A 103884-nucleotide genomic window follows, 5' to 3' on the forward strand; every position below is an offset into this window, starting at 1 on the left:
TTTGTATGGACCACTTATGCAGCGCTGCAGTCGCTGTCTGCTGGTCTGAACCAGAGCGACGATCCGGCGAAAATTGCAGAATGGCTGAAAGCCAACAAAGTCGACACCGTCATGGGTCCACTGACCTGGGATAAAAAAGGCGACCTGAAAGGCTTCGAGTTCGGCGTGTTTACGTGGCATGCCAACGGCACGGCGACCGACGCCAAGTAAATTTCCCCGCGTCTTTCGCACTGCAAATACGTTGGCTGCGTTATTCAACCCCGGTCACTTACTTGAGTAAGCTCCCGGGGATTTCATAACTTGCCGCCTTTTTGCAGCACGAAATTCTTGGGAAATAAGCAACAAAATGTGGGCCGGGTAAGGCGAAGCCGCCACTCGGCTTTTTTATCTCTTCTGCCAGCCACTTCTCTGCACGGTAAATCCAACTGCCAGCATAAACGCACCCATCGCGGTTTTGTCTTCCACGCCAATCTCCGTCATCGACCAACTGTCGATCGCCGGATTCATACGTAACACTTCTTCAATCAAATATTGCCCCACGCCGCGACGGCGGGTGATTTCGCGAATGCGCAGAGAATCCAGCGCGCCCTGACTGCATTTTAGCGTCACACGCACGGCACCTAACAGCCTTTCATTAAAACGTGCGGCATAGATCCGATGCTCATCATCCATCTGTAAAGACGATGAACTGTACTCCGGCCAGATCTTGCCAAGATCGATATGGTCCTGCTCGCTGAGCGTGGTCAGCCTGACGATAGTCAGTTTCATGTGAAGCCACCTGTAAAAAAGAATGCCCTCAGTTTATCCAATTTCTCGATTCGCCGATTTCTATTTTTATGCTGAATGACAGGGGATTCGTTTTCTCCTGATTCCAGCAGCAGAGCAATGCGTCATGGATCGAAAAATAGGCAGAATTTTAACCTGAAAGGTAGTGTTTTATTCGGCTCTTTGTACCCTTATTTTATGCTGAAAACTGCGCTTTTTTTTGTTTATCTCCAGCAAAATACAGAATATTATCTTTGCTTAATCGACTGAAAAATAGAGATTTTAGTCTGGTTCTTTGCAAAAAGCATCGCTAAACCATTAAAGAGACTGGTAAAAATAGCGAAGTACAGTAAAAGTACAGAATGCTTTTTAACCTTATAAATACAAAATTTATACAAATTACATCACGAGGGGATTGAAAGAATGAAACGGAATGCAAAAACATTGATTGCGGGAATGATTGCACTGGCAATGTCGCAGTCCGCTTTAGCAAAAGACATCAAGGTGGCGGTCATTGGCGCCATGTCCGGCCCGGTGGCTCAATGGGGTGACATGGAATTCAACGGTGCGCGCCAGGCGATCAAAGACATCAACGCCGCTGGCGGTATCAAAGGCGACAAACTGGTTGCCGTGGAATACGACGATGCCTGCGATCCGAAACAAGCCGTAGCGGTTGCCAACAAAGTGGTCAACGACGGCATCAAATACGTGATTGGCCACCTGTGCTCCTCTTCTACTCAGCCCGCGTCCGATATCTATGAAGACGAAGGCATCATGATGATCACCCCTGGCGCGACCAACCCGGAGCTGACGCAGCGCGGCTACCAGTTCATCATGCGTACCGCTGGCCTGGATTCTTCGCAGGGTCCAACCGCAGCGAAATACATTCTCGATAAAGTGAAGCCGCAACGCATCGCGATCATTCATGACAAACAGCAGTATGGCGAAGGCCTGGCGCGCTCCGTACAGGACAGCCTGAAAAAAGGCGGCGCTAACGTGGTGTTCTTCGACGGTATCACCGCCGGGGAAAAAGACTTCTCTGCGCTGGTCGCTCGTCTGCAAAAAGAAAATATCGATTTCGTTTACTACGGCGGTTACTACCCGGAAATGGGGCAGATCCTGCGCCAGGCGCGGTCTGTTGGTTTGAAAACACAGTTCATGGGCCCGGAAGGTGTGGGTAACGCATCGCTGTCCAACATCGCGGGTGCAGCGGGCGAGGGCATGCTGGTGACGATGCCAAAACGTTATGACCAGGATCCAGCCAACAAAGCGATTGTGGATGCGCTGAAAGCTGAGAAGAAAGATCCGAGCGGTCCGTATGTGTGGATCACTTACGCCGCTGTGCAGTCTCTGGCGACCGCCATGGACCGTACCAGCAGCGAAGATCCGCAGGCGCTGGTAAAAGATTTAAAAGAGCACGGCGCGAAAACCGTGATTGGGCCGCTGAACTGGGATGAGAAAGGCGATCTGAAGGGATTTGAATTTGGTGTCTTCCAGTGGCATGCGGACGGTTCGTCCAGCGTCGCCAAATAAGAAGAAGACGAGTAATTCCTCCGCCCGTTTACCTGCCGGGCGGATATAAAAAGGTTACCTTTATGTCAGAGCAGTTCCTTTATTTCCTGCAGCAGATGTTTAACGGCGTCACGCTGGGCAGCACCTACGCGCTGATCGCCATCGGTTACACCATGGTGTACGGCATTATCGGCATGATCAACTTCGCCCACGGCGAGGTGTACATGATTGGCAGCTATGTGTCGTTCATGATCATCGCCGCGCTGATGATGATGGGCATCGACACCGGCTGGCTGCTGGTCGGCGCTGGATTTGTTGGTGCAATTATTATTGCCAGCGCCTATGGCTGGAGCATTGAGCGCGTGGCTTATCGCCCGGTGCGTAGCTCCAAACGTTTGATTGCATTGATTTCCGCCATCGGGATGTCCATCTTCCTGCAAAACTACGTCAGCCTGACAGAAGGTTCGCGCGACATCGCACTGCCGAGCCTGTTTAACGGTCAGTGGATTGTCGGTGCCAGCGAGAACTTCTCTGCCTCCATCACCACCATGCAGCTCGTTATCTGGGTCGTGACCTTTGTGGCGATGTTGGCTCTGACCGTATTCATTCGTTACTCCCGTATGGGTCGCGCATGTCGCGCTTGCGCGGAAGACCTGAAAATGGCGAGTCTGCTTGGCATCAACACCGACCGCGTGATTGCCCTGACGTTTGTCATCGGTGCCGCAATGGCAGCCGTTGCTGGCGTGCTGCTCGGTCAGTTCTATGGCGTGATTAACCCGTACATTGGCTTTATGGCCGGGATGAAAGCCTTCACCGCCGCTGTGCTTGGCGGTATCGGCAGCATTCCTGGAGCAATGATTGGCGGCCTGATTCTGGGTGTGGCCGAAGCGCTTTCCTCCGCATATCTCAGTACCGAATACAAAGACGTGGTGTCGTTCGCGCTGCTGATTGTGGTGCTGTTGGTGATGCCGACCGGGATCCTGGGTCGTCCGGAGGTAGAAAAAGTATGAAACCGATGCATTTTGCGATGGCGCTGTTGTCAGCCGCCATGTTCTTCGTGCTGGCGGGCGTCTTCATGGGCGTTCAGCTGGAACTGAGCGGAACTAAGCTGGTGGTTGATACCGCCGCTGATATCCGCTGGCAGTGGATTTTCATCGGCACTGCGGTGGTGTTTTTCTTCCAGATGCTGCGCCCGCTGGTGCAGAAGGGCATGAAAAACGTCTCCGGGCCGAAGTTTGTTCTGCCTGCCATTGACGGCTCCACTGTTAAACAAAAGCTGTTCCTGATTGCCCTGCTGGTGATTGCGGTGGCGTGGCCGTTTATGGTGTCTCGCGGCACTATCGACATCGCGACGCTGACCATGATCTACATTATTTTGGGCCTTGGCCTGAACGTGGTGGTTGGGCTGTCTGGTCTGCTGGTGCTGGGATACGGCGGTTTCTACGCTATCGGCGCGTACACTTTTGCGCTGCTGAATCACTATTACGGTCTCGGTTTCTGGACCTGCTTGCCGCTGGCGGGCCTGGTTTCGGCGGCAGCGGGCTTCCTGCTCGGCTTCCCGGTGTTGCGCTTGCGTGGTGACTATCTGGCGATTGTGACCCTCGGCTTCGGCGAGATTGTACGTATTTTGCTGCTCAACAATACCGAAATTACCGGCGGCCCGAACGGCATCAGCCAGATCCCGAAACCAACGCTGTTTGGTCTGGAATTCAGCCGTACCGCGCGCGAAGGTGGCTGGGATACATTCAGCAATTTCTTCCACGTGAAATATGACCCGAATGACCGCGTGATTTTCCTCTATCTGGTGGCGCTGTTGCTGGTGGTGCTGTCACTGTTTGTGATTAACCGCCTGCTGCGTATGCCGCTGGGGCGCGCGTGGGAAGCGCTGCGTGAAGATGAAATCGCTTGTCGCTCGCTGGGCCTGAACCCGACGCGCATCAAGCTGACGGCGTTCACCATCAGCGCCGCGTTTGCCGGTTTTGCCGGTACGCTGTTCGCCGCGCGTCAGGGCTTCGTCAGCCCGGAATCCTTCACCTTCGCGGAATCGGCGTTTGTGTTAGCGATTGTGGTGCTCGGCGGGATGGGTTCACAGTTCGCAGTGATCCTGGCGGCAGTGCTGCTGGTGGTGTCGCGTGAACTGATGCGTGATTTCAACGAATACAGCATGTTAATGCTGGGTGGTTTGATGGTTCTGATGATGATCTGGCGTCCACAAGGCTTGCTGCCGATGACCCGTCCACAGCTGAAACTGAAAAACGGGAAGACCAAAGGAGAGCAGGCATGAGTCAGCCATTATTATCCGTTAACGGTTTGATGATGCGTTTTGGCGGCCTGCTGGCGGTCAACAACGTTAATCTCGAACTGCATCCACAGGAAATCGTTTCACTGATTGGCCCGAACGGTGCGGGCAAAACCACCGTGTTTAACTGCCTGACCGGTTTCTACAAACCTACGGGCGGCAGCATTATGCTGCGTGATAAACACCTTGAAGGCCTGCCGGGCCAGCAAATCGCGCAAATGGGCGTGGTGCGTACTTTCCAGCACGTGCGCCTGTTCCGTGAAATGACGGTGATCGAAAACCTGCTGGTGGCACAACATAAGCAGTTAAAAAGCGGCCTGTTCTCCGGGCTGCTGAAAACGCCTGCCTTCCGTAACGCGCAGAGCGAAGCGCTGGACAGGGCCGCAACCTGGCTTGAGCGTATCGGCCTGTTGCAGCACGCCAACCGTCAGGCGAGCAACCTTGCTTACGGTGACCAGCGTCGTCTGGAAATCGCGCGCTGCATGGTGACGCAGCCGGAAATCCTGATGCTGGATGAACCGGCGGCAGGGTTGAACCCGAAAGAAACCAAAGAGCTGGATGAGCTGATCGCTGAACTGCGAAGCCATCACAACACCACTATCTTGTTGATTGAACACGACATGAAGCTGGTGATGGGTATTTCCGACCGCATTTACGTTGTGAATCAGGGCACGCCATTGGCGAACGGCACGCCAGAGGAAATCCGTAATAACCCTGACGTTATACGTGCATATTTGGGCGAGGCATAAGATGGAAAAAGTCATGTTGTCCTTTGACAAAGTCAGCGCCCACTACGGCAAAATTCAGGCTCTGCACGACGTGAGTCTGCACATCAATCAGGGCGAAATCGTCACCCTGATTGGCGCAAACGGTGCGGGAAAAACTACGCTGCTCGGCACGTTGTGTGGCGATCCGCGAGCGACCAGCGGGCGTGTGACCTTTGATGGCAAAGATATTACCGACTGGCAGACCGCAAAAATCATGCGCGAAGCCGTGGCGATTGTGCCGGAAGGGCGTCGCGTATTCTCGCGGATGACCGTGGAAGAGAACCTGGCGATGGGCGGTTTCTTTGCCGATCGCAGTCAGTATCATGAGCGCATTAAATGGGTGTACGAGCTGTTCCCACGCCTGTGGGAGCGTCGTATTCAGCGTGCGGGAACGATGTCCGGTGGTGAACAGCAGATGTTGGCGATCGGTCGTGCGCTGATGAGTCAGCCGCGCTTGTTGCTTCTCGACGAGCCGTCGCTGGGCCTCGCGCCGATCATCATCCAGCAGATTTTCGACACCATTGAGCAACTGCGCAAAGAGGGAATGACCATCTTCCTCGTTGAGCAGAACGCCAACCAGGCGCTGAAACTCGCGGATCGTGGCTACGTGCTGGAAAACGGTCACGTGGTGCTGGAAGATACGGGCGATGCGTTACTCGCTAACGAAGCGGTACGCAGTGCTTATTTAGGCGGTTAAACGACGAAATGAAAATAAAAGGAGCCTGATGGCTCCTTTTTTGTACGTGTTACTTGTACAATTATTATGTACAAAAGAGGAGGGCCTATGCGTACAGTTAACTACAGTGATGCCCGTCAGAATCTGGCCGAGGTGCTCGACAGTGCCGTCACAGGAACACCCGTAACCATCACCCGTCGTGGTCATAAATCCGCGGTTATCATCAGCGCGGAAGAGTTTGAGCGCTATCAGGCGGCGCGTCTCGATGATGAATTTGCGGCTATCATGGCCGTTCACGGAAATGAACTCAGGGAACTTGCGGATAAATGACACTTCAGATTATCTCAGCGGAGGAGATAATACAGTTCCATGACAGGCTACTCCGTGTCACGCCTGGTGCTGAGGGAATGCCCGACCCTGGTCGTGCCGAAGCGCTGATGTACCGTGTACTGAACAGGATCGAATACGAAGGGATAACCGATGTCTGGCAACTTGCCGCGATGCATTTGCTGGCGATTGCCCGAGGCCATATTTTCAATGATGGCAACAAGCGTACTGCGTTGTTTATCACGCTCTTATTTTTGAGGCGTAACGGTATCATATTGCCTGCTAACCCGGACTTTGTTGAGATGACCGTGGAAGCAGCTGCCGGTCAACTGACGCTGGAACAAATCGCCGAACGTCTGCGCGGGTGATCATTCACCCGCCATTTTTCCGTCACCCATCCATCATCCATCCATCATCGCACTGACGCCTGGCCGTCACCGTTTCGTCATCTTTCGGTTATTTTTCTGTCATTCGAGCATGTCATGTTACCTCGCGAGCATAAAACGCGTGATTTCGCGCATCTGGGACAACAAGAGAGATAACCGAATGACATCGTTACGACACACCGCTTTAGCTTTGACGCTGGGTATGGCATTTGCCTCTCAGGCCATGGCTGTGACTACCGTTCCTTTCTGGCATTCCATGGAAGGCGAGTTGGGGAAAGAAGTCGATTCTCTGGCTCAGCGTTTCAACGAAACTCACCCTGATTACAAAATTGTGCCGGTGTACAAAGGCAACTACGAGCAAAGCCTGGCGGCAGGGATCGCTGCTTTCCGCACCGGCAATGCGCCAGCCATTTTGCAGGTGTATGAAGTCGGCACCGCGACCATGATGGCGTCGAAAGCCATCAAACCGGTGTACGAAGTGTTCAAAGATGCCGACATCAAGTTCGACGAGTCGCAGTTCGTGCCGACCGTTTCTGGCTACTACACCGATTCCAAAACCGGTCATCTGCTGAGTCAGCCGTTTAACAGCTCTACCCCGGTGCTGTACTACAACAAAGACGCCTTCAAGAAAGCCGGTTTAAACCCGGAGCAGCCGCCGAAAACCTGGCAGGATCTGGCTGATTACACCGCGAAGTTGAAAGCGGCGGGCATGAAGTGCGGCTACGCCAGCGGCTGGCAGGGCTGGATCCAACTGGAAAACTTCAGCGCATGGAACGGCCTGCCGTTTGCCACTCAAAACAATGGCTTTGACGGCGCCGACGCAGTGCTGGAATTCAACAAGCCGGAGCAGGTGAAGCACATTGCCATGCTGGAAGAACTGAACAAGAAAGGCGATTTCAGTTACTTCGGGCGTAAAGATGAGTCCACCGAGAAGTTCTACAACGGTGATTGCGCGATTACCACCGCCTCTTCTGGCTCGCTGGCCGACATTCGTCAGTACGCCAAATTCAACTACGGCGTCGGCATGATGCCTTACGACGCTGACGCCAAAGGCGCGCCGCAAAACGCCATTATCGGCGGAGCGAGCCTGTGGGTGATGCAGGGCAAAGACAAAGAAACCTACAAAGGCGTGGCTGAGTTCCTCGACTTCCTGACCAAACCGGAAATCGCGGCTGAATGGCACCAGAAAACCGGTTATCTGCCGATCACCAAAGCGGCGTATGACCTGACCCGTCAGCAGGGCTTTTATGACAAGAACCCGGGCGCAGACATTGCCACTCGTCAGATGCTGAACAAACCGCCGTTGCCGTTCACCAAAGGGCTGCGTCTGGGCAATATGCCGCAGATCCGTACCATTGTTGACGAAGAACTGGAATCGGTCTGGACCGGCAAGAAAACCCCGCAGCAGGCGCTCGATAGTGCCGTCGAGCGTGGTAATCAATTGCTGCGTCGTTTTGAGAAATCCACGAAATCGTAATGTCTGAAATGCCTGATGGCGCTTCGCTTATCGGGCCTACGAAATACCTTATGTAGGCCGGGGAAGGCGAAGCCGCCACCCGGCATTTTCTGGAAAAGAGTTCATCTATGTCATCATCCCGTCCGGTATTTCGCTCGCGCTGGCTGCCTTATGTGCTGGTTGCGCCGCAGTTGGCTATTACCGTTATCTTCTTTATCTGGCCTGCGGGCGAAGCGCTGTGGTACTCGGTGCAGAATATGGATCCGTTTGGGCTGTCGAGCGAGTTTGTCGGCCTCGATAATTTCGTCGCGCTGTTCCACGACAGCTACTACCTCGACTCATTCTGGACCACGATTAAATTCAGTGGTTTAGTGACCGTCAGCGGCCTGCTGGTGTCGTTGTTCTTCGCCGCACTGGTCGATTACGTGGTGCGCGGCAGCCGTCTGTATCAAACGTTAATGCTGCTGCCTTACGCGGTTGCCCCGGCGATTGCAGCCGTGCTGTGGATTTTCCTTTTCAACCCAGGGCGCGGGTTGATAACGCACTGGCTTGAGCTGATGGGCTACAACTGGAACCACGCGCAAAACAGCGGTCAGGCGATGTTTCTCGTGGTGTTCGCTTCGGTGTGGAAGCAAATCAGCTACAACTTCCTGTTCTTCTTCGCCGCGCTGCAATCCATTCCCCGCTCGCTGGTGGAAGCCGCCGCGATCGACGGGGCTGGGCCGGTGCGTCGCTTCTTCTCGATAGCGTTGCCACTGATCGCCCCGGTGAGCTTCTTCCTGCTGGTGGTCAATCTGGTGTATGCGTTTTTCGACACTTTCCCGGTGATCGACGCGGCGACAGCCGGTGGCCCGGTGCAAGCAACGACCACGCTTATCTACAAAATCTACCGCGAAGGTTTTGCCGGACTGGATTTATCGGCGTCGGCGGCACAGTCGGTGGTGTTGATGGGGCTGGTGATTTTGCTGACGGTGGTTCAGTTCCGCTATGTGGAAAGTAAGGTGCGCTATCAATGATTGAACATCGTCGCGGGCTGACCTGGTTCAGCCACATTATGTTGATTCTCGGGATCGCGGTGATCCTCTTCCCGCTGTATGTCGCGTTTGTCGCAGCGACGCTGGATAACAAAGCGGTGTTTGCCACGCCGATGACGCTGATCCCCGGCTCGCATTTGCTGGAGAACCTGAAAACTATCTGGTTACAGGGCGTGGGCGCCAACAGCGCGCCGTTCTGGCTGATGCTGCTCAACAGTTTCATCATGGCGTTCACCATTACGGCCGGCAAAATCGCGGTGTCGATGCTGTCGGCGTTCGCCATTGTCTGGTTCCGTTTTCCGCTGCGTAACCTGTTCTTCTGGATGATTTTTATCACGCTGATGCTGCCGGTCGAAGTGCGTATTTTCCCGACGGTGGAAGTGATTGCCAGCCTGAAATTGCTCGACAGCTACACCGGACTGACGCTGCCGCTGATGGCGTCGGCCACCGCCACGTTCCTGTTCCGTCAGTTCTTTATGACGCTGCCGGACGAGCTGATGGAAGCGGCCCGCATTGACGGTGCGTCGCCGATGCGCTTTTTCCGCGACATCGTGTTGCCGCTGTCAAAAACCAACCTCGCGGCGCTGTTCGTCATCACCTTCATTTACGGCTGGAACCAGTATCTGTGGCCGCTGCTGATTGTGACGGATGTGAACCTTGGCACCGCCGTGGCGGGCATTAAAGGGATGATCGCCACTGGCGAAGGCACCACGGCGTGGAATCAGGTGATGGCGGCAATGCTGCTGACGCTGATCCCGCCCGTTATTATCGTTTTAGCCATGCAGCGTGCATTTGTGCGTGGCCTGGTAGACAGTGAGAAATAAGATGGCTGGATTAAAATTACAGGCAGTAACCAAGAGCTGGGACAGCGGCAAAACGCAGGTGATCCAGCCGTTGACGCTGGACGTGTCCGATGGCGAATTTATCGTGATGGTCGGGCCGTCTGGCTGCGGCAAATCAACGTTATTAAGAATGGTTGCCGGGCTGGAACGTGTTTCCAGTGGCGATATCTGGATTGATCGCCAGCGCGTCACTGAACTCGAGCCGAAAGAGCGCGGCATCGCGATGGTGTTTCAGAACTACGCACTTTATCCGCACATGAGTGTGGAAGAGAACATGGCGTGGGGCCTGAAAATTCGCGGCATGGGCAAAGGGCATATCGCCGAAAAGGTGAACGAAGCGGCGCGTATTCTGGAACTGGAACCGTTGCTAAAACGCCGTCCACGCGAGCTTTCCGGCGGTCAGCGTCAGCGTGTGGCAATGGGCCGCGCGATTGTGCGTGACCCGGCGGTATTCCTGTTCGACGAACCTTTGTCCAATCTCGACGCCAAACTGCGCGTGCAGATGCGGCTTGAACTCCAGCAATTGCACCGTCGCCTCAATACCACGTCGCTGTACGTCACCCACGATCAGGTCGAAGCGATGACGCTCGCCCAGCGTGTGATGGTGATGAACAAAGGCATCGCCGAGCAGATTGGTACGCCGGTTGAAGTGTATGAGAAACCAGCCACGCGCTTTGTGGCGAGTTTTATCGGCAGTCCGGCGATGAACCTGCTCGACGGGCGGGTAAGCACTTCCGGCACCCATTTCGAACTCGACAGCGGCATGGCGCTGCCGCTGAACTGGCTGTATCGCGGCTATGCCGGGCGCAGCATGACGTTAGGTATCCGTCCGGAACATATTGCGCTAAGCTCGCAGGCCGAAGGCGGCATCCCATTGGTGATGGATACGCTGGAAATTTTGGGTGCAGATAACCTCGCGCACGGTCGCTGGGGTAAGCAAAAAATGGTGGTGCGTTTACCGCATCAGCAACGCCCTCAGGCAGGGACCACGCTGTGGCTGCACCTGCCGGAAAATCATCTGCACCTGTTTGATGGCGAGACAGGACAACGCGTATGAGCAACTGGCCTTACCCCCGCATCGTCGCCCACCGTGGCGGCGGTAAACGGGCCCCGGAAAATACCCTTGCGGCGATTGACGTTGGCGCGCGCTACGGTCACACGATGATCGAATTTGACGTCAAGCTGTCGCAGGACGGGCAAATTTTCCTGCTGCATGATGACAATCTCGAACGCACCAGCAACGGCTGGGGTGTTGCGGGGAAACTGACGTGGAGCGAGCTGCTGAACGTGGATGCAGGAAGCTGGTTTAGCCGTGAATTTAAAGGCGAACCGCTGCCGCTGTTATCGCAGGTGGCTGAGCGCTGTCGCCAGCACGGCATGATGGCGAACATCGAAATCAAACCGACCACCGGCACCGGGCCGTTAACGGGCAAAACCGTTGCGCTGGCGGCGCGTGAGCTGTGGGCGGGCATGACGCCGCCGCTGTTGTCATCGTTCGAAATCGACGCGTTAGAAGCCGCACAGGAGGCAGCGCCGGAACTGCCGCGCGGATTGTTGCTCGACGAATGGCGTGATGACTGGCAGGCGCTGACCACGCGCTTAGGCTGCATGTCGATTCACCTGAATTACAGGCTGCTCGATGAAGTGCGGGTGAATCAGTTTAAAGAGGCGGGGCTGCATATTCTGGTTTATACCGTCAACAAACCCCAGCGCGCAGCAGAGCTGCTGAGCTGGGGCGTGGACTGCATCTGTACTGATGCAATTGACGTTATCGGGCCAGACTTCAAGTAACCCGTTTAGCGTGAAAGCGGCTGCGGATTAGACGGCGTACTCAGCAGGTCGCCGTTCTGCGTCTGCGGCAGCATGTGCTGCTGCGACGAACTGTTCAGCATTTTATCGCTGTTACCGCTTAACATCCCGCCGTTGGTATTCGGTAGCGGCTGCTCCCCCGGTTGCGAATTTAAAACCCGTTGCTGATTGGTGTTCATCTGCGTTTGCAGGTGCTGCTGTTGCATCTGCGTCTGGGTTTGTAACTGCTGATTCAGCATCCCTTTCTGTTGCAGCTGTTGGGTGTGCATTTCAGTCTGCATCCGTTGCTGGCTGGGGATCACATAACCCGGCTGGTTCGGGTTATTGGTGACGTTCAGTGGCTGTGCTAAAACGGTAAACGGCATCAGCGCCGCAAAAAATAATAACGTTTTCATCATTTCCTCCTCCCCGTTTGGGGCTTCCTTAAGTTTACCTCCAATTCGCCATAACGATGATTTTTTAGGAATTCTGAACCAGGCTTAAGCGGGAGCATAAAACCCATCACCTGGAGAATAACAATGATTGAAACCCGTTTTTGGCGCGGGGCGGCGATGGCTGCTCTGCTGGCAGGAGGCAGTTTCAGCGTGGCGGCCACAGCGCCGTCGCCCACGGCACCACCGGTGTCCTATGGCGTTGAAGAGGATGTGTTCCACCCGGTGCGCGCGCAACAGGGCATGGTCGCGTCTGTGGATGCGATGGCGACGAACGTCGGCGTGGAGATTTTAAAGCAGGGCGGTAATGCGGTGGATGCCGCGGTGGCAGTCGGTTACGCGCTAGCGGTGACGCATCCGCAGGCGGGTAATCTCGGCGGCGGCGGCTTTATGATGCTGCGCACCAAAGACGGAAAAACCACGGCGATTGATTTCCGTGAGATGGCTCCGGCGCAGGCGACGCGCGACATGTTCCTCGACGATCAGGGCAATCCTGACAGCAAAAAATCGCTGACGTCACACCTCGCTTCCGGTACGCCGGGCACTGTCGCCGGTTTCTCATTGGCACTGAAAGAGTACGGCACGATGCCGCTCAATAAAGTGGTGCGCCCGGCGATCAAACTCGCCAAAGAGGGCTTTACCGTTAACGATGCGCTGGCCGATGACCTGAAAACCTACGGCAGCGAAGTCATTCCTAATCATGAGAACAGTAAAGCCATCTTCTGGAAAAACGGTGAGCCGCTGAAAAAGGGCGACAAGCTGGTGCAGGTCAATCTGGCAAAAAGCCTGGAACTGATTGCCGAAAACGGGCCAGATGCATTTTATAAGGGCGCGATTGCCGATCAGATTGCCGGGGAAATGAAAAAGAACGGCGGCCTGATGACCAAAGAAGATCTTGCCAATTACAAAGCGGTCGAGCGCGAGCCGATCAGCGGCGACTACCGGGGTTATCAGGTGTACTCCATGCCGCCGCCGTCGTCGGGTGGCATTCATATCGTGGAAATCCTGAATATCATGGAAAACTTCGATATGCATAAATACGGCTTCGGCAGCGCCGATGCGATGCAAATCATGGCTGAGGCCGAGAAACACGCCTATGCCGATCGCTCGGAATACCTTGGCGATCCTGATTTCGTCAAAGTGCCGTGGCAGGCGCTGACCAGCAAGGCGTATGCAAAATCTATCGCCAGTGAAATTGACATCAACAAAGCCAAGCCGTCGAGCCAGATCCGTCCGGGTAAACTCGCGCCGTATGAAAGCAATCAGACCACGCATTTCTCGGTGGTGGATAAAGACGGTAACGCGGTGGCGGTGACGTATACGCTGAACACCACTTTCGGCACCGGGATTGTGGCGGGGAATACCGGCATTCTGATGAACAACGAAATGGACGATTTCTCAGCCAAACCGGGCGTGCCAAACGTGTACGGGCTGGTGGGTGGCGATGCTAACGCTGTCGGACCGAAAAAACGTCCGCTGTCGTCGATGTCGCCGACCATCGTCGTGAAAGACGGGAAAACCTGGCTGGTGACCGGTAGCCCTGGCGGCAGCCGGATTATCACTACTGTGCTGCAAATGGTGGTCAATACCATTGATTTTGGCATGAACGTCGCCGAAGCGACCAACGCACCGCGCTTCCATCATCAATGGCTACCAGATGAGTTGCGTGTAGAAAAAGGCTTTAGTCCGGACACGTTGAAGTTACTGGAAGATAAAGGTCAGAAAGTCGCCGTGAAAGAAGCGATGGGTAGCACCCAGAGCATTATGGTGGGGCCAGATGGCGCGCTGTATGGCGCATCCGACCCGCGTACCGTGGATGATTTGACGGCGGGTTATTGATTTTTTGCGCTGATTTTGCCCGGCAAACGCAGTGCCGCCGGGCAATTTCCTCAAGCCTGCTTCATTCGCGCCATATAATAGGCATCCACATATTCGCCGTTGCGCAGCGCATATTTTTTGCCGGTGCCTTCGATCTCAAAACCGAATTTACGGTAAAGCGCAATCCCTACCGGATTGTCGACAAATACAGTTAATTCAATGCGATCCACGCGCAGCCAGTTATCGCACAGGTTGACCATTTCCCGCATCAACGCACTACCGACGCCACGATTCTGGAATTCAGACGCAATGCTGATGCCAAATGTTGCCACGTGGCTGCGACGAGGGTTTTCCATTACGTCTACCGTCAAATGACCGACTAGACGTTCGTCGATGCAGGCGACCAGTTGTCTTCTGCCAGGTTTGCGCATCACGCGTTCGTGCCACATGTCCATGGAAGGATGAGGAATTTGTAGCGTGGAGTGATAGACATCCTGATGCACATGCATCTGCTGTAAAGCTTCGGCATCCGCAGCTTGTACGTGGCGTATCACTATCTCGCTAATATTCATTCCTCTTCTCCTGTTGTGGGTTATCCCCTTTAACATCTCCGAGTCGCAAAATTTCGTCAACTGCTGTTTTTTGCGAAAAAGAGCTAGACAAGTGCGAATGATAATGATTATTATTGTCACGCGTTCAGGAAGACCCCTCGCGGAGAACCTGAAAGCACGACATTGCTCACATTGCTTCCAGTATTATTTTATAGCCAGCCTAATCGCTGGCTTTTTTTTGCCCGTCTTATTTGACGCCGTAGCGGCGTTGGCTGCACTCACTGACCTCAGTCACTTACTCAAGTAAGCTCCTGAGGATCAGCTCCCTTGCCGCCTTGCTACGACGCCAACTAATTAGGGCAAGGCTTCTGCGGATTGGGTGAAAAGCAAGAGCACGACATCAAACCCAAACTTGCGCTATGGTAGGCAACAGTAACCTTAACAAGGACTGAACCATGACCCTACACTGCGCTTTTATTGGTTTCGGAAAAAGCACCACTCGTTATCACCTCCCGTACGTTCTCAACCGTAAAGACAGCTGGCACGTGGCGCATATTTATCGCCGGAGCCCTAAGCCGGAAGAGCAGCATCCGCAGTATCAGCACATTCATTTCACCAGTGATTTAGATGAAGTCCTGAACGATCCGCAGGTCAAACTGGTGGTGGTGTGTACTCACGCCGACAGCCATTTTGATTATGCGAAACGCGCGCTGGAAGCCGGGAAAAACGTGCTGGTGGAAAAACCGTTTACCCCGACGCTTGCCGAAGCGAAAGAGCTGTTTACGCTGGCGAAAGCAAAAGGTCTGACGGTGACGCCGTATCAGAACCGTCGCTTTGATTCCTGTTTCCTGACGGCGAAAAAAGTGATTGAGAGCGGCAAGCTTGGTGAACTGGTTGAAATTGAAAGCCATTTCGACATGTATCGCCCGGTGGCCGAAACCAAACCGGGACTGCCGCAGGACGGCGCGTTTTACGGTTTAGGCGTGCACACCATGGACCAGATTATTTCGCTGTTTGGTCGCCCTGATCACGTGGCGTATGACATTCGCAGCCTGCGTAACAAAGCCAACCCGGATGACACCTTTGAGGCGCAGCTGTTTTACGGCGACCTGAAAGCCATCGTCAAAACCAGCCATCTGGTGAAAATCGATTACCCGAAATTTATCGTGCATGGCACCAAAGGCTCGTACCTGAAATACGGTATCGACCAGCAGGAAACCAGCCTAAAGGCGAACATCATGCCGGGTGAACCGGGCTTTGGCGCGGATGACAGTATCGGCCAACTGGAGTACATGAACGCCGACGGCGTGACGGTGCGCGAAGAAGTGAAACCGGAAATCGGTGACTACGGTCGGGTATACGATGCGCTGTATGAAACGCTACAAAACGGCGCGCCAAATTTCGTCAAAGAAACTGAGGCTCTCACTAATCTGGAGATCCTCGAACGGGCCTTCGAACAGGCCTCACCTGCCACGATAACCCTCGCGAAGTAAGCGGATATGGCTCCTCTGGACTTGTTCATAAATTTTGAACAGAGGAGTCAATTTTCACCCACTATCATCCTCAAGCGTTCGGGTCCACACTCACTCCATCGAAACGAACACGGAGTTGGACATCATGATTTACTTACGCAAAGCGAACGAACGTGGCCATGCAAATCACGGCTGGCTGGACTCCTGGCATACTTTCTCCTTCGCCAATTATTACGACGCGAATTTCATGGGCTTCTCGGCTCTGCGCGTCATCAATGACGATGTGATTGATGCAGGTCAAGGCTTCGGCACTCATCCGCACAAAGACATGGAAATCCTGACTTATGTGCTGGAAGGGGCGGTTGAACACGAAGATAGCATGGGCAATAAAGAGCAGGTGCCTGCCGGTGAATTCCAGATCATGAGCGCCGGGACCGGGGTTCGTCACTCGGAGTACAACCCGAGCAAAACCGAAAAACTGCACCTGTATCAAATCTGGATCATTCCAGAAGAAAACGGCATCACACCACGTTACGAACAGCGTCGTTTTGACGCCGCCCAGGGCAAACAGCTGGTGTTGTCGCCAGATGCGCGTGACGGTTCGCTGAAAGTGTACCAGGACATGGAGCTGTACCGCTGGGCGCTGGCGAAAGATGAGCAGTCGGTCCATCAGATTGCCGCCGATCGCAAAGTGTGGATCCAGGTAGTGAAAGGTGAAGTGTCCATCAATGGCACCAAAGCAACGACTGCCGATGGCCTGGCGATTTGGGATGAGCAGGCGATTTCTGTTCATGCTGACAGCGAAGCGGAAATCCTGCTGTTCGACTTGCCACCGGTATGATCGTTAGCGCCCTCTAAATAATTCGAGTCGCAGGGCGGCGGCAAGCCAGAGAATCCCCTGGAGCTTACATAAGTAAGTGACAGGGGTGAGCTGGCGCAGCCAACAAACCTGCGGCTTGAAGTATGACGAGGGAAAATAAATCTCAGAACCTTTCCGCTTAATCGGGAAGGTTCTGTTGCGTCCATGATAAACTGATGAAATGTCTCCCCCTTTATCAGCCTCTGGACGATGAAAAAGAAAAGACCCGTACTTCAGGATGTGGCCGACCGCGTCGGCGTGACCAAAATGACGGTCAGCCGTTTTCTGCGTAATCCGGAACAGGTGTCCGAAGCGCTGCGTGGCAAAATTGCCATCGCCCTGGATGAACTGGGTTACATTCCCAACCGCGCCCCGGATATTCTTTCTAATTCCACCAGCCGCGCGATTGGCGTTCTTCTTCCTTCCTTAACCAACCAGGTGTTCGCCGAAGTGCTGAAAGGCATTGAAAGCGTGACCGATGCCTATGGCTACCAGGCCATGCTCGCCCACTACGGCTACAAGCCGGAAATGGAAGAGGAGCGTCTGGAATCCATGCTCTCCTGGAACATCGACGGCCTGATCCTTTCTGAGCGCAACCACACCGCGCGCACCCGCAAGATGATTGAAGTGTCCGGTATTCCGGTGGTGGAATTGATGGACAGCCAGTCGCCGTGCATCGATATCGCCGTGGGATTCGACAACTTTGAAGCCGCACGCCAGATGACGGCCACCATTATCTCTCGCGGTCACCGTCACATTGCTTATCTCGGCGCACGCCTCGACGAACGTACTATCATCAAACAGCAGGGCTATGAGCAGGCAATGCGTGAGGGCGGGTTAACGCCATACAGCGTGATGGTTGAACAGTCGTCGTCATACTCTTCCGGCATTGAACTGATGCGTCAGGCGCGTCGCGAATATCCGCAGCTCGACGGTATTTTTTGTACCAACGATGATCTGGCGGTCGGTGCGGCATTTGAATGTCAGCGTCTGGGTCTGAAAATCCCCGACGATATGGCGATTGCCGGTTTCCACGGCCACGACATTGGTCAGGTGATGGAACCGCGTCTGGCGAGCGTGTTGACCCCGCGTGAACGAATGGGGCGCATTGGCGCAGAACGCCTGCTGGCGCGCATCCGTGGTGAAATTGTTACACCTAAGATGTTAGATTTAGGTTTCACATTGTCACCGGGTGGATCTATTTAAACCGACAAATTTGAAGTAGATCACACAACTCAGTTTATCGGCGGAGTGGTTATTGCTTATCCACGAGTCCGGCAGGACAATGTTACCGATAACAGTTACCCGTAACAAACTGACTTGTGGGAGCAACGCTTTGAGCACGACTAACCATGATCACCATGTCTACGTTCTGATGGGCGTCTCTGGCAGTGGCAAATCTGCCGTCGCCAGCGAAGTGGCGTATCAGCTTCATGCCGCGTTTCTTGACGGCGACTTCCTCCATCCGCGCAGCAATATCGTCAAAATGTCTTCCGGCGAACCGCTGAATGATGATGACCGTAAACCCTGGCTTCAGGCTCTGAACGATGCCGCTTTCGCGATGCAACGCACCAATAAAGTGTCGCTGATCGTCTGTTCTGCACTGAAAAAAAGCTATCGCGACATTCTGCGTGAAGGCAATCCGAACCTCTCCTTTATCTACATGAAAGGCGATTTCGAGGTTATCGAAAGCCGTTTGAAAGCGCGTAAAGGTCACTTCTTTAAAACTCAGATGCTGGTGACTCAGTTCGAAACCCTGCAAGAGCCGGGCGCGGACGAGTCCGACGTGTTAGTGGTCGACATCGACCAGTCGCTGGACGGCGTTGTCGCCAGCACCATTGAGTTAATCAACAAAGGCAGTAAGTAGTGAGTACATTAACGCTTGTTTTAACAGCAGTCGGCTCCGTTTTGCTGCTGCTGTTTTTAGTGATGAAGGCGCGTATGCACGCCTTCGTTGCTTTGATGGTGGTATCTATAGGCGCAGGGCTGTTCTCCGGGATGCCGCTCGATAAAATCGCGGCAACCATGGAAAAAGGGATGGGTGGCACGCTCGGCTTCCTCGCGATTGTGGTCGCGCTCGGCGCGATGTTCGGCAAGATTTTGCATGAGACGGGGGCCGTCGATCAGATTGCGGTGAAAATGCTGAAGTCCTTCGGGCACAGCCGCGCGCATTATGCGATAGGCCTCGCAGGGCTTATCTGTGCGCTGCCGCTGTTCTTTGAAGTGGCGATTGTGCTGCTGATTAGCGTCGCGTTCTCGATGGCGCGTCATACTAAAACGAACCTCGTCAAACTGGTTATTCCGCTGTTTGCGGGGGTTGCCGCCGCCGCCGCGTTCCTGCTGCCGGGGCCTGCGCCGATGCTGCTGGCATCGCAAATGCACGCTGATTTCGGCTGGATGATTTTGATTGGCCTGTGCGCGGCGATTCCGGGGATGATTATCGCCGGGCCGCTGTGGGGCAATTTCATCAGCCGTTACGTTGAGCTGCACATCCCGGACGATATCTCCGAGCCGCATCTCGGCGAAGGCAAAATGCCGAGCTTTGGTTTCAGCTTGGCGCTGATCCTGCTGCCGCTGGTGTTGGTTGGCCTGAAAACTATCGCCGCGCGCTTTGTGGCACCGGGCTCATCGGCCTATGAGTGGTTCGAGTTTATCGGCCATCCGTTTACCGCCATTCTCGTGGCGTGTCTGGTGGCGATTTACGGCCTGGCGATGCGTCAGGGCATGCCGAAAGACCGCGTGATGGAAATCTGCGGTGCGGCACTGCAACCGGCGGGCATCATTTTGCTGGTGATCGGTGCGGGTGGCGTCTTCAAACAGGTGCTGGTGGATTCCGGAGTCGGCCCGGCGCTTGGTGAAGCACTGACCGGTATGGGTCTGCCTATCGCGGTTACCTGTTTCGTGCTGGCAGCTGCGGTGCGTATCATTCAGGGTTCCGCGACGGTAGCGTGTTTAACGGCTGTCGGCCTGGTGATGCCAGTGATTGAACCCCTGCATTACAGCGGCGCACAGATGGCAGCACTCTCTATCTGTATCGCGGGCGGTTCGATTGTGGTGAGTCACGTGAATGACGCAGGCTTCTGGCTGTTCGGTAAATTTACCGGCGCGACCGAAGCGCAAACCCTGAAAACCTGGACGCTGATGGAAACCATTCTGGGCACCGTCGGCGCGATTGTCGGGATGATTGCGTTTTCATTGCTGAGCTGATTGTTCGCCCGGCGGCGCGTTGCTTGCCGGGCGACATAATAAAAAAGCCGGGTAGGGCGTTATCGCCACCCGGCTTTTTTTATCCCTTCATCCACACCCGAATACCGTCCAGGAACATCTGGGTAGCGAGCATCACCAGAATCAACCCCATCAGGCGTTCCAGCGCGTTAACCCCTTTCTCGCCGAGCAGGCGCAAAAACAGCCCAGACTGCAACAGGATTGCCACCGTGCCGCCCCAGGCGAGCATCAATGCGATAACCAAATGACTCATTTGATTCGGGTACTGATGCGACAACAGCATCAACGTTGCCAGCAGTGACGGCCCGGCTACCAATGGGATTGCCAATGGCACAATAAACGGCTCTTCTCCCGCGGGTAAACCGTTGCTGCCGCCTTCGCTGCCGGGAAAAATCATCTTTATGGCGATCAGGAACAAAATGATGCCGCCGGAGATAGAAACGGTCTCTGCGCTCAGGTTCAGGAAGGTTAAAATTTTCTCTCCTGCGAAGAGAAAAATGAGCATTATCAGCAGTGCGATTAATAGCTCACGTATCATGATCGCCCTGCGGCGCTTGGGTTCCGTGTGTTTTAGTACCGACATAAAAATCGGCAGATTTCCCAGTGGATCCATAATCAGGATCAATAAAACCGCCGCGGAAAGGATTTCACTCATTGCATAGTTCCCTGATAATTGTGATTCAAATTTTGCATACGCGTTAAAAATGAACGCGTTAAATAAGTTGCTTTACTTAATGTTGACGAATCATTGATTTTTTTCACTTGCGACTTTGGCTGCATTTTGTAATGTGAGGGATGCCCTGCCTTCACTGATGGAAAACGGGGCCAGCACAACAGCACATACCTTTGCAGGAAAACACGCTATGAAAAATGTTGGTTTTATCGGTTGGCGCGGAATGGTCGGCTCTGTCCTCATGCAACGCATGGTAGAAGAGCGCGATTTTGACGCCATCCGCCCGGTCTTCTTCTCCACCTCTCAGTTTGGTCAAGCGGCGCCTGCGTTCGGCACTCAAAGCCCAGGAACGTTGCAAGACGCCTTTGATCTGGAGGCGCTGAAGGCGCTCGACATCATTGTCACCTGCCAGGGCGGCGATTATACCAATGAAATCTATCCAAAGCTGCGTGAAAGCGGCTGGCAAGGCTATTGGATTGACGCAGCCTCGTCGCTGCGTATGCAAGATGACGCTATTATCATTTTGGATCCGGTTAACCAGGATGTCATTACCAACGGCCTCAATAACGGCGTAAAAACCTTTGTCGGCGGTAACTGCACGGTCAGCCTGATGCTGATGTCTCTCGGCGGCCTGTTCGCACAAGACCTGGTCGAGTGGGTCTCTGTGGCGACCTATCAGGCGGCTTCCGGCGGCGGCGCGCGTCATATGCGCGAACTGCTGAGCCAAATGGGCGCGCTGCACAATTACGTGGCGGATGAGCTGGCGAACCCGGCTTCGGCCATTCTCGATATCGAAAGCAAAGTCACCGGACTTGCCCGTAGCGGCGATTTACCGGTTGATAACTTCGGCGTACCGCTTGCCGGAAGTCTTATCCCATGGATCGACAAACAGCTCGACAACGGTCAGACCCGTGAAGAGTGGAAAGGCCAGGCCGAGACCAACAAAATTCTCGCCCGTCCCCGCCAAAGCATTATCCCGATTGACGGTCTGTGTGTGCGTATCGGCGCGTTGCGCTGCCACAGCCAGGCCTTCACTATCAAACTGAAGAAAGACGTTTCTATCCCGACCGTGGAAGAACTGCTGGCGGCGCACAACCCGTGGGCCAAAGTCATCCCTAACGATCGCGAAATTTCGATGCGTGAACTGACGCCTGCGGCGGTCACCGGCACGCTGTCCACGCCGGTAGGGCGTTTGCGTAAACTGAACATGGGGCCGGAGTACCTTTCCGCCTTCACTGTCGGCGACCAACTCCTTTGGGGGGCCGCTGAGCCGCTTCGCCGAATGTTGCGGAGTTTATCTTAAAAATCAAAAAGGGGTGCTGAGTCACCCCTTTTTTACGCCTGTCACTTTATACGTAATACAAGGAGTAAATGCGTATGCCTGAATTTTTACCGGGAGTCATGTAAAGCCTTGGCTATGCTTTAAGGGAGAAGTTTTTCCCTGAAGGTGGGATGGCGCAGAAGAGGAAGCAAACGTGCTGCGTCGTTCAGGTCAAAAAAAGTCGCTACATGTACTGGAAACAGCGACACCTATAACAGGATGAATAGCATGTCCGATCGTATTGAGAAAGACGTGATTAATGCGCTAATCGCCGGCCATTTTGCGGATCCCTTTTCCGTGCTTGGCATGCATTGCACCGACGCAGGACTGGAAGTTCGCGCCTTGTTGCCTGACGCCACCGAAGTGTGGGTCATCGAACCCAAAACCGGGCGTAAAGTCGGCCAGCTTGACTGCCTCGACTCGCGCGGTTTTTTCTGCGGCCTGATGCCGCGCCGTAAAAATCCCTTCCGCTATCAGTTGGCTGTGCTTTGGCATGGACAACAAAATCTGATTGATGACCCTTACCGTTTCGGCCCATTGATACAAGAGATGGATGCCTGGCTGTTGTCAGAAGGCACGCATTTGCGTCCTTATGAAACGCTGGGCGCGCACGCCGATACGATGGACGGCGTCACCGGCACGCGGTTTTCTGTTTGGGCCCCGAATGCGCGACGCGTGTCGGTGGTCGGGCAGTTCAACTACTGGGACGGTCGCCGTCATCCGATGCGCCTGCGTGCAGAATCGGGCATTTGGGAGCTGTTTATTCCCGGCGCGCACAACGGTCAGCTGTATAAATTCGAGATGATCGATGCGCATGGGAAACTGCGTATCAAAGCTGACCCGTATGCCTTTGAAGCGCAGATGCGCCCGGAAACGGCGTCGCTGATTTGCGGCCTGCCGGAAAAAATCGAGCAGCCTGAATCCCGCAAACAGGCCAATAATTTCGATGCACCGATTGCCATCTATGAAGTGCATCTTGGCTCCTGGCGTCGCCATACCGACAACAACTTCTGGCTGAGCTATCGCGAGCTGGCAGACCAGCTTGTGCCGTATGCCAAATGGATGGGCTTCACGCACCTTGAACTGTTGCCGATAAACGAGCATCCGTTTGACGGCAGTTGGGGCTATCAGCCCACCGGCCTTTACGCGCCGACGCGCCGATTTGGCACTCGCGAAGATTTCCGCTATTTCATCAATGCCGCGCATGCCGCCGGGCTGAACGTCATTCTGGATTGGGTGCCAGGCCATTTTCCTTCGGACGATTTTGCGCTGGCGAAATTCGACGGCACCGAGCTGTACGAACACAGCGACCCGCGCGAAGGCTTCCATCAGGACTGGAATACCCTCATTTACAACTATGGTCGCCGCGAAGTGCAGAACTATCTTGTCGGCAACGCGCTGTACTGGATTGAGCGTTTCGGCATTGATGCGTTACGTGTGGATGCCGTCGCGTCGATGATTTACCGCGACTACAGCCGTAAAGCGGGCGAGTGGGTGCCGAACGAACACGGTGGGCGCGAGAACCTCGAAGCGATTGAGTTTTTGCGTAGCACCAACCGCATTCTCGGCGAACAGGTGCCGGGCGCGGTGAGCATGGCGGAAGAGTCCACCGATTTTGCGGGCGTATCGCGGCCTCCAGATATGGGCGGCCTCGGCTTCTGGTACAAGTGGAATCTGGGCTGGATGCACGACACGCTCGATTACATGAAGCTCGACCCGGTTTACCGCAAGCATCATCACGACAAACTGACGTTTGGCATGCTCTACAACGGCACGGAAAACTTCGTGCTGCCGCTGTCGCACGATGAAGTGGTGCACGGCAAGAAATCGATTCTCGACCGTATGCCGGGCGACGCATGGCAGAAGTTTGCCAACCTTCGCGCGTACTACGGCTGGCTGTACGCGTTCCCGGGTAAAAAACTGCTGTTTATGGGCAACGAATTTGCTCAGGGCCGTGAATGGAATCACGACGCCAGCCTCGACTGGCATCTGCTCAATGGCGGCGATAACTGGCACCACGGCGTGCAGCGCCTGGTGCGCGACCTGAACCTGACCTATCGCCACCACAAAGCGATGCACGAACTGGACTACGACAGTTACGGCTTTGAGTGGCTGGTGGTCGATGACCATGAGCGCTCCGTGTTTGTGTTTGTGCGCCGTGACCGGCAGGGCAACGAAATCATTGTCGCCAGTAACTTCACGCCGGTTCCGCGTCATGAGTACCGGTTTGGTATCAATCAGCCGGGCCGCTGGCGAGAAGTGATGAACACCGATTCGATGCACTACCACGGCAGTAATGCCGGGAATGCGGGCACTGTTCACAGCGATGAAATCCCGAGCCATAACCGACAGCACTCGCTTGCTCTGACGCTGCCGCCGCTGTCCACCATCTGGCTGATTCGGGAGGGGGAATGAGTAAACTCACGGCAGGCAAACCCGCGCCGCTCGGCGCAAGCTACGACGGCAAAGGCGTAAACTTTACCCTTTTCTCCGCTCATGCGGAGCGGGTTGAACTCTGTGTGTTTGATAAACAAGGCAACGAGCATCGCGAGGATTTACCGGGCCACAGCGACGACGTGTGGCACGGATATCTGGCTGATGCGCGTCCGGGGTTGCGCTACGGTTTTCGCGTTCATGGTCCGTGGGATCCGCAGCAAGGGCATCGCTTTAATCCTGCGAAGCTGTTGCTCGACCCGTGCGCATATCGTGTTGATGGCGAAGCGCAGGACGATCCGATCCTGCACGGTGGTCATGACCAGCCAGACAACCGCGACAGCGCGGCAGTAGCGCCACGTTCGGTCGTCGTGGATTTGCACTACAACTGGGAAAACGATGCGCCACCGCGCACGCCGTGGGGCAACTCGATTATTTATGAAGCGCACGTCAAAGGGCTGACGTATCTGCATCCTGGCATTCCAAAAGAGCAAGCCGGGACGTACAAAGCGCTCGCGCACCCGCTGATGATTGCGTATTTCAAAAAGCTCGGCATCACTGCGTTAGAACTGCTGCCGGTGGCGCATTTCGCCAGCGAACCGCGTTTGCAGCGGCTCGGGCTAACCAACTATTGGGGCTACAACCCGCTGGCGATGTTTGCCGTCGACCCGCGTTATGCGGTGTCGCCAGGCACTGCGCTGAACGAATTCCGCGATGCGGTGAAGGCGCTGCATGCCGCAGGTATTGAGGTGATCCTCGACATTGTGCTCAACCACAGCGCGGAGATCGATCTCGATGGCCCGACCTTCTCCCTGCGCGGAATCGACAACCGTAGCTATTATTGGATAAGGGACGATGGCGATTACCACAACTGGACCGGCTGCGGTAACACCCTGAATCTCAATACGCCAGGCTCAGTGGAATACGCCCGTCAGTGCCTGCGTTTTTGGGTCGACGAGTGTCACGTTGATGGCTTCCGGTTTGATCTGGCGTCGGTCATGGGCCGAACGCCAACGTTTCGGCAGGACGCACCGCTGTTTGAGGCGATCAAAAACGATCCGCATTTGAGCGCGGTGAAGCTGATTGCGGAACCGTGGGACATCGGTGACGGCGGTTATCAGGTCGGGAACTTCCCGCCGCTGTTCGCCGAATGGAACGACCATTTCCGCGATGCAACGCGTCGTTTCTGGCTCCAGCAAAGTCTGTCGCTCGGCGAATTTGCCAGCCGCTTTGCCGCCTCCAGCGACGTGTTCCAGCGCAATGGGCGTCTGCCTTCTGCGTCGGTCAATTTAGTGACGGCGCATGACGGTTTTACCCTGCGCGACTGCGTTTGTTTCAATCAGAAACACAATGAAGCGAACGGTGAGGAAAACCGCGACGGTACTAACAATAACCATAGCTACAACCATGGTATAGAAGGGTTAGACGGCAGTCTTGATGTGATTGAGCGGCGGCGCGCCAGCGTCCATGCCCTGATGGCTTCGCTGCTGCTGTCACAAGGGACGCCGATGCTACTGGCCGGAGATGAACACGGTCATAGCCAGCACGGCAACAACAATGCGTATTGTCAGGACAACGCCTTAACCTGGCTCGACTGGGAAAAGGCCAACGCGGGCCTGACGACCTTTACCGCCGCACTCATTCATTTACGCCAGCAGATCCCTGCACTGACAGAAGATCGCTGGTGGCAAGAGAATGACGGCAGCGTTTGTTGGCTTAACAAGGACGCGCAACCGCTGAGCGCAGAGGAGTGGCAGCACGGCTATCCGAGGATGCAAATCCTGCTTTCGGAGCGCTGGCTGATTACGCTCAATGCCTCGTCGGAGGTCACCGATATTGCTTTACCTGAAGGGGAGTGGCGCGCCATTCCTCCATTCGCCGGAGAGGATAATCCGGTCATCCTGGCTGTCTGGCATGGGCCCGCGCACGGAGTGTGCGTATTCGAAAAGGTCCGCTCTGAAGTGTAACGAGCGAGAAAAGGAGTTAATCATGGTTAGACTTGAAAAGAACGATCCTCTGATGTTAGCGCGCCAATTGCCGATCAAATCGGTGGCGCTGATCCTCGCTGGTGGGCGCGGAACCCGACTGAAAGACTTAACCACGACCCGTGCCAAACCCGCGGTGCACTTCGGCGGTAAGTTCCGCATCATCGATTTCGCCTTATCTAACTGCATTAACTCAGGTATTCGCCGTATTGGCGTCATTACCCAATATCAATCGCATACGCTGGTGCAGCACATCCAGCGCGGCTGGTCTTTTTTCAGCGAAGAGATGAACGAGTTCGTCGACTTGCTACCTGCTCAGCAGCGCGTCAGCGGTGAAAACTGGTATCGCGGCACGGCGGATGCGGTCACGCAAAACCTGGATGTCATTCGCCGCTACAAAGCCGAATACATCGTGATCCTCGCGGGCGACCATATCTACAAGCAAGACTACTCGCGGATGCTTATTGACCACGTCGAAAAAGGCGCACGTTGCACCGTCGCTTGTATGCCGGTGCCCCTTATTGAAGCAACCGCGTTTGGCGTGATGGCGGTGGATAACGAAGACAAGATTGTCGATTTTGTCGAAAAACCGGCTAAGCCACCGACCATGCCGGGCGATGACAGCAAAGCGCTCGCCAGCATGGGCATTTATATCTTTGATGCTGATTATCTTTATGAGCTGCTGGCCGACGACGACGAAGACGCGAACTCCAGCCATGACTTCGGCAAAGACATCATCCCGAAAATCGTCAAAGCTGGCATGGCGTATGCACATCCTTTCCCACTGTCCTGCGTGCAGTCAGACCCGGAAGCCGAACCCTACTGGCGTGATGTGGGAACACTTGAAGCGTACTGGAAAGCGAACCTTGACCTTGCGTCGGTGACGCCAGAACTGGATATGTACGATCAGGACTGGCCGATTCGCACACACATGGAGTCGCTGCCCCCTGCGAAGTTCGTGCAGGACCGTTCCGGCAGCCATGGTATGACGCTGAACTCGCTGGTGTCCGGCGGCTGCATCATCTCAGGTTCGGTGGTCGTACAGTCGGTGCTGTTCCCGCGTGTGCGGATAAATTCGTTTTGTAACGTTGATTCGTCAGTGCTATTGCCGGATGTCTGGGTTGGACGCTCTTGCCGTCTGCGCCGTTGTGTTATTGACCGCGCCTGCGTCATACCTGAAGGCATGGTCATTGGGGAAAATGCGGAAGAGGACGCGCGTCGTTTCTACCGTTCCGAGGAAGGTATTGTGCTGGTAACGCGTGAAATGCTGCGCAAACTGCAGGGCTGACAGGAGCGATAATGCAGGTTTTACATGTATGTTCAGAGATGTTCCCGCTGCTGAAAACCGGCGGTCTGGCAGATGTGATAGGCGCGTTACCGGCGGCGCAAATTGCCGATGGCGTGGACACCCGCGTTTTGCTGCCAGCGTTCCCGGATATTCGCCGCGGCGTGACGGATGCACAGGTCGTGACCCGTCGCGACACTTTCGCCGGACCGATTACGCTACTGTTCGGCCATTATGATGGCGTGGGTATCTATCTGATTGATGCCCCACACCTTTATCAGCGTCCAGGAAGCCCGTACCACGACACGAACCAGTTCGCGTACACCGACAACGTGCTGCGTTTTGCGCTGCTCGGCTGGGTAGGCGCTGAAATGGCTGTAGGGCTGGATCCGTTCTGGCGTCCGGAAATTGTGCATGCCCATGACTGGCATGCGGGGTTGGCTCCCGCGTATCTCGCGGCGCGGGGCCATCCAGCAAAGTCCGTATTTACAGTACATAACCTGGCTTATCAGGGGATGTTTTACGCCCATCACATGAATGAAATCGACCTGCCATGGTCGTTCTATAACATGCACGGGCTGGAGTTTAACGGGCAGATTTCGTTCCTCAAAGCCGGGCTGTATTACGCCGATCACATCACGGCGGTCAGCCCGACTTATGCGCGGGAAATTACCGAGCCGCAGTTTGCCTACGGTATGGAAGGGCTGCTGCGTCAGCGTCATCAGGAAGGGCGGCTATCGGGTATTCTTAACGGCGTAGACCCGAAAATCTGGAGCCCGGAAAACGACCTGCTGCTGGCCGCGCGCTATAACCGCGAGCAGCTGGAAGAGAAAGCCGAAAACAAGCGCCAGCTGCAAATTGCGATGGGGCTGAAGGTCAACGAAAAAGTGCCGCTGTTCGCGGTGGTCAGTCGCCTGACCAGCCAAAAAGGGCTGGATTTGGTACTGGAAGCGCTGCCGGGCTTGCTTGAGCAGGGCGGTCAACTGGCGCTGCTGGGCGCGGGCGACCCGGTGTTGCAGGAGGGCTTCCTGGCCGCCGCGGCTGAACATCCTGGGCAGGTGGGCGTACAGATTGGTTATCACGAAGCCTTCTCGCACCGCATCATGGGCGGGGCTGATGTAATTTTAGTGCCGAGCCGCTTTGAACCTTGCGGGCTCACACAGCTTTACGGATTGAAATACGGCACGTTACCGCTGGTGCGTCGTACCGGCGGGCTGGCGGATACGGTGTCTGACAGTTCGCTGGAAAACCTGGCCGACGGCATCGCCAGCGGTTTTGTATTCGAAGACAGTAATGCCTGGTCGCTGCTTAGGGCTATCCGGCGTGCTTTCGTGTTGTGGTCACGCCCTTCGCTCTGGCGTTATGTACAGCGTCAGGCGATGAGCATGGATTTTAGCTGGCAAGTCGCGGCGACGTCTTACCGCGAGCTTTATCAACGCTTGATGTAATCACAGGACCCTTGGCTATGAATGCACCCTTTACCTATGCATCACCCACACTCAGCGTTGAGGCACTGAAACACTCGATTGCCTATAAGCTGATGTTTACTATCGGCAAAGATCCGGCCATCGCCAACAAACACGAATGGCTGAACGCCACGCTGTTTGCGGTGCGCGACCGGCTGGTCGAACGCTGGCTACGCTCCAATCGCGCTCAGCTGTCGCAGGAAGTACGCCAGGTTTACTACCTATCGATGGAGTTTTTGATTGGCCGCACCCTTTCCAACGCGCTGTTATCGCTCGGTATTTATGAGGATGTTCAAAACGCATTGGAAGGAATGGGGCTGGATCTCGAAGAGCTGATTGACGAAGAGAACGACCCCGGCCTCGGCAATGGCGGCCTCGGTCGTCTGGCGGCTTGTTTCCTCGATTCGCTGGCAACGCTTGGCCTGCCAGGGCGCGGCTATGGCATTCGTTATGACTACGGCATGTTCAAACAGAACATAGTTGATGGTCGACAGAAAGAATCGCCAGATTATTGGCTGGAATACGGCAACCCGTGGGAATTCAAGCGCCACAACACGCGCTACGCGGTGCGCTTCGGCGGTCGAATTCAGCAGGAAGGCAAGAAATCGCGTTGGGTAGAAACCGAAGAGATTCTGGCGGTGGCCTACGATCAAATTATTCCGGGCTATGACACCGACGCCACCAACACGTTACGCCTGTGGAACGCGCAGGCCAGCAGCGAAATTAACCTCGGTAAATTCAACCAGGGGGATTACTTCGCGGCGGTGGAAGACAAAAATCACTCCGAGAACGTCTCCCGTGTGCTGTACCCGGATGACTCTACCTATTCCGGGCGTGAGCTTCGTCTGCGTCAGGAATATTTCCTGGTGTCGTCGACGGTGCAGGATATTCTCAGCCGCCACTATCAACTGCATAAAACCTACAGCAACCTGGCAGGCAAAATTGCTATTCACCTCAACGACACCCATCCGGTGCTGTCGATCCCTGAGCTGATGCGCTTGCTGATGGACGAGCACAAATTCACGTGGGATGAAGCGTTCGAGGTGACCTGTCAGGTCTTCTCCTACACCAACCACACGCTGATGAGCGAAGCGCTGGAAACCTGGCCGGTCGATATGCTCGGCAAAATTCTGCCGCGCCATCTGCAAATCATCTTCGAAATCAACGACTACTTCCTGAAAACGCTCCAGGAACAGTACCCGAACGACACCGGTCTGCTGAGTCGCACTTCGATCATCGACGAATCCGACGGTCGCCGCGTCCGCATGGCATGGCTGGCGGTGGTGATCAGCCACAAGGTTAACGGCGTGTCTGAATTGCACTCCAACCTGATGGTGCAGTCGTTGTTCGCTGATTTCGCGAAGATTTTCCCGATGCGTTTCACTAACGTCACTAACGGTGTGACGCCGCGTCGCTGGCTGGCGCTGGCGAATCCGCCGCTTTCCGAAGTGTTGGACGAAAATATCGGTCGCACCTGGCGCACCGATCTCAGCCAGCTCAGTGAACTGGAACAGCATCTTGATTACCCGCTGGTGAATCAGGCAGTGCATCACGCCAAGCTCGAGAACAAAAAGCGGCTGGCGGAAGTGATTGCTCAGCAACTCAACGTGGTGGTGAATCCTAAGTCGTTGTTTGATGTGCAGATTAAGCGTATTCACGAATACAAACGTCAGTTGATGAACGTGCTGCACGTGATCACCCGCTACAACCGCATCAAGGCCGACCCGAGCGCGGAATGGGTGCCACGTGTGAATATTTTCGCAGGGAAAGCCGCATCGGCTTACTACATGGCGAAACACATTATTCATCTCATCAACGATGTGGCAAAGGTGATCAACAACGATCCGCAGATTGGCGACAAACTGAAAATCGTGTTCATCCCCAACTACAGCGTGAGTCTGGCGCAGGTGATCATTCCGGCGGCGGATCTTTCCGAACAGATTTCACTGGCAGGTACTGAAGCATCAGGCACCAGTAACATGAAGTTTGCCCTGAACGGCGCGCTGACCATCGGTACGCTTGACGGTGCGAACGTTGAAATGCTGGAGCATGTCGGCGCGGAGAACATCTTTATCTTTGGTAACACCGCCGAAGAGGTCGAAGCGCTGCGCGCCAAAGGCTACAAACCGCGGGATTACTACGATAAAGATGAAGAATTGCATCAGGTGTTGTCGCAAATCGCGACCGGATTGTTTAGCCCGGAAGAGCCAGGGCGTTACCGTGACCTGGTGGATTCGCTGATCAACTTTGGCGACCACTATCAGGTGCTGGCAGATTACCGCAGCTACGTGGATTGTCAGGACAGCGTGGATGAGTTGTACCGCAATCCGGAAGAGTGGACCACTAAAGCGATGCGTAACATCGCCAACATGGGCTATTTCTCATCGGACAGAACGATTCAGGAGTATGCGAAAACCATCTGGCACATCGACCCGGTTCGGTTGTAAGGACGTAAAAAACCCGGTGGCGCTGACGCGTACCGGGCTTTTGTTATGATGGTTTTATAGGCCCGGTAAGGCGAAGCCGCCACCGGGCAAATTCCCGCTACGACGCTAAAGACAATTCACGCTTTCCCGCGTGGTGTACCAGCCATTGTGCGACGCGGGATTGTTCTTCGGCATTGAGCCACATTCCTTGCTTAGTACGACGCCAGATAGCATCGTCCAGACGACGCACCCATTCGTGTTCGACTAAATAACGCAATTCAGCTTCGTAAAACTCATGTCCGAAATGTTCGCCTAAATCGGTAATCTCTTTTGCGTCATTGAGGAACAGTTCGCTGTTGCTGCCGTAAGTGCGCGCGAAATGACGCGCCATGCCTTCGCTGATAAACGGATAGCGGCGGCGCAGTTTTGCGGCGTAATCGTCGCGGTCACTGCCAATTTCTCCGCCGGGCAGCACAGAACCTTTGGTCCACGCCGGGCTGATGCTCTTGTAGTAAGGCGTCAGTTTTTCCAGCGCGTGTTCAGCCAGCTTACGATAAGTGGTGAGCTTGCCGCCAAACACTGAAAGCAGCGGGGCTTGACCGTCGACATCATGAATATCAAGCGTGTAATCGCGCGTAATCGCCTGCGGGGAATCGGACTCATCGTCACAAAGCGGACGCACGCCGGAGTAGGTCCAGACGATATCATCACGACCAAGCTGTTTCTTAAAGTGCGCGTTGTGCACTTTCAACAGATAGCTGATTTCGCTCTCTTCGATCTCAACGTTTTTCGGGTCGCCTTTGTATTCCACATCGGTGGTGCCGATGATAGAGAACTCGTCCATCCACGGGATCACAAACACGATACGTTTATCTTCGTTTTGCAGGATGTACGCCTGTTTTTGCGTATGCACGCGTGGCACCACGATGTGGCTGCCTTTGATCAGGCGAATGCCGTACGGCGACGGCAGATGCATGCCGTCGTCAAAGAACTGTTTCACCCACGGGCCGGTGGCGTTCACCAGACCGCGCGCCTGCCAGCTGAATTTCTCGCCGGTATCGATATCTTCCGCTTCAACAATCCACAGACCATTTTCACGACGCGCAGAGGTGGCGCGGGTGCGGGTCAGCACTTCACCGCCTTTCTTCACCACCATCTGTGCGTTGGCAAGGACCAGACGCGCATCATCCACCCAACAGTCGGAATATTCGAAACCGCGCACGATTTCCGGTTTCAGCACTGACTCTGCGCCAAAACGCAATCCGGCTGAACCCGGCAAACTGGTGCGTTTACCCAGATGGTCGTACATAAACAGGCCGACACGAATCATCCACGCTGGGCGTAAATGCGGGCGATGCGGTAAACGAAAGCGCATCGGGAAGGCGATATGCGGTGCCATTTTCAGCAGCACTTCGCGTTCGGCGAGCGCTTCGCTCACCAGGCGGAATTCGTAGTGCTCCAGGTAGCGCAGCCCGCCGTGGATCAGTTTTGAACTGGCGCTGGAAGTGGCGCAAGCCAAATCCTGAGCTTCCAGCATCAGCACGGATAAACCGCGCCCTGCGGCGTCTGCCGCGATACCGGCACCGTTGATGCCACCGCCTATCACAATCAGATCTTTGGTTTCCATGCTGCGCCCTCGTGCACTTTCGTTAAAGTTCATAAATGTTCGTTATCGCTCAATATAGCAAACAAACGCGCACTTGGTAACATCAAAAAAACATTTCAGAGTGATGCATGTAACAAATTAGCGTTTCCCTGCCGTCACGACGTACACTTGGCGGTAAACTTTGTCCTCCCGGAATGAATGAAAGAGAGCCTCATGGATCAATTTGAATGTATCAACGTAGAAGAAGCACACCAGAAGCTGCATCAGGGACTGGCGGTGATGGTCGATATTCGCGATCCGCAAAGCTATGCGATGGGTCACACGCCGGGTGCGTTCCATCTGACCAACGACACGCTGGTTACGTTTATGCAGGATAACGATTTCGAAACGTCGGTAATGGTGATGTGCTATCACGGCAACAGCAGCAAGGGCGCGGCGCAATATCTGCTGCAACAGGGCTTTGATCAGGTTTACAGCGTCGACGGCGGATTTGACGCCTGGCACCGCCATTTCCCTGCCGAAGTGGCACAGGGTAGCTGAGCAGGTATACTGTCCTCTTTTGTGTGGAATAAGCGACGCTTTGTATGTTGATGATTACCTCTTTTACTAACCCGCGCGTTGCCCAGGCGTTTGTTGACTATATGGCAACGCAGGGCGTTACCCTGACCATTCAGCAACATACCCAAACGGATGTTTGGCTCGCCGACGAAAGCCAGGCGGTGCGCGTTCAGAACGAACTGGCTCGCTTTCTTGAAAACCCGGCTGACCCGCGTTATCTCGCCGCAAGCTGGGAATCGGGGCATACCAACAGCGGGTTGCACTACCAGCGCTATCCTTTTCTCGCCACCCTGAAAAGCAATGCCGGACCATTGACCTGGCTCATTTTGTGCGCCTGCATTTTAGTGTTTATTGTGATGAATGTGATTGGCGAACAGGCGGTGATGATCGCGCTGGCATGGCCGTACGACTCGTCTCAACAGTTTGAACTCTGGCGCTATTTCACTCACGCGTTCATGCACTTCTCGCTGATGCATATCCTCTTCAACCTGTTATGGTGGTGGTATCTTGGCGGAATGATTGAAAAGCGCATCGGCAGCGGCAAACTGCTGGTGATCACGGTTATCAGTGCGCTGCTAAGCGGCTTTATCCAGCACAAATTTAGCGGCCCGTGGTTCGGCGGTTTATCTGGCGTCGTGTACGCATTGATGGGCTATGCGTGGCTGCGCGGCGAGCGTGACCCGGAAAGCGGCATTTCACTCCAGCGCGGGCTGATTATCTTCTCGCTGCTGTGGCTGGTGGTCGGCTGGCTGGATCTTTTCGGCATGTCGATTGCCAACGGCGCTCACGTGACAGGTCTGGCGGTTGGCCTGGCGATGGCGTTTGCGGATACGCAGAATGTGCGAAAACGAACATAATAATTCCTGGGATCTGGCATGAAACAAACACAACGTCATGATGCAATTATTGAGCTGGTAAAAAAACAGGGATATGTCAGCACGGAAGAGTTGGTAGAACAGTTTGCCGTCAGCCCGCAAACCATTCGTCGCGATCTCAACGACCTGGCGGAGCAGAAGATGATCCTGCGCCACCACGGCGGCGCGGCGTTGCCGTCCAGTGCGGTAAATACCTCATGGCAGGATCGCCGGGCGAATCAGGCGGCCGAAAAAGAGCGTATCGCACGTAAAGTAGCGAGCCAAATTCCCAACGGCGCGGCGCTGTTTATTGATATCGGTACTACGCCAGAAGCGGTGGCACATGCGTTGCTGGATCACTCTAATCTGCGAATCGTGACCAATAACCTCAACGTCGCTAACACATTAATGGCGAAAGAGGATTTCCGGGTGATTCTGGCGGGCGGTGAATTACGCAGCCGTGACGGCGGGATCATTGGCGAAGCGACGCTCGATTTCATCTCCCAGTTCCGTCTGGATTACGGCATTCTCGGGATCAGCGGCATCGACAGCGACGGTTCCTTGCTGGAATTCGATTACCACGAAGTACGTACCAAGCGGGCGATTATCGAGAACTCACGCCATGTGATGTTGGTAGTCGATCACTCAAAGTTTGGGCGTAACGCGATGGTGAACATGGGCAGTATCAGCCTTGTCGATGCGGTTTACACCGACGTGATGCCGCCAGCGGGTGTGATGCAGGTGATCGCCGAGAACAATATTCAGTTAGAATTGTGCTGATGAATGTGTCGGGTGGCGCTTCGCTTACCCGACCTCCAAAATCCGTAGGCCCGTGCAAGCGCAAGCGCCGCCGGGCAATGCATTAAACCCCATATCCCATCATTTTCAGCAACTGCTGGGCGTGTTGTACCGCGTCCTGACGATGCGCCACCCCGAGTTTCTGATACAAATTACGAATATGCGTTTTGATGGTGGTCGCCGCCACGTCCAGCTCACCTGCGATCTGATCGTTGCTGTAGCCGGAATAAATCAGCCCCAACACCTGCCATTCGCGTTGCGTCAGCGGACTGGTACGGATCAACTCTGGCACTTCCGGGTGATTAAGCAGACGTTCAACGAAATTCTCGTCAAAATGCGCGAACTTATGCCGATGATGCTGATTTATCTCACGCAAGATACGTTGGGCGCGATGCTGTTCAAGCTCAGGCAACGTATTCAGTTGCAGAAGCTGACGCAACTGCTGCGCCATCGCTTCGCCTTCAATCACGAAATGGCTGATAAACCCGGTGCGATTGGAAAGCGTCAGCGCTTCCATCAACACGCGCTGGGCGTCGTTTTTCTGATTCGCTTGCCAGTAAAGCTGATTAAGCAACAGCAGGTTACGGTTAAGATCGCTCATCAGACGCAGCGTGCGCGCGTTCTCATTAAGTTCTTCCAGCACCATTTCTGCTGAATCAAATTCACCGAGCAGAATTTGCGCGCGGGCAATGTTGCGCCATTGACTTTGCAGGAAGTGGTTATTGGCAAATTCCGGTTTTGGCGTCTGACGTAACCAGGCCGCTGCGGATTTTTTATCGCCAATCATCTGCCAGTAAATCACCCGCACTTTATCGGCGTTCGATACCCAGTCGCTGTGATATTGCCCATTGCCGAGCAGGTTTTCCAGACGGTTCAGGTGATTACGCGCGTTATCTAAATCACCGCGCGCCAAAGAGCTTTGCACCAGCAGCGCCAGGCACTGCAACTGCTGCTGTGGCTGATAAGTAGCAAGCACTTCCATACCATGACGGGCGCTCGTTTCGGCTTCATCCAGGCGCGCCCAGGCCCACATTAGCTGCGCGCGAATGCGCAACAGGAACTCGTGCATCGGCAGTTGTTCCAGATGCTGTTCGCGGATCAACTGGAACGCTTTTTCCTGAGTTTCCCAGGCCGCCTGCAAAAAGCCCTGCGCAAACAGAATTTCGCTCTGCTGGATCAGGCTCCACAATGCGTAGTGCCACACTTCATGACGGCGCGCCATCTGTTCCGTTTGTTGCATCACTGCCAGCGATTTGCTGAGTTTACCCTGGCAGTGCAGCACTTCGCCGTGAACAGAGGTCGCCACAATGCGGCTGTAGAAGCTGGCGAGCGGCAGTTCATCAAGTGCTACCATCGCCAGGCGTTCCGCTTCATCGGGGTCGCCGTCATTAATGGCGACTTGCGCACGCAGCGCGTTGAAATCGCCGTGCAGCGTGGCGTCCATTTCGCCGCTTGCCTCTTGTTCGACACGGGCGAGCAGGGTATTCACTTCACTGTAACGATGCTGGCTCTGCATCAGCCACGCCTGTAAAAGCACTAAGCGCGGGTTCTCCAGCAGGCTGTCCCACGGCAGGGCGGCCAGCGACTCTTCCAGCAACGCCAGCTCACTGTGATGGAATAATCCCCACGCATGGTTGAGCAAAATATCGCGCAGCATATAGGCATCGCCCGCAGACAAAGCATGATGAATCGCTTCGCTTGGGAAGCCCTGTGCCATCCAGCTTTCTGCCGCTGAACGGTGAATATCAGGCAGTTCGGCGGCAAGTTCCCACTGGCAGCGTTGGCGCAGGAAACTGCCGAACAATGGGTGAAAGCTGAACCATTCGCCAGTGTTATCCATGCGTTGCAGGAACAAGCCCTGGCGTTCTATCTCTTCCAGCCGCATCTGGCCATTTTCTTCGCCGGTTACCCGCACGATCAGCGCATCATTCATCGAGCGCAGCAGCGAACTTTTCAGCAGGAAATTGCGGGTCGCGGGATCGACATTATTCAGCACCTCATCCACCAGATAATCGGAGAGATGACTGGCGTTGATCCCGGCCAAACGACGCGCGGAATGATGGGCCGCACTGGTATTTTGCCGCGCCGACAGCGCGATCAATTGAAGCGCAGTAGCCCAACCGGCGACGTCATCACACATGCGGCTGCTTTCGGTGGCTTCAATCGGCGACGTCAGACGGCAGTCGAAAAACTGCTTGGCTTCCTGATGATTAAACGCCAATTGCTGACTGCCAATCTCCAGCAATTGATCGCGCACGCGCAGATTAGCGATGCCGAGCTGTGGCAAATTACGTGACAGCACCACGAGGGTCATATTTTCCGGCTGATGGCGCAGGAAAAAACGCATCGCGTCGTGGATAACCGGGTTGGTTATCAGGTGATAATCATCAATCACCAACAGCAGCGGGCGCTGCCAGGCGTTGAGTTCAATAAACAGCTGGGCGAACAACGAGGTGAGGCTGGCATATTGCCGTTTCTGCACCATGGTTTCGCTGGCCGAGCAATGACCGCCGGTAGCCTGTTGGACCGCGGCGATCAGATAGCTGGCAAAACGTTCCTGCTGGTTATCTCCGTCATCCAGAGAGAACCATCCCAGATCGCTTTTCCCTGCTGCCCACTGTGAAATGAGAGTGGTTTTTCCGTAACCGGCTGGGCTTGTCACCAACGCAAGACGGTAATTGTTCGCGCCGGAAAGTTTCGCCAGCAGTCTGTCGCGAACCACGGTGTGTTCAAGACGGACGGGACGACTTAATTTAGACGGAATCAACATAGGTATATCACTTCACTGTGAGAGTAAGAGTTTGTTTTTTTTCGCGCTTCGTAATTAATGTCTATTAAATTCGGACATATGCTTAATTATTGCAAGTTATGTCGGACTTTAATGCTTATGAATTTGCACTCTGTCACAAATCTCAATGAAGTGTAAACGGCGTGACTGAAACCGGTGCCAGTGCGCGTGAATACTGGTTTTTCTAATTTGTTAAAATGTGCCTTTATGCTCATTTCCATAATGCGGTCATTCTCATGTCGATTAAATTCAGGCGGAAAGTTATCGGGAAATAAGCATTTCGAATGAAGTGACGTGCGGAATTATTATTACACGTAAGTAATCATTTCTTCGATTCCCTGTATTTTACAAAACGTGTTTTCATTTTCGGTAACAGGACGGGTATAAATTGAGCATAACGGCCGGTAACGGCTAACGTTATAGTGTCGACGATCACACTTTTCGCTCATCCCTGCTACTCCTCCCCGGCTAATCCCTGCCGGGATGAGGACGGTAAACAGGTAGCCAGGCACACTAGCGCCAACGTTTTAGTTAACAGGATTGGATCCTTATGTCACAGCCGACCTTCGATAAAGCACAGTTTCAGGCTGCACTGACCCGTCAGTGGCAGCGATATGGCCTACAGGCCGCAAACGAAATGACTCCGCATCAATGGTGGCAAGCGGTGAGTGGCGCACTGGCTGAATTGCTGGCCGCCCAGCCGGCAGCGAAGCCGGAAAAAAACCAGCGTCACGTTAACTACATCTCCATGGAATTCCTGATTGGCCGCCTGACGGGTAATAACCTGCTGAACCTCGGCTGGTATCAGGATGTTAGCGAGGTGCTGAAAGGGCATAACATCACGCTGACGGATCTGCTGGAAGAAGAAACGGACCCGGCGCTTGGCAACGGTGGCCTGGGGCGTCTGGCGGCTTGTTTCCTTGATTCGATGGCGACCGTCGGTCAGTCAGCGACGGGTTACGGTCTGAACTATCAGTACGGTCTGTTCCGTCAATCTTTTGCTGACGGGCAGCAGATGGAAGCGCCAGACGACTGGCATCGCAACAGCTACCCGTGGTTCCGCCACAATACCGCGCTTGATGTGCAAGTGGGCATCGGCGGCAAAGTGGTGAAAGGTGACTGGCAGCCTGCATTTACGATTGTGGGTCAGGCCTGGGATTTGCCAGTGCTCGGCTACCGCAACGGCGTCGCGCAACCACTGCGTTTGTGGCAGGCCACTCATGCGCACCCGTTTAACCTGACCAAATTCAACGACGGTGATTTCCTGCGCGCAGAACAGCAGGGTATCGACGCCGAAAAACTGACCAAAGTGCTGTACCCGAACGACAACCATTTGGCGGGCAAAAAACTGCGCCTGATGCAGCAATATTTCCAGTGCGCCTGTTCGGTCGCAGACATTCTGCGTCGTCATCATCTGGAAGGCCGCAAGCTGGCAGAACTGCCGAAGTTTGAAGTGATTCAGCTCAACGATACTCACCCGACCATCGCCATTCCGGAACTGCTGCGCGTGCTTATCGACGAGCATCAACTGAGCTGGGACGACGCGTGGGCCATCACTAGCAAAACCTTCGCTTACACCAACCACACTCTGATGCCGGAAGCGCTCGAGTGCTGGGATGAAAAACTGGTCAAAGCCCTGCTGCCGCGCCACATGCAAATCATCAACGAAATCAACAAGCGCTTCAAAACGCTGGTCGATAAAACCTGGCCGGGCGACGGAGCCGTGTGGGCCAAACTGGCTGTCGTTCATGATAAGCAAGTGCGCATGGCGAACATGTGCGTGGTGAGCGGCTTTGCGGTCAACGGCGTTGCGGCGCTGCACTCCGATTTGGTGGTGAAAGATCTGTTCCCGGAATATCACCAACTGTGGCCGAACAAATTCCACAACGTCACCAACGGCATCACGCCACGTCGCTGGATCAAACAGTGCAACCCGGCGCTGGCAGCGTTGTTCGACAAAACATTGAAGAAAGAGTGGGCCAACGATCTCGACCAACTGATCAAGCTGGAAAAATACGCTGACGACGCGAAATTCCGCAAAACCTGGCGCGACATTAAACTCGCCAACAAGCAACGTCTGGCCGAATTTGTGAAGCACCGCACCGGGATTGAAATCAATCCGGCGGCGATTTTTGATATTCAAATCAAACGTCTGCATGAGTACAAACGTCAGCACCTGAACCTGTTGAATATCCTGGCGCTGTACAAAGAAATTCGTGAAAACCCGCAGGCCGACCGTGTGCCGCGTGTGTTCCTGTTTGGCGCGAAAGCCGCACCCGGTTATTACCTTGCGAAGAACATCATTTTTGCCATCAACAAAGTGGCGGAAGTGGTCAACAACGACCCGAAAGTCGGCGACAAGCTGAAAGTGGTGTTCCTGCCGGATTACTGTGTTTCTGCGGCGGAGCTGCTGATCCCAGCGGCTGACGTGTCAGAACAAATTTCCACTGCGGGCAAAGAGGCTTCTGGTACTGGCAACATGAAGCTGGCGCTGAACGGCGCGCTGACCGTCGGCACACTTGACGGCGCGAACGTGGAAATCGCCGAGCAGGTGGGCGAAGAGAACATCTTTATCTTCGGTCATACCGTTGAACAAGTGAAAGCGCTGAAAGCCAAAGGCTACGATCCGCTGAAATGGCGCAAGAAAGACAAAGTGCTGGATGCAGTGCTCAAAGAGCTGGAAAGCGGCAAATACAGCGGCGGCGACAAACACGCGTTTGACCAGATGCTTCACAGCATGGGCAAACAGGGCGGTGACCCGTATCTGGTAATGGCAGACTTTACGGCTTACGTTGAAGCGCAGAAGCAGGTGGATGTGTTGTATCGCGACCAGGAAGCCTGGACGCGTGCGGCAATTCTCAACTCCGCACGCTGCGGCATGTTCAGCTCGGATCGTTCTATCCGCGATTATCAGAGCCGTATCTGGCAGGCAAAACGCTAAGGGAGCGCTATGGAGAGCAAACGTCTGGACAATGCCGCGCAGGCGGCGGGCATTAGCCCAAGTTACATCAATGCCCACGGCAAACCGCAGTCAATTGGTGCAGACACCAAAAGACGTTTGCTCGACGCAATGCATCATGGTGCCACCGCCACGAAAGTGGCAGTGACGCCGGTTCCCAACGTGCTGGTCTTCACCCACGGCAAGAAAATGTCGCTGCCGGTAGAAGGCAGCGGCGAGTATCACTGGATGCTGACCACCGAAGAGGGCGTTCAGCACCAGGGCAACGCGAGCGCAGGCAAAGCGCTCAATTTACCGCAGCGTCTGCCGGAGGGATATCACACGCTGACGCTGACCCAAAGCGACCATCGCTGGCACTGCCGGGTGATTGTCGCCCCGGAGCGTTGCTATGAACCGCAGGCGCTGAAACAGGGCAAAAAGCTGTGGGGCAGTTGCGTGCAGCTCTACACGCTGCGTTCCGAAAATAACTGGGGCATCGGTGATTTCGGTGATTTAAAAGTCATGCTGCCGGAAATCGCCCGTCGCGGCGGGTCGTTCATTGGCCTCAACCCGATTCATGCGCTCTACCCGGCGAACCCGGAAAGCGCCAGCCCATACAGCCCGTCGTCACGACGTTGGCTGAATGTGATTTATATCGACGTCACCGCCCTCGACGATTTCCGCGACAACAAAGAAGCGCAGGCGTGGTGGAAACTGCCAACCACGCAACAGACGCTGAAATCCGTGCGTGACGCAGAATGGGTCGATTACGCCACCGTGACCGCGCTGAAAATCAGCGCGCTGCGCATGGCGTGGAAAAAGTTTGCCGTTCGGGATGACGACCAGATGGCCGCGTTCCGCCAGTTCGCGTTGAACGAAGGCGAAAGCTTGTACTGGCAGGCGGCGTTTGACGCGCTGCATGCCTATCAAGTGAAAGAGGATGAAATGCGCTGGGGCTGGCCGGCCTGGCCTGAAGCGTATCAAAATATCGATAGCCCGGAAGTGAAAGCTTTCTGCGAGACACATGCCGATGAAGTGGATTTCTTCCTCTGGCTGCAATGGCTGGCTTACACCCAATTCGCTGCCTGCTGGAACGAGTGTCAGCGCCACGAGATGCCGATTGGTCTGTACCGTGATTTGGCAGTTGGCGTGGCAGAAGGTGGGTCGGAAACCTGGTGCGACCGCGAGCTGTACTGCCTCAAAGCCTCCGTTGGCGCGCCGCCGGATATTCTCGGCCCGTTGGGGCAAAACTGGGGCCTGCCGCCGATGGATCCGCATATCATCGCCGCGCGTGCCTATGAACCGTTTATCGATTTGCTGCGTGCCAACATGCAAAACTGCGGCGCGCTGCGCATCGATCATGTGATGTCTGTGCTGCGCCTTTGGTGGATCCCATACGGTGAAACGGCGGATCACGGCGCATACGTGCATTATCCGGTCGACGACCTGTTATCGATTCTGGCGCTGGAAAGTAAGCGTCACCAGTGCATGGTGATCGGTGAAGATCTCGGTACGGTGCCGGTCGAAATCGTCGGCAAGCTGCGTAAAAGTGGCGTGTATTCCTACAAAGTGCTCTATTTCGAAAGCGACCACGAGAAGACATTCCGCGCGCCAAAAGCGTATCCGGAGCAGTCAATGGCGGTGGCAACCACGCATGACCTGCCAACATTACGCGGTTACTGGGAAAGCGGTGATTTAACGCTCGGGAAAACCCTGGGCCTGTACCCGGACGAAGTGATCCTGCGTGGGCTGTATCAGGACCGTGAGCTGGCGAAACAGGGACTGCTGGAAGCGTTGCATAAATACGGCTGCCTGCCAAAACGGGCCGGGCATAAAGCCTCGCTGATGAGCATGACCCGCACGCTTAACCGTGGAATGCAGCGTTATATCGCCGACAGCAACAGCGCATTATTGGGATTACAACCGGAAGACTGGCTGGAGATGGCTGCACCGGTAAACATTCCGGGCACCAGCTATCAGTACAAAAACTGGCGTCGCAAACTTTCCACGACCATAGAAGCGATGTTTGCCGATGACACGGTAAATAAACTGATTAAAGATTTGGATAAGCGTCGGAAAGCGGCGGGGAAATAAGATTAGTGCGGGCCTACAAAGGTGCTGATATTGGGGTTTTGTAGGCCCGTGCAAGCGTAAGCGCCGCCGGGCTAGAATGCTTGATGGGGCTAATGCTTAGTAGTAAGAGTGCTCACCACGTTGGTGTTCGGTCAGATCACGAACGCCTTTCAGTTCCGGGAATTCGTTCAGCAGTTGCTTCTCAATCCCTTCTTTCAGCGTCACGTCTACCATCGAACAACCGTTACAGCCGCCGCCAAATTGCAGAATGGCGAGGCCGTCGTCGGTGATTTCCATCAGCGACACACGACCGCCGTGACCGGCGAGCTGCGGGTTAACCTGCGCTTGCAGCATATACTCAACGCGCTCCATCAGCGGCGCATCGTCAGACACTTTACGCATTTTGGCGTTCGGTGCTTTCAGCGTCAGCTGGGAACCTAACTGATCGGTCACGAAATCGATATCCGCATCTTCCAGATACGGCGCGCTCAGCTCATCGACATACGCGGTGAGCAGGTCAAATTTCAGGGCGGTGTCACTGGCTTCCACCGCATCCGGCGGGCAGTAAGAAACGCCACATTCAGCATTCGGGGTGCCAGGGTTAATCACAAATACACGGATTTGTGTCCCTTCTTCCTGATTTGCCAGCAGTTTGGCAAAATGCGCTTGTGCGGAATCGGAAATACGGATCATAGCTTTGGCCTAATAGTTGACTACTTTAGTCGGTTATAATACGCCCATCACAGAGGGTCTACAAGGTGCGACACAGGCACCATACCTGAACTGACGCTGCGCCGTTTTGCAAAAACAGGCGGGAAAGTTCGGCTACGGTACTCCCGGTCGTGACGACATCGTCCACAAGGGCGATATGGAGTCCCTGAACTGGGAATTCAAGACGAAACGCATTTTTCAGGTTCTGTTTGCGCAACCTTGCCGAAAGTTGATGTTGCGTGGCGGTTGGCCTGATACGGCGAACCGCTTCGGGCTGATAGCGAATATTTAGCCAGCGGGCGAGGGGTCGACAAAGAGTATCCGCCTGATTATAGCCACGTCGCCAGTGGCGGCGCTGCCACAACGGCACGGCAACCAGCAGGTCTGGTTTTTGCTGTTGCGAACGCGCTTTCAGGCTTAGTAATAACAACCGCGCCAGCGCACGAGCCAGCTCTGGCTTGCCGCTGAATTTCCAGGTGTGTATCAGTGTTGATAACGGCGCAACGTAATTGTTCACTGCCACCAAATACTGCCAGGGTGGCGCTTTTTGCAGACAACGCCCACAGGCGAAGCGCGCGTTTGCGGCAGGTAAAGCACATTGTGGGCACAGTGAAAGTTCAGGCGACACGGCGCGGGCGCAGCAGGAGCAAATCCCCCAATGGGCCAGCGCCAGCGGCATTTGGCATAGCCAGCACAAGCCGTGGGCTGTTAGCATATTTCCCCTCCGAATTCGAAGAATGAGAACGATAACTGATGAACGACATCTGGTGGCAAACCAAAGGCGAAGGAAATTGTCATCTTGTGCTGCTGCACGGATGGGGACTGAACGCGGAAGTGTGGGATTGCATTACGCCGGAATTGAGCTCGCAATTCACCCTGCATCTTATCGACTTGCCGGGCTTCGGACGCAGCGGTGATTTCGGTGCGCTGTCGCTGGAGGAGATGACCCATTTGGTGCTGGCGAAAGCGCCGGACAAAGCGATATGGCTTGGCTGGAGCCTCGGCGGTTTGGTCGCAAGCCTGGCTGCTTTGTGCGCACCGGAACGCGTGCAGGCGCTGGTTACCGTCGCATCATCGCCATGCTTTGCCGCCAAGGCTGACTGGCCGGGCATAAAACCGGACGTGCTTTCGGGTTTTCAACAGCAGCTGAGTGAGGATTTCCAGCGCACGGTAGAACGCTTTTTGGCGTTGCAGACACTGGGAACAGAAAGTGCGCGTCAGGATGCGCGTAAGCTAAAAAGTGCAGTGCTGGCGTTACCCATGCCGGGCGAGGATGTGCTCAATGGCGGTCTGGAAATTCTTAAAACGGCGGATATGCGTGCTGAACTGGCAAATCTGCCGATGCCGTTCCTGCGTCTTTATGGGCATCTCGATGGACTGGTTCCGCGTAAGATCGTGCCGTTGCTGGATGCGCAGTGGCCGAACAGCCAATCCTTTGTTTTCCCCAAAGCGGCACATGCTCCGTTCATTTCTCATCCCGTGGAATTTTGTCAGCGCTTACTGGCTCTCAAGCAGGTGATTATCTGATAACTAAGGCAAACTGGCGAAATTCATATTAGCGACAATACTTAGTAGGTCGCTGCGTCAGTTGATTGCCTTTGTGCACGTAGCGCTCACATAAAATGGTCCTAAGGAGAGTACGGCTATGAAATTAGTTACGGGTATTGTGACAGCACTGGTTATGGGCTCACTGTCTTTTGGCGCGTTTGCGGCAAAAGAGATAACCAAAGAAGATTTGGCGAAAATGAATCTGACCAAGGTCGGATCAATCACAACGTCGCGCACCACCTCACCGATGGATGCGAAGAAGGATTTGTCGAAAAAAGCCGATGAATTGGGCGGTACTTATTTCCTGGTGATCGCTGGTGAGAAGAACGAAAAAACCGTTCACGCTAACGCCGACGTCTACAAATAAGCAAAAAAGCGGGCCATCTTGGCCCGCTTCGTCATTTAATCTCACAGCATCACGCTACTGAAGCACCCACCATTCGCGCAAACAAGCTTTTCCTTCCGGGCAACTTTTGCAGCTTCCGCTCAGGCAGTCGTTCGGCTCTTCGTTAATGCGCTTTGCTTTACCCATCGCTTCCAGGCGCATCAGCATTGCGTCAATCATCGCTTGCGGCGTGTGCAACGCGCGGCTCAGTTGCTGAGCTTCCATTCGCCCCTGCAATGCCAGCATGTCCCGCAGTTCAATCATTGACGCCATCGCTTCGCTCCTTAGTGGCAATCGCCCGCTGGGCTGCTGCAACAGTTCTCGACGGTTTTACGCGTCGCCAGCAGATTCACGTTCACACGACTGCGCGCGCGGCGTAACAGCCCGAGCACCACGATGTTAAACAGTACCACGGAAAGAATGCAGGTAAGGCTGTAGCGAGGATGCTGGTGGAAACTGGAGACTTGATAGAACAACGTCGACAGTGAGTAAGCGATGTTCAGCCCCCACAGTACGGAGAAGCCCATCCAGCCACGGCTTGACTCACGGGCGATAGCGCCCATCACTGAGATGCACGGAATATAGAGCAGAACGAAGATCAGGTAGCTGTAGGCGGCGGCTGCGCTGCCAAATTTGTTGCTCATCACGCCCATCGCTCCGGTCGCCATTTCTCCGTCGCCTTTGCTGGCTTCAATTGGGTTCGCCAGAACGCTCAGGCTAAAGGTGTCTTTCAGGCTCTGCCAGGTTTCCTGTGCCGCGCCACCGAGTTCATCCAGCAGGTTAAATTCCGCCGGGTTGAAATCTTCTTGCTGAATATTTTCAGCGGTATACAGCGTGTTCAGTGTACCGACCACCACTTCTTTCGCCATCGCCCCGGTGAACAGCCCGACGGTGGCCTGCCAGTTATCTTCATGCACGCCAATCGGTTTGAACAGTGGGGTGATCACCTGGCTGACGGAAGCCAGCGCGGAATCGTTAATGTTATCCGCCGCTTTGCCGCTAAGCGTGAAGCTGTTCAGAGCGCTGAGGAAAATACTCACAATCACGATGACTTTACCGGCGCGCAGCACGAAGCCTTTCAGGCGCTGCCAGGTCTGGATAATCAGGCTTTTGAGGTGCGGAACGTGGTACACCGGCAGCTCCATCACGAACGGCGATGCTTCGCCACGCATAATGGTGTGTTTAAGCATCAGGCCGGTGAGGATTGCCATCACGATACCCAGAACGTACAGCGAGAACACCGCCAGCGCGCCTTCCTGGCCGAAAAAGGCCGCTGCGAACACCGCGAAAATCGCCAGGCGTGCGCCGCAGGACATAAACGGCGCCATCATGATGGTCATGAGGCGTTCACGCGGCGCATCCAGCGTACGCGCACCCATCACCGAGGGAACGTTACAGCCGAAACCGACAATCAGTGGCACGAATGATTTACCCGGCAAGCCGAGCGACTGCATCAAGCGGTCCATCACGAACGCCGCACGCGCCATGTAGCCTGAGTCTTCGAGGAACGAGAGGAACAGGTACATCATGCCGATTTGCGGCACCAGCGGCAGGACGGTGTTGATCCCGCCGCCAATCCCTTGCGCGAGGAAAATCGTCAGCCATTCAGGGAAGTGCAGCGTTGCGCCTATCCACTGAATGCCGTGAATGAAGATAGCAACTGAACCGGCGTCGAAAATCGGCTGTAACGCGCCGCCAATATTGATGGCCAGCAGGAACATCAGGTACATGACGAACAGGAATACCGGCAGGCCGAGGAAACGGTTGAGGATGATTTTATCCACGGCGGCGGTGAAACGGCTCGGTTCTGCGGTCAACGTGTTACTCACCACGTCACACACGGCGGCGATGGACTGATAACGCGCATCGGCAATGTGCAGCGCCGGGTCGTCCATTTCTTCATGTAGACGAGTCAGCGCAATATCAAGCTGTTGCTGCGCGGCATCCCCGGCGTAGGCCAGGCTGTAGATATCGCCTTCCAGCATTTGCAGACCCAACCAGCGACGCTGCTTGAGCGGCATCTCTTGTGGCATCGCGTGTGACAGCGTATTCGCTTCATGCAGCAGCGGTTGTGCGTAATGCACCAGTTCTAAATCGTCGTTGGCCTGATGACGGTCAATCGCCATTTTCAGCGCTTCAATACCGCGCCCACGTGTCGAAACCAGCGGGATAACCGGGCAGCCGAGGCGTTTCGCCAGCGCGTCGACTTCAATGCGAATTTGCTGTTTCTCGGCGATATCCAGCATGTTCAGCGCCACGATGCACGGAATGCCGAGTTCCAGCAGTTGCAGCGTCAGATACAAATTACGCTCAAGATTGGAGGCATCGACCACGTTAATCAGCAAATCGGCATCACCGCTCAGGATGTAGTGACAGGCAATCTGCTCATCCAGTGAGGTTTGCGATGAGATCGTGGTCAGGGAATAGGTGCCTGGCAGGTCAACCAGCGTTACGTGATTGTCAGTGGTGTTGAACTGGCCTTCTTTACGCTCAACGGTGACGCCTGCCCAGTTGCCCACGCGCTGACGCGCCCCGGTCAACTGATTGAATAACGTTGTCTTCCCGGAATTAGGATTGCCAATTAAGCCAATGGTTAATTTCTTCATTTTACTGGACTCGCTGTGTCTGGCAGGAATTAACGGGTAAGCGCTTCGATTTCAATTAACGCCAGGTCTTTCTTGCGTAATACCAGGCTCACGCGGCGGGTTTCAATATGTACCGGATCGCCAAGTGGAGCGACGCGAACCACGTGAAAAGAAGAGCCGGGCAACATGCCAAGCGAAAGTAATTTCTGCCGATAAGCCGGGCTAATTTCGCGTGAAAATCCAGTGATTTTCCACGTACTGTCAGGAGTGAATTGCATAAGGCCTGCTTTTGTCGCTAACCGATAATCCCTTCATACGCGCGGGGTGGCGCATGAAACCAACGATGATGCCAACAGGAAAGGATAAAATATCAACAGTAACGATGATAATGAGAATGGTTTCCGTCTTCAATCAATAAAATGTGAACGGATGTTCATTCGATGAATAATTCATGCGAATTTGATGTGGCTCAATATTTGCTGTGAGCGAGAATGTTCCTGGAAGTGCGGAGTTGTTATCAGTGTGAAAACGAAATCACTAATAATTAAAGAAAGGGTAAAAAGGGATGTCGATTTAATTTCAGCAATAAAAAAAGCCCTCTCAAAATAAGAGGGCCTGATAAGCAAAGAATTACTTTTTCTTCATTGCCGCGGCCAGCGCATCCATCATGGCGCTGTTTCCGCCCGATTGCGTTTCACGACCGCGTGGCTTCGCCGCTTTGGCTGCCGGACGATTGGTCTGCTCACGACCGCCGCCGTTGCCGCGACGTGAGTGAGTTTCGCCAGGTTGTTCGTCCAGACGCATGGTCAGGGCGATACGCTTACGCTGCAAGTCGACTTCCATCACTTTGACCTTCACGATGTCGCCGGCTTTCACCACGGTGTGCGGATCTTCAACGAACTTATCGGCAAGCGATGAGATATGAACCAGGCCGTCCTGATGCACGCCGATATCGACAAATGCGCCGAAGTTGGTGACGTTGGTCACCGCACCTTCCAGCACCATGCCTGGCAGCAGGTCGTTCATGGTTTCTACGCCATCAGCGAATTGCGCGGTTTTGAACTCAGGACGCGGGTCACGACCCGGTTTTTCCAGCTCTTTGATGATGTCAGTGACCGTCGGCAGACCAAACTGCTGATCGGTAAAATCAACCGCTTTAACGTCGCGCAGCGCGCTGCTGTCGCCCATTAAATCTTTCAGCGCCTGCTCGGTGGCTGCCAGAATGCGCTCAACCACCGGGTAGGCTTCCGGGTGAACGGTGGAGGCATCAAGCGGGTTATCGCCGTGGTTGATACGCAGGAAGCCCGCGCACTGTTCAAAGGCTTTTGGCCCCAGACGGCTCACTTTCAGCAATTGCTGGCGGTTCTGGAACTGACCGTTCTCATCACGCCAGGCCACGATATTCTGCGCCATCATGCGCGTCAGGCCCGCCACGCGGGTGAGCAGCGGAACTGACGCCGTGTTGAGGTCAACGCCAACGGCGTTCACACAGTCTTCAACCACTGCATCCAGTTTGCGTGCCAGTTGGCTCTGGCTGACGTCGTGCTGATACTGGCCGACACCGATGGATTTCGGGTCGATCTTCACCAGTTCTGCCAGCGGATCCTGCAAGCGACGGGCGATAGAGACCGCGCCACGGATCGACACGTCGAGATCCGGGAACTCCAGCGCCGCCAGTTCAGACGCGGAATACACCGAGGCACCCGCTTCGCTGACGATAACTTTCTGACCGGTGACTTTCGGGAATTGCTTCTGCACGTCGAGATAGAAACGCTCGGTTTCGCGCGATGCGGTGCCGTTACCAATCGCCACCAGTTCAACGTTGTGTTTCTCGCACAGCGCCGCCACGGCGACAGCGGCTTTCGCGGCCTGACCGGTGTGCGGGTAGATGGTATCGGTGGCAACCAGTTTGCCGGTGCCGTCAACGACCGCCACTTTCACGCCGGTACGCAGGCCCGGATCGAGACCCATTGTCGCGCGCAGGCCAGCAGGAGCCGCCATCAGTAAATCATGCAGGTTACGGGCGAAAACGTTAATCGCTTCGTCTTCCGCGCGTTCGCGCACGGTGCCCATTAATTCGGTTTCAAGGTGCATCAGCACTTTGATGCGCCACGTCCAGCTCACCACGCCTTTGCGCCAGCTGTCTGCCGGGGCGTTGTTCAGGCGCAGGCCGAGGTGGTCGATAATGATTTGCTCGCAGTGGCTCTCTTTCGGCGGCTCATCAAACTGTGGATCGGCGTTCAACGACAATTGCAGTATGCCTTCGTTACGACCACGGAACATCGCCAGCGCACGGTGAGAAGGGGCTGTCGCTATAGGTTCGTGATGATCGAAGTAGTCGCGGAATTTCGCGCCTTCTTCCTCTTTTCCGCTGACCACAACGGCCACCAGATGGGCATTTTTCCAGAGGTAGTTACGCACTTTCGCCAGCAGTTGCGCGTCTTCGGCGAAGCGTTCCATCAGGATGTAGCGCGCACCGTCGAGGGCGGCTTTGGTGTCGGCGACGCCATTCTCGGCGTTGATGTATTTAGCCGCTTCTTCTTCCGGGGTGTGCGACGGCTCGTTCCACAGCAGATCGGCCAGCGGCTCAAGGCCGGCTTCAATCGCAATCTGCCCACGGGTGCGGCGCTTCGGTTTGTACGGAAGGTAGAGATCTTCGAGCTCGGTTTTGCTCAGGGTGCCATTGATGGCTTTTGCCAGCTCGTCGCTCAGTTTGCCCTGATCATCGATGGATTTGAGAATCGACTGGCGACGCTCTTCCAGTTCGCGCAGATAACTCAGGCGCGTTTCCAGATTACGCAACTGGGTGTCGTCCAGCCCGCCAGTGACTTCCTTACGATAACGTGCAATAAACGGCACGGTGTTCCCTTCATCAAGCAGGCGAACGGCCGCAGCGACCTGTTCGTTTCTGGCCTGAAGTTCACCCGCAATAATGCGGCAGAGCGAATCATTCATCATGGCTATTTTTCATCTTGTGGATCGAAATTCAGGGAGACAGTTATACGTTTTGAGACGGCAAAATACCAGCAATCCAGCCCCCTAATCAGAGAGTTCCAGGTGGCCTATTTCGCATACTCAATGGTATTGACATACCAGCTGGCGTCGCCGGATGGCGTCTGAACGACGGCCAAATCACCGACTTCTTTCTTCAGCAAAGCGCGGGCCATCGGTGAATCGATAGAGATGTAATCTTTGCGGCCAAAAATCTCGTCATAACCGACGATGCGAAAGCGTTTGGTGTCCCCATCGTCATTCTCGATTTCCACCCATGCGCCGAAGAAGACTTTGCCTTCCTGCTGCGGGGAGTAATCGACAATCTTCAAATGTTCCAGACACTTGGTGAGATAGCGCACCCGACGGTCGATTTCACGCAGACGCTTTTTGTTGTATTGATAATCGGCGTTTTCGCTACGATCTCCGAGACTTGCAGCCCAAGTGACTTTTTTTGTCACCTCAGGGCGGTCTTCGCGCCAGAGATAATCCAGCTCTTTCTTTAATTTCTCATACCCTTCACGGGTGATTAGCGGCGTTTTCATTGTAATGCTACCTTGGTGACTACCTGCGCTTGCGCACATTTTGCCTCACAGAATACGCCAGATGGTTAAAAAATGGTTTTCTGTGATGAAATGTACAGATAAGCTGCTGTTAAATATGCTTTGTAACAATTTCGGCTAGAATTTATACCAGATTTAGCTGGAGCGTAGCGTACGCTTTTTTAAGAATACGCACTCATAATTGTTACGAACCTTCTGGGAGTAAAAACATGCAAGAGAATTATAAGATTCTTGTTGTGGATGACGACATGCGCCTGCGCGCGCTTCTTGAGCGTTATCTGACCGAGCAAGGCTTCCAGGTTCGAAGCGTCGCCAACGCCGAACAGATGGATCGCCTGCTGACCCGTGAATCTTTCCACCTGATGGTGCTGGATTTAATGCTGCCTGGCGAAGACGGTCTTTCCATCTGCCGTCGTCTGCGCAGTCAGAGTAACCCAATGCCGATCATCATGGTGACGGCGAAGGGTGAAGAAGTTGACCGTATCGTGGGCCTGGAAATCGGTGCCGACGACTACATTCCTAAACCGTTCAACCCGCGTGAACTGCTGGCCCGAATCCGTGCGGTGCTGCGTCGTCAGGCGAACGAGCTGCCGGGCGCGCCTTCTCAGGAAGAAGCGGTGATTGCCTTCGGTAAGTTCAAGCTGAATCTCGGTACGCGCGAAATGTTCCGCGAAGACGAGCCAATGCCACTGACCAGCGGGGAATTCGCGGTACTAAAAGCATTGGTTAGTCATCCGCGTGAGCCGCTGTCTCGCGACAAGCTGATGAACCTGGCCCGTGGCCGTGAATATTCTGCGATGGAGCGTTCCATCGACGTGCAGATTTCTCGTCTGCGCCGCATGGTAGAAGAAGATCCTGCGCATCCACGCTACATTCAGACCGTTTGGGGTCTGGGCTACGTCTTCGTGCCGGACGGTTCTAAGGCATGAGGCGAATGCGCTTCTCACCACGAAGTTCATTTGCTCGCACGTTGCTTCTGATTGTCACCTTGCTGTTCGCAAGCCTGGTGACAACGTATCTTGTGGTGCTGAACTTCGCGATTTTGCCGAGTTTGCAGCAGTTCAATAAAGTGTTGGCGTACGAAGTCCGTATGCTGATGACCGACAAACTGCAGCTGGAAGACGGCACCCAACTGGTGGTGCCCCCGGCATTTCGACGTGAGATTTACCGTGAGCTTGGCATTTCGCTCTATTCCGATGAAGCCGCGGAAGATGCCGGGCTACGCTGGGCGCAGCATTACGAATTTTTAAGCCAGCAAATGGCGCAGCAATTGGGTGGCCCAACGGAAGTGCGCGTTGAGGTCAACAAAAGCTCGCCGGTTGTTTGGCTGAAAACCTGGCTGTCACCCAATATTTGGGTGCGCGTCCCGCTGACTGAAATCCACCAAGGCGACTTCTCGCCGCTGTTCCGTTATACGCTGGCGATTATGCTGATGGCGATTGGCGGGGCATGGCTGTTTATTCGTATTCAAAACCGGCCCTTGGTCGATCTTGAGCATGCCGCTTTGCAGGTGGGTAAAGGGATAATCCCGCCGCCGCTGCGCGAATATGGTGCTTCGGAAGTTCGCTCTGTGACCCGCGCCTTTAACCATATGGCCGCTGGCGTGAAGCAGTTAGCAGACGACCGAACGCTGTTGATGGCTGGTGTAAGTCATGATTTACGTACACCACTGACTCGTATCCGCCTGGCAACAGAGATGATGGGCGAACAGGACGGTTACCTCGCCGAATCCATCAACAAGGATATCGAAGAGTGCAATGCCATCATCGAGCAGTTCATCGACTACCTGCGCACAGGTCAGGAGATGCCGATGGAGCTCGGCGACCTGAACTCGGTGCTCGGCGAAGTGGTTGCAGCGGAAAGTGGCTACGAGCGTGAAATTGACACCGATATTCAGCCCGGCGAAATCCCGGTGCGAATGCATCCGCTGTCAATCAAACGCGCGCTGGCGAATATGGTGGTCAACGCCGCTCGTTATGGCAATGGCTGGATCAAAGTCAGCAGCGGCAGTGAACCGAATCGCGTCTGGTTCCAGGTCGAAGATGATGGTCCGGGTATTAAACCTGAGCAGCGCAAGCATCTGTTCCAGCCGTTTGTACGCGGCGACAGTGCGCGCAGTACCAGTGGAACCGGATTGGGGCTTGCTATCGTGCAGCGCATTATCGACAACCATAATGGCTTGCTGGAGATTGATACCAGTGAACGGGGCGGGTTGTTGATTCGGGCGTGGCTGCCGGTTCCTGTTGCTCGTACTTCCGGCAATAAAGACAGCTAAAAAAATGCCCGACAGCGCAATACGCGTGTCGGGCCTACATTCTGTTGTAGGTCGAGTAGGCACAAGCGCCACCCGACATTAAATAATGATGAAACGACAAGTCGGGTCAGCGTCAGCTCACCCGACTTTTTTATGCTTACAGTTTTGGGCCTGCTTCAACCAGCGCCGCACCCGCCGGGGTATCGGTGTACTTCTCGAAGTTCTCAACGAACAATTTCGCCAGTGCTTGCGCCTTTTCCTGCCACTGTTCCGGTGAACCGTAGGTATTACGCGGATCCAGAATATGCGTATCCACACCCGGTAATTCGGTTGGAATTTGCAGGTCAAACATCGGCAGGGTGAAGGTTTCGGTGTTATCCAGTGTACCGTCGAGAATGGCGTCGATAATGGCGCGTGTATCTTTAATCGAGATACGTTTGCCAGTGCCGTTCCAGCCGGTGTTCACCAGATAAGCCTGCGCCCCGGACGCCTGCATGCGTTTCACCAGCACTTCTGCATACTGCGTTGGGTGCAGCGACAGGAATGCCGCGCCAAAGCAGGCAGAGAAGGTTGGCGTCGGTTCGGTCACGCCGCGCTCGGTGCCCGCCAGTTTGGCGGTGAAGCCAGACAGGAAGTGATATTGCGTCTGATTTGCCGTCAGGCGTGAAACCGGCGGCAGCACACCAAAGGCATCAGCGGTGAGGAAAATTACTTTCGTGGCATGGCCCGCTTTCGACACCGGTTTGACGATATTATCGATATGGTAAATCGGGTAAGACACGCGGGTGTTTTCAGTTTTCGATGCGTCGTCGAAATCGATGGTGCCCTCGGCCAGCACGCTCACGTTTTCCAGCAACGCGTCGCGACGAATCGCGTGGTAGATATCCGGTTCAGCTTCTTCGGACAGACGAATGGTCTTCGCGTAGCAGCCACCTTCAAAGTTAAACACGCCGTCGTCGTCCCAGCCGTGTTCATCATCGCCAATCAGGCGGCGTTTCGGATCGGTGGAGAGCGTCGTTTTGCCCGTGCCGGAGAGGCCAAAGAACACCGCCACATCGCCTTTCTCGCCCACGTTCGCCGAACAGTGCATAGAGGCAATGCCTTTCAGCGGCAGCAGGTAGTTCATGATCGAGAACATGCCTTTTTTCATTTCGCCGCCGTACCAGGTGCCGCCAATCAGCTGTACGCGTTCGGTCAGATTGAACGCCACGAAGTTCTCGGAGTTCAGTCCCTGCGCCTTCCAGTCTGGATTTGTGCATTTCGCGCCGTTCATCACCACGAAATCAGGCTTAAACGTTGCCAGCTCTTCGTCGCTCGGACGGATAAACATGTTTTTGACGAAGTGCGCCTGCCAGGCCACTTCGGTGATGAAGCGCACGCACAGTCGGGTGTCGGCGTTAGCGCCGCAGTAAGCATCGATAATAAACAGGCGCTTACCGGAAAGTTGTTGGGTGACGAGGCCTTTGAGTTGCTGCCAGGTTTCGGGGGAGAGCGGTTTATTGTCGTTCTTGCCTTTGCCTTTATCCGCCCACCATACGGTGTCGCGAGTGGTGTCATCACGGACAATGTATTTATCTTTCGGCGAACGGCCAGTAAAGATACCGGTATCGACAGCGATAGCACCGAGGTTCGTCAGAACGCCACGTTCGTACCCTTGCAGGGTCGGATTGAGCTCTTCCTCAAATAACGTGTCGTAATCAGGGTTGTAGACAATGTCCTGGACGTCGTGGATACCATAAGCCTTGAGATCCTGCGGGGTAAGACCATTAACACGCATGTCACTGCTCCTTAGCCAATATGTACTGCCAATGATTGTAGGGTTGTTTGAGGGTTATTGACCGCGACCAGGCTCATAGATTTGCGTATCCGGACTCTCGTCAAACTAACGGAAAACACGGTGACTCCTGTCACGAGGCGAGACAGATTATGGCAGGAAACGTTTTTGTATGGGGGGAAATGTTCTTAAATGGTTAATAACTGGTTTAATACACTGATGAAATGTGAATGTAATCGCATTCCTGAAAGAAAGTGACGAAAGTGTTACAGCAAAAATCGATTCACTTCGCGTTGCGCTTCCCCTCTCCCGGCTGAGAGAGGGGACGCTACGGGCAAAAATCAATGCACTTGCGGATCTGCAGGAGAGGCGTTGTTGCGGATCTCGGCAATATCCATCGCGTTGAACACGTAATGGCTGCCGCAGTAGTCGCAGTTCATGTCGATTTCGCCGTCGTCGGCCAGAATGCTGTCGACTTCTTCGTCAGGTAGCGTTCTTAAGGCATCGGCGCAGCGCTCGCGAGAACAAGTGCACTTGAATTCGACCGCTTGCGGATCGTAAACCGTCACTTCTTCTTCGTGATACAAACGCCACAACACGTCGGTGGCTGGCAAACCAAACAGCTCTTCTGCTTTGATGGTGTCAGTCAGCGTTGCCAGATGCTCAAAATCTGCCGTCTGCGCGTTCTGCGCGGGCATCACCTGCAACAGAATTCCGCCCGCCGCCATTTTGCCTTCATGCTCACCGGTACGGATGATCAGACGGGTCGGCAACTGCTCGGAACGCAGGAAGTAATCTTCCAGACAGGCCGCCAGCGTATCGCCTTCCAGACCGACGACGCCCTGATAACGCTCGCCTTCTTCTGGTGCAATGGTAATCACCAGATAGCCGTTACCGACCAGCGTTTTCAGATCGGCGTTTTCCGGGATATCGCCCTGGACACGCGCCACACCGCGCAGCTGTTGATTGTTATTACCGTTAATCACCGCCAGCGACATGGGGCCATCGCCCTGCAATTGCACGGTGATATCCCCGGCAAACTTCAGAGTCGCGGTCAGCAGGCTGGTGGCAACCAACAGCTCAGCCAGTACGTTTTTCACCGGCTGTGGATAGCTGTGGTTAGCCAGCACTTGCTCCAGCGTTTCGGAGACAGTGACCAGTTCGCCGCGTACGGCCACGTTTTCAAACAGATAGCGGTGCAATTGATCGTGTTGAATCATCATTTTCTCTCTTAAGGGAACGGTTACTCACTGTTCCCATGTTTAAATCTCATCAGGTCGCGGCGCTCTTTTTTATCAGGGCGACGGTCCGGGTGCGGCATGGTCAGCGCATTTAACTTGCGGGCCACGGCCATTTTTTCCCGTTTTTCAATACTTTCAGCGGTCTCTTCATACAGCAACACAGCTTCCGTGGCCGGACGGCGCTGCTCGGTGATGCCTTTGATAATCACCGTGCGCTCATCGTTGCCCTGACGCAGCGTCAGCGTGGCGTTCATCTCCACCACTTTACTGGGCTTGCTGCGTTGCCCGTTGTAATGCACCTTGCCGCCTTCTACCATCTCGCGTGCGACGGCACGGGTTTTGTAAAAGCGGGCCGCCCAGAGCCACTTATCGAGCCGAATGGCCTCGGTGGGTTTCTCTTTCATGGCTTCTCCTTCACCGGATCGCGGGGATCAGGCGACGATAATCATTCAGTGCCGGATGACGCTGATACTGCTTCTCCGCCACGCCAGAATCGGGATTGGTGACGCCGAGGCAGTAGCGAATACCGAATAAGGCCGCGGCATCCAGGATTGGCTCGCTGTCATCGATAAACAGAGTCTTGTGCGGGTCAAGCGTGGTTTCTTCTGCTACCGCCTGCCACAAACGCTGGTCTTCCTTCGGATAACCAAATGTGTGGGTGGAAAGCAATAAATCAAGGTGTGACGCCAGACCGGTATGCTCCAGCTTCACCGCCAGATTGTGCGGATGCGCGTTAGTCAGCAAAATACGGCGTTTGCCGCAGGCTTTCAGCGCATCGAGGAACGGCACGGTGTCTTCACGCAAAATGGCGTGTGGGCCTTGTGCGGTGGTCATGGCGCAGATATCCAGCCCCAGACGCTCGCTCCAGTAATCCAGACAGTACCAGTTTAGCGTATGCTGCACGGCGTGATATTCCTGGCTGATGCGCTCACGCGCTTCCTGCAGGCTCATGCCATTTTGTGCACCAAAGGTTTCCGGCACCAGTTGCTGCCAAAAATGGGTGTCGAAGGCGAGATCGAGAAGGGTGCCGTCCATGTCGAGCAGAACGGTGTCGACCTCGTGCCAGGCGATGTCGAAATGCATAGTGCGTCTCCAGCAGGAAGAATGCGCGACAGGGTATCACACCGGTCGCGCTTGCGGGAGCAGAGCGGCTTAGCGTTCTGTGGGATCCTGATGCAGCAAATCGGATGGCGTTAACAGCACCGGGTTGAGGCTACTTTCGTAATATTTCTGAATAGCCGCCATGCGCATGCGATGACGTTGATAGCGGCGAATCGCCTGAATGCCATTCCAGACAAAGGACGCCAGCATTGCCAACATCAACAGCGTAATGCTGACATAACGCCATAAGCCGGCGCTATCCGGCATGCGATGCAGGTTGATATGTTTGGTGCCGTTGGCATCGGTGTACAGATTGGTGACAATCCCTTCGGCGGTAAATGGCGTGTGCATCAACATCCCCGCGAGGCGTTGAAACTCACTCCACTGCTCGTGCGCCGGGTAATCATACAGACTGACTGGCGGCCAGGGTTGTGACACTAAATCGCTGCCTTCATCGCTGGCAATCAGGAAACCACCGGGAGCAGGGCTGTTGAGTGCCTGAGCCGCGCGCGCCGTTTCACGCATCACAAACGGTGCGGTAGAGGTCGTCACCAGGTTATCGAGTGTTTCCGCACTGACCGGGCGCAACAGCACGTTGACGCCGTCCAGCTTGCCCGCGCTGGCGCGTTTGGTCAGCGCTTCCCAATCGCGTGTATTACCGAGATTCACCAATGCATTTTTCAGGCGTGCACAATCGTCCTCCGCGGAACAGAGGTCCTGCGTTTTCAGTACGATATCGGCGAAATCATCCAACAGCACCATGCCTGATTTTTGAATCGCCGAGCGCAACGCCGGGCTGACGCGCGAGCTGTCGTCCGGGCTTGGATGCAACTGACGGTTTACCGCCTGGATAAGCGCAGTGGCTTTGGTGACAATATCCGATTCTGGCAACGGCAGCGGTGGGGCGTCGTTCCAGATAATTTGCGAGCAATCAAACGGCATAAACGGCGAGCTTTCCTGCGCGGTCCATGTGCCTTGCGAATGGATATTGCACATGCCGGTGCCGGAGACATGTAGCGTATCACCCACGCGCACACCGGCCTGATCGAGCTGATTAACGGCGGTGGCTTCAATGGTTTGCGCGCCTTTCAGCCATGAAAGCGTAAATTTAAACGGCATGCTAAGCGGTACACTCATCCACAGCATCACCACAATCAGCAGTGCGCCTGCGGCAATAATTGCGCTGCGCAGCCAGTGCTGAAGTGGGAAGTGTTTCACTTCATTGTGTAGCGATAAAAAACGGCCCTGACGCACAACCTGGCGGTCGAGATAAATATCGATATCCGTTTGCTGACCAAGATCCTGAGCAATGAATGGCTGCCAGTGGCGGGGATAAATCAGGTCGATAATGCCAAGCGAAATATTATTGATTTGCTCCTGGTCATTTTCACCGAACAGGCCCCAGCGTTTTGGGGTGCCGCGCAGACAGTGAATTTCGCGTAATGCGGTTTTTGACGGCGGAGCAAACAGGCCCCACAGGCCAAATGCCAGCAGTAAAATAGCACCCCCGGCGACCCAAGGAACAAACACTTCCGGCACCATCAGGGCAAAGAAAAACAGCACGAACGAACTGACTATCAGTAGCGCTTCACGCAGGCCATCCGGACGACTCAGCGCATACTCTTCATGCGTTTCCTGTCGAATGTTCAGCAGTTCAATTTGTTCGCTCTCTTCGCCGCGAATCGATGCCTGCGTCGACGGTTGGTGTTCCAGCGCATAGCCTTGCGCTTCTTGTTTATGGTCGCGAAGCGTGTGCCCGTTAAGAGAGATGACCAACGGAAGGGAATCGGTATGGATCAGTTCAACTGCGTTTTCATCGTTGATGTACTGCTCCCAAAAAGGCGGCAGATGAATCTCAACGGAATCGAGAAAATAGCGCCACTTATTGGGATCTTCTGTGGTGATGCCATAGCGGGTGATCGACTGAGTGACAACGTAGACGGTATTACTCTGGGCGTTTAGCGTAAGGGCTGTGGGCGCAACGGTGGAGCCAGACGCCGGGACTTCAAGCGTGCGGCTGAGGCCTTCCAGATAACTCTCGACGGCGGTGCGTTCATCGTTGGTCAGCTTACGCGTGGTTGCGCCGCTGAACGCATGCAGCCGGGGAAGATGCCCGAGTTGCAATCGCTGTCGGTAAAACCACCCTGCAAGCAATGCGCAGGCCAGCATAGCAGCGAGAAGAATCAAAAAGGTGCCCATGCTTTTCCCATCATACTTATTCTTACAGGTTTCGTCGGTTGCCCATTAACACAGAACGTGAGCCCGTAGTTAGCTATCGGCACGTATCACTCAGAACTTTAACGATTTATTAGGTTCTGACGCAACTTTTGAGCATATCAGAGGTCAACGCAAGCGAATATCAGCAAATTCTCAAAACCATTGCAAGCTCTTGACTTTTTATCCAAAGAAGTGATTGATGCTGAAAGTTACATAAATGTAAATACATGAAGTCGGGAATTGCCTAAACCGTGCGGTATGTCGCACAATTACCCGGTTATCACAGCCAACACAGGTCATCATGGATAAACCATTAACAAAACCCACCATCCATAAAGTTGAAACGGTTGCCCGTTCGCGACTGTTTAACGTGGAAAGTGTGGATCTGGAATTCAGCAATGGCGAGCGCCGCGTGTATGAGCGCATGCGTCCGTCCACGCGCGAAGCGGTAATGATAGTCCCTATTGTTGATGACCATCTCATTTTGATCCGCGAGTACGCCGTGGGCACCGAATCCTACGAGCTTGGTTTTTCAAAAGGGCTGATTGATCCAGGCGAAAGCGTGTTTGAGGCGGCGAACCGCGAGCTGAAAGAAGAAGTCGGTTTTGGTGCTAATGACCTGACGTTTCTGAAGAAACTGAGCATGGCGCCGTCCTATTTCTCCAGCAAAATGAATATTGTGGTGGCAGAAGATCTTTACCCGGAATCGTTGCCTGGTGATGAACCGGAGCCGCTTCCGCAGGTGCGCTGGCCGCTGAATCAGTTGCTGATGCTACTCGATGAACCGGACTTCCACGAAGCTCGCAACGTGAGTGCGCTGTTCCTGGTGCGTGAATGGTTGAAAGAACAGGGCCGGCTTTAAAACGTAGCGGTTTCATCGTCACATAAAAAAAGCGCCTCGCGGCGCTTTTTTTGTCAGAACAGTTCGTGCGTCTCGCCGTTATCAATCAGCGTCGTACCCACTTCATGCACCGCCTGTTGGGTCGGCTGTGTGCCTTCAATAAAGTACTCTTCACGGCTGTTACCACCGTTTGCCAGTTGTCCGGTGCCTCGGTCAATATTAACCGTGACAACGCCTGGTGGCGGGGTGAACGGCTGTTCCGGCACGCCTTCCAGCGCAGCTTTCATGAACAGATCCCATGCAGGCTGTGCACTTTTAGCACCGCCTTCATAACCGGAAATTTGATCTTTAATCGCGCCGGAAGCACTGGTGCGACCGAGGTCGCGGCGGTGATCGTCAAAACCAATCCATACAGATGTGACCACGCCCGGACCGTAGCCTGAGAACCATGCATCTTTCGAGCTGTTAGTGGTCCCGGTTTTACCGCCGATATCATGGCGCTTCAAATCACGGCCTGCTCGCCAGCCTGTTCCCTGCCAACCCGGTTCACCGAAAATGTTGGTGTTCAGTGCGCTTTTAATCAGGAACGACAGCGGTGTGCTGATAACGTGTGGGGCATATTCCTGACCGCTGCTGCGGGCCACCAGCGCCTGATTCGCCTGTTCAAGGCTAGGCATCGGCACCGAGGAATTCTGCGGCTCCTGTGAAGTGGCTACGTTTTCCACGTCCTGATTTTCCAGCACGTTGGATTTCGGCGTGTCGCCATAAATCACCGGAATGTCGCAATCAGCACAGGCAATTTTTGGCTTAGCTTCGAAAATTACGCCACCCGCATCGTTCTCAATTTTGCTGATGAAGAACGGGTCGATCAGGAAGCCGCCGTTCGCCATCACCGAATAACCACGCGCTACCTGGAGCGGAGTAAAGGAAGCGGAACCCAGCGCCAGGGATTCGGTACGCACAATGTTGTCCGCCGGGAAGCCAAAGCGCTGCAGATATTCTGCGGCGTAGTCCACACCCATCGCACGCATCGCGCGGACCATGACCACGTTCTTGGACTGACCGAGGCCCTGACGAAGGCGAATCGGACCCGCATATTGCGGCGGTGAGTTTTTCGGACTCCAGTCTGAACCCGCGCCCGGATCCCAACGAGAAATCGGCACGTCGTTGAGAATGCTCGCCAGCGTCAGCCCTTTGTCCATCGCCGCAGTGTAAAGGAATGGCTTGATGTTCGAACCGACCTGACGTAACGCCTGAGTCGCACGGTTGAATTTGCTCTGGTTAAAGTCAAAACCACCCACCAGCGCAATGATCGCCCCGTTTTGCGGGTTGATAGAAACCAGCGCGGAGTTCACGTCCGGAACCTGAGATAACCACCAACTTTCATCCACCTGGCGAACCCAAATTTGCTGACCCGGCTGGACGACATCAGTGACTTTACGCGGTGTTGGGCCCTGTTGTGTATCGGAGCGATACGAACGTGCCCAGCGCATACCGTCCATGTTCAGTGAGATGGATGTGCCATCGGCCATCATCACCGTTGCTTCCTGAGGATTTGCCGCTGTGACCGCTGCTGGTTCCAGTGGCCCATAAGTCGGCAGGCTTTTCAGAGTATCGGTGATTTTTTTGCTATCCCACGGGGTTTCACCCGCTTTCCACAGCACGTTGGCCGGACCGCGATAGCCGTGGCGCATGTCGTAATCCATCACGTTAGTGCGCAAAGCGTTCTGTGCGGCCAACTGATCTTTACGGCTGATGGTGGTGTAAACGCGGTAGCCGTCTTCATAAGCTTTATCGCCGTAACGCGTCACCATTTCCTGGCGCACCATTTCGGTCAGATAGGGCGCAGAGAAAGCGATTTCTGGCGCGTGGTAGCTGGCGTCAATCGGCTCATTCACTGCTTCATCGTATTGATCCTGAGTGATGTAGTTTTCACTCAACATACGTGACAGCACCACGTTGCGACGGGAGGTAGCCCTGTCCATCGAATACAACGGGTTAAAGGTTGAAGGCGCTTTCGGAAGCCCTGCAATCACCGCCATTTCGCTTAGTGTTAGCTGATCGACCGATTTACCGAAATAAACCTGAGCCGCAGCACCGACGCCGTACGCGCGATAACCGAGGTAAATCTTGTTCAGGTACAGCTCAAGAATTTCATCTTTGCTGAGTAACTGCTCAATACGAATCGCCAGAAACGCTTCTTTGATTTTACGCGTTAGCGTTTTTTCAGGACTAAGGAAGAAGTTACGTGCCAGCTGCTGGGTGATGGTACTCGCACCCTGTGAGGCATGACCGGAGAACAGCGCGACGCTTGCCGCACGGAAGATCCCCACCGGGTCAATACCGTGATGCTCATAGAAGCGACTGTCTTCTGTGGCAATAAAGGCCTTCGTCATTTCAGGCGGCATCTGGCTCAAGGTGACCGGAATACGGCGTTTTTCACCGTATTGGGCAATAAGCTCGCCATCCGCGCTGTAGATTTGCATGGGGATCTGCAGGCGCACATCCCTGAGTGTGGCTACATCGGGTAGCTGTGGCTCAATAAATTTGTAGAGGCCATATATCGAGCCTGCTCCCAGCAGAATGCAACAGACTGCAAGGATGAATAAATACTTTACGAACTTCACCGGAGATTTCCCATTTAGTGGTAATTGGGCAGTTTATAAACAAACGCGCGGTAGTATAAAGGCAACCCAGAAGCATTGATATAGCTCGAATGGGTTGAAGGATAAGGAGATCGTAAGAATGGCTTACAGTCAATGGCATGCAGGATTGCACATACAGCAGGATAGCATCGTCTGTGTTGCGCTACAAAAAACACGCTTTGGGCGAGCGTTACGTCGTTGGTGGCAACTGCCGATACCGGGCGATGCCAGCGAAGAAAATTTGATTGCTGCTTTACGTCGTATTCAGCGCGAAATGCCGCGCTTTCACCGGCTTTCGGCCGCATTGCCCGCCTCCGATACAGTGCAAAAACAGTTGCCGCCGCCACGGATGGCGCTGCGCGAAAGCGAACAGGCACAATGGATTGCCAGCACGGTTGCGAAACAACTGGAAATGCCCGCCGATACGCTGACGTTTGATTATCAAAACCCTGACACGAATATTTACAGTGTGACCGCCGCCAGAAAGCGCGATGTCGATTTGCTCCAGCAGCGTCTTCATGCTGCAGGGCTGAACGTCTACGCCATCACTCCAGACGCCAGCGCGCTGCAAAATTTTCTCCCCTGGCTTGCAAAAGAAGACCGCGGGATCTGTTGGCACGACCGAAATCATTGGCTGTGGGCGACGCGTGAGACCTGGGGCAGCAGCGCTGAACCACCCGAGGGATTGCTGGCGTGCACAACGCATCACGGCGGCGGCGAGCGTTTTAACCCCTGGTTTCCACTGAGTCAGCTTCAGCCACCCTTGCCTGAAAAGGGTGATGCTTTTGCCATTGCGCTGGCCCTTGCATTGGGAGTGGACTGAGATGACACGCCCCGTGAATTTACTGTGCTGGCGGGAAATGCGTCGGAGGGACTGTTTACGCTTCTGGGGTTTGCTGTTTGTTGGCTCCTGGCTGATAGCGCTGGCGTTGATTATCGCCGCCCGCGCAGGGCAGGTGCATCAACGTGCATGGCAGGCGTTGCGCCACGAGAGTAACCAGACACTGCTCCAGACACTTATTCAGCGCGAACGCCTGCTCACTGCGCAACAGCAGAGCCGCGAAGCCTTACAGGTACATGAGCGACGCCGGGAATTTACCCGCCGCTGGCAATCAACACTCCTCATGCTGGCAGAGAAGATGCCCGAACAAGCATGGCTGACGGCAATGCAATGGCAGGGGAATGCTTTGAGTTTCACCGGTCTGGCGAATCGCTTTTCCGCACTGTCACAAATAGACAGTATGGTGCGAAACCTGACGGGCTTTCGCTCAATAACGCCGGGTGCAACAAGGCGAGACGAGCAAGGACGTTGGCAATTCAGCTATCAGCTGCAAGTGGAGGTCAACGATGTTGATGTTCGCTGAACGCTGGTGTGATTTGGCTCCGCGTGTTCGTGTGGGCAGTTGGTTATTCACGCTGGTGCTGTTGGTGGCGGTCGGCGGTTTTTCGGGGTGTTCACCGCTAAAGCCTATGCCTCCTGTCCCGTTAAGTGCGCAGTGGCAAAAAATGATGCCCTTGCGAGCGGTTGGTTCTGCGATTTCTGGCTCGTCGGCAAAACCTTTTTCTGCGCTCGATTTTGAGAGTGACGGTCGTCATCTGGTGAGTTGGCAGCCCGTGGGCGCAGGGGGAGAGCTGGCGCTGGAGGCCGATTGGCACACGATTCCGCCGCTGTTTGCGCTTCTGGCTGAAACCGGCCGGGCGGTGCGGGGATTTAATCTTCAGCCCGAAAAGCAAGGTCTGCGCCTGACGCTGCAACTGGAGGCGATCGCGGATGAGTAACAGGCTCGCGCTCGCGGTAATCCTGCTTTCGCTGCCCTGGCTCGTTGGTCTGCGGGATCCGTTTTTGCCGCCGGTAGACCGCTGTGCTGCTTCGCAGATTACGATCTGGCATTACCGTGGCATGGTAAGCAGCGGGCAACTGCGGGTCGGGATGGTTGTGGATGCTGGCGGTAAATGGCAACGCCTGGCTCAAGGGCAACGGCTCGAAAATGGCTGGCAGGTCACTGGCGTTGAGCCAGAACACATGGATATGGCCGCTGGCGTTGACTGCGAACCGTCGCAGTGGCGCTGGCTGAAAGAAGGAACGAAAAATGATTCGAAGAGCGCTTCTGGTGTTACTGCTGATGGTTCCCATGACCTGGGGAAAAGACAAAAAAGTAACGCTAACGGTAGATGACGTGCCTGTCGCTCAGGTGTTGCAGGCTATCGCGGCGCTGAATGAAAGTAACCTCGTTGTCGCCCCCGACGTCAGTGGGCAAATTTCACTCCAGCTTAAAAATGTGCCCTGGAAGCAAGCGCTGCAAACCGTAGTGAGCAGCGCAGGGTTAGTGCTGGAGCCTCAGGGCGGCGTCCTGTTTGTGCACACTCGCGCGTGGCTTGCAGAAAAACAGGCACAAGGCGAGGCTGAGCAGCAGAAGCGTCTGTTGACGCTGCCGCTGCAAGGGCAAAGCGTTCCTCTTCATTATGCTGATGCAACAGAGCTGGCGAAAGCGGGGGAAAAACTGCTGAGCACAAGAGGTGCTTTGACGGTGGATAAAAGAACCAACCGTCTGTTAGTTCGGGACGATGAACAGCATCTTGCTGAGCTGCTCGCCTGGGTCACAGAAATGGATTTGCCAATTGGGCAGGTCGAATTGACGGCGCATATCGTCACCATTAATGAAAAGAGTCTGCGTGAGTTGGGCGTCAAATGGAGTCTGGCGGATTCCGAAGGCAGTGTGGGCGTGGGTCAGATAACCACATTAGGCAGCGACCTTTCGGTTGCCAACGCCACCACGCATGCCGGTTTCAACATTGGCAAAATCAGCGGACGGCTGCTGGAACTGGAGCTTTCTGCGCTGGAACAGAAGCAGCAACTTGAAATTATCGCCAGTCCGCATCTGCTCACCTCACATTTGCAACCAGCGAGTATCAAGCAAGGCACCGAAATCCCGTATCAGGTATCCAGTGGTGAGAGTGGCGCGACATCTGTCGAATTCAAAGAAGCCGTTTTGGGCATGGAAGTCACGCCGACGGTACTGCAAAAGAATCGTGTACGTCTCAAACTGAAGATAACAGAAGACATGCCGGGGCAAGTTTTACAGCAGGCCGATGGCGAAGTCCTGGCGATAGATAAACAGGAAATCGAGACGCAGGTTGAGGTAAAAAGTGGTGAAACGTTGGCATTGGGTGGCATCTTCTCACAAAAAAATAAGTCTGCCCGGGACAGCATTCCGATGCTCGGTGATATCCCCTGGCTGGGCCAACTCTTCCGCCATGATGGAAAAGATAGTGAGCGACGTGAACTGGTTGTGTTCATCACACCGCGTATTATTTCTGTGCAATAAGGGTTTTGCAGAGGGCCTTTTTCTTGCTGAACACGGTTCAGGTGTTTGACGTGAGGACGGATTTAGCATACAAGGAGTACCGATTTGAGAGTCGGTGCCTTACAAAATCCGGTAATGATTAGAGTTGCCAAACCTGCCGGAGTATTGAGATAATTTTCGGTCTGACTCTCGCACTATCGCATATGAGGTTTCAGTTCATGCCTGACGTCGCCGTGTGGTTCGCGTCGCGGGTTTATTATTAACGAAATAGTCTTAGTAGTACCGAAAAAATGGCAGAGAAACGCAATATCTTTCTGGTTGGGCCTATGGGTGCCGGCAAAAGCACTATTGGGCGCCAGTTAGCTCAACAACTCAATATGGAATTCTACGATTCCGATCAAGAGATTGAGAAACGCACCGGCGCCGATGTGGGCTGGGTCTTCGATGTTGAAGGCGAAGACGGTTTCCGTGACCGCGAAGAGAAAATCATCAACGAGTTGACGGAAAAGCAGGGTATTGTGCTGGCTACTGGCGGCGGCTCTGTGAAATCCCGTGAAACGCGTAATCGTCTCTCCGCGCGCGGTGTCGTGGTGTATCTGGAAACGACGATCGAAAAACAGCTGGCTCGTACGCAACGTGATAAAAAACGTCCGCTGCTACAGGTTGAAACGCCTCCGCGTGAAGTCCTGGAAGCGCTGGCTGGCGAACGCAATCCTTTGTACGAAGAAATTGCCGATGTCACTATCCGCACTGACGATCAGAGCGCGAAAGTGGTGGCAAACCAGATTATTAATATGCTGGAAAGTAACTGATTCTGGTCAACGCTATACGGAATCGTTCAAGCTGCATCCAGGCGGCAACGGCGTGAACTCTTGCTGACATTTGTCAGCAACCGGGGCGCAAAAACTGCCGACCAGCAAGCAGCCTGAAGGATTGCGTGTGCATCGCCAGTGCATGCAAGTAACCAAGGTGGACGTCGCGTTATGGAGAGGCTCACAGTAACTCTCGGGGAACGTAGTTACCCGATTACCATCGCGGCTGGTTTGTTTAACGATCCAGCTTCTTTCCTGCCACTGAAGTCGGGCGATCAGGCAATGCTGGTCACCAACGAAACGCTGGCACCTGTCTATCTGGACAAGGTGCGTTCAGTGCTGGAACAGGCGGGCGTGAAAGTGGACAGCGTGATCATTCCAGACGGCGAGCAGTACAAAACGCTCGCAGTAATGGACACGGTCTTCACGGCGTTACTGCAAAAACCTCACGGTCGTGATACCACGCTGGTCGCTCTCGGCGGCGGAGTGGTAGGCGATCTCACCGGATTTGCGGCCGCAAGCTACCAGCGCGGCGTGCGTTTCATTCAGGTGCCAACCACGCTGTTGTCGCAGGTCGATTCTTCTGTCGGCGGCAAAACGGCGGTTAACCATCCTCTCGGTAAAAACATGATCGGTGCCTTCTGGCAACCGGTGAATGTCGTTATCGATCTTGATTGCCTGAGAACTCTCCCTGCGCGTGAACTTTCTTCCGGTCTTGCTGAAGTTATTAAGTACGGCATTATTCTGGATGCAGAATTCTTCTCCTGGCTCGAAAACAATATTGAAGCGCTGATGGCCCTCGATGAAACGGCGATGGCGTATTGCATTCGTCGTTGTTGTGAGCTGAAAGCCGAAGTTGTTGCCGCAGACGAGCGCGAAACAGGCTTACGTGCTTTACTGAATCTGGGGCACACCTTTGGTCATGCTATCGAAGCCGAAATGGGTTACGGTAACTGGCTTCACGGTGAAGCCGTTGCGGCTGGAATGGTGATGGCCGCACATACTTCGGAGCGCCTCGGTCAGTTCGAAGCAAAAGATACACAGCGGATTATTGCTTTGCTTGAACGGGCAAAGCTGCCGGTATCCGGCCCGCGCGAAATGTCTCCTGACGCGTACTTGCCGCACATGATGCGGGATAAAAAGGTACTCGCGGGTGACATGCGTTTAGTTTTGCCGCTTTCGATTGGCAAAAGTGAAGTGCGTGGTGGTGTTGCGCACGATGTAGTTCTTGGCGCTATTGCTGATTGTCAGCAGGCGTAACTAATAAGAAAGTCATGCCGCCGTTGCGGCGTTTAACTTCAGGTGATGTGCAAGAGTCGTAGGCATAAGCCTTTTAGTGGGGTGTTAAATGGATGAATTCAAACCAGAAGACGAGCTGAAACCCGATCCCAGCGATCGTCGTGCTGGTCGTTCCCGTCAATCTTCCGAGCGTGAAAACGATCAGCAGATAAACTTCGATGACATTGATCTCGATGCTGATGAGCGTCGTCCGGCGCGTACCCGCAAAGTGCGGGAAGAGCGCGAAGAAGAACATGACGAGGAAGAATATTACGAGTCTGAAGAAGACGAAGAGGCGCAAGAGCAAGTGGAGCGTCGTCCACGTAAACGTAAAAAAGTCCCTGCGCGCAAGCCCGCTTCTCGCCAGTACATCATGATGGGCCTGGGTATTCTGGTTCTGCTGGTGCTGATTATCGGGATTGGATCTGCGCTGAAAGCGCCGTCTTCTTCCAGCGAACAAACCTCTACCGGCGCGAAGAGCATCGATCTCTCCGCGAACAACGGAACGCCAGCCGATCAGGCTAATGGCGCGCAGCCTGCACCGGGTACTGCGCCTGCGGGACAAACCGCCGCGAATCCGCAGCAGGATGTTTCTCTCCCGCCAATTTCCTCAACCCCAACTCAGGGCCAGAACACCGTCGCACCTGATGGCCAGCAGCGCGTAGAAGTTCAGGGTGATCTGAACACTGCCCTGACTCAGCAGCAAGGCCAAATTGACAGCGCGGTGGCAAATTCCACGCTGCCGACAGAACCTGCAACGGTTGCACCTGTGCGCAACGGTAGCTCGCCACGTCAGGCAACGAGCACGACAGAAACTACACCGGCTGCGACGTCTCGCCCAGAGCGTAAACACGCGGTGATTGAGCCGAAGCCTCAAAGCAAACCACAGGCAACGGCGAAAGTTACCGAGCCTAAGCCGGTTGCTTCTCAGCCTAAGCACACTGAAACTGCAGCAGCAGCGCCAGTGAAATCGACCGCACCAGCGGCGGAACCGGCAAAACCTGCGGCAACCAGCACCGCGAAACCGGCGGCAACGAGCGCAGCGCCAGCCGCTACCGCTACGGCAGCAACGGCAGCGAGTAAACAAGCCGGTGATGTGGGTGCGTTGAAATCAGCCTCTGGCAATAACTACACTCTTCAACTCAGCAGTTCGTCAAACTATGACAATCTGAACAGTTGGGCGAAGAAAGAGAACATCCAAAAATATGTGGTCTATCAGACTACGCGTAACGGTCAGCCATGGTATGTGCTGGTCAGCGGTGTGTATGCGACAAAAGACGAAGCGAAACGCGCCGTCACTGCGCTGCCTGCCGATGTCCAGGCGAAAAACCCGTGGGCTAAACCGTTGCATCAGGTGCAGTCTGACCTGAAACAATAGCAGTACATGACACAGCGCCTTCAGTCTGCTTTTGCGGGCTGAAGGCGAATGTGTTTTAAGCGCAGGATGCTGCAGGAGCTTTTCTCCTCAGCCGGAGAAAGTGAAGTAGCCAGACAGCATGAAAAAAAATCGCGCTTTTTTGAAATGGGCAGGGGGGAAATACCCACTGCTGAACGATATTGAAAAACATTTGCCGGAAGGTGAGTGTCTGATCGAGCCTTTTGTCGGGGCTGGTTCTGTATTTCTCAACACCCGCTATTCCCGATACATCCTTGCGGATATCAACAGCGATCTGATTGATCTCTACAACATCGTCAAAACGCGTACCGATGAATACATCAAAGCGGCGCAGGCGATGTTCGTTCCGGCGAATAACAATGCCGAAATCTACTATCAGCTGCGAACCGAATTCAATCAGTGTGACGACAAACTGCGCCGTGCGGTGCTGTTTCTGTATTTGAATCGGCATGGTTATAACGGGTTGTGCCGCTATAACCTGAAAGGCGAATTCAACGTGCCGTTTGGTCGGTATAAAAAAACCTACTTCCCGGAAGCTGAACTGAACCATTTTGCGCTCAAGGCGCAAAACGCAGAGTTCCATTGTTTGTCCTACGAGGCGTGCATGGCGATGGCGAAAAAAAATACGGTGGTGTATTGCGATCCGCCTTACGCGCCGCTTTCCGCGACCGCGAATTTTACCGCTTATCACACCAACAGCTTCACGCCAGACCAGCAAAAGCACTTGGCTAAAATGGCAGAAAAACTGGTCAGCAAACAAATTCCGGTGTTAATTTCGAACCATGACACGCCCGATACGCGTGAATGGTACAAAGCAGCAGAACATTTTCAGGTTAAGGTTCGCCGCAGCATTAGCAGCAACGGCGGCACGCGTAAAAAGGTGGATGAACTGTTGGCGCTGTATAGCCCGGCCACCCCATAATCGTTTTCAAGGAGATGCGGATGAAACAGTATTTGATTGCCCCTTCGATTCTGTCGGCCGATTTCGCTCGTTTGGGTGAAGATACCGCGAAAGCCCTGGCGGCAGGTGGCGATGTTGTTCACTTCGACGTGATGGACAACCACTACGTGCCCAATCTGACGATGGGGCCGATGGTGCTCAAAGCACTGCGCAATTACGGTATCACCGCCCCGATTGACGTGCACCTGATGGTCAAACCCGTTGACCGCATCATTCCTGATTTTGCCGCCGCTGGTGCCAGTATCATCACTTTCCATCCCGAAGCCTCTGAGCATGTCGATCGTTCTTTGCAATTGATTAAAGAGCATGGCTGTAAAGCGGGTCTGGTGCTGAATCCAGGAACGCCGTTGAGCTATCTGGATCACGTGATGGACAAGCTCGATGTGATCCTGCTGATGTCTGTGAACCCTGGTTTTGGCGGTCAGTCATTCATTCCACACACGCTCGATAAGCTGCGCGAAGTACGTCGTCGCATTGATGTTTCCGGTTTAGATATCCGTCTGGAAGTCGACGGTGGCGTGAAAGCCAATAACATCGGTGAAATCGCAGCGGCAGGTGCTGATATGTTTGTTGCTGGCTCGGCCATTTTTGACCAGCCGGATTACAAGAAAGTGATTGATGAAATGCGCAGTGAACTGGCAAAGGTAAGTCATGAGTAAATTACAGGCGATTCGGGGCGTAGCGTTTGACCTCGACGGCACGCTGGTCGACAGCGCGCCAGGATTAACCGCAGCGGTCGACAACGCGCTGTATGCGCTGGAACTGCCGACCGCAGGCGAAGAACGGGTAATAACCTGGATTGGCAACGGTGCAGACGTTCTGATGGAACGTGCGCTGAAATGGGCGCGCCAGGAGCGTGCGAGTCTGCGCAAAACGCAGGGTAAACCGTCGGTCGATCACAGCGATATTCCGCAGGAAGAGCAGTTGCGCGTGTTGCGTAAACTCTTTGACCGCTATTATGCTGAATTTGCCGAAGAGGGCAGTTATCTGTTCCCGGCGGTGATGGAAACACTGAGCGCACTGCACGCTAAAGGCTTGCCGCTCGCGCTGGTGACCAACAAACCCTCGCCGTTTGTGGCACCGATTCTGGAAGCGTTGGATATCGCCAAATATTTCTCCATCGTGGTTGGCGGGGATGACGTGCAGAATAAGAAGCCGCATCCTGAACCGCTGCTGCTGGTGGCTGAAAAGCTCGGTCTCGCGCCTGAAACGCTGTTGTTTGTCGGCGATTCACGCAACGATATTCAGGCCGCTCAAGCCGCTGGCTGCTGTTCTGTGGGCCTGACCTACGGTTACAACTACGGCGAAGCGATTGCCGACAGCAACCCCGATTTTGTATTTGACCGTTTTAACGACTTGTTGCCCGCGCTCGGGCTCCCGCACAGTGAAATTCAGGAAGTGAAAAATGACTAAGCCCATCGTATTTAGTGGCGCACAGCCCTCAGGTGAATTGACCATTGGTAACTACATGGGTGCGCTGCGTCAGTGGGTAAACATGCAGGACGATTACCACTGCATCTACTGCATCGTTGACCTGCATGCGATCACCGCCCGTCAGGATCCCGAGAAGCTGCGTAAAGCCACGCTGGATACGCTGGCGCTGTATCTGGCCTGCGGCATCGATCCTGAGAAGAGCACCATCTTTGTTCAGTCTCATGTACCAGAGCACGCACAACTTGGCTGGGCGCTGAACTGCTACACCTATTTCGGTGAACTGAGCCGCATGACGCAGTTCAAAGACAAGTCAGCGCGTTATTCAGAGAACATCAATGCCGGCCTGTTTGACTATCCGGTACTGATGGCCGCAGATATTCTTCTGTATCAGACTAATCAGGTGCCGGTGGGCGAAGATCAGAAACAGCATCTGGAACTGAGCCGCGATATCGCCCAGCGCTTCAACGCCATCTACGGCGATGTGTTCAAAGTGCCTGAGCCGTTCATTCCGAAATCCGGTGCGCGCGTGATGTCGCTGCTGGAGCCGACTAAGAAAATGTCCAAGTCTGACGATAACCGTAACAACGTCATCGGCCTGCTGGAAGACCCGAAATCTGTCGTGAAGAAAATCAAACGCGCGATGACTGATTCCGAAGAGCCGCCAGTGATTCGTTACGATGTGCAGAACAAAGCGGGCGTGTCTAACCTTTTGGATATCCTCTCTGGTGTGACCGGGCAGAGTATTCCTGAGCTGGAACAGCATTTTGATGGCAAAATGTATGGTCACCTGAAAGGCGAAGTTGCCGAAGCGGTTTCCGGCATGTTGACCGAATTGCAGGAGCGTTATAACCGCCTCCGTAATGACGATGCGCTGTTGCAGAAAATTATGCGTGACGGTGCGCAGAAGGCGAGCGCGCAGGCGGCTGAAACATTGAAAGCTGTATATGAAGCGATTGGTTTTGTGGCTAAGCCGTAATTAATCGAAGAATAAAAAAAACCGGGAAAATCCCGGTTTTTTATTTGTACGAAGGCAGTAAATATTATTCTGCTGCCGGGCCGCAGCCGCCGATGATTTTAGAAATAGAAATCGCTGGGTGCAGTAAATAGTCGTAGCTACAGGTTTTGTTTTTGTTTTCAACGTGGCCAGTACATGCAGTCAGTGTGCTGAGCGCAGCCAGTAATGCAGCCATTTTGATCATGTTTTTCATCGGTTAATCCCTTAATTAAACTAAGTAAGTTATGACGCAATGATGTTTTCGCGGAAGTAGTAACGCTTTCATCATGGGCGGCGTGTGAATTTAAGGAATTATGCGTGCGGCGACAATGACTATTCATATTCTCGCAGGTCCGGATCCGGATATAGCATTTACGTGAATGATATTGTCGGTAAATATAAATTAGGTGAAGGTATTGGTGAGTGCAAATTTAGAAAGGCTAGTGTAATTGGATTGGCATCCATTCATTGGCCCGATAAACGAAATGTTATCGGGCGCGTTTTAGTTTAGTGATTCGAAAACCAGTTTAATTTCTCTCGCAGTGAAACGACACGGCCTACGATGATTAACGCCGGGCTGGCAACCTGTTGCGCTAATTCGCTCAATTGCGAAAGTTCGCCACTGACTACGCGCTGAGTGACTGCAGTACCGTTTTCCACCAGCGCGACAGGCATATCAAGCGGCATCCCGTGCTCGACCAGTTTTTCCTGAATCGTCGCGGCCTGATTCAGCCCCATATAGAACACCAGAGTTTGCTTCTCTGCGGCCAAATTATGCCAGTCCAGTTCTGCCCCGGTTTTTAGGTGACCCGTCACCAGGCGCACACTTTGAGCATAGTCGCGATGCGTCAAGGGTATGCCCGCGTAGGCGGAGCAACCCGAAGCGGCTGTGATACCCGGCACCACGGAGAAGGGGATCCCGGCATTGCATAAGGTTTCCAGCTCTTCGCCGCCGCGACCAAAGATAAACGGATCGCCGCCTTTCAGCCGCACCACGCGTTTCCCTTTTTGCGCTTCACGCAGCAAGATCTGGTTAATTTCTTCCTGTGGAACACAGTGATAGCCCGCGCGTTTGCCGACAAATACGCGGTCTGCATCGCGGCGCACCAGATTCATAATCTCGTCTGAAACCAGACGGTCGTATACCACGATGTCTGCTTGCTGAATTTGCTGCAGCCCTTTCAGTGTCAACAACCCGGCATCGCCAGGTCCGGCACCGACCAGCACGACTTCACCGCGTTTTTCCAGCGGCTCGCTGAGGAGCTGTTCAGTGGTTTCTGTTACCGCCTGTTGATCCTGATTCGCCAGCGACTGTGCCAGGCGATCATTCACAAACAGTTTTTCCCAGAAACGACGGCGCTCGCCGACATTGGCGAACTGTTTTTTCACTCGCCCACGCAACTGACCGGCAAACTGGGCAACCTGCCCGAGATGTTGCGGCAGTATGGCTTCGAGTTTTTCCCGCAGCAGACGCGCCAATACGGGCGATGTACCGCCAGAAGAAACGGCCACCATCAGTGGTGAGCGGTCGATGATGGACGGCATGATGAAACTCGCCTGTTTCGGCGCATCGACCACGTTACAGAAGATGCGGCGCTGTTCTGCTTCTGCGCTGACGCGAGCGTTTACCGCATCGTCGTCGGTGGCAGCTATCGCCAGCCAGCTTTTATCGAGTAGCCGCGCATCAAACTCACCTCCTACCAGCGTTAGCATTCCGCTGTCGGCCCACACGCGAAACTGTGGCACAAAGTCCAGGGCGTTAACGGTCAGACGTGCGCCCGCGTCGAGCAACAGACGGGCTTTACGCTCAGCCACATCACCACCGCCGACTAATAGACAGTCGCGGGCGCGCAGTTGGCAGAAAATGGGTAAGTGATCCACGACGTTACCTCGCAGCATTCATGGAGGGGGGTAAGAATTGACGTCAGGATAACAGCAGGGATCGTTCAGAACATACGATTTTTCCTGCCGTTACCCATAAGGAGTCATAAGCCTTTCATATTGAAAAGGCTGGGGGTTAAGCCTTGAGCTGCACCTTGCCGTCCTTCACGCGGGCGTCGTAGTGCTTCACTGAGTGGCTTTCGTCTTCCATGCACAGGCCGTCGCTGAGACGGAAACGCTGTTTTTTCAGCGGGCTGGCGACCCACAGTTCGCCGTTATGTTCAGCGATCAGGCCACGGGACAGCACGCTGGAACCGAAGAACGGGTCAATGTTGCTGATAGCAAAAACCTGCTCGTCGTGATGCGGGCGGAAAATCGCGACCTGTTGCTGGCCGAGCAGCGCACAGACGCCAGTAGCAGGCAGGATGGCGTCGATGTTGCAGATATCTATCCACTGGCTCATACGTTTTCCTCCACCAGAGTTACCGGGATACGTTCGTACGGCGTAGCCGGACGATGCTGTTCACGTTCAGGGACAACCTGCACGTTCGGGTCGCGCTGGGCGCTGTTGACGAAGTGCTGGAAACGACCCTGAGCGGCTGGGTTATTCACGGTTTCAGTCCATTCACAGGCAAAGGCTTCGCGCAGACGGTTCAGCTCTTCTTCCAGATGATCGTTCAGGCCGAGTTTATCGTTGATGATCACCGCTTTCAGGTAGTCGATGCCGCCTTCGAGGTTATCGAGCCACGGCGCGGTACGCGTCAGTTTGTCGGCAGTACGGATGTAGAACATCATGAAGCGGTCGAGGTATTTGATCAGCGTCTCTTTGTCGAGATCGGCGGCCAGCAGATCCGCGTGGCGCGGTTTCATGCCGCCGTTGCCACAGACGTACAGGTTCCAGCCTTTTTCGGTGGCGATGATGCCCACGTCTTTGCCCTGTGCTTCCGCACATTCACGGGTACAACCGGAAACGCCGAACTTCATTTTGTGCGGGGTACGAATGCCTTTGTAGCGGTTTTCCAGCTCAACGCCGAAGCCCACGCTGTCACCCACGCCGTAACGACACCAGGTGCTGCCGACACAGGTTTTCGCCATACGCAGCGCTTTTGCATACGCGTGACCGGTTTCGAAACCTGCATCAATCAGCTGACGCCAGATTTCCGGCAGATCGTCTTTTTGCGCGCCGAACAGGCCGATACGCTGAGAACCGGTGATTTTGGTGTAAAGATTAAATTCCTGGGCGATACGACCCACGGCCATCAGCCCGTCTGGCGTGATTTCGCCACCGGCAGAACGTGGGATCACCGAGTAGGTGCCGTCTTTCTGGATGTTGGCGAGGAAGTTATCGTTGGTGTCCTGTAGTGGCGTGTGTTCTGGTTTGAGGATGTACTCATTCCAGCAAGAGGCCAGCAGAGAACCGATAGTTGGTTTACAGACTTCGCAGCCGTAGCCTTTGCCGTATTTTTTCAGCAGTTCGCCGAAGGATTTAATGCCTTCCACGCGGATCAGGTGGTACAGCTCCTGGCGCGAAAACGCGAAGTGTTCGCACAGGTTGTTGTTCACTTCGATGCCCTGTTTCGCCAGTTCGGCGTTCAGCACCTGCGTCACCAGCGGAATACAGCCACCGCAGCCGGTGCCGGCTTTGGTTTCGGCTTTCAGTGCCGCAACAGTATGACAGCCCTTGTTGATGGCGCTGATCAGATTGCCTTTGGTGACGTCGAAGCAGGAGCAGATTTGCGCGCTATCAGGCAGTTTGTCTACGCCGATAGCCGGTTTGCCGCCCGCAGCGTGCGCAGGCAGGATCAACGCATCCGGGTTTTCCGGCAGTTCAATGGCGTTCAGCACCAACTGTTGCAGGTTGCCGAAGTCGCTGGTATCGCCAACCAACACCGCGCCGAGCAGAATTTTATTGTCAGGGCTGACGATCAGGCGTTTGTAGACTTCTTTGCTCTCGTCGAGATAGACGTAGCTGCGTGCGCCCGGAGTGCGACCGTGTGCGTCCCCAATACCGCCGACGTCTACGCCGAGCAGTTTCAGTTTAGCACTGAGATCTGCGCCTTCGAATGCATTGGCTTTACCGAGGATATGATCGACCGCCACCTGCGCCATTTTGTAGCCAGGTGCCACCAGACCGTACACGCGGTTGTTCCAGCTAGCACATTCACCGATAGCGTAGATATCCGGGTCAGAGGTCTGACAGGTATCGTTCACCATGATCCCGCCGCGCTGACCGGTTGCCAGGCCGCATTGGGTCGCCAGTTTGTCGCGTGGACGGATACCGGTGGAGAAGACCACGAAGTCGATTTCCAGCTCGCTGCCATCGGCAAAGCGCATGGTTTTACGGCCTTCGGTGCCTTCCTGAACGATCTCTTTGGTATTTTTATTGGTATGAACGCGCACGCCCATACTTTCGATTTTGCGCTTCAGCTGGTCGCCGCCCATTGGGTCGAGCTGTTCTGCCATCAGCATTGGGGCAAATTCGATAACGTGTGTTTCGACACCGAGGTTTTTCAGCGCGCCCGCCGCTTCCAGGCCGAGCAGACCGCCGCCGACTACTACGCCACGTTTGCTGCGACGTGCGCAGGCTTCAATGGCGTTCAGGTCTTCGATGGTACGGTAAACAAAGCAATCCTGTGTTTCAGAGCCTTTGATCGGCGGGATCCACGGATAAGAACCGGTCGCCATAATCAGTTTGTCGTAAAATACAGAACGACCCGCACTTGAGTGAATCACCTTTTCCTGACGGTTAATGGTGATAGCGCGCTCGCCAATCAGAACTTTTACGCCATGCTTTTCATAAAACCCTTCACGCACCAGCGAAAGTTCTTCCGCCGTGTGATGAGAGAAGTAAGATGAAAGATGGACGCGGTCATAGGCGATGCGGGGTTCTTCACAGAAGACGGTAATTTCAAACTGGTCTGCAGGCGCTTTATCGAGAATATCCTCAATAAAGCGGTGGCCGACCATGCCGTTACCGATAATAGCGAGTCTGACTTTGCTCATTTTTGCCTCGATTTCTTTTCTATTACCGCCTACCTTAACGATTCAGCACCGCTACTTATTGATGTGAATCAAATACGACCTAACCTACCCCTTAATGAGTAGTTGCTTGATTTGTCAGGATTTTTCTAAGTATCGGAAATGCCAGACTTTTCTGGTGTGATTAAATAATGTACAAAAAGTGCGGGTTTTAACCTAAAAATGAATTAGGGCGTCAACACGCCGATTCCGGGAGAGTAAAAGATGGGTGCGACACCGTTATGGTTAATCGAAAACGTGCGCCTGCCAGGGCGTGAAGGATTGTGGCAGTTAGGGATCGAAAATGGACGATTTCAGTCGATAGCGCCTATGGGCGAAGCGCGGCATGAAAGTTTAGAAGTGCTGAACGCTCGTGGCGGTCTTGCTATACCCCCTTTTATTGAACCTCACATTCATTTGGATACCACTCAGACGGCAGGTGAACCGAACTGGAATCAGTCCGGCACACTGTTTGAAGGGATTGAGCGCTGGGCCGAACGCAAAGCGATGCTCACTCATGAGGATGTTAAAGCGCGGGCGTGGAAAACGCTGAAGTGGCAGATTGCCAACGGCATCCAGTTTGTACGCACCCATGTGGATGTTTCCGACCCGACGCTGACTGCGCTGAAAGCGATGCTCGAGGTGAAACAGGAAGTCGCGCCGTGGATTGATTTACAGATTGTCGCGTTTCCACAGGAAGGCATCCTTTCGTATCCCGATGGCGCGGCGCTGCTGGAAAAGGCGCTTGAGCTTGGTGCAGATGTCGTGGGCGCTATCCCGCATTTCGAATTTACCCGTGAATATGGCGTAGAGTCGCTGCACATCGCTTTCGCACTGGCGAAGAAATATGACCGCCCGCTGGATATCCACTGCGATGAAATCGACGACGAGCAGTCACGCTTCGTCGAAACCGTAGCGGCGCTGGCGTTGAAAGAAGGGATTGGCCCGCGCGTGACCGCCAGCCATACCACGGCGATGCACTCTTATAACGGCGCGTACACATCACGACTATTTCGCCTGCTGAAGTTGTCGGGCATTAACTTCGTGGCGAACCCGCTAGTGAATATTCACTTACAAGGGCGGTTTGATGACTACCCGAAACGCCGGGGCATTACGCGGGTAAAAGAGTTGCTCGGCGCGGGCATCAACGTCTGTTTTGGTCATGATGACGTGTTTGACCCGTGGTATCCGCTGGGTACGGGCAATATGCTCCAGGTGCTGCACATGGGCCTGCATGTGTGTCAAATGATGGGCTATCAGCAAATTAACGATGGACTGAACCTGATTACGCATAACAGCGCGCGCACGTTTGGCCTGACGGATTACGGTATCGAAGTGGGGAATGCGGCGAACCTGATTATTCTGCCTGCGGAAAATGGTTTTGAAGCGGTGCGTTGTCAGGTGCCGGTACGTTGGTCAATTCGCCAGGGGCGAGTGGTTGCGACGACACAACTGGCGCAAACCTGGGTGCAGATGGATAACGGCGGGGAAGAGCTGTTCTTTACGAGAAACAGCCCCTTTGGCGAGCGCAAAGGGGCGTAGCGTCTTAACTTAGTGGTTCGCTGCCGCGCTATTCTGGCGGTGGCGGCTCACAAAGCCGAGCACGATGCACATCACGAACACCACGGCGTACAGGCCATTCGCGGTGTGCAACGCAGCCAGCGGACCGCTGTGGGCCACAATCGGGCCGGTGACCACGAAGGTCAACATGGTGCCGATGGTGCCGCAGGTCAGCACGAAGTTCACCAGTTTCGGCGAAGCGACTTTGGTCTGCAAAGATCCGAGGGTGATGATCGAGGTATAAATGGCGCTGGAGAAGAAGCCCAGGGTCATAATGAACCACGGCATATGCTCCGGCGACCCGTTGATGAACAGATACATCATCACGGTCGCGAGGCCCGCGAGTGCGGTCAGAATGCGCTGCAAATCGAAGAAGCGCAGAATGAAGCTAAACGCCCACATGCCCAGCATGTAAGACATCCAGAAATCACTCACCAGTTGTCCTGCATCGCCCAGGCTCATGCCCAGACCTTTAGCGTATTCCGGCACCCAGGAAATAAAGCCCAACTGCCCGAGGATATAACAGAGCGCAGCAATAGACAGGAACAGCACGCCGATGCCCCATTTCTCTTTTGCCACTGGCTGCGAGTTTGGCTCGGCTTTTTTGCCCAATACCGGGAAGTCGCAGCCGAAAGTCAGCGCGAAAATCGCAACATACACCAGCCCGATGCACGCATACACCCAATACCACTCGATGCTGCGCGCCAGCAAATAAGCCGCGACCATCGGGAAAATCATCCCTGCCATGCTAAAGAAGGAGTCGGTAAACAGCAGACGTGCGCCGCGTTGACGGCCTTCATACAGGTGAGTGATGAGGAACGTCCCGATGGACATGGTGATGCCACTCACCAGCCCGAGTACAAACATCGAAGCTGAAAATAGGGCGAGGCTATGAGTGGTCATCAGCCCGGCAATGGCAATGAGCATCAGGATGAAACCGAAGCGCAGCTGCGTTTTCAGCGGCACGATTTCCATCAGCCAGGCATTCAGGAAAATGGAGATCAAAATACCGGCGTTGAGGAAGGTGAAGGTGTTACTCATGCTGGAAACTGGCAGATGGAAATAATCTGCGATATTTCCCATCACCATCCCGGTGACGATCACCAACGCGCCGGTAAGGGCGTAGGAGAAGAAGCTGATCCATGTGAGCTTGATGCGATTGCTGTTAGTCATGACTGGCCTGTGAATAGAACGGTAAAACGCATTGACACTGCGTGAGGAGGGCAGATTTTATGCATTATAGTGACCCAGGCAAAGGTTTATTCTGAAAGTTATGAAATTAATCCGAGTGTCATGCGATGACGGTCACGTTGTGTTGATGAGATAATTCAAAATCTCCAGGTTACAATTGTTTCTATTTCGTAAACTTAAGTAAAAGGCTGGTCTGAGAGTCGAGAGCCTTTTAGAATCAAGCGATTCGCAGGCTCTCTCATTCCCGTTTAAGGAATTCACATGCTCAAATCTACTCTGGCTGCCGTGGCGGCTGTATTTGCAATTTCGGCGATCTCTCCGGCTGTTATGGCTGCGAAAGCAGATCCGCACGTGCTGCTGACCACTTCTGCCGGTAACATTGAGCTGGAGCTGAACAGCCAGAAAGCCCCGATTTCCGTTGAGAACTTCGTAAGTTATGTGAACAGTGGTTTCTATAACAACACCACTTTCCATCGCGTGATCCCGGGCTTTATGATTCAGGGCGGTGGCTTCACTGAGCAAATGCAACAGAAGCAGCCGAATCCTCCGATTAAAAACGAAGGCGACAATGGCCTGCGTAATACCCGTGGCACCGTCTCTATGGCGCGTACCGCCGATAAAGACAGCGCAACAAGCCAGTTCTTTATCAACGTTGCAGACAACGCATTCCTCGACCACGGTCAACGTGATTTTGGCTATGCGGTATTTGGTAAAGTTGTGAAAGGCATGGATGTCGTGGATAAAATTTCTCAGGTCGCTTCTCATGACGTGGGTCCATACCAGAATGTGCCAACAAAACCGGTAGTTATCCTCTCTGCGAAAGTCCTGCCGTAATCCTTCCTGACACGGGCCGCCGGGTCCGTGTTGTGCTGGCCTCTCTGCGTAACCTGAAATTGCTGCTTATACTTGTGGCAAAAGGGGAACCGTCAGGGAGGTCCAGATGAAAAAGCTCACCGACAAACAAAAATCCCGCCTCTGGGAGAAAACACGCAATGCTAATTTTCAGGCCAGCCGCCGTTTAGAAGGTGTCGATACGCCATTGGTCACGCTGAGCAGCGCCGAAGCTTTAATCCGTGTTGAAGAACTCAGGAGGCACTATGAGCGATAAAATCGGCGACGATCGCGACCCCTATCTCTACCCTGGCCTGAATGTGATGCGTAATCGTCTGGACATTCACGAAGCCCATCGGCTGGAACAGGCGGCGTATGAGTTGACTTCGTTACGCGCCGCGACGCTGGCTCTCGGCCCTAAGGTTCGCGGGTTGCCGTATCTCTGTGCCATTCACCACGAGTTGTACCAGGATGTTTTCGATTGGGCGGGCAAATACCGTGAGATCGATATTTACCAGGGCGACACGCCATTTTGCCACTTTGCCTGGATTGAGAAAGAGGGCAATGCGCTGATGCGTGATCTTGAAGAAGAGGCCTGGCTGGCTGGATTAGCGCGTGACGAGTTTATCCCTCGCCTGGCACACTACTATTGTGAAATCAACGTGCTGCACCCTTTCCGGTTGGGAAATGGGCTGGCGCAGCGGATTTTCTTTGAACAGTTAGCCATTCACGCCGGGTATGTATTGCACTGGGATGACATCACGCCTGAAAAATGGAGTGCGGCGAATCAGAGTGGGGCGATGGGGGAATTGCAGCCATTGATTACGCTGTTCACTAAAGTGGTGAGCGAAGCGCAGGAAACTGAGTAGAATAGCGCGGTTTGCTGTCACCGGAGCCGCTATGATCCTGCTTATTGATAACTACGATTCGTTTACCTGGAACCTCTACCAGTATTTTTGTGAACTGGGCGCAGAGGTGCTGGTCAGGCGAAACGATGACATCACGCTGGATGACATCGCCCGGCTGTCTCCTGCCAAAATCGTTATTTCACCCGGCCCTTGCACGCCGGATGAGTCTGGCGTTTCGCTCGACGTGATTCGCCATTACGCGGGGAAAACGCCCATTCTTGGCGTCTGCCTTGGGCATCAGGCGATTGCCCAGGTATTTGGCGCAACTATTGTTCGAGCCGCCAAAGTGATGCACGGGAAAACGTCACCAATAACGCATACCGGTAAAGGCGTTTTTACCGGGCTGAATAACCCGCTGACCGTGACCCGCTATCATTCTTTGGTGATTGACCCACCCACTTTACCCGTTGAGTTCGAGATAACCGCGCAAAGTGAAAGCGGTGAAATCATGGGGGTTCGTCACCGTGAGTGGGATCTGGAAGGGGTGCAGTTCCACCCGGAAAGCATCCTCAGCGAGCAGGGCCATCAACTGCTCGAAAACTTTCTGAAACGATAATTCGCCTTGCTATGATGTGATTTATTATGCATATTTCGTGATTATATTTTCATAATCATTGCTGCGTAAGAGGATTGTCATGGCGACTGAACAAGCTGCAATTACCCGTGCCACATTTGATGAAGTAATCCTGCCTATTTATGCTCCCGCTGAGTTTATTCCCGTGAAGGGCAAAGGCAGCCGCGTGTGGGATCAGCAGGGCAAAGAGTATGTTGATTTTGCCGGGGGAATTGCAGTCACTGCGCTGGGGCATTGTCATCCAGCGCTGGTGGAAGCGCTGAAAACGCAGGGCGAAACTCTGTGGCACACCAGCAACGTGTTTACTAACGAACCAGCGTTACGCCTGGGCCGTAAACTGGTCGCCTCAACCTTTGCCGAGCGCGTGGTGTTTATGAACTCCGGCACTGAAGCGAACGAAACCGCATTTAAACTGGCTCGTTACTACGCTTCTACTCGCCACAGCCCGTACAAAACCAATATCATTGCCTTCCACAATGCGTTCCATGGACGTTCGCTGTTCACCGTTTCTGTCGGCGGTCAGCCAAAGTATTCCGACGGCTTTGGGCCAAAACCTGCCGATATTATTCATGTGCCTTTCAACGATCTACATGCGGTAAAAGCGGTGATGGATGACCATACCTGCGCGGTTGTTGTCGAGCCGATCCAGGGTGAGGGCGGTGTGACAGCGGCGACACCGGAGTTCCTCAAAGGATTACGCGAACTGTGCGATGAACACCAGGCGCTGCTGGTGTTTGATGAAGTGCAATGCGGAATGGGTCGTACCGGTTCGCTGTTTGCTTATCAGCATTACGGTGTGACGCCGGATATTCTGACCAGCGCCAAAGCACTTGGCGGCGGTTTCCCGGTGAGCGCTATGTTGACGACCGAAGAGATTGCCAGCGCATTCCACGTCGGGTCACACGGTTCCACCTACGGCGGCAATCCTTTAGCCTGTGCCGTGGCTGGCGCAGCATTCGATATCATCAACACGCCGGGAGTTTTAAACGGTGTGAACGCTAAACGCGAGCTGTTTGTGAAACACCTACAGCAGATTGATGCTGAACTGGACGTGTTTAGTGATGTGCGCGGCATGGGCTTGCTGATTGGTGCGGAACTGAAACCGCAGTACAAAGGCCGCGCGCGTGATTTCCTGCATGCGGCGGCACAAGAAGGTGTGATGGTGCTGAATGCCGGGCCAGACGTCATGCGCTTCGCGCCATCGCTGGTGGTGGAAAATGCTGATATCGACGAAGGGATGACGCGTTTTGCTACGGCGGTGAAGAAGATCGTTGGCTAATTATTTGCCCGGCGGTGTACACGCTTGCCTGACATACAACAGTCAGTTCTACGCCTTACGTTTCAACCAAATCCCATGATGCGGCCGCTGACGCCATGCCACCGACGAAATGGTGTGCATGGTATTTAGATGGCCCAGGATGCGCTGTAAATGTTGTTCCATGGTGCTTAACGGCCCGTGGGACAGCGTTTCCGGCGACTCCATAATATTCGCGTCTCCGCTGCTTCCCGCTTCGTCATACTCCAGCCGCTGCTGGCAGCGCTGCAAGGCGATTTCGCAAGACTGCAAATAACGCTGCGCCAACTCTTCCGTCAGCATATTGTGCTCGCGTGCCAGCGTGGTCATGGCGTTGATGTGCTCGACGATAAACTGGCTATGCGTCACCCACAATTTCATGTCGGCCAGATAATGCGAGTTAAACCCTGGCTCCTGCATCGCCTGATTGAGCGAGTTGAACAGCGCGTTGTGAGCCTGGTTGACCCGCATTCGCTGATAGGCCAGCGTCGGGGCTTGCGGATCGTTGCTGAGGATCAGTCGCAGTGCGTCCTGGTCTGCTTCGAGCGCCTGTTGTGCATTCTTGCGCAGCAATCCGCTTTGCCACTGTGGCCATAGCCAGACCATGCCGCCGAACGCAATCAGGCAACCAATCACCGTATCGAGAAAGCGCACCAGAATAAACTGCTCGCCGTTCAGCGTCAGTAACTGGATGGTGTACACCGCGGTGACGGTAAAACCCACCGTCGCCCAGCCGTAGCTTTTGCGAATAATCAGATAGCTCGCCAGCGTAATGCCCAACATTGATACGAGGGTGTAACCTTCTGGCACATGGAAATGCAGAGCGCCCGCCGCAATCACCAACCCGGCAAGCGTTCCCGCGGCACGGTGGAAAATCCTCACGCGCGTCGCGCCGTAGCCATTTTGCGTAACCAGCAGAACGGTCATCAGGATCCAATAGGGCTTCGGCAGATGCAGCGCTGAGCCCATCAGGCTGGCGATGCTTAACATCACGCTAATCCTCGCGGCGTTACGCAACGCGGGCGATTTTAACGACAGATAACTTTTCAGCGCGGCAAACACCGGCAAGCGACGCTCGTTATCAGCCATCAAATTGCGCGGATAGAGCGGACGCTGCAGCCGCAACACGCGGGCGATACGGCCGAAATGCCAGGCGCAGAACTGACCGACAGGATTGTCAGGGTGCTGGTGGGCGATTTTCTCCAGCGCACCGATCTGTTTATCCATATTGAAACGCTGCGGAAAACGGTGGTAGAGAATGTCATCGGCCATCACTCGCAACCGCGCAGCAATGGTTTGGGCGTTCCAACGGATCACCGCTTCGGCGTGACTGCGTTCAACCAGCTTCTGCACTTCTGCAGGCTGGTGCAGGCTGACGGAGATATGCTCCTGTAGGTCGAGGGCAATCTGGAAGGCGCGCAGCAGGCGTTTGTATTCGTGATTTTTGTTGGCCGCCAGCATATGCATTTGCTGGTAGCAAAGGGTAATCAGATCAACGGCTTTCTGCTGGCGAGTCAGCAGAGGCGGCAGTGCTTTTTCAGGATCGGTGTGCTGAGTGAGCAGGCTGTATTTGGCCTCGCAGTAATCGGCCAATTGGCGATAGAGCAGACTTAGCGATTCGCGCAGCGGCTGTTCGCGCCACATCCAGAACCAAAACCAGTTGAACAGACCGTACCACAGCGTGCCGAGAGCATAGATAAGCAACGGTTGCCAAATTGGCATATTGCCCGCAAGGCTGAGCGTGAAGATGGAGGCAATCAGCGACGCAGGCAGCAAACGCGCATGCAGGTTGCTTATTTCGGCAGTGACGCCAAGCAGCAGCGCCAGCCCGGTCAGAATCAGCGGTAACGGCACGGTGTGCGCCAGCAATAGCTGAACCGTCAGGCTACAGCCCGCAAACAGCGAGCCGCCAATAATCAGGCGTTTGAAGAAACGTTTGTGCGGCGTATCCAGACCCGCAATGTTGCAGCAGGCGGGAACCAGCGAGAACAGTAAACCGTATTTGAGATAGCCCAAAACCAGGCCGACAGCCACGGGTAAACAGAGCACCAGGGTTTGCCGCAGTGCATAGTTAATTTCCGGGTGATAAATCAGCCTGCGCCACATAAGGAAGGAGAGACAAAAACGGCGTTACACAACATCCTTCAGGCTGCCTCTGCGTTGGCTGCCTTCTATCACCCCAGTCACTTACTTGAGTAAGCTCTTGGGGATTCTCTCAGTTGCCGTCTTGATGCAACCTGAATGATGATGTGTATTTTTGACGGAGCAATACGCCGCTTAGCTGGCTTAGCGAGTACCGTAAACCACGATAGTTTTACCGTGGGCGGAGATCAGATTCTGATCTTCCAGCATTTTCAGAATACGGCCAACGGTTTCACGGGAGCAGCCCACGATCTGACCGATTTCCTGACGGGTAATTTTGATCTGCATGCCGTCCGGGTGAGTCATCGCATCAGGCTGTTTCGCCAGGCTCAGCAGCGTTTGCGCGATACGACCCGTCACGTCGAGGAACGCGAGGTTGCCCACTTTTTCAGAGGTCACCTGCAAACGACGAGCCATCTGCGAAGAGAGGCGCATCAGAATATCTGGATTAACCTGAATTAGCTGACGGAATTTTTTGTAGGAGATTTCGGCCACTTCACAAGCGGTTTTCGCCCGAACCCAGGCACTACGCTCCTGACCTTCTTCAAACAGGCCAAGCTCACCGATAAAATCGCCCTGGTTGAGGTAAGAGAGGATCATCTCTTTACCTTCTTCATCCTTGATGAGTACTGCCACAGAGCCTTTCACGATGTAGTACAGCGTTTCTGCTTTTTCACCCTGGTGAATCAGCGTGCTCTTCGATGGGTACTTATGAATGTGGCAATGAGACAAGAACCATTCAAGGGTAGGGTCTGTTTGCGGTTTGCCAAGCACCATGCGCGGTTATCCTCTGTTATAAGCTGTCTCCAGTGGCAGAAACGACACTGCCGCTGGTTTTACAATCGTATCCTTCCCTGTACCTGGGAAGTCGGCTGTCGGGTTTTACTGCAGCCTGTTAGTGTGATGTCCTCTGCATACATGCATTACTTCAATGTATTACTGTGTATGGCATGTGTAATACAGTTGCATCCCGTCTGTTTTAGCATAGCTTTTGCTGCGTGTCTCCTGGTGTCTCGCTTCAGCATGACGCGCGTCTCCTTCCGTTGCGAGAATTGTTATGTGCGCGTAATCTGTGAGGAAAATTGCAACTCTGGAGTTAACAATTATGCAAGCGCGTGTGAAATGGATTGAGGGTTTAACCTTCCTGGGCGAGTCCGCTTCTGGCCACCAAATTCTGATGGACGGCAACTCGGGCGACAAAGCGCCAAGTCCGATGGAAATCGTGTTGATGGCGGCGGGCGGTTGCAGCGCGATTGATGTCGTGTCCATTCTGCAAAAAGGCCGTCATGATGTGACGGATTGCGAAGTGAAGCTGACGTCAGAACGTCGTGAAGAAGCGCCGCGTATGTTTACTCACATCAATTTGCACTTCATCGTCACTGGCAAAGAGCTGAAAGAGGCGGCGGTATCGCGTGCGGTTGATCTGTCTGCAGAGAAATACTGCTCGGTGGCACTGATGCTGGAGAAAGCCGCGAAAATCACCCACTCGTTTGAGGTGGTCGAAGCGTAAAGCTGGTTGCCCGGTGGCGCGAGGCTTACCGGGCCTGAGTGGTTTTGTCGGCCCATGCAGGCGCAGCGCCGCACGATGACGATCAGATAGCCCTGCCTTCCATTAACCGCTCAACCAGCGGCGACATAATCAGTTCCATCGCCAGCCCCATTTTGCCGCCCGGCACGACCAATGTGTTCATATGAGAGATGAACGAGCCTTGCAGCATCGCCAGCAGCCAGGGGAAATCAATGTCGCCCAGATTCTGGAAATGGATAACGACGAAGCTTTCATCGAGTGAAGGAATGCCTTTTGCCGCGAACGGGTTGGAGGTATCGACGGTTGGGACGCGCTGGAAATTAATGTGCGTGCGTGAGAACTGCGGGGTGATGTAGTTGATGTAGTCTTCCATCGATCGCACCACGGAATCCATCACCGCTTCACGGGAATGCCCGCGCTCGCTAGTGTCGCGCGTCAGCTTCTGGATCCATTCGAGGTTCACAATCGGCACTACGCCGACCAGCAAGTCAACGTGTGTCGCAACATCGTGCTGTGGGGTAACCACGCCACCGTGCAAGCCTTCATAAAACAGCACATCGGTCGGTTCTGGCAGCGGTTGCCATGGCGTAAATGTCCCCGGCACCTGATTCCACGGCACGGCTTCATCGTAAGTGTGTAAGTACTTACGTGACTGACCTTTGCCGGTCTGACCGTAGGTCATAAACGTTTGTTCGAGCAGGCCGAAATCGTTGGCATCTGGGCCAAAGTAGCTGATGTGGCGGCCCATATCGCGCGCTTTGCGAATGGCCATATCCATTTCTGGGCGGGTGTAGCGGTGAAAGCTATCGCCTTCTACTTCCGCCGCATTGAGATTAAGTTGAGCAAAGATTTTACGAAATGCGAGGCTGGTGGTGGTGGTTCCCGCGCCGCTAGAACCCGTTACGGCGATCACCGGATGTTTGGCAGACATAGCTAACAACTCCCTGCATAAGCAATGGTTTGAGTATAGTCAGCCGTGGAATTGGTTACGGGGCATGATGTTGACCGTCTCGTGCAGTTCGGACCACACCAGAACAACATCCCCGCTCTTCAATTGTTGTTTTACATCGGCGACTTTATCTTCAAGCGAACGTTCATGTTCACCATAATCGGTGCCTTCGCGCAACACAAAGCTTTCAATCAGACTCTCCAGCGTTTCGGGAGCCAGATCTTGCCAGGGGATGATCATGCGAGTGTTCCTAGCCAACGAGTCAGCCAATTGGGGATGCGTTTTTCCAGCCACATTTCAGGATGGCGCAGTGTGCCGCCGACAAAGCCGACGTGGCCGCCGTGTTCTGTCAGCTGATACTGAATATTCGCGGGCAGCTCTTCCTGCGCGGGAATCGAATGATGATCCATAAACGGGTCATCTTTGGCATGAATAATCAGCGTCGGTTTGGTTATCTGGCTCAACACCGGCATTGCGCTGCACTGGCGATAGTAGTCAATGGCATCGGCAAAGCCGTGGATTTTTGAGGTGATAAGATCGTCAAACTCACGAATACGACGCACGCTTTTCAGCCGCTTTAAATCCACCGGCAGGGTGCCCGGATAGGCTTTCAGTTTGCGTGACGCATTAGCTTTCAGCAGATTCAGAAGATAGCGCTGATAAACGCGAGAGAAGCCTTTATCCATATGGTAACTGCAGGCTTCCAGCATGAACGGCGCAGAAACGATAACAGCGGCGTCGAGCGGCGTGTTGTCGCCTTCTTTCGCCAGCAGGCAGCCGAGCATGTTCCCGCCGAGCGAATAACCGACGGCAGCCGTCGGCACTTCACCAAACTCACGGCGTAGCCAGGAGAGGAACCAGGTGCCGTCTTCGGTTTCAGCGGAATGGTAAATGCGTTGGTTACGATTAGGTTCGCCGCTACAGCCGCGAAAATGCATCACCACCCCAAGCCAGCCTCGCTGTTGCGCCGCGTGGATAAGGCCATGCGCATAGGGGCTGTACAGACTCCCTTCCAGACCGTGAAACACCACCAGCCGGGGCTTGTGCCGGGCCTGATCAGGATCTTCACTCCAGGCCAGATCGACAAAATCCCCATCAGGAAGTTCGAGACGCTGCCAGTGCGGGGTGAACAGCACTTTTCGACGAATGAGGCGCGGCAGCATGGTCTGCAAATGGCAGTTGCGCACGCCTTTCATCGGCACAAACGTGTCGTTATCTTCTGGTGGTACTTCAATGTCTACTGGGGTTACCTGGGCCATTCGCTACGCTGCTATCGTGAAAAACCTGTCTACTATACCGCCATGACGGTTTCGTGTTTATGAAAATGAGCCGTTGTGCTTGTTTGTTGAACTTACTCATTCTTCCTGCAGCATGGTTTCCAGCTGCTCGTGCGCATCCAGCCATGCCATTTCACACTCTTCCAGTCCGGATTTTGCCGTGGCCTGCTGTTGCAGACACTCAGTAAGTTCTGCTTTGCGTGATTGATCGTATAGACCGCTGTCGCCGAGTTTTTCCTCTGCTGCTGTCAGTTTTGCGTTGAGCTTCTCCATCTCTTTTTCCAGACGGGTGATCTCTTTGCGCAATGGTTGTGTCAGCGTGCGCAGTTCGGCTTCACGACGTTTCTGATCTTTACGTGACTGAGCGCTGTTGGCATTGTCTTTTGGTGTGTCATCGGCCTGATTTTCCTGCCGCTGAACATCCGTCAGCCATTGCTGATAATCTTCCAGATCGCCGTCGAAAGGCTCCACTTTTGCGTCGTGAACCAGATACAAATCGTCGGTTGTGGAACGAATCAGGTGACGGTCGTGCGAGACCACAACCAGCGCGCCTTCGAATTCGATCAGCGCTTCGGTCAGCGCCTGACGCATATCGAGATCAAGGTGGTTAGTCGGTTCATCGAGCAGCAACAGGTTAGGGCGCTGCCAGACGATCAACGCCAGCACCAGACGGGCTTTTTCACCGCCGGAGAAACGACGGGTCTCTTCGCTGACTTTATCGCCCTGGAAGCCGAAGCCGCCGAGATAATCGCGCAGCTGTTGTTCCAGTACCTGCGGCGCGAGGCGTGCCAGGTGTTGCAACGGGGATTCGTCTGCGCGTAAAAATTCCAGTTGATGCTGCGCGAAGTAGCCAAGCTTAATGCCTTTCGCCAGCCCAATTTCGCCGCTCTGTGCAGAAAGTTCGCCCGCCAGCAGTTTAATCAGCGTGGACTTACCGGCGCCATTACGGCCCAGCAAACCAATGCGTGAACCGGGAACAAGGTTGAGCTTAATCGAATCGAGAATTGTGCGATCGCCGTAACCCGCGCTCACTTTTTCCATTTTCAACAGCGGATTTGGCAGGCTTTCCGGTTGACGGAAGCTGAAATGGAACGGGTTGTCGACGAGCGCCGGAGCGATCAGTTCCATACGTTCCAGCATTTTCACGCGGCTCTGTGCCTGCTTGGCTTTTGACGCTTTAGCTTTAAAGCGGTCAATAAAGCTCTGCAAATGCGCGACTTTTTCCTGCTGGCTTTCATACATCGACTGCTGCTGAGACAGGCGGGTGGCGCGCTGGATCTCAAACGAGGAGTAGTTGCCAGTGTACTCAAACATCGCCTGTTGCTCGATATGAATAATTTTGCCGACGACCGGATCAAGGAAATCGCGGTCATGGGAAATCAGGATTAACGTGCCCTGATAGCTTTTCAGCCATTTTTCCAGCCAGATAACCGCGTCGAGATCGAGGTGGTTCGTCGGTTCATCGAGCAGAAGCAGATCGGAGCGGCAAATCAGGGCTTGTGCCAGGTTCAGACGCATCCGCCAACCGCCCGAGAAATCGCTGGTCGGGCGCTCAAGCTGTTCGTTACTGAAGCCCAAACCGTGCAGAAGACTGGAAGCGCGGGCACGGATAGTCCACGCGTCGATGGCATCGAGTTTACCGTGCACGGTGGCAATGGCGTGACCATCATCGCGCTCGTTAGCCGCATTGAGTTCGGCTTCGAGCTGGCGGTATTCACGGTCGCCATCAATAACATAGTCGAGAGCGGGCGTAGGGAGCGCAGGCGTTTCCTGATTCACCCATGCTAACTGCCAGTTTCCAGGATAAGTGAAACTGCCGCCATCGGCGCTTATCTCGTTCTTGAGTAGCGACAGCAGCGTGGATTTGCCGCAGCCGTTTTTTCCCACCAGACCGACTTTTTGCCCAGGGTTAATAGTGGCTGTGGCGTTATCCAGCAGGACACGCACGCCGCGACGAATTTGTAACGAGGAGAAAACAATCATAAGGCGCCGTATGTTCAGACTATGTTAAATTGTCATTATGATAATGTAGTGTGGTGAACCCAACGCTACACCGGGCGGCAATGGTAGCCCAAAACAACAACGATAGACAAAAGCATTCAGGTGCATCCAGAAACTCTGGGGGTGCGAACGAGCCTGTTTGTCCATATACCGGGAGGGGAATGATGTCAGAGACAGCAAAAGTTTTGCTGCTGTATGCCCATCCGGAATCTCAGGACTCGGTGGCCAATCGGGTTTTGCTTAAGCCGGCTCAACAGCTTGAAAACGTGACTGTGCATGATCTTTACGCGCACTATCCTGATTTTTTTATCGACATTCCGCGCGAGCAAAAACTGCTCCAGGAACATGACGTCATTGTGTTCCAGCATCCGCTTTATACCTACAGCTGTCCGGCTCTGTTAAAAGAGTGGCTCGATCGCGTGTTAAGTCGTGGTTTTGCCAGCGGCCCTGGAGGGAATCAACTGGCGGGAAAGTACTGGCGTAGCGTGATAACCACCGGAGAGCCGGAAAGTGCTTATCGCCATGACTCCCTGAATCGCTATTCGATGAATGATGTTCTGCGCCCCTTCGAGCTGACGGCAGCGATGTGCCGTATGCACTGGATGAATCCGATTATTGTTTACTGGGCGCGTCGTCAACCGGCGGATGAACTGGCAAGCCATGCCAGAGCTTACGGCGACTGGCTGGCCAATCCAGTCGCACCGGGAGGTCGCTAATGGAAGGATCGGATTTGCTGTTAGCCGGCGTGCTTTTCTTATTTGCGGCGGTGGCGGCTGTGCCGCTGGCCGCGCGTTTGGGCATTGGCCCGGTGCTGGGTTACCTATTGGCGGGCATTGCTATCGGCCCGTGGGGATTAGGTTTCATCAGCGATGTCGATGAAATTCTGCATTTCTCAGAGCTTGGCGTGGTGTTCCTGATGTTCATCATTGGGCTGGAACTGAACCCAGCCAAACTCTGGCAACTACGACGCTCAATCTTTGGTGTCGGTGCGGCACAGGTGTTATTGAGCGCGGCGGTTCTTACCGGGTTGCTGATGCTGACCCAGTTTTCGTGGCAGGCGGCAGTGATCGGCGGTATCGGTCTGGCGATGTCGTCCACGGCGATGGCGCTTCAACTGATGCGCGAGAAAGGCATGAACCGCAATGAAGCGGGGCAGCTCGGCTTTTCGGTACTGTTGTTCCAGGATTTAGCGGTTATTCCCGCGTTGGCGCTGGTGCCGCTGCTTGCAGGAAATGGAGACGATAATCCCGACTGGATTAAAATCGGCCTTAAAGTGTTGGCGTTTGCCGGCGTGTTGATTGGCGGGCGTTATCTGTTACGCCCGGTTTTCCGCTATATCGCCGGGTCCGGTGTCCGGGAAGTGTTTACCGCCGCAACGCTGCTGTTGGTGCTCGGCTCGGCGTTATTTATGGATGCGCTTGGTCTGTCGATGGCGCTCGGAACGTTTATCGCGGGCGTGTTACTGGCAGAAAGCGAATATCGACACGAGCTGGAAATCGCCATCGAGCCTTTCAAAGGACTGCTGTTGGGGCTGTTCTTTATTTCCGTCGGTATGGCACTTAATCTCGGCATCTTATACACCCATCTGCTGCTGGTATTGGCGGGTGTGATTGTGCTGGTGGCAGTGAAATATCTGGTGCTGTATGCACTCGCGCGAATATACGGCCTGCGTAGCTCTGAACGCATGCAGTTTGCCGCCGTACTGAGTCAGGGCGGTGAATTTGCGTTTGTGCTGTTTTCGACGGCTTCGTCGCAGCGGTTGTTCCATCACGACCAGATGGCGCTGTTGCTGGTGACGGTAACGCTGTCGATGATGACCACGCCTTTGCTGATAAAAGTGGTCGATAAAATCTTGTCGCGTCGCATTAACGGCCCGGAAGACGAAGATGAAACGCCGTGGGTTGAAGATGATAAGCCGCAGGTGATTGTGGTGGGCTTTGGGCGTTTCGGTCAGGTGATTGGTCGCCTGCTGATGGCTAACAAAATGCGCATTACCGTCCTGGAACGCGATATTAGTGCGGTTAATCTGATGCGCAAGTACGGCTATAAAGTCTATTACGGTGATGCCACACAGATTGAGCTGTTACGCTCGGCAGGTGCGGAAGAGGCCGAATCCATTATCATCACCTGTAATGCACCGGAAGACACCATGAAGCTGGTGGAGATTTGCCAGCAACATTTCCCACATTTGCACATTCTGGCCCGTGCTCGCGGGCGTGTGGAAGCCCATGAGCTTTTGCAGGCTGGTGTGAAGCAGTTCTCACGTGAAACGTTTTCCAGTGCGCTTGAACTGGGGCGAAAAGCACTCATTACACTTGGAATGCACCCCCATCAGGCCCATCGCGCGCAATTACACTTCCGTCGCCTGGATATGCGAATGCTGCGCGAACTGATGCCGGTGCACAGTGATACGCAGCAAATCTCCCGTGTACGGGAAGCCCGGCGCGAGCTTGAAGAGATTTTCCAACGCGAAATGCAGCAGGAACGACGCCAGTTGGATGGCTGGGATGAATTTGAATAAGAAGGTGAACAATGGCAATCCGTAAACGTTTTATCGCTGGCGCTAAATGTCCGGCGTGCCAGGCACAGGATTCACTGGCTATGTGGCGTGAGAATAATGTCGATATCGTGGAATGTGTTAAGTGCGGCCACCAGATGCGCGAGGCCGACAAAGAAGCACGCGAGCATGTGCGCAAAGATGAGCAAGTTATCGGTATTTTTCATCCGGAGTAGCGATCCTGGCTGTCTTTTTTTAAGCTAAGGGGTACACGGATGCAGAATTCCGCTACAATCTGCGCCACTATTCTTCCCATGCTCAGGAGATATCATGAAAGTAGCAAAAGACCTGGTGGTTAGCCTGGCCTATCAGGTACGTACAGAAGACGGTGTATTGGTTGATGAGTCTCCAGTAAGCGCGCCGCTCGACTACCTGCATGGTCACGGTTCCCTGATCTCTGGCCTGGAAACAGCGCTGGAAGGTCACGAAGCTGGCGATAAGTTTGACGTTGAAGTCGGCGCAAACGACGCTTACGGCCAGTACGATGAAAATCTGGTACAGCGCGTACCGAAAGACGTCTTCATGGGCGTTGAAGAGCTGCAGGTTGGCATGCGTTTCCTGGCTGAAACTGACCAGGGTCCGGTTCCGGTTGAAATCACCGAAGTTGAAGACGACCACGTTGTTGTCGACGGCAACCACATGCTGGCAGGTCAAAACCTGAAGTTCCACGTTGAAGTCATCGCGCTGCGTGAAGCAACCGAAGAAGAACTGGCTCATGGCCACGTTCACGGTGCTCACGACCATCACCATGATCACGACCATGACGGTTGCTGCGGTGGTCACGGCCACGATCACGGCGATCACGGCGATCACGAACACGGTAAAGGTGGTTGTGGTAACGGCGGTTGCGGTTGTCACTAATCATCCACCCAGGGTGATAATAAAAAAGCGTGCCTGGCACGCTTTTTTTTCATCTCAATAATGCGGTGGCGGCGTTTCTTCTTCCGGGGACGCCATGTGCGAAGGTTGGCTGGATTTCAGTTTTTCGACCATCAGGCGCATGTTGTCACGCATTTTCGCCATTTCTATTTCGTGGGCCGTCACCGTCCGGTTGAGGTCCTCAATGGTGATCTCCTGAAACGCCAGTCGGCTTTCCAGCTCTGCCAGACGCGCTTCTAATGTTATCTCGCTCATGATTCACCTCTTATGTCATTGCGCGCCGGATTCTACTGGACTTTACTCAGTCGCGCAGCCTTATATAGAGACGGACGAAACTTATTTACACAAAAATAGTCTGAAAAGATTCGGGATTACAGAGCGTTCGTATGTAGATTTGTTCAACAACGTTTTATAGTACGCTACTCAATGACTAAACCCTGGGGTGAGATGCCCCGGCCCTGGAGAAATGGATGAAATCACTGTTTAAAGTAACGCTTCTGGCGACAACGATGGCCGTTGCCCTGAATGCACCGCTGACCTTTGCTGCAGATGCTGCAGCAGCGAAAGCAGCCCCAGCACCGGCAGCAGACGCTGCTAAAGCTGCGCCTGCTACCCTCAACGCGGCATTCAAAAACGACGACCAGCAATCAGCTTATGCACTGGGTGCATCGCTGGGTCGTTACATGGAAAATTCCCTGAAAGAACAGGAAAAACTGGGCATCAAACTGGATAAAACTCAGCTGATCGCAGGTGTCCAGGACGCGTTTGCAGATAAGAGCAAACTGTCCGATCAGGAAATCGAGCAGACTCTGCAGACTTTTGAGACTCGCGTAAAAACCGCTGCTCAGCAGAAAATGGAAAAAGACGCGACCGATAACGAAGCGAAAGGCAAAGCCTTCCGTGACACCTTCGCTAAAGAGAAAGGCGTGAAAACCTCCTCTACTGGCCTGATGTACAAGGTTGAGAAAGAAGGTACCGGTGACGCCGCGAAAGACAGCGACACCGTTGTTGTTAACTACAAAGGTACGCTTATCGACGGTAAAGAGTTCGACAACTCTTACACCCGTGGCGAGCCACTGTCATTCCGTCTGGATGGTGTTATCCCTGGCTGGACTGAAGGCCTGAAGAACATTAAGAAAGGCGGTAAAATCAAGCTGGTCATCCCACCGGCTCTGGCTTATGGCAAAACAGGCGTTCCGGGTATTCCGGCTAACTCCACACTGGTGTTCGACGTTGAGTTGCTGGACATCAAACCAGCACCGAAAGCGGACGCAGCACCCGCTGCCGCGGCAGACGACAGCGCTGCTGCTGATACCAGCAAAAAATAAGCGTTTAAAAGCCGCCGTCCGAAAGGGCGGCGGTTTTTTATTGGGCGCAATATAATTAACGCTGGAAAGCATTTAGGGAGCGTATTACCTTAGATGCCTCAATTTTGATGATGATATGAGCCTGCCCTGACAACCTAACGACAGGCTCCTGAAAAGGAGTGCTTTTTTACATGTCCAGGTCGCTTTTAACCAATGAAACCAGTGAACTTGATTTGCTGGATCAACGTCCGTTTGACCAGACTGATTTCGACATTCTGAAATCTTACGAAGCGGTTGTGGACGGGTTAGCGATGCTCATTGGCTCCCATTGCGAAATCGTGCTGCACTCTTTGCAGGATCTCAAATGTTCCGCCATCCGTATTGCCAACGGTGAACACACTGGCCGTAAAATCGGCTCACCGATCACAGACTTAGCGCTGCGTATGCTCCATGACATGACTGGCGCAGACAGCAGTGTGTCCAAATGCTATTTCACACGCGCCAAAAGCGGTGTGTTGATGAAGTCCGTTACCATCGCTATCCGAAACCGTGACCAGCGAGTGATTGGACTGCTCTGCATCAACATGAACCTTGATGTGCCGTTCTCGCAAATTATGAGCACCTTTATTCCACCGGAAACCCCGGAAGTGAATTCTCAGGTGAACTTTGCTTCTTCTGTTGAAGACCTGGTGATGCAAACACTCGAATTCACCATCGAAGAGGTCAACGCCGATCGCAACGTTTCTAACAACGCCAAAAATCGCCAGATCGTGCTTAACCTTTACGAAAAAGGGATTTTCGATATTAAAGACGCAATCAATCAGGTTGCAGATCGTCTGAACATCTCCAAACATACTGTGTATCTCTACATTCGCCAGTTCAAAAGTGGTGATTTTCAGGGGCAGGAGAAGTAATGCGTTTTGCCCTCATGGTGACAGGACCGGCTTACGGTACTCAGCAATCCAGCAGCGCGTGGCAGTTTGCCAATGCCGTGTTAGCTGAAGGGCATGAGCTTTCGAGCGTGTTCTTTTATCGGGAAGGGGTTTATAACGCCAATCAGTTGACGGCGCCTGCGAACGACGAGTTTGATTTGGTGCGTGCCTGGCAATCCCTTCATGAATCGAACGGAGTATCGCTACACATCTGTGTGGCGGCGGCTTTACGTCGCGGCGTGACCGATGAAAACGAAGCGCAACAACTTGGCCTCTCAGTTTTTAACTTGCAACCCGGATTCACACTCAGTGGATTGGGCGCTCTCGCGGAAGCGTCGCTGACTTGTGACCGGATGGTGCAGTTCTGATGAAGCGTATTGCCTATGTCTTTATGACCGCGCCTCATGGCAGTAGCGCTGGCAGGGAAGGGCTGGATGCACTGTTGGCCACTTCGGCGTTAACCGAGGATATTGGTGTCTTCTTTGTCGGCGATGGCGTATTTCAGTTGATGAGTGAGCAGCAGCCTGCAAAAATTATGGCGCGTGATTACATACCCACGTTCAAACTGATGGCGCTGTACGATATAGAAAACTGTTGGCTGTGTGGTGCTTCATTGCGCGAACGCGGGCTGAGTGAGTCAACTTCTTTTGTTATCGAGCCTGAAATTCTTGAGCCAGACGCACTTCGTCGGCAACTCGACAACTTTGATGTGATTTTGCGATTCTGAGGTAACGATGCTGCATACTCTTAGCCATTCTCCCTGGCATCACGACATCAGCGCTCAGCTTCGATTAGTTAAAGAGGGTGATGATCTGTTATTGCTGTCAGATGGCGTGATTGCTGCGCTGGAAGGTAGCCGCATCCTTGATATCCTCCTTGCCGCCCCCATATCAGTCTACGCGCTGAATGAAGACATTGAGGCTCGTGGTCTCACTGGTCAAATTTCGAGCGGTGTCGTCAGGGTTAGCTATACTGACTTCGTCAGACTCACGATTAAACATGCCGGGCAACTCACCTGGTAGCAGAGATCGTTGTATATTTCTTGACACCTTTTCAGCGTGGCCCTAAAATTTCGCGTCCTCATATTGCATGAGGCGATTTATTACGTGTTTACGAAGCAAAAGCTAAAACCAGGAGCTATTTAATGGCAACAGTTAACCAGCTGGTTCGCAAACCACGCACTCGCAAGGTTGCTAAAAGCAACGTGCCAGCGCTGGAAGCCTGCCCGCAGAAACGTGGCGTATGTACCCGTGTATATACCACCACTCCTAAAAAACCGAACTCCGCACTGCGTAAAGTTTGTCGTGTGCGTCTGACCAACGGTTTTGAAGTCACCTCCTACATCGGCGGTGAAGGTCACAACCTGCAGGAACACTCCGTGATCCTGATCCGTGGCGGTCGTGTTAAAGACCTTCCGGGTGTTCGTTACCACACTGTTCGTGGTGCACTTGACTGCTCCGGCGTTAAAGACCGTAAGCAATCTCGTTCCAAGTATGGCGTGAAGCGTCCTAAGGCTTAATGGATTCCGTTAAGTAAGGCCAAACGTTTTAAATTAATGTCAAAACAAACTCTTTGAGTTTTGGACAATCCTGAATTAACAACGGAGTATTCCCATGCCACGTCGTCGCGTCATTGGTCAGCGTAAAATTCTGCCGGATCCTAAGTTCGGATCAGAGCTGCTGGCTAAATTTGTAAATATCCTGATGGTAGATGGTAAAAAATCTACTGCTGAAGCAATCGTATACAGCGCGCTGGAGACCCTGGCTCAGCGTTCTGGTAAAAACTCACTGGAAGCTTTCGAAGTCGCTCTCGACAACGTGCGCCCGACTGTAGAAGTTAAGTCTCGCCGCGTTGGTGGTTCTACTTATCAGGTTCCAGTTGAAGTTCGTCCGGTCCGTCGTAATGCTCTGGCAATGCGTTGGATCGTTGAAGCTGCTCGTAAACGCGGTGATAAATCCATGGCTCTGCGCCTGGCGAACGAACTTTCTGATGCTGCAGACAACAAAGGTACTGCAGTTAAGAAACGTGAAGACGTTCACCGTATGGCTGAAGCCAACAAGGCGTTCGCTCACTACCGTTGGTAATCCCTTCGGAGTGTTAGTCACCAGTCGGGCGCTTCATGTAAGCCGCCCGTACTGGGTTACTTAATGAACGTCTAAAGAAATAAACGAGGAATCAAATGGCTCGTACAACACCCATCGCACGCTACCGTAACATTGGTATCAGTGCGCACATCGACGCCGGTAAAACCACGACTACCGAACGTATCCTGTTCTACACCGGTGTAAACCATAAAATCGGTGAAGTTCACGACGGCGCCGCAACCATGGACTGGATGGAGCAGGAGCAGGAGCGTGGTATTACCATTACCTCCGCAGCGACTACCGCATTCTGGTCTGGTATGGCGAAGCAGTATGAACCGCATCGCGTAAACATCATCGACACCCCGGGCCACGTTGACTTCACCATCGAAGTTGAACGTTCCATGCGTGTTCTTGACGGTGCGGTAATGGTTTACTGCGCAGTTGGTGGTGTTCAGCCGCAGTCTGAAACCGTATGGCGTCAGGCGAACAAATACAAAGTTCCACGCATCGCGTTCGTTAACAAAATGGACCGTATGGGTGCTAACTTCCTGAAAGTTGTTGGTCAGATCAAATCCCGTCTGGGCGCGACTCCGGTTCCGCTGCAGCTGGCAATTGGTGCTGAAGAAGGTTTCACCGGTGTTGTTGACCTGGTGAAAATGAAAGCCATCAACTGGAACGAAGAAGACGCAGGTGTAACCTTCACCTACGAAGATATCCCAGCAGATATGCAGGCACTGGCTGACGAATGGCACCAGAACCTGATCGAATCCGCTGCGGAAGCTTCTGAAGATCTGATGGAAAAATACCTGGGTGGCGAAGAGCTGACCGAGGAAGAAGTCAAGACTGCTCTGCGTCAGCGCGTTCTGAACAACGAAATCATCCTGGTAACCTGTGGTTCTGCATTTAAGAACAAAGGTGTTCAGGCGATGCTGGATGCGGTAATTGATTACCTGCCATCCCCAGTCGACGTACCAGCGATCAACGGTATGCTGGACGACGGTAAAGATACTCCGGCTGAGCGTCACGCAACTGATGACGAGCCGTTCTCTGCACTGGCGTTCAAAATCGCGACCGACCCATTCGTGGGTAACCTGACGTTCTTCCGCGTGTACTCTGGCGTGGTTAACTCTGGTGACACTGTTTATAACCCAGTGAAATCGGCTCGTGAGCGTTTTGGTCGTATCGTTCAGATGCACGCTAACAAACGTGAAGAGATCAAAGAAGTTCGCGCGGGCGACATTGCAGCAGCAATCGGCCTGAAAGATGTGACCACAGGTGACACCATCTGTGATCCAGACCACGTGATCATTCTTGAGCGTATGGAATTCCCTGAACCGGTAATCTCCATCGCAGTAGAACCGAAAACCAAAGCTGACCAGGAAAAAATGGGTCTGGCTCTGGGTCGTCTGGCTAAAGAAGATCCATCATTCCGCGTATGGACTGATGAAGAGTCTAACCAGACTATTATCGCAGGTATGGGTGAACTGCACCTCGACATCATCGTTGACCGTATGAAGCGTGAATTCAACGTTGAAGCGAACGTCGGTAAACCTCAGGTTGCTTACCGCGAAGCGATTCGTGCGAAAGTTACCGATGTTGAAGGTAAACACGCCAAGCAGTCTGGTGGTCGTGGTCAGTACGGTCATGTTGTTATCGACATGTACCCACTGGAGCCGGGCTCAAATCCGAAAGGTTACGAGTTCATCAACGACATCAAAGGTGGTGTAATTCCTGGCGAATACATCCCGGCCGTTGATAAAGGCATCCAGGAGCAGCTGAAAGCTGGTCCTCTGGCGGGTTACCCGGTTGTTGATCTCGGCGTGCGCTTGCACTTCGGTTCATACCATGACGTTGACTCCTCTGAGCTGGCGTTTAAACTGGCCGCTTCTATCGCCTTCAAAGATGGCTTTAAGAAAGCGAAACCAGTTCTGCTTGAGCCTATCATGAAGGTTGAAGTAGAGACTCCGGAAGAGAACACCGGTGATGTTATCGGTGACCTTAGCCGTCGTCGTGGTCAGCTGAAAGGTCAGGAATCCAACGCTACTGGCGTTCAGATTCACGCTGAAGTTCCGCTGTCTGAAATGTTCGGATATGCAACTCAGCTGCGTTCTCTGACGAAAGGTCGTGCTTCTTACTCTATGGAGTTCCTGAAGTATGACGACGCGCCGAACAACGTTGCTCAGGCCGTTATCGAAGCTCGTGGCAAATAAGCCGCAAGGTTAAAACTAATGTCCCGTGCTCTCTCCTTGAGGGGAGAGCACTATAGTAAGGAATATAGCCGTGTCTAAAGAAAAATTTGAACGTACAAAACCGCACGTCAACGTTGGTACTATCGGCCACGTCGACCATGGTAAAACTACCCTGACTGCTGCAATCACCTCCGTACTGGCTAAAACCTACGGCGGTTCTGCTCGCGCATTCGACCAGATCGATAACGCACCAGAAGAAAAAGCTCGTGGTATCACCATCAACACTTCCCACGTTGAATATGACACCCCGACT

Annotated in this window: 98 protein-coding genes (1 of these 98 cut by a window edge); 67 read left to right on the top strand and 31 right to left on the bottom strand. The window is 54.0% G+C overall.

Annotation, left to right across the window (positions count from 1 at the left end):
* On the top strand, positions 1–210 hold the final stretch of the coding sequence (locus tag VH187_RS20565; protein ID WP_329703294.1) for a branched-chain amino acid ABC transporter substrate-binding protein. It extends 894 nt beyond the left edge of the window; only the last 210 of its 1104 coding nucleotides appear in the window; the start codon falls outside the window, past its left edge; the stop codon is at positions 208–210.
* Positions 211–384: 174 nt separating this feature from the next.
* Here VH187_RS20565 and panM read toward each other — a convergent pair whose 3' ends face one another.
* Complete coding sequence (gene panM, locus VH187_RS20570; protein ID WP_329703295.1) at positions 385–768, bottom strand: aspartate 1-decarboxylase autocleavage activator PanM; 384 nt, start codon at positions 766–768, stop codon at positions 385–387.
* 420 nt (positions 769–1188) lie between these two features.
* Between panM and livK the strand changes: the two genes are divergently transcribed.
* From livK to ugpQ, 12 genes are all read left to right on the top strand, one after another.
* A complete protein-coding gene (livK, locus tag VH187_RS20575) occupies positions 1189–2298 on the top strand; it encodes a high-affinity branched-chain amino acid ABC transporter substrate-binding protein LivK (RefSeq protein ID WP_329703296.1) in 1110 nt (369 codons plus the stop codon).
* 62 nt (positions 2299–2360) lie between these two features.
* Positions 2361–3287, top strand: coding sequence for a high-affinity branched-chain amino acid ABC transporter permease LivH (livH, locus tag VH187_RS20580; protein ID WP_329703297.1), 927 nt, complete (start codon positions 2361–2363; stop codon positions 3285–3287).
* Complete coding sequence (gene livM / locus VH187_RS20585; protein ID WP_329703298.1) at positions 3284–4561, top strand: branched chain amino acid ABC transporter permease LivM; 1278 nt, start codon at positions 3284–3286, stop codon at positions 4559–4561. Before livH ends, livM begins: the two co-directional genes overlap by 4 nt.
* A complete protein-coding gene (livG, locus tag VH187_RS20590) occupies positions 4558–5325 on the top strand; it encodes a high-affinity branched-chain amino acid ABC transporter ATP-binding protein LivG (RefSeq protein WP_329703299.1) in 768 nt (255 codons plus the stop codon). The genes livM and livG overlap by 4 nt, the downstream gene beginning before the upstream one ends.
* A 1-nt stretch (position 5326) precedes the next feature.
* Complete coding sequence (gene livF, locus VH187_RS20595) at positions 5327–6040, top strand: high-affinity branched-chain amino acid ABC transporter ATP-binding protein LivF (RefSeq protein WP_329703300.1); 714 nt, start codon at positions 5327–5329, stop codon at positions 6038–6040.
* 87 nt (positions 6041–6127) lie between these two features.
* On the top strand, positions 6128–6349 hold the full coding sequence (locus tag VH187_RS20600) for a type II toxin-antitoxin system Phd/YefM family antitoxin (protein ID WP_329703301.1): 222 nt from the start codon (positions 6128–6130) through the stop codon (positions 6347–6349).
* Positions 6346–6714 carry a type II toxin-antitoxin system death-on-curing family toxin gene (locus tag VH187_RS20605; protein WP_329703302.1) on the top strand — a complete coding sequence of 123 codons (369 nt, stop codon included), beginning with the start codon at positions 6346–6348 and terminating at the stop codon, positions 6712–6714. The genes VH187_RS20600 and VH187_RS20605 overlap by 4 nt, the downstream gene beginning before the upstream one ends.
* A gap of 178 nt (positions 6715–6892) precedes the next feature.
* Positions 6893–8209 (top strand): sn-glycerol-3-phosphate ABC transporter substrate-binding protein UgpB, encoded by a 1317-nt coding sequence (ugpB, locus tag VH187_RS20610; protein WP_329703303.1) that lies wholly within the window; start codon positions 6893–6895, stop codon positions 8207–8209.
* 107 nt (positions 8210–8316) lie between these two features.
* Positions 8317–9204, top strand: a complete 888-nt coding sequence (gene ugpA / locus VH187_RS20615; protein ID WP_329703304.1) for a sn-glycerol-3-phosphate ABC transporter permease UgpA — start codon at positions 8317–8319, stop codon at positions 9202–9204.
* Positions 9201–10046 carry a sn-glycerol-3-phosphate ABC transporter permease UgpE gene (ugpE, locus tag VH187_RS20620; protein WP_329703305.1) on the top strand — a complete coding sequence of 282 codons (846 nt, stop codon included), beginning with the start codon at positions 9201–9203 and terminating at the stop codon, positions 10044–10046. Before ugpA ends, ugpE begins: the two co-directional genes overlap by 4 nt.
* Position 10047: 1 nt before the next feature.
* Positions 10048–11121: a sn-glycerol-3-phosphate import ATP-binding protein UgpC gene (locus VH187_RS20625; RefSeq protein WP_329703306.1), complete on the top strand. Its 1074-nt coding sequence runs from the start codon at positions 10048–10050 to the stop codon at positions 11119–11121.
* Positions 11118–11855, top strand: a complete 738-nt coding sequence (ugpQ, locus tag VH187_RS20630; protein ID WP_329703307.1) for a glycerophosphodiester phosphodiesterase — start codon at positions 11118–11120, stop codon at positions 11853–11855. The genes VH187_RS20625 and ugpQ overlap by 4 nt, the downstream gene beginning before the upstream one ends.
* A gap of 5 nt (positions 11856–11860) precedes the next feature.
* Here the strand turns inward: ugpQ and VH187_RS20635 are convergent, their stop codons facing one another.
* Positions 11861–12268 (bottom strand): DUF2756 family protein, encoded by a 408-nt coding sequence (locus tag VH187_RS20635; RefSeq protein ID WP_329703387.1) that lies wholly within the window; start codon positions 12266–12268, stop codon positions 11861–11863.
* Positions 12269–12391: 123 nt separating this feature from the next.
* On the opposite strand from VH187_RS20635, the gene ggt reads away from it, so the two are divergent.
* On the top strand, positions 12392–14143 hold the full coding sequence (gene ggt / locus VH187_RS20640; protein WP_329703308.1) for a gamma-glutamyltransferase: 1752 nt from the start codon (positions 12392–12394) through the stop codon (positions 14141–14143).
* 50 nt (positions 14144–14193) lie between these two features.
* Here ggt and yhhY read toward each other — a convergent pair whose 3' ends face one another.
* Positions 14194–14688 carry an N-acetyltransferase gene (gene yhhY / locus VH187_RS20645; RefSeq protein ID WP_329703388.1) on the bottom strand — a complete coding sequence of 165 codons (495 nt, stop codon included), beginning with the start codon at positions 14686–14688 and terminating at the stop codon, positions 14194–14196.
* A gap of 440 nt (positions 14689–15128) precedes the next feature.
* Between yhhY and VH187_RS20650 the strand changes: the two genes are divergently transcribed.
* From VH187_RS20650 to gntU, 5 genes are all read left to right on the top strand, one after another.
* Positions 15129–16166, top strand: coding sequence for an oxidoreductase (locus VH187_RS20650; protein WP_329703309.1), 1038 nt, complete (start codon positions 15129–15131; stop codon positions 16164–16166).
* 124 nt (positions 16167–16290) lie between these two features.
* Positions 16291–16986 carry a pirin family protein gene (locus VH187_RS20655; protein ID WP_329703310.1) on the top strand — a complete coding sequence of 232 codons (696 nt, stop codon included), beginning with the start codon at positions 16291–16293 and terminating at the stop codon, positions 16984–16986.
* A gap of 228 nt (positions 16987–17214) precedes the next feature.
* Entirely contained in the window at positions 17215–18210 is a 996-nt protein-coding gene (gntR, locus tag VH187_RS20660) for a gluconate operon transcriptional repressor GntR (protein WP_329703311.1), read from the top strand.
* 130 nt (positions 18211–18340) lie between these two features.
* The gene (gene gntK / locus VH187_RS20665; protein ID WP_329703312.1) at positions 18341–18871 is read left to right on the top strand and encodes a gluconokinase; all 531 of its coding nucleotides are present in this window, start codon (positions 18341–18343) and stop codon (positions 18869–18871) included.
* Positions 18871–20211, top strand: coding sequence for a gluconate transporter (gntU, locus tag VH187_RS20670; protein WP_329703313.1), 1341 nt, complete (start codon positions 18871–18873; stop codon positions 20209–20211). The genes gntK and gntU overlap by 1 nt, the downstream gene beginning before the upstream one ends.
* Before the next feature lie 79 nt (positions 20212–20290).
* Here the strand turns inward: gntU and VH187_RS20675 are convergent, their stop codons facing one another.
* Entirely contained in the window at positions 20291–20884 is a 594-nt protein-coding gene (locus VH187_RS20675) for a YhgN family NAAT transporter (protein ID WP_329703314.1), read from the bottom strand.
* Between the two features lie 208 nt (positions 20885–21092).
* Between VH187_RS20675 and asd the strand changes: the two genes are divergently transcribed.
* The 6 genes from asd (at position 21093) to glgP (ending at position 31839) form a co-directional block, all read left to right on the top strand.
* Complete coding sequence (asd, locus tag VH187_RS20680; RefSeq protein WP_329703315.1) at positions 21093–22205, top strand: aspartate-semialdehyde dehydrogenase; 1113 nt, start codon at positions 21093–21095, stop codon at positions 22203–22205.
* Between the two features lie 246 nt (positions 22206–22451).
* Positions 22452–24638 carry a 1,4-alpha-glucan branching enzyme gene (glgB, locus tag VH187_RS20685; RefSeq protein WP_329703316.1) on the top strand — a complete coding sequence of 729 codons (2187 nt, stop codon included), beginning with the start codon at positions 22452–22454 and terminating at the stop codon, positions 24636–24638.
* Complete coding sequence (gene glgX, locus VH187_RS20690) at positions 24635–26623, top strand: glycogen debranching protein GlgX (protein ID WP_329703317.1); 1989 nt, start codon at positions 24635–24637, stop codon at positions 26621–26623. The genes glgB and glgX overlap by 4 nt, the downstream gene beginning before the upstream one ends.
* 22 nt (positions 26624–26645) lie before the next feature.
* A complete protein-coding gene (glgC, locus tag VH187_RS20695) occupies positions 26646–27929 on the top strand; it encodes a glucose-1-phosphate adenylyltransferase (RefSeq protein WP_329703318.1) in 1284 nt (427 codons plus the stop codon).
* Between the two features lie 11 nt (positions 27930–27940).
* Positions 27941–29374 carry a glycogen synthase GlgA gene (glgA, locus tag VH187_RS20700; protein WP_329703319.1) on the top strand — a complete coding sequence of 478 codons (1434 nt, stop codon included), beginning with the start codon at positions 27941–27943 and terminating at the stop codon, positions 29372–29374.
* Between the two features lie 17 nt (positions 29375–29391).
* Complete coding sequence (glgP, locus tag VH187_RS20705) at positions 29392–31839, top strand: glycogen phosphorylase (protein WP_329703320.1); 2448 nt, start codon at positions 29392–29394, stop codon at positions 31837–31839.
* A gap of 97 nt (positions 31840–31936) precedes the next feature.
* Here glgP and glpD read toward each other — a convergent pair whose 3' ends face one another.
* A complete protein-coding gene (gene glpD / locus VH187_RS20710) occupies positions 31937–33445 on the bottom strand; it encodes a glycerol-3-phosphate dehydrogenase (protein WP_329703321.1) in 1509 nt (502 codons plus the stop codon).
* Between the two features lie 192 nt (positions 33446–33637).
* Between glpD and glpE the strand changes: the two genes are divergently transcribed.
* From glpE to VH187_RS20725, 3 genes are read left to right on the top strand one after another with little or no spacing between them, the layout of a single operon-like run.
* Positions 33638–33964 carry a thiosulfate sulfurtransferase GlpE gene (gene glpE, locus VH187_RS20715; protein WP_329703322.1) on the top strand — a complete coding sequence of 109 codons (327 nt, stop codon included), beginning with the start codon at positions 33638–33640 and terminating at the stop codon, positions 33962–33964.
* Between the two features lie 44 nt (positions 33965–34008).
* On the top strand, positions 34009–34839 hold the full coding sequence (gene glpG / locus VH187_RS20720) for a rhomboid family intramembrane serine protease GlpG (protein ID WP_329703323.1): 831 nt from the start codon (positions 34009–34011) through the stop codon (positions 34837–34839).
* An 18-nt stretch (positions 34840–34857) separates the two neighbouring features.
* Positions 34858–35616, top strand: coding sequence for a DeoR/GlpR family transcriptional regulator (locus VH187_RS20725; protein ID WP_329703324.1), 759 nt, complete (start codon positions 34858–34860; stop codon positions 35614–35616).
* An 82-nt stretch (positions 35617–35698) separates the two neighbouring features.
* On the opposite strand, the gene malT is transcribed toward VH187_RS20725, so the two are convergent.
* Positions 35699–38404: an HTH-type transcriptional regulator MalT gene (gene malT / locus VH187_RS20730; protein ID WP_329703325.1), complete on the bottom strand. Its 2706-nt coding sequence runs from the start codon at positions 38402–38404 to the stop codon at positions 35699–35701.
* A gap of 568 nt (positions 38405–38972) precedes the next feature.
* Here malT and malP point away from each other — a divergent pair.
* Both malP and malQ read left to right on the top strand, forming a co-directional pair.
* Entirely contained in the window at positions 38973–41363 is a 2391-nt protein-coding gene (malP, locus tag VH187_RS20735) for a maltodextrin phosphorylase (RefSeq protein WP_329703326.1), read from the top strand.
* Positions 41364–41372: 9 nt separating this feature from the next.
* The gene (gene malQ, locus VH187_RS20740) at positions 41373–43454 is read left to right on the top strand and encodes a 4-alpha-glucanotransferase (RefSeq protein ID WP_329703327.1); all 2082 of its coding nucleotides are present in this window, start codon (positions 41373–41375) and stop codon (positions 43452–43454) included.
* A gap of 96 nt (positions 43455–43550) precedes the next feature.
* On the opposite strand, the gene nfuA is transcribed toward malQ, so the two are convergent.
* Both nfuA and gntX read right to left on the bottom strand, forming a co-directional pair.
* Positions 43551–44126, bottom strand: coding sequence for a Fe-S biogenesis protein NfuA (gene nfuA / locus VH187_RS20745; RefSeq protein WP_329703328.1), 576 nt, complete (start codon positions 44124–44126; stop codon positions 43551–43553).
* A gap of 58 nt (positions 44127–44184) precedes the next feature.
* Positions 44185–44859, bottom strand: coding sequence for a DNA utilization protein GntX (gene gntX / locus VH187_RS20750; protein ID WP_329703329.1), 675 nt, complete (start codon positions 44857–44859; stop codon positions 44185–44187).
* Between the two features lie 38 nt (positions 44860–44897).
* On the opposite strand from gntX, the gene bioH reads away from it, so the two are divergent.
* The gene (bioH, locus tag VH187_RS20755; RefSeq protein WP_329703330.1) at positions 44898–45671 is read left to right on the top strand and encodes a pimeloyl-ACP methyl ester esterase BioH; all 774 of its coding nucleotides are present in this window, start codon (positions 44898–44900) and stop codon (positions 45669–45671) included.
* Positions 45672–45789: 118 nt separating this feature from the next.
* Entirely contained in the window at positions 45790–46059 is a 270-nt protein-coding gene (locus VH187_RS20760) for a YdgH/BhsA/McbA-like domain containing protein (RefSeq protein WP_329703331.1), read from the top strand.
* 54 nt (positions 46060–46113) lie between these two features.
* Here the strand turns inward: VH187_RS20760 and feoC are convergent, their stop codons facing one another.
* The 5 genes from feoC to greB form a co-directional block, all read right to left on the bottom strand.
* Positions 46114–46350: a [Fe-S]-dependent transcriptional repressor FeoC gene (gene feoC / locus VH187_RS20765; RefSeq protein ID WP_329703332.1), complete on the bottom strand. Its 237-nt coding sequence runs from the start codon at positions 46348–46350 to the stop codon at positions 46114–46116.
* An 11-nt stretch (positions 46351–46361) separates the two neighbouring features.
* A complete protein-coding gene (feoB, locus tag VH187_RS20770) occupies positions 46362–48683 on the bottom strand; it encodes a Fe(2+) transporter permease subunit FeoB (RefSeq protein ID WP_329703333.1) in 2322 nt (773 codons plus the stop codon).
* A 29-nt stretch (positions 48684–48712) separates the two neighbouring features.
* The gene (feoA, locus tag VH187_RS20775) at positions 48713–48940 is read right to left on the bottom strand and encodes a ferrous iron transporter A (protein WP_110511800.1); all 228 of its coding nucleotides are present in this window, start codon (positions 48938–48940) and stop codon (positions 48713–48715) included.
* Positions 48941–49292: 352 nt separating this feature from the next.
* Positions 49293–51620, bottom strand: coding sequence for a Tex family protein (locus VH187_RS20780; protein WP_329703334.1), 2328 nt, complete (start codon positions 51618–51620; stop codon positions 49293–49295).
* 104 nt (positions 51621–51724) lie between these two features.
* On the bottom strand, positions 51725–52198 hold the full coding sequence (gene greB / locus VH187_RS20785) for a transcription elongation factor GreB (protein ID WP_329703335.1): 474 nt from the start codon (positions 52196–52198) through the stop codon (positions 51725–51727).
* Positions 52199–52425: 227 nt separating this feature from the next.
* Here greB and ompR point away from each other — a divergent pair, with 227 nt between their 5' ends.
* Positions 52426–53145, top strand: a complete 720-nt coding sequence (gene ompR, locus VH187_RS20790) for an osmolarity response regulator transcription factor OmpR (RefSeq protein WP_001157751.1) — start codon at positions 52426–52428, stop codon at positions 53143–53145.
* Entirely contained in the window at positions 53142–54491 is a 1350-nt protein-coding gene (gene envZ, locus VH187_RS20795; protein ID WP_329703336.1) for a two-component system sensor histidine kinase EnvZ, read from the top strand. The genes ompR and envZ overlap by 4 nt, the downstream gene beginning before the upstream one ends.
* Positions 54492–54627: 136 nt before the next feature.
* On the opposite strand, the gene pckA is transcribed toward envZ, so the two are convergent.
* The 5 genes from pckA to VH187_RS20820 form a co-directional block, all read right to left on the bottom strand.
* A complete protein-coding gene (pckA, locus tag VH187_RS20800) occupies positions 54628–56247 on the bottom strand; it encodes a phosphoenolpyruvate carboxykinase (ATP) (protein WP_329703337.1) in 1620 nt (539 codons plus the stop codon).
* 338 nt (positions 56248–56585) lie between these two features.
* A complete protein-coding gene (gene hslO / locus VH187_RS20805) occupies positions 56586–57464 on the bottom strand; it encodes an Hsp33 family molecular chaperone HslO (RefSeq protein ID WP_329703389.1) in 879 nt (292 codons plus the stop codon).
* Positions 57465–57487: 23 nt separating this feature from the next.
* Positions 57488–57889, bottom strand: a complete 402-nt coding sequence (hslR, locus tag VH187_RS20810) for a ribosome-associated heat shock protein Hsp15 (RefSeq protein WP_329703338.1) — start codon at positions 57887–57889, stop codon at positions 57488–57490.
* 10 nt (positions 57890–57899) lie between these two features.
* Complete coding sequence (gene yrfG / locus VH187_RS20815; protein ID WP_329703339.1) at positions 57900–58568, bottom strand: GMP/IMP nucleotidase; 669 nt, start codon at positions 58566–58568, stop codon at positions 57900–57902.
* A 69-nt stretch (positions 58569–58637) separates the two neighbouring features.
* Positions 58638–60785, bottom strand: a complete 2148-nt coding sequence (locus tag VH187_RS20820) for an intracellular growth attenuator family protein (RefSeq protein ID WP_329703340.1) — start codon at positions 60783–60785, stop codon at positions 58638–58640.
* A gap of 319 nt (positions 60786–61104) precedes the next feature.
* Between VH187_RS20820 and nudE the strand changes: the two genes are divergently transcribed.
* Positions 61105–61665, top strand: a complete 561-nt coding sequence (gene nudE / locus VH187_RS20825; protein WP_329703341.1) for an ADP compounds hydrolase NudE — start codon at positions 61105–61107, stop codon at positions 61663–61665.
* A 53-nt stretch (positions 61666–61718) separates the two neighbouring features.
* On the opposite strand, the gene mrcA is transcribed toward nudE, so the two are convergent.
* Positions 61719–64271 (bottom strand): peptidoglycan glycosyltransferase/peptidoglycan DD-transpeptidase MrcA, encoded by a 2553-nt coding sequence (gene mrcA / locus VH187_RS20830; protein WP_329703342.1) that lies wholly within the window; start codon positions 64269–64271, stop codon positions 61719–61721.
* A 118-nt stretch (positions 64272–64389) separates the two neighbouring features.
* Between mrcA and VH187_RS20835 the strand changes: the two genes are divergently transcribed.
* From VH187_RS20835 to trpS, 12 genes are all read left to right on the top strand, one after another.
* Positions 64390–65112 carry a pilus assembly protein gene (locus tag VH187_RS20835; RefSeq protein WP_329703343.1) on the top strand — a complete coding sequence of 241 codons (723 nt, stop codon included), beginning with the start codon at positions 64390–64392 and terminating at the stop codon, positions 65110–65112.
* A gap of 37 nt (positions 65113–65149) precedes the next feature.
* On the top strand, positions 65150–65653 hold the full coding sequence (locus VH187_RS20840) for a PilN domain-containing protein (protein ID WP_329703344.1): 504 nt from the start codon (positions 65150–65152) through the stop codon (positions 65651–65653).
* Complete coding sequence (locus VH187_RS20845; protein WP_329703345.1) at positions 65637–66068, top strand: HofO family protein; 432 nt, start codon at positions 65637–65639, stop codon at positions 66066–66068. Before VH187_RS20840 ends, VH187_RS20845 begins: the two co-directional genes overlap by 17 nt.
* Positions 66061–66465 (top strand): HofP DNA utilization family protein, encoded by a 405-nt coding sequence (locus VH187_RS20850; protein ID WP_329703346.1) that lies wholly within the window; start codon positions 66061–66063, stop codon positions 66463–66465. The genes VH187_RS20845 and VH187_RS20850 overlap by 8 nt, the downstream gene beginning before the upstream one ends.
* Positions 66380–67615, top strand: a complete 1236-nt coding sequence (gene hofQ / locus VH187_RS20855) for a DNA uptake porin HofQ (RefSeq protein ID WP_329703347.1) — start codon at positions 66380–66382, stop codon at positions 67613–67615. Before VH187_RS20850 ends, hofQ begins: the two co-directional genes overlap by 86 nt.
* Before the next feature lie 269 nt (positions 67616–67884).
* Positions 67885–68406: a shikimate kinase AroK gene (aroK, locus tag VH187_RS20860; RefSeq protein ID WP_110511784.1), complete on the top strand. Its 522-nt coding sequence runs from the start codon at positions 67885–67887 to the stop codon at positions 68404–68406.
* Between the two features lie 171 nt (positions 68407–68577).
* A complete protein-coding gene (gene aroB, locus VH187_RS20865) occupies positions 68578–69666 on the top strand; it encodes a 3-dehydroquinate synthase (RefSeq protein WP_329703348.1) in 1089 nt (362 codons plus the stop codon).
* A gap of 88 nt (positions 69667–69754) precedes the next feature.
* Positions 69755–71062, top strand: coding sequence for a cell division protein DamX (gene damX / locus VH187_RS20870; RefSeq protein WP_329703349.1), 1308 nt, complete (start codon positions 69755–69757; stop codon positions 71060–71062).
* A gap of 118 nt (positions 71063–71180) precedes the next feature.
* Positions 71181–72002 carry an adenine-specific DNA-methyltransferase gene (gene dam, locus VH187_RS20875; protein WP_329703350.1) on the top strand — a complete coding sequence of 274 codons (822 nt, stop codon included), beginning with the start codon at positions 71181–71183 and terminating at the stop codon, positions 72000–72002.
* A 20-nt stretch (positions 72003–72022) separates the two neighbouring features.
* Positions 72023–72700 (top strand): ribulose-phosphate 3-epimerase, encoded by a 678-nt coding sequence (gene rpe, locus VH187_RS20880; RefSeq protein ID WP_329703351.1) that lies wholly within the window; start codon positions 72023–72025, stop codon positions 72698–72700.
* Positions 72693–73454 (top strand): phosphoglycolate phosphatase, encoded by a 762-nt coding sequence (gene gph, locus VH187_RS20885; RefSeq protein WP_329703352.1) that lies wholly within the window; start codon positions 72693–72695, stop codon positions 73452–73454. Before rpe ends, gph begins: the two co-directional genes overlap by 8 nt.
* Positions 73447–74451 (top strand): tryptophan--tRNA ligase, encoded by a 1005-nt coding sequence (gene trpS / locus VH187_RS20890; RefSeq protein ID WP_329703353.1) that lies wholly within the window; start codon positions 73447–73449, stop codon positions 74449–74451. The genes gph and trpS overlap by 8 nt, the downstream gene beginning before the upstream one ends.
* 64 nt (positions 74452–74515) lie before the next feature.
* On the opposite strand, the gene VH187_RS20895 is transcribed toward trpS, so the two are convergent.
* The 4 genes from VH187_RS20895 to nirB form a co-directional block, all read right to left on the bottom strand.
* On the bottom strand, positions 74516–74683 hold the full coding sequence (locus VH187_RS20895) for a DUF4223 family protein (RefSeq protein ID WP_329703354.1): 168 nt from the start codon (positions 74681–74683) through the stop codon (positions 74516–74518).
* 293 nt (positions 74684–74976) lie between these two features.
* Entirely contained in the window at positions 74977–76350 is a 1374-nt protein-coding gene (gene cysG, locus VH187_RS20900) for a siroheme synthase CysG (protein WP_329703355.1), read from the bottom strand.
* A gap of 136 nt (positions 76351–76486) precedes the next feature.
* Positions 76487–76813 (bottom strand): nitrite reductase small subunit NirD, encoded by a 327-nt coding sequence (gene nirD, locus VH187_RS20905; RefSeq protein WP_329703356.1) that lies wholly within the window; start codon positions 76811–76813, stop codon positions 76487–76489.
* Positions 76810–79353 (bottom strand): nitrite reductase large subunit NirB, encoded by a 2544-nt coding sequence (gene nirB / locus VH187_RS20910; RefSeq protein ID WP_329703357.1) that lies wholly within the window; start codon positions 79351–79353, stop codon positions 76810–76812. Before nirB ends, nirD begins: the two co-directional genes overlap by 4 nt.
* Positions 79354–79593: 240 nt before the next feature.
* On the opposite strand from nirB, the gene VH187_RS20915 reads away from it, so the two are divergent.
* A complete protein-coding gene (locus VH187_RS20915; RefSeq protein WP_329703358.1) occupies positions 79594–80910 on the top strand; it encodes a cytosine deaminase in 1317 nt (438 codons plus the stop codon).
* Between the two features lie 9 nt (positions 80911–80919).
* Here VH187_RS20915 and tsgA read toward each other — a convergent pair whose 3' ends face one another.
* Positions 80920–82101: an MFS transporter TsgA gene (tsgA, locus tag VH187_RS20920; RefSeq protein ID WP_329703359.1), complete on the bottom strand. Its 1182-nt coding sequence runs from the start codon at positions 82099–82101 to the stop codon at positions 80920–80922.
* Positions 82102–82380: 279 nt separating this feature from the next.
* On the opposite strand from tsgA, the gene ppiA reads away from it, so the two are divergent.
* The 5 genes from ppiA to argD all read left to right on the top strand — a co-directional run bounded on the left by ppiA (position 82381) and on the right by argD (position 85711).
* A complete protein-coding gene (gene ppiA / locus VH187_RS20925) occupies positions 82381–82953 on the top strand; it encodes a peptidylprolyl isomerase A (RefSeq protein ID WP_329703360.1) in 573 nt (190 codons plus the stop codon).
* A 106-nt stretch (positions 82954–83059) separates the two neighbouring features.
* Positions 83060–83227, top strand: coding sequence for a YhfG family protein (locus VH187_RS20930; RefSeq protein WP_329703361.1), 168 nt, complete (start codon positions 83060–83062; stop codon positions 83225–83227).
* Positions 83217–83819: a putative adenosine monophosphate-protein transferase Fic gene (locus tag VH187_RS20935; RefSeq protein WP_329703362.1), complete on the top strand. Its 603-nt coding sequence runs from the start codon at positions 83217–83219 to the stop codon at positions 83817–83819. The genes VH187_RS20930 and VH187_RS20935 overlap by 11 nt, the downstream gene beginning before the upstream one ends.
* A 31-nt stretch (positions 83820–83850) precedes the next feature.
* Positions 83851–84414, top strand: a complete 564-nt coding sequence (gene pabA, locus VH187_RS20940) for an aminodeoxychorismate synthase component 2 (protein WP_329703363.1) — start codon at positions 83851–83853, stop codon at positions 84412–84414.
* 79 nt (positions 84415–84493) lie between these two features.
* Complete coding sequence (gene argD / locus VH187_RS20945; protein ID WP_329703364.1) at positions 84494–85711, top strand: bifunctional acetylornithine/succinyldiaminopimelate transaminase; 1218 nt, start codon at positions 84494–84496, stop codon at positions 85709–85711.
* Between the two features lie 48 nt (positions 85712–85759).
* On the opposite strand, the gene VH187_RS20950 is transcribed toward argD, so the two are convergent.
* On the bottom strand, positions 85760–87832 hold the full coding sequence (locus VH187_RS20950; RefSeq protein WP_329703365.1) for a YccS/YhfK family putative transporter: 2073 nt from the start codon (positions 87830–87832) through the stop codon (positions 85760–85762).
* 180 nt (positions 87833–88012) lie between these two features.
* A complete protein-coding gene (gene crp / locus VH187_RS20955) occupies positions 88013–88645 on the bottom strand; it encodes a cAMP-activated global transcriptional regulator CRP (protein WP_202305510.1) in 633 nt (210 codons plus the stop codon).
* Positions 88646–88973: 328 nt separating this feature from the next.
* On the opposite strand from crp, the gene VH187_RS20960 reads away from it, so the two are divergent.
* Positions 88974–89378 carry an OsmC family protein gene (locus VH187_RS20960; RefSeq protein WP_329703366.1) on the top strand — a complete coding sequence of 135 codons (405 nt, stop codon included), beginning with the start codon at positions 88974–88976 and terminating at the stop codon, positions 89376–89378.
* Between the two features lie 82 nt (positions 89379–89460).
* Here VH187_RS20960 and VH187_RS20965 read toward each other — a convergent pair whose 3' ends face one another.
* The 4 genes from VH187_RS20965 to VH187_RS20980 all read right to left on the bottom strand — a co-directional run bounded on the left by VH187_RS20965 (position 89461) and on the right by VH187_RS20980 (position 93605).
* Positions 89461–90327, bottom strand: a complete 867-nt coding sequence (locus tag VH187_RS20965) for a phosphoribulokinase (protein ID WP_329703367.1) — start codon at positions 90325–90327, stop codon at positions 89461–89463.
* A 39-nt stretch (positions 90328–90366) separates the two neighbouring features.
* Entirely contained in the window at positions 90367–90585 is a 219-nt protein-coding gene (locus VH187_RS20970) for a YheU family protein (protein WP_329703368.1), read from the bottom strand.
* Positions 90582–91604 carry a hydrolase gene (locus VH187_RS20975; RefSeq protein ID WP_329703369.1) on the bottom strand — a complete coding sequence of 341 codons (1023 nt, stop codon included), beginning with the start codon at positions 91602–91604 and terminating at the stop codon, positions 90582–90584. The genes VH187_RS20970 and VH187_RS20975 overlap by 4 nt, the downstream gene beginning before the upstream one ends.
* A 96-nt stretch (positions 91605–91700) precedes the next feature.
* Positions 91701–93605, bottom strand: coding sequence for an ABC transporter ATP-binding protein (locus VH187_RS20980; protein WP_329703370.1), 1905 nt, complete (start codon positions 93603–93605; stop codon positions 91701–91703).
* A gap of 182 nt (positions 93606–93787) precedes the next feature.
* Between VH187_RS20980 and kefG the strand changes: the two genes are divergently transcribed.
* The 4 genes from kefG to slyD all read left to right on the top strand — a co-directional run bounded on the left by kefG (position 93788) and on the right by slyD (position 97041).
* On the top strand, positions 93788–94339 hold the full coding sequence (kefG, locus tag VH187_RS20985; protein WP_329703390.1) for a glutathione-regulated potassium-efflux system ancillary protein KefG: 552 nt from the start codon (positions 93788–93790) through the stop codon (positions 94337–94339).
* Complete coding sequence (gene kefB / locus VH187_RS20990; protein WP_329703371.1) at positions 94339–96144, top strand: glutathione-regulated potassium-efflux system protein KefB; 1806 nt, start codon at positions 94339–94341, stop codon at positions 96142–96144. The genes kefG and kefB overlap by 1 nt, the downstream gene beginning before the upstream one ends.
* An 11-nt stretch (positions 96145–96155) precedes the next feature.
* Positions 96156–96356, top strand: coding sequence for a YheV family putative zinc ribbon protein (locus VH187_RS20995; RefSeq protein WP_329703372.1), 201 nt, complete (start codon positions 96156–96158; stop codon positions 96354–96356).
* A 94-nt stretch (positions 96357–96450) separates the two neighbouring features.
* A complete protein-coding gene (slyD, locus tag VH187_RS21000) occupies positions 96451–97041 on the top strand; it encodes a peptidylprolyl isomerase (RefSeq protein WP_329703373.1) in 591 nt (196 codons plus the stop codon).
* A gap of 54 nt (positions 97042–97095) precedes the next feature.
* Here the strand turns inward: slyD and VH187_RS21005 are convergent, their stop codons facing one another.
* Entirely contained in the window at positions 97096–97314 is a 219-nt protein-coding gene (locus VH187_RS21005; protein WP_329703374.1) for a protein SlyX, read from the bottom strand.
* 215 nt (positions 97315–97529) lie between these two features.
* Here VH187_RS21005 and fkpA point away from each other — a divergent pair, with 215 nt between their 5' ends.
* The 9 genes from fkpA to VH187_RS21050 form a co-directional block, all read left to right on the top strand.
* Positions 97530–98387, top strand: coding sequence for an FKBP-type peptidyl-prolyl cis-trans isomerase (gene fkpA, locus VH187_RS21010; protein ID WP_329703375.1), 858 nt, complete (start codon positions 97530–97532; stop codon positions 98385–98387).
* 170 nt (positions 98388–98557) lie between these two features.
* Positions 98558–99280 (top strand): helix-turn-helix transcriptional regulator, encoded by a 723-nt coding sequence (locus VH187_RS21015; RefSeq protein WP_329703376.1) that lies wholly within the window; start codon positions 98558–98560, stop codon positions 99278–99280.
* Positions 99280–99666: a sulfurtransferase complex subunit TusD gene (gene tusD, locus VH187_RS21020; RefSeq protein WP_329703377.1), complete on the top strand. Its 387-nt coding sequence runs from the start codon at positions 99280–99282 to the stop codon at positions 99664–99666. The genes VH187_RS21015 and tusD overlap by 1 nt, the downstream gene beginning before the upstream one ends.
* On the top strand, positions 99666–100025 hold the full coding sequence (gene tusC / locus VH187_RS21025) for a sulfurtransferase complex subunit TusC (RefSeq protein ID WP_329703378.1): 360 nt from the start codon (positions 99666–99668) through the stop codon (positions 100023–100025). Before tusD ends, tusC begins: the two co-directional genes overlap by 1 nt.
* A 7-nt stretch (positions 100026–100032) precedes the next feature.
* Positions 100033–100320: a sulfurtransferase complex subunit TusB gene (tusB, locus tag VH187_RS21030; RefSeq protein ID WP_329703379.1), complete on the top strand. Its 288-nt coding sequence runs from the start codon at positions 100033–100035 to the stop codon at positions 100318–100320.
* 122 nt (positions 100321–100442) lie between these two features.
* Positions 100443–100817 carry a 30S ribosomal protein S12 gene (gene rpsL / locus VH187_RS21035; protein WP_297196705.1) on the top strand — a complete coding sequence of 125 codons (375 nt, stop codon included), beginning with the start codon at positions 100443–100445 and terminating at the stop codon, positions 100815–100817.
* Positions 100818–100911: 94 nt separating this feature from the next.
* Entirely contained in the window at positions 100912–101382 is a 471-nt protein-coding gene (gene rpsG / locus VH187_RS21040) for a 30S ribosomal protein S7 (protein WP_271266510.1), read from the top strand.
* A 95-nt stretch (positions 101383–101477) separates the two neighbouring features.
* Positions 101478–103592: an elongation factor G gene (fusA, locus tag VH187_RS21045; RefSeq protein ID WP_329703380.1), complete on the top strand. Its 2115-nt coding sequence runs from the start codon at positions 101478–101480 to the stop codon at positions 103590–103592.
* Positions 103593–103662: 70 nt separating this feature from the next.
* The coding region (locus VH187_RS21050) for a GTP-binding protein (protein ID WP_329703381.1) at positions 103663–103884 on the top strand (222 nt) is incomplete at its 3' end.

Origin of the sequence: Scandinavium sp. (genome assembly GCF_036271055.1) — a bacterium.
Taxonomy (GTDB): Bacteria; Pseudomonadota; Gammaproteobacteria; order Enterobacterales; family Enterobacteriaceae; genus Scandinavium.

Excerpts from the sequence above, each read along its gene's own strand:
- panM (WP_329703295.1), bottom strand. The coding sequence starts at position 768 with ATGAAACTGACTATCGTCAGGCTGACCACGCTCAGCGAGCAGGACCAT.
- livK (WP_329703296.1), top strand. The coding sequence starts at position 1,189 with ATGAAACGGAATGCAAAAACATTGATTGCGGGAATGATTGCACTGGCA.
- livH (WP_329703297.1), top strand. The coding sequence starts at position 2,361 with ATGTCAGAGCAGTTCCTTTATTTCCTGCAGCAGATGTTTAACGGCGTC.
- livM (WP_329703298.1), top strand. The coding sequence starts at position 3,284 with ATGAAACCGATGCATTTTGCGATGGCGCTGTTGTCAGCCGCCATGTTC.
- livG (WP_329703299.1), top strand. The coding sequence starts at position 4,558 with ATGAGTCAGCCATTATTATCCGTTAACGGTTTGATGATGCGTTTTGGC.
- livF (WP_329703300.1), top strand. The coding sequence starts at position 5,327 with ATGGAAAAAGTCATGTTGTCCTTTGACAAAGTCAGCGCCCACTACGGC.
- VH187_RS20600 (WP_329703301.1), top strand. The coding sequence starts at position 6,128 with ATGCGTACAGTTAACTACAGTGATGCCCGTCAGAATCTGGCCGAGGTG.
- VH187_RS20605 (WP_329703302.1), top strand. The coding sequence starts at position 6,346 with ATGACACTTCAGATTATCTCAGCGGAGGAGATAATACAGTTCCATGAC.
- ugpB (WP_329703303.1), top strand. The coding sequence starts at position 6,893 with ATGACATCGTTACGACACACCGCTTTAGCTTTGACGCTGGGTATGGCA.
- ugpA (WP_329703304.1), top strand. The coding sequence starts at position 8,317 with ATGTCATCATCCCGTCCGGTATTTCGCTCGCGCTGGCTGCCTTATGTG.
- ugpE (WP_329703305.1), top strand. The coding sequence starts at position 9,201 with ATGATTGAACATCGTCGCGGGCTGACCTGGTTCAGCCACATTATGTTG.
- VH187_RS20625 (WP_329703306.1), top strand. The coding sequence starts at position 10,048 with ATGGCTGGATTAAAATTACAGGCAGTAACCAAGAGCTGGGACAGCGGC.
- ugpQ (WP_329703307.1), top strand. The coding sequence starts at position 11,118 with ATGAGCAACTGGCCTTACCCCCGCATCGTCGCCCACCGTGGCGGCGGT.
- VH187_RS20635 (WP_329703387.1), bottom strand. The coding sequence starts at position 12,268 with ATGAAAACGTTATTATTTTTTGCGGCGCTGATGCCGTTTACCGTTTTA.
- ggt (WP_329703308.1), top strand. The coding sequence starts at position 12,392 with ATGATTGAAACCCGTTTTTGGCGCGGGGCGGCGATGGCTGCTCTGCTG.
- VH187_RS20650 (WP_329703309.1), top strand. The coding sequence starts at position 15,129 with ATGACCCTACACTGCGCTTTTATTGGTTTCGGAAAAAGCACCACTCGT.
- VH187_RS20655 (WP_329703310.1), top strand. The coding sequence starts at position 16,291 with ATGATTTACTTACGCAAAGCGAACGAACGTGGCCATGCAAATCACGGC.
- gntR (WP_329703311.1), top strand. The coding sequence starts at position 17,215 with ATGAAAAAGAAAAGACCCGTACTTCAGGATGTGGCCGACCGCGTCGGC.
- VH187_RS20675 (WP_329703314.1), bottom strand. The coding sequence starts at position 20,884 with ATGAGTGAAATCCTTTCCGCGGCGGTTTTATTGATCCTGATTATGGAT.
- asd (WP_329703315.1), top strand. The coding sequence starts at position 21,093 with ATGAAAAATGTTGGTTTTATCGGTTGGCGCGGAATGGTCGGCTCTGTC.
- glgB (WP_329703316.1), top strand. The coding sequence starts at position 22,452 with ATGTCCGATCGTATTGAGAAAGACGTGATTAATGCGCTAATCGCCGGC.
- glgX (WP_329703317.1), top strand. The coding sequence starts at position 24,635 with ATGAGTAAACTCACGGCAGGCAAACCCGCGCCGCTCGGCGCAAGCTAC.
- glgC (WP_329703318.1), top strand. The coding sequence starts at position 26,646 with ATGGTTAGACTTGAAAAGAACGATCCTCTGATGTTAGCGCGCCAATTG.
- glgA (WP_329703319.1), top strand. The coding sequence starts at position 27,941 with ATGCAGGTTTTACATGTATGTTCAGAGATGTTCCCGCTGCTGAAAACC.
- glgP (WP_329703320.1), top strand. The coding sequence starts at position 29,392 with ATGAATGCACCCTTTACCTATGCATCACCCACACTCAGCGTTGAGGCA.
- glpD (WP_329703321.1), bottom strand. The coding sequence starts at position 33,445 with ATGGAAACCAAAGATCTGATTGTGATAGGCGGTGGCATCAACGGTGCC.
- glpE (WP_329703322.1), top strand. The coding sequence starts at position 33,638 with ATGGATCAATTTGAATGTATCAACGTAGAAGAAGCACACCAGAAGCTG.
- glpG (WP_329703323.1), top strand. The coding sequence starts at position 34,009 with ATGTTGATGATTACCTCTTTTACTAACCCGCGCGTTGCCCAGGCGTTT.
- VH187_RS20725 (WP_329703324.1), top strand. The coding sequence starts at position 34,858 with ATGAAACAAACACAACGTCATGATGCAATTATTGAGCTGGTAAAAAAA.
- malT (WP_329703325.1), bottom strand. The coding sequence starts at position 38,404 with ATGTTGATTCCGTCTAAATTAAGTCGTCCCGTCCGTCTTGAACACACC.
- malP (WP_329703326.1), top strand. The coding sequence starts at position 38,973 with ATGTCACAGCCGACCTTCGATAAAGCACAGTTTCAGGCTGCACTGACC.
- malQ (WP_329703327.1), top strand. The coding sequence starts at position 41,373 with ATGGAGAGCAAACGTCTGGACAATGCCGCGCAGGCGGCGGGCATTAGC.
- nfuA (WP_329703328.1), bottom strand. The coding sequence starts at position 44,126 with ATGATCCGTATTTCCGATTCCGCACAAGCGCATTTTGCCAAACTGCTG.
- gntX (WP_329703329.1), bottom strand. The coding sequence starts at position 44,859 with ATGCTAACAGCCCACGGCTTGTGCTGGCTATGCCAAATGCCGCTGGCG.
- bioH (WP_329703330.1), top strand. The coding sequence starts at position 44,898 with ATGAACGACATCTGGTGGCAAACCAAAGGCGAAGGAAATTGTCATCTT.
- VH187_RS20760 (WP_329703331.1), top strand. The coding sequence starts at position 45,790 with ATGAAATTAGTTACGGGTATTGTGACAGCACTGGTTATGGGCTCACTG.
- feoC (WP_329703332.1), bottom strand. The coding sequence starts at position 46,350 with ATGGCGTCAATGATTGAACTGCGGGACATGCTGGCATTGCAGGGGCGA.
- feoB (WP_329703333.1), bottom strand. The coding sequence starts at position 48,683 with ATGAAGAAATTAACCATTGGCTTAATTGGCAATCCTAATTCCGGGAAG.
- feoA (WP_110511800.1), bottom strand. The coding sequence starts at position 48,940 with ATGCAATTCACTCCTGACAGTACGTGGAAAATCACTGGATTTTCACGC.
- VH187_RS20780 (WP_329703334.1), bottom strand. The coding sequence starts at position 51,620 with ATGATGAATGATTCGCTCTGCCGCATTATTGCGGGTGAACTTCAGGCC.
- greB (WP_329703335.1), bottom strand. The coding sequence starts at position 52,198 with ATGAAAACGCCGCTAATCACCCGTGAAGGGTATGAGAAATTAAAGAAA.
- ompR (WP_001157751.1), top strand. The coding sequence starts at position 52,426 with ATGCAAGAGAATTATAAGATTCTTGTTGTGGATGACGACATGCGCCTG.
- envZ (WP_329703336.1), top strand. The coding sequence starts at position 53,142 with ATGAGGCGAATGCGCTTCTCACCACGAAGTTCATTTGCTCGCACGTTG.
- pckA (WP_329703337.1), bottom strand. The coding sequence starts at position 56,247 with ATGCGTGTTAATGGTCTTACCCCGCAGGATCTCAAGGCTTATGGTATC.
- hslO (WP_329703389.1), bottom strand. The coding sequence starts at position 57,464 with ATGATTCAACACGATCAATTGCACCGCTATCTGTTTGAAAACGTGGCC.
- hslR (WP_329703338.1), bottom strand. The coding sequence starts at position 57,889 with ATGAAAGAGAAACCCACCGAGGCCATTCGGCTCGATAAGTGGCTCTGG.
- yrfG (WP_329703339.1), bottom strand. The coding sequence starts at position 58,568 with ATGCATTTCGACATCGCCTGGCACGAGGTCGACACCGTTCTGCTCGAC.
- VH187_RS20820 (WP_329703340.1), bottom strand. The coding sequence starts at position 60,785 with ATGGGCACCTTTTTGATTCTTCTCGCTGCTATGCTGGCCTGCGCATTG.
- nudE (WP_329703341.1), top strand. The coding sequence starts at position 61,105 with ATGGATAAACCATTAACAAAACCCACCATCCATAAAGTTGAAACGGTT.
- VH187_RS20835 (WP_329703343.1), top strand. The coding sequence starts at position 64,390 with ATGGCTTACAGTCAATGGCATGCAGGATTGCACATACAGCAGGATAGC.
- VH187_RS20840 (WP_329703344.1), top strand. The coding sequence starts at position 65,150 with ATGCGTCGGAGGGACTGTTTACGCTTCTGGGGTTTGCTGTTTGTTGGC.
- VH187_RS20845 (WP_329703345.1), top strand. The coding sequence starts at position 65,637 with ATGTTGATGTTCGCTGAACGCTGGTGTGATTTGGCTCCGCGTGTTCGT.
- VH187_RS20850 (WP_329703346.1), top strand. The coding sequence starts at position 66,061 with ATGAGTAACAGGCTCGCGCTCGCGGTAATCCTGCTTTCGCTGCCCTGG.
- hofQ (WP_329703347.1), top strand. The coding sequence starts at position 66,380 with ATGATTCGAAGAGCGCTTCTGGTGTTACTGCTGATGGTTCCCATGACC.
- aroK (WP_110511784.1), top strand. The coding sequence starts at position 67,885 with ATGGCAGAGAAACGCAATATCTTTCTGGTTGGGCCTATGGGTGCCGGC.
- aroB (WP_329703348.1), top strand. The coding sequence starts at position 68,578 with ATGGAGAGGCTCACAGTAACTCTCGGGGAACGTAGTTACCCGATTACC.
- damX (WP_329703349.1), top strand. The coding sequence starts at position 69,755 with ATGGATGAATTCAAACCAGAAGACGAGCTGAAACCCGATCCCAGCGAT.
- dam (WP_329703350.1), top strand. The coding sequence starts at position 71,181 with ATGAAAAAAAATCGCGCTTTTTTGAAATGGGCAGGGGGGAAATACCCA.
- rpe (WP_329703351.1), top strand. The coding sequence starts at position 72,023 with ATGAAACAGTATTTGATTGCCCCTTCGATTCTGTCGGCCGATTTCGCT.
- gph (WP_329703352.1), top strand. The coding sequence starts at position 72,693 with ATGAGTAAATTACAGGCGATTCGGGGCGTAGCGTTTGACCTCGACGGC.
- trpS (WP_329703353.1), top strand. The coding sequence starts at position 73,447 with ATGACTAAGCCCATCGTATTTAGTGGCGCACAGCCCTCAGGTGAATTG.
- VH187_RS20895 (WP_329703354.1), bottom strand. The coding sequence starts at position 74,683 with ATGAAAAACATGATCAAAATGGCTGCATTACTGGCTGCGCTCAGCACA.
- nirD (WP_329703356.1), bottom strand. The coding sequence starts at position 76,813 with ATGAGCCAGTGGATAGATATCTGCAACATCGACGCCATCCTGCCTGCT.
- nirB (WP_329703357.1), bottom strand. The coding sequence starts at position 79,353 with ATGAGCAAAGTCAGACTCGCTATTATCGGTAACGGCATGGTCGGCCAC.
- VH187_RS20915 (WP_329703358.1), top strand. The coding sequence starts at position 79,594 with ATGGGTGCGACACCGTTATGGTTAATCGAAAACGTGCGCCTGCCAGGG.
- tsgA (WP_329703359.1), bottom strand. The coding sequence starts at position 82,101 with ATGACTAACAGCAATCGCATCAAGCTCACATGGATCAGCTTCTTCTCC.
- ppiA (WP_329703360.1), top strand. The coding sequence starts at position 82,381 with ATGCTCAAATCTACTCTGGCTGCCGTGGCGGCTGTATTTGCAATTTCG.
- VH187_RS20930 (WP_329703361.1), top strand. The coding sequence starts at position 83,060 with ATGAAAAAGCTCACCGACAAACAAAAATCCCGCCTCTGGGAGAAAACA.
- VH187_RS20935 (WP_329703362.1), top strand. The coding sequence starts at position 83,217 with ATGAGCGATAAAATCGGCGACGATCGCGACCCCTATCTCTACCCTGGC.
- pabA (WP_329703363.1), top strand. The coding sequence starts at position 83,851 with ATGATCCTGCTTATTGATAACTACGATTCGTTTACCTGGAACCTCTAC.
- argD (WP_329703364.1), top strand. The coding sequence starts at position 84,494 with ATGGCGACTGAACAAGCTGCAATTACCCGTGCCACATTTGATGAAGTA.
- VH187_RS20950 (WP_329703365.1), bottom strand. The coding sequence starts at position 87,832 with ATGTGGCGCAGGCTGATTTATCACCCGGAAATTAACTATGCACTGCGG.
- crp (WP_202305510.1), bottom strand. The coding sequence starts at position 88,645 with ATGGTGCTTGGCAAACCGCAAACAGACCCTACCCTTGAATGGTTCTTG.
- VH187_RS20960 (WP_329703366.1), top strand. The coding sequence starts at position 88,974 with ATGCAAGCGCGTGTGAAATGGATTGAGGGTTTAACCTTCCTGGGCGAG.
- VH187_RS20965 (WP_329703367.1), bottom strand. The coding sequence starts at position 90,327 with ATGTCTGCCAAACATCCGGTGATCGCCGTAACGGGTTCTAGCGGCGCG.
- VH187_RS20970 (WP_329703368.1), bottom strand. The coding sequence starts at position 90,585 with ATGATCATCCCCTGGCAAGATCTGGCTCCCGAAACGCTGGAGAGTCTG.
- VH187_RS20975 (WP_329703369.1), bottom strand. The coding sequence starts at position 91,604 with ATGGCCCAGGTAACCCCAGTAGACATTGAAGTACCACCAGAAGATAAC.
- VH187_RS20980 (WP_329703370.1), bottom strand. The coding sequence starts at position 93,605 with ATGATTGTTTTCTCCTCGTTACAAATTCGTCGCGGCGTGCGTGTCCTG.
- kefG (WP_329703390.1), top strand. The coding sequence starts at position 93,788 with ATGTCAGAGACAGCAAAAGTTTTGCTGCTGTATGCCCATCCGGAATCT.
- kefB (WP_329703371.1), top strand. The coding sequence starts at position 94,339 with ATGGAAGGATCGGATTTGCTGTTAGCCGGCGTGCTTTTCTTATTTGCG.
- VH187_RS20995 (WP_329703372.1), top strand. The coding sequence starts at position 96,156 with ATGGCAATCCGTAAACGTTTTATCGCTGGCGCTAAATGTCCGGCGTGC.
- slyD (WP_329703373.1), top strand. The coding sequence starts at position 96,451 with ATGAAAGTAGCAAAAGACCTGGTGGTTAGCCTGGCCTATCAGGTACGT.
- VH187_RS21005 (WP_329703374.1), bottom strand. The coding sequence starts at position 97,314 with ATGAGCGAGATAACATTAGAAGCGCGTCTGGCAGAGCTGGAAAGCCGA.
- fkpA (WP_329703375.1), top strand. The coding sequence starts at position 97,530 with ATGAAATCACTGTTTAAAGTAACGCTTCTGGCGACAACGATGGCCGTT.
- VH187_RS21015 (WP_329703376.1), top strand. The coding sequence starts at position 98,558 with ATGTCCAGGTCGCTTTTAACCAATGAAACCAGTGAACTTGATTTGCTG.
- tusD (WP_329703377.1), top strand. The coding sequence starts at position 99,280 with ATGCGTTTTGCCCTCATGGTGACAGGACCGGCTTACGGTACTCAGCAA.
- tusC (WP_329703378.1), top strand. The coding sequence starts at position 99,666 with ATGAAGCGTATTGCCTATGTCTTTATGACCGCGCCTCATGGCAGTAGC.
- tusB (WP_329703379.1), top strand. The coding sequence starts at position 100,033 with ATGCTGCATACTCTTAGCCATTCTCCCTGGCATCACGACATCAGCGCT.
- rpsL (WP_297196705.1), top strand. The coding sequence starts at position 100,443 with ATGGCAACAGTTAACCAGCTGGTTCGCAAACCACGCACTCGCAAGGTT.
- rpsG (WP_271266510.1), top strand. The coding sequence starts at position 100,912 with ATGCCACGTCGTCGCGTCATTGGTCAGCGTAAAATTCTGCCGGATCCT.
- fusA (WP_329703380.1), top strand. The coding sequence starts at position 101,478 with ATGGCTCGTACAACACCCATCGCACGCTACCGTAACATTGGTATCAGT.